Annotated in this window: 89 protein-coding genes, 1 rRNA gene, 1 other RNA gene and 5 pseudogenes (1 of these 96 running past the window's edge); 39 read left to right on the top strand and 57 right to left on the bottom strand. The window is 70.4% G+C overall.

What is annotated here, in order from left to right:
• The 11 genes from ABZ396_RS02910 to ABZ396_RS02860 form a co-directional block, all read right to left on the bottom strand.
• Positions 1–164 carry the 5' end (the start) of an SUKH-4 family immunity protein gene (locus ABZ396_RS02910; RefSeq protein WP_358922312.1) on the bottom strand. 1,015 nt of this gene lie to the left of the window's left edge, so 164 of the gene's 1,179 nt are visible here — the first part of the coding sequence; its start codon is at positions 162–164; the stop codon falls past the left edge of the window.
• Positions 165–334: 170 nt separating this feature from the next.
• Positions 335–865 (bottom strand): AAA family ATPase, encoded by a 531-nt coding sequence (locus tag ABZ396_RS02905; protein WP_358922376.1) that lies wholly within the window; start codon positions 863–865, stop codon positions 335–337.
• 2 nt (positions 866–867) lie between these two features.
• Positions 868–3,180 (bottom strand): molybdopterin cofactor-binding domain-containing protein, encoded by a 2,313-nt coding sequence (locus ABZ396_RS02900; protein WP_358922314.1) that lies wholly within the window; start codon positions 3,178–3,180, stop codon positions 868–870.
• Positions 3,177–5,063, bottom strand: coding sequence for a 2Fe-2S iron-sulfur cluster-binding protein (locus tag ABZ396_RS02895; protein WP_358922316.1), 1,887 nt, complete (start codon positions 5,061–5,063; stop codon positions 3,177–3,179). Before ABZ396_RS02895 ends, ABZ396_RS02900 begins: the two co-directional genes overlap by 4 nt.
• Positions 5,060–5,953 (bottom strand): FAD binding domain-containing protein, encoded by an 894-nt coding sequence (locus tag ABZ396_RS02890; RefSeq protein ID WP_358922318.1) that lies wholly within the window; start codon positions 5,951–5,953, stop codon positions 5,060–5,062. The genes ABZ396_RS02895 and ABZ396_RS02890 overlap by 4 nt, the downstream gene beginning before the upstream one ends.
• A gap of 317 nt (positions 5,954–6,270) precedes the next feature.
• Entirely contained in the window at positions 6,271–7,896 is a 1,626-nt protein-coding gene (locus ABZ396_RS02885) for a beta-N-acetylhexosaminidase (protein WP_358922320.1), read from the bottom strand.
• A 1-nt stretch (position 7,897) separates the two neighbouring features.
• Positions 7,898–8,743 carry a carbohydrate ABC transporter permease gene (locus ABZ396_RS02880; protein ID WP_358922378.1) on the bottom strand — a complete coding sequence of 282 codons (846 nt, stop codon included), beginning with the start codon at positions 8,741–8,743 and terminating at the stop codon, positions 7,898–7,900.
• Positions 8,744–8,748: 5 nt separating this feature from the next.
• A complete protein-coding gene (locus ABZ396_RS02875; RefSeq protein WP_358922379.1) occupies positions 8,749–9,690 on the bottom strand; it encodes a sugar ABC transporter permease in 942 nt (313 codons plus the stop codon).
• Between the two features lie 35 nt (positions 9,691–9,725).
• A complete protein-coding gene (locus ABZ396_RS02870) occupies positions 9,726–11,015 on the bottom strand; it encodes an extracellular solute-binding protein (RefSeq protein ID WP_358922321.1) in 1,290 nt (429 codons plus the stop codon).
• 236 nt (positions 11,016–11,251) lie between these two features.
• Positions 11,252–11,533: a DUF3039 domain-containing protein gene (locus ABZ396_RS02865; protein ID WP_352220883.1), complete on the bottom strand. Its 282-nt coding sequence runs from the start codon at positions 11,531–11,533 to the stop codon at positions 11,252–11,254.
• Between the two features lie 52 nt (positions 11,534–11,585).
• Positions 11,586–12,158, bottom strand: a complete 573-nt coding sequence (locus tag ABZ396_RS02860; protein ID WP_358922323.1) for a YqgE/AlgH family protein — start codon at positions 12,156–12,158, stop codon at positions 11,586–11,588.
• 307 nt (positions 12,159–12,465) lie between these two features.
• Between ABZ396_RS02860 and murA the strand changes: the two genes are divergently transcribed.
• Entirely contained in the window at positions 12,466–13,806 is a 1,341-nt protein-coding gene (murA, locus tag ABZ396_RS02855; protein WP_358922325.1) for a UDP-N-acetylglucosamine 1-carboxyvinyltransferase, read from the top strand.
• 107 nt (positions 13,807–13,913) lie between these two features.
• Here murA and ABZ396_RS02850 read toward each other — a convergent pair whose 3' ends face one another.
• The 9 genes from ABZ396_RS02850 to ABZ396_RS02810 all read right to left on the bottom strand — a co-directional run bounded on the left by ABZ396_RS02850 (position 13,914) and on the right by ABZ396_RS02810 (position 25,073).
• Positions 13,914–14,195, bottom strand: coding sequence for an HU family DNA-binding protein (locus ABZ396_RS02850; RefSeq protein ID WP_189268239.1), 282 nt, complete (start codon positions 14,193–14,195; stop codon positions 13,914–13,916).
• Positions 14,196–14,480: 285 nt separating this feature from the next.
• A complete protein-coding gene (locus ABZ396_RS02845) occupies positions 14,481–15,884 on the bottom strand; it encodes an NAD-dependent malic enzyme (RefSeq protein ID WP_358922327.1) in 1,404 nt (467 codons plus the stop codon).
• A 391-nt stretch (positions 15,885–16,275) separates the two neighbouring features.
• A complete protein-coding gene (locus tag ABZ396_RS02840) occupies positions 16,276–18,624 on the bottom strand; it encodes a UvrD-helicase domain-containing protein (RefSeq protein WP_358922329.1) in 2,349 nt (782 codons plus the stop codon).
• Between the two features lie 60 nt (positions 18,625–18,684).
• The gene (locus ABZ396_RS02835; RefSeq protein WP_358922331.1) at positions 18,685–19,506 is read right to left on the bottom strand and encodes a zf-HC2 domain-containing protein; all 822 of its coding nucleotides are present in this window, start codon (positions 19,504–19,506) and stop codon (positions 18,685–18,687) included.
• Positions 19,506–20,027, bottom strand: a complete 522-nt coding sequence (locus tag ABZ396_RS02830) for a sigma-70 family RNA polymerase sigma factor (protein WP_010039908.1) — start codon at positions 20,025–20,027, stop codon at positions 19,506–19,508. Before ABZ396_RS02830 ends, ABZ396_RS02835 begins: the two co-directional genes overlap by 1 nt.
• A 354-nt stretch (positions 20,028–20,381) precedes the next feature.
• Positions 20,382–20,981, bottom strand: coding sequence for an ABATE domain-containing protein (locus tag ABZ396_RS02825; protein WP_358922333.1), 600 nt, complete (start codon positions 20,979–20,981; stop codon positions 20,382–20,384).
• Positions 20,982–21,345: 364 nt separating this feature from the next.
• Complete coding sequence (locus ABZ396_RS02820) at positions 21,346–22,506, bottom strand: uroporphyrinogen-III synthase (RefSeq protein WP_358922335.1); 1,161 nt, start codon at positions 22,504–22,506, stop codon at positions 21,346–21,348.
• Positions 22,507–22,593: 87 nt separating this feature from the next.
• Complete coding sequence (locus tag ABZ396_RS02815; protein WP_358922336.1) at positions 22,594–23,997, bottom strand: NarK family nitrate/nitrite MFS transporter; 1,404 nt, start codon at positions 23,995–23,997, stop codon at positions 22,594–22,596.
• Between the two features lie 164 nt (positions 23,998–24,161).
• Positions 24,162–25,073 (bottom strand): hypothetical protein, encoded by a 912-nt coding sequence (locus ABZ396_RS02810; protein ID WP_358922337.1) that lies wholly within the window; start codon positions 25,071–25,073, stop codon positions 24,162–24,164.
• 594 nt (positions 25,074–25,667) lie between these two features.
• On the opposite strand from ABZ396_RS02810, the gene ABZ396_RS02805 reads away from it, so the two are divergent.
• A complete protein-coding gene (locus ABZ396_RS02805) occupies positions 25,668–26,081 on the top strand; it encodes a hypothetical protein (RefSeq protein WP_358922338.1) in 414 nt (137 codons plus the stop codon).
• Here ABZ396_RS02805 and ABZ396_RS02800 read toward each other — a convergent pair.
• The 6 genes from ABZ396_RS02800 to ABZ396_RS02775 form a co-directional block, all read right to left on the bottom strand.
• The gene (locus ABZ396_RS02800; RefSeq protein WP_358922339.1) at positions 26,064–26,651 is read right to left on the bottom strand and encodes a hypothetical protein; all 588 of its coding nucleotides are present in this window, start codon (positions 26,649–26,651) and stop codon (positions 26,064–26,066) included. The genes ABZ396_RS02805 and ABZ396_RS02800 overlap by 18 nt on opposite strands.
• Positions 26,652–26,656: 5 nt before the next feature.
• Positions 26,657–28,048 carry a hypothetical protein gene (locus tag ABZ396_RS02795; RefSeq protein WP_359183702.1) on the bottom strand — a complete coding sequence of 464 codons (1,392 nt, stop codon included), beginning with the start codon at positions 28,046–28,048 and terminating at the stop codon, positions 26,657–26,659.
• Positions 28,045–28,347 carry a hypothetical protein gene (locus ABZ396_RS02790; protein ID WP_358922341.1) on the bottom strand — a complete coding sequence of 101 codons (303 nt, stop codon included), beginning with the start codon at positions 28,345–28,347 and terminating at the stop codon, positions 28,045–28,047. Before ABZ396_RS02790 ends, ABZ396_RS02795 begins: the two co-directional genes overlap by 4 nt.
• Positions 28,344–28,985, bottom strand: coding sequence for a hypothetical protein (locus ABZ396_RS02785; RefSeq protein ID WP_358922342.1), 642 nt, complete (start codon positions 28,983–28,985; stop codon positions 28,344–28,346). The genes ABZ396_RS02790 and ABZ396_RS02785 overlap by 4 nt, the downstream gene beginning before the upstream one ends.
• Before the next feature lie 6 nt (positions 28,986–28,991).
• Positions 28,992–29,951 (bottom strand): hypothetical protein, encoded by a 960-nt coding sequence (locus ABZ396_RS02780; protein ID WP_358922343.1) that lies wholly within the window; start codon positions 29,949–29,951, stop codon positions 28,992–28,994.
• A gap of 71 nt (positions 29,952–30,022) precedes the next feature.
• On the bottom strand, positions 30,023–30,685 hold the full coding sequence (locus ABZ396_RS02775; protein ID WP_358922344.1) for a hypothetical protein: 663 nt from the start codon (positions 30,683–30,685) through the stop codon (positions 30,023–30,025).
• Positions 30,686–31,022: 337 nt separating this feature from the next.
• On the opposite strand from ABZ396_RS02775, the pseudogene ABZ396_RS02770 reads away from it, so the two are divergent.
• The 4 genes and pseudogenes from ABZ396_RS02770 to ABZ396_RS02755 all read left to right on the top strand — a co-directional run.
• A pseudogene (locus tag ABZ396_RS02770) lies at positions 31,023–31,649 on the top strand (putative T7SS-secreted protein); the annotation flags it as partial.
• A gap of 325 nt (positions 31,650–31,974) precedes the next feature.
• The gene (locus tag ABZ396_RS02765) at positions 31,975–32,454 is read left to right on the top strand and encodes a hypothetical protein (RefSeq protein ID WP_358922346.1); all 480 of its coding nucleotides are present in this window, start codon (positions 31,975–31,977) and stop codon (positions 32,452–32,454) included.
• 54 nt (positions 32,455–32,508) lie between these two features.
• Positions 32,509–32,877: a hypothetical protein gene (locus ABZ396_RS02760; RefSeq protein ID WP_358922348.1), complete on the top strand. Its 369-nt coding sequence runs from the start codon at positions 32,509–32,511 to the stop codon at positions 32,875–32,877.
• 105 nt (positions 32,878–32,982) lie between these two features.
• Entirely contained in the window at positions 32,983–33,441 is a 459-nt protein-coding gene (locus tag ABZ396_RS02755; RefSeq protein ID WP_358922350.1) for a barstar family protein, read from the top strand.
• A gap of 12 nt (positions 33,442–33,453) precedes the next feature.
• Here the strand turns inward: ABZ396_RS02755 and ABZ396_RS02750 are convergent, their stop codons facing one another.
• From ABZ396_RS02750 to ABZ396_RS02735, 4 genes are all read right to left on the bottom strand, one after another.
• Positions 33,454–34,662 (bottom strand): acyltransferase, encoded by a 1,209-nt coding sequence (locus tag ABZ396_RS02750; protein ID WP_358922352.1) that lies wholly within the window; start codon positions 34,660–34,662, stop codon positions 33,454–33,456.
• Entirely contained in the window at positions 34,659–36,857 is a 2,199-nt protein-coding gene (locus ABZ396_RS02745; protein ID WP_358922354.1) for a glycosyltransferase, read from the bottom strand. Before ABZ396_RS02745 ends, ABZ396_RS02750 begins: the two co-directional genes overlap by 4 nt.
• Entirely contained in the window at positions 36,857–37,885 is a 1,029-nt protein-coding gene (locus ABZ396_RS02740) for a hypothetical protein (RefSeq protein WP_358922356.1), read from the bottom strand. Before ABZ396_RS02740 ends, ABZ396_RS02745 begins: the two co-directional genes overlap by 1 nt.
• A 159-nt stretch (positions 37,886–38,044) precedes the next feature.
• On the bottom strand, positions 38,045–39,016 hold the full coding sequence (locus ABZ396_RS02735) for a LysR family transcriptional regulator (protein ID WP_358922358.1): 972 nt from the start codon (positions 39,014–39,016) through the stop codon (positions 38,045–38,047).
• Between the two features lie 84 nt (positions 39,017–39,100).
• Between ABZ396_RS02735 and ABZ396_RS02730 the strand changes: the two genes are divergently transcribed.
• The 3 genes and pseudogenes from ABZ396_RS02730 to ABZ396_RS02720 all read left to right on the top strand — a co-directional run.
• Positions 39,101–40,399 (top strand): MFS transporter, encoded by a 1,299-nt coding sequence (locus ABZ396_RS02730; RefSeq protein ID WP_358922360.1) that lies wholly within the window; start codon positions 39,101–39,103, stop codon positions 40,397–40,399.
• Between the two features lie 96 nt (positions 40,400–40,495).
• Positions 40,496–42,160, top strand: a pseudogene (gene yicI, locus ABZ396_RS02725) (alpha-xylosidase); the annotation flags it as partial.
• Positions 42,160–42,690 (top strand): annotated as a pseudogene (locus ABZ396_RS02720) (LacI family DNA-binding transcriptional regulator); the annotation flags it as partial. The pseudogenes yicI and ABZ396_RS02720, both read left to right, overlap by 1 nt.
• A 52-nt stretch (positions 42,691–42,742) precedes the next feature.
• On the opposite strand, the gene ssrA reads toward ABZ396_RS02720, so the two are convergent.
• The 5 genes from ssrA to ftsE all read right to left on the bottom strand — a co-directional run bounded on the left by ssrA (position 42,743) and on the right by ftsE (position 47,072).
• Positions 42,743–43,111, bottom strand: a transfer-messenger RNA (tmRNA) gene (ssrA, locus tag ABZ396_RS02715).
• 92 nt (positions 43,112–43,203) lie between these two features.
• Complete coding sequence (gene smpB, locus ABZ396_RS02710) at positions 43,204–43,746, bottom strand: SsrA-binding protein SmpB (RefSeq protein ID WP_358922362.1); 543 nt, start codon at positions 43,744–43,746, stop codon at positions 43,204–43,206.
• A gap of 98 nt (positions 43,747–43,844) precedes the next feature.
• Positions 43,845–45,014 (bottom strand): S41 family peptidase, encoded by a 1,170-nt coding sequence (locus ABZ396_RS02705; RefSeq protein ID WP_358922364.1) that lies wholly within the window; start codon positions 45,012–45,014, stop codon positions 43,845–43,847.
• Positions 45,015–45,402: 388 nt separating this feature from the next.
• Complete coding sequence (ftsX, locus tag ABZ396_RS02700; protein ID WP_358922365.1) at positions 45,403–46,320, bottom strand: permease-like cell division protein FtsX; 918 nt, start codon at positions 46,318–46,320, stop codon at positions 45,403–45,405.
• Between the two features lie 62 nt (positions 46,321–46,382).
• Positions 46,383–47,072 carry a cell division ATP-binding protein FtsE gene (gene ftsE / locus ABZ396_RS02695; protein WP_358922367.1) on the bottom strand — a complete coding sequence of 230 codons (690 nt, stop codon included), beginning with the start codon at positions 47,070–47,072 and terminating at the stop codon, positions 46,383–46,385.
• Positions 47,073–47,297: 225 nt separating this feature from the next.
• Here ftsE and ABZ396_RS02690 point away from each other — a divergent pair, with 225 nt between their 5' ends.
• Positions 47,298–47,489 (top strand): hypothetical protein, encoded by a 192-nt coding sequence (locus tag ABZ396_RS02690; RefSeq protein ID WP_358922369.1) that lies wholly within the window; start codon positions 47,298–47,300, stop codon positions 47,487–47,489.
• A gap of 102 nt (positions 47,490–47,591) precedes the next feature.
• On the opposite strand, the gene ABZ396_RS02685 is transcribed toward ABZ396_RS02690, so the two are convergent.
• The 4 genes from ABZ396_RS02685 to ABZ396_RS02670 form a co-directional block, all read right to left on the bottom strand.
• The gene (locus ABZ396_RS02685; RefSeq protein WP_358922370.1) at positions 47,592–48,221 is read right to left on the bottom strand and encodes a hypothetical protein; all 630 of its coding nucleotides are present in this window, start codon (positions 48,219–48,221) and stop codon (positions 47,592–47,594) included.
• Between the two features lie 308 nt (positions 48,222–48,529).
• On the bottom strand, positions 48,530–49,636 hold the full coding sequence (gene prfB / locus ABZ396_RS02680; protein WP_358922372.1) for a peptide chain release factor 2: 1,107 nt from the start codon (positions 49,634–49,636) through the stop codon (positions 48,530–48,532).
• 120 nt (positions 49,637–49,756) lie between these two features.
• Positions 49,757–50,986, bottom strand: coding sequence for a serine/threonine-protein kinase (locus ABZ396_RS02675; protein ID WP_358922374.1), 1,230 nt, complete (start codon positions 50,984–50,986; stop codon positions 49,757–49,759).
• A gap of 111 nt (positions 50,987–51,097) precedes the next feature.
• Positions 51,098–52,765, bottom strand: coding sequence for a serine/threonine-protein kinase (locus ABZ396_RS02670; protein WP_359183691.1), 1,668 nt, complete (start codon positions 52,763–52,765; stop codon positions 51,098–51,100).
• Between the two features lie 417 nt (positions 52,766–53,182).
• On the opposite strand from ABZ396_RS02670, the gene ABZ396_RS02665 reads away from it, so the two are divergent.
• The 9 genes from ABZ396_RS02665 (at position 53,183) to ABZ396_RS02625 (ending at position 70,911) form a co-directional block, all read left to right on the top strand.
• Positions 53,183–57,268, top strand: coding sequence for an FHA domain-containing protein (locus tag ABZ396_RS02665; protein WP_358923378.1), 4,086 nt, complete (start codon positions 53,183–53,185; stop codon positions 57,266–57,268).
• Between the two features lie 141 nt (positions 57,269–57,409).
• Complete coding sequence (locus ABZ396_RS02660) at positions 57,410–58,795, top strand: ABC transporter substrate-binding protein (protein WP_358923376.1); 1,386 nt, start codon at positions 57,410–57,412, stop codon at positions 58,793–58,795.
• A 7-nt stretch (positions 58,796–58,802) separates the two neighbouring features.
• Positions 58,803–60,134: a sugar ABC transporter permease gene (locus ABZ396_RS02655; protein ID WP_358923374.1), complete on the top strand. Its 1,332-nt coding sequence runs from the start codon at positions 58,803–58,805 to the stop codon at positions 60,132–60,134.
• A complete protein-coding gene (locus ABZ396_RS02650) occupies positions 60,131–60,970 on the top strand; it encodes a carbohydrate ABC transporter permease (protein ID WP_358923373.1) in 840 nt (279 codons plus the stop codon). The genes ABZ396_RS02655 and ABZ396_RS02650 overlap by 4 nt, the downstream gene beginning before the upstream one ends.
• Positions 60,971–61,125: 155 nt before the next feature.
• Positions 61,126–63,423, top strand: coding sequence for a bifunctional glycosyltransferase family 2 protein/CDP-glycerol:glycerophosphate glycerophosphotransferase (locus tag ABZ396_RS02645; protein ID WP_358923371.1), 2,298 nt, complete (start codon positions 61,126–61,128; stop codon positions 63,421–63,423).
• Positions 63,424–63,547: 124 nt separating this feature from the next.
• The gene (locus ABZ396_RS02640) at positions 63,548–65,749 is read left to right on the top strand and encodes a bifunctional glycosyltransferase family 2 protein/CDP-glycerol:glycerophosphate glycerophosphotransferase (RefSeq protein ID WP_358923370.1); all 2,202 of its coding nucleotides are present in this window, start codon (positions 63,548–63,550) and stop codon (positions 65,747–65,749) included.
• A 57-nt stretch (positions 65,750–65,806) separates the two neighbouring features.
• On the top strand, positions 65,807–68,005 hold the full coding sequence (locus ABZ396_RS02635) for a CDP-glycerol glycerophosphotransferase family protein (RefSeq protein WP_358923368.1): 2,199 nt from the start codon (positions 65,807–65,809) through the stop codon (positions 68,003–68,005).
• Positions 68,002–69,297, top strand: coding sequence for a hypothetical protein (locus tag ABZ396_RS02630; RefSeq protein WP_358923366.1), 1,296 nt, complete (start codon positions 68,002–68,004; stop codon positions 69,295–69,297). Before ABZ396_RS02635 ends, ABZ396_RS02630 begins: the two co-directional genes overlap by 4 nt.
• Positions 69,298–69,375: 78 nt before the next feature.
• Positions 69,376–70,911, top strand: coding sequence for a hypothetical protein (locus ABZ396_RS02625; RefSeq protein WP_358923364.1), 1,536 nt, complete (start codon positions 69,376–69,378; stop codon positions 70,909–70,911).
• 36 nt (positions 70,912–70,947) lie between these two features.
• Here ABZ396_RS02625 and ABZ396_RS02620 read toward each other — a convergent pair whose 3' ends face one another.
• Entirely contained in the window at positions 70,948–71,364 is a 417-nt protein-coding gene (locus ABZ396_RS02620; RefSeq protein ID WP_358923362.1) for an organic hydroperoxide resistance protein, read from the bottom strand.
• Positions 71,365–71,489: 125 nt separating this feature from the next.
• Between ABZ396_RS02620 and ABZ396_RS02615 the strand changes: the two genes are divergently transcribed.
• A complete protein-coding gene (locus tag ABZ396_RS02615) occupies positions 71,490–72,002 on the top strand; it encodes a MarR family transcriptional regulator (RefSeq protein ID WP_358923360.1) in 513 nt (170 codons plus the stop codon).
• A 109-nt stretch (positions 72,003–72,111) separates the two neighbouring features.
• On the opposite strand, the gene ABZ396_RS02610 is transcribed toward ABZ396_RS02615, so the two are convergent.
• Complete coding sequence (locus tag ABZ396_RS02610) at positions 72,112–73,641, bottom strand: glycosyltransferase family 39 protein (protein WP_358923359.1); 1,530 nt, start codon at positions 73,639–73,641, stop codon at positions 72,112–72,114.
• Between the two features lie 370 nt (positions 73,642–74,011).
• On the opposite strand from ABZ396_RS02610, the gene ABZ396_RS02605 reads away from it, so the two are divergent.
• The 3 genes and pseudogenes from ABZ396_RS02605 to ABZ396_RS02595 all read left to right on the top strand — a co-directional run.
• Positions 74,012–75,229: a glycosyltransferase family 87 protein gene (locus tag ABZ396_RS02605; RefSeq protein WP_358923384.1), complete on the top strand. Its 1,218-nt coding sequence runs from the start codon at positions 74,012–74,014 to the stop codon at positions 75,227–75,229.
• A gap of 40 nt (positions 75,230–75,269) precedes the next feature.
• Positions 75,270–76,250 carry a UDP-glucose 4-epimerase GalE gene (gene galE, locus ABZ396_RS02600; protein WP_358923357.1) on the top strand — a complete coding sequence of 327 codons (981 nt, stop codon included), beginning with the start codon at positions 75,270–75,272 and terminating at the stop codon, positions 76,248–76,250.
• Between the two features lie 4 nt (positions 76,251–76,254).
• Positions 76,255–76,512: pseudogene (locus tag ABZ396_RS02595) on the top strand (ADP-ribosylglycohydrolase family protein); the annotation flags it as partial.
• Between the two features lie 7 nt (positions 76,513–76,519).
• Here ABZ396_RS02595 and ABZ396_RS02590 read toward each other — a convergent pair.
• From ABZ396_RS02590 to ABZ396_RS02580, 3 genes are all read right to left on the bottom strand, one after another.
• The gene (locus ABZ396_RS02590; protein ID WP_358923355.1) at positions 76,520–77,443 is read right to left on the bottom strand and encodes an RNA polymerase sigma-70 factor; all 924 of its coding nucleotides are present in this window, start codon (positions 77,441–77,443) and stop codon (positions 76,520–76,522) included.
• A 35-nt stretch (positions 77,444–77,478) separates the two neighbouring features.
• On the bottom strand, positions 77,479–77,856 hold the full coding sequence (locus ABZ396_RS02585) for a DoxX family protein (protein ID WP_358923354.1): 378 nt from the start codon (positions 77,854–77,856) through the stop codon (positions 77,479–77,481).
• A gap of 79 nt (positions 77,857–77,935) precedes the next feature.
• Positions 77,936–78,562 carry a TetR/AcrR family transcriptional regulator gene (locus ABZ396_RS02580; protein ID WP_358923352.1) on the bottom strand — a complete coding sequence of 209 codons (627 nt, stop codon included), beginning with the start codon at positions 78,560–78,562 and terminating at the stop codon, positions 77,936–77,938.
• Positions 78,563–78,922: 360 nt separating this feature from the next.
• Here ABZ396_RS02580 and ABZ396_RS02575 point away from each other — a divergent pair, with 360 nt between their 5' ends.
• Positions 78,923–79,840: an ABC transporter permease gene (locus ABZ396_RS02575; protein WP_358923351.1), complete on the top strand. Its 918-nt coding sequence runs from the start codon at positions 78,923–78,925 to the stop codon at positions 79,838–79,840.
• Positions 79,833–80,696, top strand: a complete 864-nt coding sequence (locus tag ABZ396_RS02570) for an ABC transporter ATP-binding protein (RefSeq protein ID WP_358923349.1) — start codon at positions 79,833–79,835, stop codon at positions 80,694–80,696. The genes ABZ396_RS02575 and ABZ396_RS02570 overlap by 8 nt, the downstream gene beginning before the upstream one ends.
• A gap of 127 nt (positions 80,697–80,823) precedes the next feature.
• On the opposite strand, the gene ABZ396_RS02565 is transcribed toward ABZ396_RS02570, so the two are convergent.
• The 4 genes from ABZ396_RS02565 to ABZ396_RS02550 all read right to left on the bottom strand — a co-directional run bounded on the left by ABZ396_RS02565 (position 80,824) and on the right by ABZ396_RS02550 (position 88,251).
• Complete coding sequence (locus ABZ396_RS02565; RefSeq protein WP_358923347.1) at positions 80,824–81,288, bottom strand: GtrA family protein; 465 nt, start codon at positions 81,286–81,288, stop codon at positions 80,824–80,826.
• Between the two features lie 188 nt (positions 81,289–81,476).
• On the bottom strand, positions 81,477–86,405 hold the full coding sequence (locus tag ABZ396_RS02560; protein WP_358923345.1) for an NAD-glutamate dehydrogenase: 4,929 nt from the start codon (positions 86,403–86,405) through the stop codon (positions 81,477–81,479).
• 575 nt (positions 86,406–86,980) lie between these two features.
• The gene (locus tag ABZ396_RS02555; RefSeq protein ID WP_358923343.1) at positions 86,981–87,646 is read right to left on the bottom strand and encodes an HAD family hydrolase; all 666 of its coding nucleotides are present in this window, start codon (positions 87,644–87,646) and stop codon (positions 86,981–86,983) included.
• An 89-nt stretch (positions 87,647–87,735) separates the two neighbouring features.
• Positions 87,736–88,251, bottom strand: a complete 516-nt coding sequence (locus ABZ396_RS02550) for a hypothetical protein (protein ID WP_358923341.1) — start codon at positions 88,249–88,251, stop codon at positions 87,736–87,738.
• Positions 88,252–88,578: 327 nt separating this feature from the next.
• On the opposite strand from ABZ396_RS02550, the gene ABZ396_RS02545 reads away from it, so the two are divergent.
• Positions 88,579–89,040, top strand: coding sequence for an Rv3235 family protein (locus tag ABZ396_RS02545; RefSeq protein WP_358923339.1), 462 nt, complete (start codon positions 88,579–88,581; stop codon positions 89,038–89,040).
• Between the two features lie 198 nt (positions 89,041–89,238).
• Here ABZ396_RS02545 and secA read toward each other — a convergent pair whose 3' ends face one another.
• Entirely contained in the window at positions 89,239–92,076 is a 2,838-nt protein-coding gene (gene secA, locus ABZ396_RS02540; RefSeq protein ID WP_358923337.1) for a preprotein translocase subunit SecA, read from the bottom strand.
• 347 nt (positions 92,077–92,423) lie between these two features.
• On the opposite strand from secA, the gene ABZ396_RS02535 reads away from it, so the two are divergent.
• Together ABZ396_RS02535 and ABZ396_RS02530 are read left to right on the top strand one after the other, a co-directional pair.
• Positions 92,424–92,999: a GNAT family protein gene (locus ABZ396_RS02535; protein ID WP_358923335.1), complete on the top strand. Its 576-nt coding sequence runs from the start codon at positions 92,424–92,426 to the stop codon at positions 92,997–92,999.
• Between the two features lie 49 nt (positions 93,000–93,048).
• Entirely contained in the window at positions 93,049–94,263 is a 1,215-nt protein-coding gene (locus tag ABZ396_RS02530; protein ID WP_358923333.1) for a crosslink repair DNA glycosylase YcaQ family protein, read from the top strand.
• Between the two features lie 15 nt (positions 94,264–94,278).
• Here ABZ396_RS02530 and ABZ396_RS02525 read toward each other — a convergent pair whose 3' ends face one another.
• The 6 genes from ABZ396_RS02525 to mtrA all read right to left on the bottom strand — a co-directional run bounded on the left by ABZ396_RS02525 (position 94,279) and on the right by mtrA (position 101,910).
• A complete protein-coding gene (locus ABZ396_RS02525) occupies positions 94,279–95,028 on the bottom strand; it encodes a response regulator transcription factor (RefSeq protein WP_358923332.1) in 750 nt (249 codons plus the stop codon).
• 206 nt (positions 95,029–95,234) lie between these two features.
• Positions 95,235–95,960 carry a ribosome-associated translation inhibitor RaiA gene (raiA, locus tag ABZ396_RS02520; RefSeq protein ID WP_358923330.1) on the bottom strand — a complete coding sequence of 242 codons (726 nt, stop codon included), beginning with the start codon at positions 95,958–95,960 and terminating at the stop codon, positions 95,235–95,237.
• A 282-nt stretch (positions 95,961–96,242) separates the two neighbouring features.
• Positions 96,243–97,208 carry a ComF family protein gene (locus tag ABZ396_RS02515; RefSeq protein WP_358923328.1) on the bottom strand — a complete coding sequence of 322 codons (966 nt, stop codon included), beginning with the start codon at positions 97,206–97,208 and terminating at the stop codon, positions 96,243–96,245.
• A 122-nt stretch (positions 97,209–97,330) separates the two neighbouring features.
• Positions 97,331–99,169 (bottom strand): LpqB family beta-propeller domain-containing protein, encoded by a 1,839-nt coding sequence (locus ABZ396_RS02510; protein ID WP_358923326.1) that lies wholly within the window; start codon positions 99,167–99,169, stop codon positions 97,331–97,333.
• Positions 99,159–101,219, bottom strand: coding sequence for an MtrAB system histidine kinase MtrB (gene mtrB, locus ABZ396_RS02505; protein ID WP_358923325.1), 2,061 nt, complete (start codon positions 101,217–101,219; stop codon positions 99,159–99,161). The genes ABZ396_RS02510 and mtrB overlap by 11 nt, the downstream gene beginning before the upstream one ends.
• A gap of 1 nt (position 101,220) precedes the next feature.
• On the bottom strand, positions 101,221–101,910 hold the full coding sequence (mtrA, locus tag ABZ396_RS02500; protein ID WP_015659998.1) for a two-component system response regulator MtrA: 690 nt from the start codon (positions 101,908–101,910) through the stop codon (positions 101,221–101,223).
• A gap of 193 nt (positions 101,911–102,103) precedes the next feature.
• On the opposite strand from mtrA, the gene ABZ396_RS02495 reads away from it, so the two are divergent.
• From ABZ396_RS02495 to ABZ396_RS02470, 6 genes and pseudogenes are all read left to right on the top strand, one after another.
• Positions 102,104–102,457, top strand: coding sequence for a hypothetical protein (locus tag ABZ396_RS02495; RefSeq protein ID WP_358923322.1), 354 nt, complete (start codon positions 102,104–102,106; stop codon positions 102,455–102,457).
• 33 nt (positions 102,458–102,490) lie between these two features.
• The gene (locus ABZ396_RS02490; protein ID WP_358923382.1) at positions 102,491–103,012 is read left to right on the top strand and encodes a hypothetical protein; all 522 of its coding nucleotides are present in this window, start codon (positions 102,491–102,493) and stop codon (positions 103,010–103,012) included.
• Between the two features lie 743 nt (positions 103,013–103,755).
• Positions 103,756–104,766 carry a zinc-binding dehydrogenase gene (locus ABZ396_RS02485; protein ID WP_358923321.1) on the top strand — a complete coding sequence of 337 codons (1,011 nt, stop codon included), beginning with the start codon at positions 103,756–103,758 and terminating at the stop codon, positions 104,764–104,766.
• Positions 104,767–105,581: 815 nt separating this feature from the next.
• Complete coding sequence (locus ABZ396_RS02480; protein ID WP_358923319.1) at positions 105,582–106,655, top strand: IS110 family transposase; 1,074 nt, start codon at positions 105,582–105,584, stop codon at positions 106,653–106,655.
• A 424-nt stretch (positions 106,656–107,079) separates the two neighbouring features.
• Positions 107,080–107,466: pseudogene (locus ABZ396_RS02475) on the top strand (nuclease-related domain-containing protein); the annotation flags it as partial.
• Positions 107,467–107,645: 179 nt separating this feature from the next.
• Positions 107,646–108,101: a tyrosine-type recombinase/integrase gene (locus ABZ396_RS02470; RefSeq protein WP_358923317.1), complete on the top strand. Its 456-nt coding sequence runs from the start codon at positions 107,646–107,648 to the stop codon at positions 108,099–108,101.
• 87 nt (positions 108,102–108,188) lie between these two features.
• Here ABZ396_RS02470 and mtnA read toward each other — a convergent pair whose 3' ends face one another.
• Complete coding sequence (mtnA, locus tag ABZ396_RS02465; RefSeq protein WP_358923381.1) at positions 108,189–109,331, bottom strand: S-methyl-5-thioribose-1-phosphate isomerase; 1,143 nt, start codon at positions 109,329–109,331, stop codon at positions 108,189–108,191.
• Between the two features lie 140 nt (positions 109,332–109,471).
• Between mtnA and ABZ396_RS02460 the strand changes: the two genes are divergently transcribed.
• From ABZ396_RS02460 to ABZ396_RS02440, 5 genes are read left to right on the top strand one after another with little or no spacing between them, the layout of a single operon-like run.
• Positions 109,472–110,848 carry a hypothetical protein gene (locus ABZ396_RS02460; RefSeq protein ID WP_358923315.1) on the top strand — a complete coding sequence of 459 codons (1,377 nt, stop codon included), beginning with the start codon at positions 109,472–109,474 and terminating at the stop codon, positions 110,846–110,848.
• Between the two features lie 4 nt (positions 110,849–110,852).
• Entirely contained in the window at positions 110,853–111,638 is a 786-nt protein-coding gene (locus ABZ396_RS02455) for a DUF4129 domain-containing protein (RefSeq protein ID WP_358923313.1), read from the top strand.
• Positions 111,635–112,831 (top strand): DUF4350 domain-containing protein, encoded by a 1,197-nt coding sequence (locus tag ABZ396_RS02450; RefSeq protein WP_358923311.1) that lies wholly within the window; start codon positions 111,635–111,637, stop codon positions 112,829–112,831. Before ABZ396_RS02455 ends, ABZ396_RS02450 begins: the two co-directional genes overlap by 4 nt.
• On the top strand, positions 112,831–113,820 hold the full coding sequence (locus ABZ396_RS02445) for a MoxR family ATPase (RefSeq protein WP_358923309.1): 990 nt from the start codon (positions 112,831–112,833) through the stop codon (positions 113,818–113,820). The genes ABZ396_RS02450 and ABZ396_RS02445 overlap by 1 nt, the downstream gene beginning before the upstream one ends.
• Positions 113,820–115,130, top strand: a complete 1,311-nt coding sequence (locus tag ABZ396_RS02440; protein ID WP_358923307.1) for a DUF58 domain-containing protein — start codon at positions 113,820–113,822, stop codon at positions 115,128–115,130. The genes ABZ396_RS02445 and ABZ396_RS02440 overlap by 1 nt, the downstream gene beginning before the upstream one ends.
• Positions 115,131–115,238: 108 nt before the next feature.
• On the opposite strand, the gene rrf is transcribed toward ABZ396_RS02440, so the two are convergent.
• Positions 115,239–115,343: ribosomal RNA gene (gene rrf / locus ABZ396_RS02435) — 5S ribosomal RNA — on the bottom strand; the annotation flags it as partial.

Here is a 115,343-nt window from a genome sequence, read left to right as displayed (position 1 = left end):
CCGGCCGTGCGCAGCGGTTCGAACGTCAGCAGGGTGCCGGTGTCGGGCAGTCCGGGGCCGGTGAGCCAGCTGCGTGTCGCTTCGTGTGTGATGTACCGGTCCAGTTCGGCCTCGGTCAGCGTGATCGCCGCCGCACCGCTGCCGGTCGTGCTGGTCGTACTCATCGCTGCCCCCGCGATCGAAGAGTTCAAGAAATGCACAGTGGGTCGAATGGTGTGCCGTGGGTCGTCCTGAGCGGGGCATGGTCTGCCGTCCGGGCTTCCCCTCCGAAACGGCCGTCCCCACTGCCCAGAACACTACGCCGCGCCACTGACAACGCCCCGTGTAAAAGACGTCAGGCGACTCTCGCCCGTTGCGTCCCGGTGAGAATCGCCGCCACCGTCTGTTCCACGGTCAGCGCCGAGCTGTCCAGCCACAGACCCAACGGCTGGGTGTGCAGCCGTAGTTCCGCGTCGAGATCGGCGATCGTCCACGCGGGTCCGTACCCGGTCTTCGGCCGCCCCGCCTCCCGCTCCGCCACCGCCTCGGGGCTCGGGGCCAGGACGACGACGTACAGCGGGCGGGTGCGGACGCGTTCGACATACGACGCCAACTCCGGTCCCAGCAGCACGTCCTGCACGATCGCCGTGAAGCCCGCCGCCGCGTACGCGTCCGCCGTCGCCGCCGACAGGCGGTAGCGGAGGTGGAGTTGGGCCGTCGCCTCCGCGGAGGCCCCGGAGGTGTACTCCTCCCGGCCGGAGACGATCATCCGGCGGAAGACGTCCCCGCGGACGTGTGCCGCCCGCGGCAGACGCTCGGCGAGAGCCTGGGCGACCGTCGACTTCCCCGAGGCCATCACCCCGGCGATCACCACGACCCCGGACAGGCTCACTGACTGGTGACCACGGCCGCCTGCGGACGGATCGGGAGGCGGTTGACCGGGCGGCCGGTCGCCGCGCGGACGGCGGAGGCGATGGCCGCCGGGGACGTCACGACCGGGACCGCGCTGACCGACTTGGCGCCGAAGGGGGCGACCACGTCCCGTTCCTCGACGAGCTTGACGATCCGGATGTCCGGCGCGTCAAGGGCGGTCGGCAGGGCGTAGCCGGTGAGGTCGGGGTGGCGGATCAGCCCGCGCGGGGTTCGCAGGTTCTCCGTCAGCGCGACGCCGAGGCCCTGGGTGACACCGGCCTCGATACGCGCGTTGAGCTGCGCCGGGTTGAGGATCCGGCCCACGTCCTGGGCGACGGCCAGCTCCACGACCCGTACCGAGCCCAGTTCGATGTCGACGTCCACCACCGCGCGGATCGCGCAGAAGGCGAGGCCGACGAAGGCGTCGCCCTGGCCTTCCGCGTTCAGCGGCTCGGTCGGGTGCGGGCGGCACTGGGCGGTGGCCCACAGTTCCTTGCCGTCCATCGCCTCGGTGACGGTGGTCGACAGGACACCGTCGTACGACGTGATCTTGCCGTCGGTGATCTGGAGCAGTTCGGTGGACATTCCGAACTTGTGGGCGAGGGGCTGGAGGAGCTGGGTGCGGACCATCTTGGCCGCGCGCTCGACGGCTCCGCCGGAGACCCAGGTGTGGCGGCCGCGGCAGCCGGGGCCGGCCGGGGGCTGGTCGGTGTCGACGGGCGCCACGTGGACCTCGTCGATGCCGAGCGTGTCCTGGACGATCTGGCGGGCCAGCGTGGTGAATCCCTGGCCGGTCTCCACGGCCGCGCACAGCACGGTCGCGATGCCGTCGTGGACCTTGACGGTGGCAGTCGAGACCTCGTCGGCGCCCTCGGCGCCGAGCATGTGGACCATGCCGAGGCCGTAGCCGACGCCCCGGCGCACCGCGCCCGGCTCGCCCGCGCCCTCGGGGCCGCCGGGCAGCAGCCACTCGTCCTCGGGGGCGTCCTTGGGAAGCGAGGGAAGGCGGAAGTCCCGTACGGCCTGGAGGAGTTCGGCGACCGGGGCCGGGCAGGTCACCGTCTGGCCGATGGGCAGGACGTCGCCGGTCGCCAGGGCGTTGCGCAGGCGGATCTCGGCCGGGTCGAGGCCCAGTTTCTTCGCCAGCTTGTCCATCTGCGCCTCGTAGGCGGCGCACACCTGCATGGCGCCCTCGCCGCGGACGTGGCCGGAGGGCGGGTTGTTGGTGCGGACGGCCCAGCCCTCGATGAAGGCGTTGGGGACGACGTACGGGCCGCAGGCGAAGGAGACGGCGGCTGCCAGGGACTCGGCGGAGGTGTCGGCGTAGGCGCCCGCGTCGAGCAGGATCTGCGCCTCGACCTTGACCAGCTTGCCGTCGGCGTCGGCGTGGTGCCGGTAGCGGAGCAGGGTGGGGTGGCGGTGGGCGTGGCCGAGGAAGGACTCCTCGCGCGTGGCGGTGAGTTTGACCGGGCAGCCGGTCTTCAGGGCGAGCAGGCCGAGCGGCAGCTGGAAGCCCTGGTCCTCGCGGTCGGCGGTGGCGCCGGGCACACCGGTGACGACGATCTTCACCTGTTCGAGGGACAGCCCGTAGCAGGCGGCGGCCGTGTTGCGGTCGGTGTGCGGGTCGGTGGAGGCCAGGTACAGCTCGACGCCGCCGTCGGGGCGGGGCACGGCGAGTCCGGCCTCGGCGCCGATGGGGGCCGGGTCGGCGCGGCCGATGCGGTACTGGCCCTCGACGACGACCTCACCGGCCGCGTCCGGGTCGCCGTGGTGCAGCGGGATGTGCCGGATCAGGTTGCCGTCGGGGTGCAGCGGCTCGGCCTCGAAGGCCTGCTCGGGGTCGATGACCGGGTCGAGCACCTCGTACTCGACGATGACGGCGGCGGCGGCCATGCGGGCCGTGTCGGGGTGGTCGGCGGCGACGGCGGCGATGGGTTCGCCGTGGTGCCGTACGACCTCCGAGGCGAACACCGGGCGGTCCGGCGTGCCCCGGCCGTGGCGCGGGGTGCCGGGCACGTCCTCGTGGGTGACGACGGCCCGTACGCCGGGCATGTCGCGCGCGTGGCTGGTGTCGATCGACACGATGCGCGCGTGCGGGTGCGGGGAGCGCAGTACGGCCGCCCACAGCAGGCCCTCGGCCCACAGGTCGGCCGCGTAGGGGAAGGTGCCCTCGGTCTTCGCGTGCGCGTCGGCGGCCGGCAGCGACACACCGAGGCCGTGCGGCAGCGGCTCGGGCACGGGGACGGCGGTCTCCGCGGCCGTGGTCGTGGTGACGGTCTCGTTGGTCACGCCTGGCCTCCGTCCGAGCCGTAGGGCTGGTCGCCGTAACTCTGACTCTGGTCGCCGAACGACTGGTCACCGCCGTACGACTGGTCACCGCCGTACGACTGGTCGTACGACTGCTCGCGCTGGGCGTCGTACGACGACTGCTCGCGCTGGGCGGGGCTCGCGAAGGTGCCCGGGGAGTCGAACGCCGACGCGTTGACGCCGCCGGCGCCCGGTCCCGCCTGATGCGGAATACGGGCCTCGTCGCGGTCCGTCTCAGCGTCGGCGGCGGCGTGCGCCTCGCGTTCGGCGACGACCTCCTGGACGGCGTCCAGGACGCCCCGGTAGCCGGAGCAGCGGCAGAGGTTGCCGCACAGGGCCTGGCGGGTCTCCAGCTCGGTCGGGGCCGGGTTGCCTTCCAGCAGGTCGTGGACGGTCATGGCCATGCCCGGGACGCAGAAGCCGCACTGCACCGCTCCGCGTTGGGCGAGCGCGCGTTGGACGTCGGAGGGCCGGCCGTCCTGGGCGAGGCCCTCGACCGTGCGGACCTCGCTGCCGGCGGCGGTGACCGCGGGGACCAGGCAGGAGGCGACCAGGCGGCCGTCGACCTGGACGTTGCAGGCGCCGCATTCGCCCTGGGAGCAGCCGTCCTTGGCGCCGGCGAGGCCGAGGCGTTCGCGGAGGACGTAGAGGAGGGACTCGCCGATCCAGGCGTCGGTGACGGGGCGGTCCGTGGCGTTGACGCGCAGGACGTAGGAGGCCAGGGGGTGGTCGTCGATCGCCTCGGCTTCGCCTTCGGCGTGTTCTTTCCCGTCCGCACCATCCGTGCGGCCTTCGTCGTCGGGTGCGGGCGGCCCCTGTGGGGGCGCATCGCCGTCGGCGGCTTGCGCGTCGGGGGTGGGGTGAGGGGCGAAGCGCCGGACGGGCGCGCCGTGGGGTTCATCGGCTTCGCCGACTTCAGCCGGATTGCCGGCTGCTGCCGCCGCATTGCCCGCTGCCGGCGCGTTGCCGATTGCGGCCGCGTTTCCGACTGGGGCCGGCTCACCGATGTCGGCCGGACCGCCGCCGACGGCCGGCTGGCCGGTTTCGGGCGAGTGGCCGACCGTGCGCGGCCGGCCCAGTGCTCGCCGTACGCCGGTCTCACGCGTCTTGCCGGCCGCGCGCCATGTGCCGGTGTCGGGCGACTCGCCGACTGCGCGCCGCGCGGCAGCGTCAGGCGACTCGCCGACCCCGTGCAGTTGGCCCGTATCAGCCGGTTCGCCCACTTCGTCCGCCGCGACCACGCCGGCGCCAGATGTCGCGCCAGGGGTCCCGAAGGTGGGGCCGGGTGCCGGAGTGCCACCGTGCCCCGTTGCGGCGCCTGTGGGCGCCCCAGGGGCTCCCACAGGGTGTTCCCAGGCCTGGACCTCGGCCGCCCACGGTGCGGCCGCACCGCCCGGCAGGGTCGCCGGCGGCGTGCCGCCCCACTGCTCCATGAGCGCCGATGTGGTGAACTCGCCCGATTCGTCCGGAACATCACCGCTCGCCACCGGGATGGACCACTGCCCGGTCACATCGTGACCGGGCGCGGGTGGCGGCTCCTCGTAGGTCCACTGCTGGGTCGCGGCGGGGTTGTATGTGAACCGGTCGTCGACGGGCCGCCCCTGGGGGACCGCGTTCGGGTCGGGCCACTGGCTGCCGTCGGCCGGCGTGCCCCACGTCTCGGTGCCGGGGGCGACCGCTATCTGCGGCGGCACGTAGCCGTGCCCGGGCGCGGCCAGGGGGCTGTCACGGGACAGCAGGGCGTCGATGCCGCCCTCGGGGAGTTTCACGAAGGCGGTCGCACCGTCGTCGTAGTCGCCCTGGGGCAGCGGGTCCCAGCGGCTGCCACCCGAGGGGGCGCCCTCTCCGTGCTGTTCGTCGGTCATGACAGCGCCCTCCCCAGTGCTCGTCGGGCCAGCGCGGCGACGGTGCGCCGCAGGTGCAGTACGGCAGGCGGAAGCGGGGGCACCGAGCCGTCCGGCTCGGGTGCCGGGTCGGGGATGCAGGCGGCCGCGACGTACTCGCCGAAGGCGTGCAGCGCCTCCGGGACGAGCGCGCGGTCGTTGTCCCAGTCGATCAGCCGGGCCACCCACTGCTCGGCCTCCAGCGGCCGCAGCGGCATCGGCGCTATGGCTCCGACGGCGCATCTGACTCCGCGTCGCGCGGGGTCGAGGACGAGCGCCACAGAGGCCACCGAGCGGCCGGGTCCGGTGCGGCCCGTGGCCTTCAGGAAGACCTGCGGGGCGTGCAGCAGCGGCACGCGTACAAAGCCGATCAGCTCGCCCCCGCGGAGCATCTCCACGCCGGCCAGCAGGTGCGACACCGGGATCTCCCGGCGGGATCCGCCCGGTCCCGCGATGACCAGCGTGGCCTCCAGGGCGGCGAGCACCGGCAGCGCGTCGCCGGTGGGCGCGGCCGTGGCGATGTTGCCGCCCAGGGTGCCCGCGTTGCGGATGTGCGGCGGACCGGCGGCCCGCGCGGCGGCGGCGAGCGCCGGGATCAGGGCCGCGAAGTCGGGGCGGCCCATGCGCGCGTGCGTGAGTCCGGCGCCGAGCAGCGCGTTGCCGTCCTGGTACTGCCAGCCGCGGATCTCGCTGATCCGGCCGAGGCCGACCAGGGCGGCGGGCCTGAGCTGTCCGGAGTTGACGGCGGCCATCAGGTCGGTGCCACCGGCCACGGGGACCGCGGTGGGCATGGCGGTGAGGGCCGCCACGGCTTCGTTCAGCGTCGTGGGCAGCGTGACGGACTGCGCCGCCTGCGGTGTGTGCGTGGTCAAAACCGGCTGCCCCTTCCCGCTGCCCCACCTGGTCCCACCTGTGTGGCCGTACGGTACGTGCTCACAGGGCGGACGTGGCAACTCTGGCACATCTTCGCAAGCCTCGAACGCACGGGTCCGCTAGGAGGCATTCGCCCACCTCACCGGGGACTTGATCCGTTTTCGTACGCCATCACCAGTGCGCACCGATTGACACTCTTCGGTGACTCTTGGGGTCTTTTTCCATTCTGCGTTCGGAGCGAGGAGCGAGGCCGGGGAGGGTCCGGGGAGCAGCCAGAGAGTGTCCGGAGGGGGTCCGAAGGGGGTCCAGGGAGGGGCTACCGGTTCGGGGGCGGGCCGTCGATCGGGCGGCCCAGCACCCCCGGGCGCCGCTGCCAGGGCAGGGGTCCGGCGGGCGGGCGGTAGGCCACGCCCAGGGCGTCCAGTCGCCGGTAGTGGGCGGCCATACGGCGCTCGAAGCCGGCGAAGTCCCGTTGCTCCGGGGCCGGGAGAGCGCTCCAGGCGACCTCGGCGAAGGCGGCGAGCCGGGGGAAGGTCTGGTAGTCCACGCGCGCGTGGTCCTCCATCACCTCGGTCCAGACGTTGGCCTGCGTGCCGAGGACCCGCCGCGCCTGCGCCTCGTCAAGGCCCGCCGGCACGGGCTCGAACCGGTACACGTCCTCCAGGGTGCGGACGTATCCGATCGGCACGGGCTCGTCGACGCCGGCGGCCTGCCGGTGGTCCAAGTAGACGTGCTGCTCGGGGCACATGACGACGTCGTGACCGGCCCGCGCGGCCGCGACCCCGCCGCCGTAACCGCGCCACGACGACACGGCAGCGCCCTCGGCGATCCCGCCCTCCAGGATCTCGTCCCAGCCGATCAGCCTGCGCCCGCGCGCGGAAAGCCACTTGGCGAAGTGGCCGATGAACCACGACTGCAACTGGTCCTCGTCGGCGAGCCCGAGTTCCTTCATCCGCGCCTGCGCGGCCGGCGAGGCCCGCCACTGGTCCTTGGGGCATTCGTCGCCGCCGACGTGAATGAACTCCGAGGGGAACAGTTCCAGCACTTCCTCGAACACCCCCTCGTAGAAGCGCAGGGTGTTGTCAGTGGGGGCAAGTACGTTCGGACAGATCCCCCAGGTGTCCAGGACGGAGAGGACCGTGGTGTCGATGGCGTCGGTGTTGCCGAGTTCCGGATACGCGGCGATGGCGGCCTGCGAGTGTCCCGGCACGTCGATTTCGGGGACGACCGTGATATGCCGTGCGGCCGCGTAGGCGACGATCTCCCTGATGTCGTCGTGGGTGTAGTAGCCGCCGTGCGGCTTCTCCTCCCACAGCGGTGAGGCCCGGTGGCCGAATTTCGTGCGGGCCCGCCAGGAGCCGACCTCGGTGAGCCGGGGGTGGCGCTCGATCTGGATGCGCCAGCCCTGGTCGTCCGTCAGGTGGAAGTGGAAGATGTTGAGTTTGTGCGCGGCCATGAGATCGAGGTAGCGCAGGACGCCTTCCTTGGGCATGAAGTGCCGGGCGACGTCGAGCATGAGACCGCGCCAGGGGAATCGGGGGGCGTCCTCGATCACGAGGTGCGGCACGGCCCAGGCGCGGTCGCGGTTGAGCGGGGCCCGGCGGAACGCGTCGGGGCCCAGGAGTTGACGCAGCGTCTGGGCGCCCCAGAAGACACCGGCCGCGTCGCCGCCCTCGATGAGGACCCCGGTCCGGTCGCTGACGAGACGGTACTCCTCGGGGGCGAGGCGCGGGTCGAGCCGGAGCCGGATGCCGTCGCCTTCGGTGTCGTCGAGTTCGCGCCCCTCGCGCAGCGGCAGCCCGGTGGCTTGCTGGAGGACGGTGCGCAGCCACTGCCCGACGCCCTCCGTTCCGCTGCCGGAGCAGATCTGGGAATGTGCCGTCAAACGCACCTCACCGGAGCCGGCGACGACACTGCGGGGCGCGGGAATCAGTTCGGTCACGTCAGTCCTTAACCGCTCCGCCCAGTCCGGAGACCAGCCGTCGCTGTACGAGTACGAAGAAGACCAGCACCGGAATCGTCATCGCCGTGGACGCCGCCATGACCCCGCCCCAGTCCGGGGCGTCCGGCTTGAAGAACACCAGCAGCGCCATCGGCAGCGTGGACTGCGAAGTGTCGCTGATGATGAAGGACTTGGCGAACAGGAAGTCGTTCCAGGCGGAGATGAAGGAAAACACGCTCGTGGCCACCAGACCCGGCAGGACGAGCGGGAAAAGGATCTGCCAGAGAAAGCGCGTGCGGCTCGCCCCGTCGATGCAGGCGGCCTCCTCCAGTGCCTCCGGCACCCCTTTCACGAACCCCCGCAGCATCCAGATCGCGAAGGGCAGCGAGAAGGCGATGTGGGGCAGGATCAGCGAGCCCAGCGTGTTCAGCAGACCGAAGTCCCGCATCTGGAAGAACAGGGGGATGGTGAGGGCCTCCACGGGCACCATCTGGGCCACCAGAAACATGATCAGCAGGGTGGTGCGGAAGCGGAACCGGAATCGTGTCACGGCGGTCGCGGCGAGAAAGGCGATGAGCGCCGAGACGACGACGACACTGCCCGCGACGACAAGGCTGTTGACGAAGTAACGGCCGAATTCCTGCTGCCCGAAGACCCGCCGGAAGGAGTCCAGGGAGGGGGAGAGAGTCCACGGCCTGGGCCGGTCGGACGCGATCTCACCGGCCGGTCTGAAGGCGCCCAGCACCATCCAGTACAGCGGAAAGGCGACCACGACGGCGATCGCCAGCGCCGTCACCTCGGCGGCCAGGCGTCCCGGCCGCCGTACGAACCCGCGCACAAGCTTCACGACGGTCACAGCTCCTCCCCCTGCCGGCGCAGCAGCCGCAGGTAGACGAGGGTCACGGCGAGCAGGATCAGCAGCGTGACGACACCGATGGCGGCGCCGAGCCCGTACTGCGAGGAGGCGAAGGCCTGCTGATAGGCGTACACGTTGAGCACCAGGTTCTGCCCGGCGATCCCGCCGCCGCCGGTCATCACGTAGATCTGCGTGAAGATCTTGAAGTCCCAGATCACCGACTGGATGGTGACGACCGTCAGGACCGGCCGGAGCATCGGCGTCAGCACCGACCGCCAGATCCGCCACTGGGAGGCCCCGTCCAGCGCGGCGGCCTCCAGCACCTCGGACGGTACGGAGCGGATCCCGGCGTACACGGTGACCATGACGAACGGGAAGGAGCACCAGACCACTTCGAGCAGGACGAGGAGGAAGGCGCTGTACCGCCCGTACGTCCAGGAGTGGTCACCGAGCCCGAGGACACGGTTGACGGGCCCGAAGTCCGGGTCGAAGAGGAACAGCCAGACGGTGGACCCGGTGACGGCCGGGGTCGCCCAGGCCCCGAGCGCGGCCAGCATCAACGCCAGCCGGGGCACCGCACGCACGCGCGTGAGCAACACGGCGAGCGCACACCCGACGGCGAGGGTCGACACGACACAGGCGGCGGCGAAGACGACGGTGGCGAGCAGGACGGTCCAGAACTGCTCGTCGCGGACGACGTCGGCGTAGTTGCCGAGCCCGACGAAGGAGGTCGGCTCTCCGCCGCTGACCTGGGCCTGGGTGTAGCGGAAGACGGAGATCAGCCCGAGTTGGTACATCGGGTAAAGCAGCAGCCCACCCAGGACGACGAGGGCGGGAGCCAGATAGATCCAGGGCGTCCAGCTCCCCGAGGGGCGCGGGGCCGTGCTGAATGTGCGGCTACCGCCGCGTGGGCGCGACAAGCCACGACGGCCGCGCACCCGCCACCGAACCGCGACCGCCCACCCATTGGGCGTCATCCGGCGGACCCGAACGCCGCGTCCATCTTCTTCGCCGCTTCCCCGGAAGCCGCCCCCACGCTCTTCTTACCGCTGATGACCTCCTGGAACATCGTCGGCAGCACCAGCGACGAGTCGATCTGCGACCACCCCGCCGAGGCAGGCACGAACTTCGTCCCGGCCGCCAGGGTCGCCACGAACGGCTTCACGAACGGCTCCTTCGCGGCCGCCTGGTCGCGGACGTCCGTGAACGTCGGCAGGAACCCCATCGCGTCGAACATCGCGGCCTGCGTCTTCTTGGAGGTCAGCGCCTCCATCAGCGCAACGGCGAGCGTGCGATGGGTGGTACTCCTCAGCACCCCGATGTTGTTGCCGCCCGCGAAGGCCGGCGCGACGGATCCGGCCGTGATCCCCGGCAGCGGCACCACCGCGTACTTGCCCTTGACCGTGCCCGCCTCCACCGCCGCATGGCTGAAGTCACCACCGATGGCCATGCCTGCCTTGCCCGCGGCGAACGCGGTGACCGTGTCGTTGCCGCCGAAGCCCGCGCACTTGGCGGCCGGACAGTTGTCGTCGCCGAAGAGGGACGTGTAATCCTTGATGCCCTTCTGGGCGGCCGCGCTGTTGATCGCCGAGGTGTACGAGCCGCCCCTGGCGGTGGCGAGTTCGCCGCCGTTGGCCCAGATGAACGGCATCGCGCCGTACGTGTACGCGCCGCCGACGACCAGGCCGTACAGGCCGGGCTTCGCCTTGCGGACGGCACGGGCCGTGGACGCCAGCTCGGCCATCGTCGTCGGCGGCTTCAGGCCGAGGTCCCGGAAGACGTCCGTGCGGTAGTAGAGGGCGCGGACGCCGACGTAGAGGGGGGCGCCGTACATCTTGCCGCCGACGGTGACCGACTGGCGGGCGGTCGGGTCGGTGTCCTTCGCCTCGCGCCACGCGCCGAAGTCCTTGGTGACGTCGAGCAGTCCGCCGTCCCGTACGTAACCGGCGGTGTCGGTGTTGCCGTACTCCAGCACGTCCGGAGCCGACTTCGGGTCGTTGAACGCGGCCTTGACCCGCTGCGCGCGGGTGTCGACCGGGATGTACTCCACGTCGACCCGGGTGCCGGTGTGCGCCTTCTCGAAGTCGGCGACGACCGAGTCGACGGCCTTCTGCTTGGGGTCGTTGCCGACCTCCTGGAAGAGCCACACCCGCAGGGTGCCGCTCTTGTCGTCCTTGTCGGAGGCGGAGTTGGAGGAGGTCTGCGGGGCGCAGGCCGCCACGAACAGGGCGGCGACGAGGAGTGCGGGGACGGGGAGCTTCATGGAGTGACCCTCCGGAGCGCGCTGACGCGTAGCGTTTAAGACACTGCATGCGTTGCAACATATGCAACGCCGGTTTCGCTCTGCACAACACCACGGAGGGTAGGGACAACATGAACATGCCGACAAGAGGTCTCAACCACTCTGTGACCGGGGGACGCACCCCGTGCAACGCGCGGGTACGACAAAGGCCCCGGAGCGCGTCAAAGCGCGCCCGGGGCCTCCGGAAACCTGAGGTGTTACTTGTCCTTGCCGCCCTCGCCGTCGCCGCCGCTGCTCATGGACTCGTAGATCTCCTTGCACATGGGGCACACGGGGTACTTCTTGGGGTCGCGGCCCGGCACCCACACCTTGCCGCACAGCGCCACGACGGGGGTGCCGTCGAGGGCGCTCGCCATGATCTTGTCCTTCTGGACGTAGTGGGCGAAGCGCTCGTGGTCGCCGTCGCCGTGGGACACCTGTGGCGTCGGCTCTACGAGGGTCCCCGTACCAGTCCCGCGCTCGGGCTCAAGAGTGCTCATAAGGCCCAAGGGTACTGAAGCGCCCGGGCAACGGTGGGGGGAAGGCCCACCGTCAGTTGAGCGAGGGGTCGTCCGGGTAGGTGGCCACCATCGCCAGCTCGTTGCGCTGGCGGCGGAGCACCTCGCGCCAGAGTCTCTCGGGGGACGGCGAGGAGACGTCGCCGGGCTCGGACTCCACGACGTACCAGGCGCCCTCCACCAGTTCGTCCTCCAGCTGGCCGGGGCCCCAGCCGGCGTAGCCGGCGAAGATCCGCAGGCTGCCGAGTGCCGAGGCGAGCAGCTCCGGCGGTGCCTCCAGGTCGACCAGGCCGATCGCGCCGTGCACCCGGCGCCAGCCGAGCGGGGCCCGGTCGCCGTTCGCACCGCCCGGGATGACCGCGACGCCGAGCGCGGAGTCCAGCGACACCGGGCCGCCCTGGAAGACGACCCCGGGCTCGCCGGCGAGCGAGGCCCAGCCCTCCAGGATGTCCCGGACGTCCACCGGGGTGGGGCGGTTGAGGACGACACCGAGGGAACCCTCCTCGTCGTGGTCGAGAAGGAGCACCACCGCGCGGTCGAAGTTCGGGTCCGCCAGGGCGGGCGTGGCCACGAGCAGCCGCCCTGTGAGCGAGGACACCTCGGTCATGCCTGACATGATCCCGCATCTTCCCGTCGCGTGGGGAGCCAATCCGGGGCAGGGGGTGAATGCAGCCATGATTTGAAGGAGCGGCCTGACAAGGCCTCGTTTGAGGGTGGTGGTGGGAGACGGGAGGGCGGACGGGAGCGTTCCCGGCGCACGGTTACGGGCGGTGACCCCATGTGCCCGATCAGGGACCGTTCGTGTTGTGACACAGCTATGACATAGCTGGGCGGTACTTGGGCTTACGAAGGGGAGCCGATAGGCGATTAGTCTGTCTCTCCGGCCCTGCCCCACCCCACGGAACGCGAGATTCATGACCGTCAACGACGATGTCCTGCTTGTCCACGGCGGCACCCCGCTGGAGGGCGAGATCCGTGTCCGCGGTGCGAAGAACCTCGTACCCAAGGCCATGGTCGCCGCCCTGCTGGGCAGTGCGCCGAGTCGGCTGCGCAACGTTCCGGACATCCGTGATGTGCGGGTCGTACGCGGCCTGCTGCAGTTGCACGGGGTGACCGTACGCCCGGGTGAGGAGCCCGGCGAGCTGGTGCTGGATCCGACGTACGTGGAGAGCGCGAACGTCGCTGACATCGATGCCCACGCGGGTTCCAGCCGTATCCCGATCCTGTTCTGCGGTCCGCTGCTGCACCGGCTCGGGCACGCGTTCATTCCCGGCCTCGGCGGCTGTGACATCGGCGGCCGGCCGATCGACTTCCACTTCGACGTGCTGCGGCAGTTCGGCGCGAGCATCGGGAAGCGCGCGGACGGCCAGTACCTGGAGGCGCCGAAGGGGCTGCGCGGCACCAAGATCCGGCTGCCGTACCCGTCCGTCGGCGCGACCGAGCAGGTGCTGCTGACGGCCGTACTCGCCGAGGGCGTCACCGAGTTGTCCAACGCGGCCGTCGAGCCGGAGATCGAGGACCTCATCTGCGTGCTGCAGAAGATGGGCGCGATCATCGCGATGGACACCGACCGCACCATCCGCATCACCGGCGTGGACAAGCTCGGCGGCTACACCCACGCGGCCCTCCCGGACCGTCTGGAAGCCGCGTCCTGGGCGTCGGCGGCGCTGGCGACCGAGGGCGACATCTACGTCCGGGGCGCCCAGCAGCGCTCCATGATGACGTTCCTGAACACCTACCGGAAGGTGGGCGGTGCCTTCGAGATCGACGACGAGGGCATCCGCTTCTGGCACCCCGGCGGCCAGCTGAAGTCGATCGCGCTGGAGACGGACGTGCACCCCGGCTTCCAGACCGACTGGCAGCAGCCGCTCGTGGTGGCGCTCACCCAGGCCACGGGTCTGTCGATCGTGCACGAGACGGTGTACGAGTCGCGCCTCGGCTTCACCTCCGCGCTGAACCAGATGGGGGCGCACATCCAGCTCTACCGCGAGTGCCTGGGCGGCTCGGCCTGCCGCTTCGGGCAGCGCAACTTCCTGCACTCCGCGGTCGTCTCCGGGCCCACGAAGCTCCAGGGCGCCGACCTGGTCATCCCCGACCTGCGCGGCGGCTTCTCGTACCTGATCGCGGCCCTGGCGGCCCAGGGCACGTCCCGGGTCCACGGCATCGACCTCATCAACCGCGGCTACGAGAACTTCATGGAGAAGCTCGTGGAGCTGGGCGCGAAGGTGGAACTGCCGGGGAAGGCGCTCGGGTAGTCCTCGGAGAGTTTCGCCGTACGACGATGGGGCGGCCCCTGGTGGAGGGGCCGCCCCGTCGTCGTGTCACGAGCCGTGTGCCGTCCCGTGGCCTACGGCCGGCAAGGTCACTTGCCCTTCGCGGATTCCTTCAGCTTCGAGCCCGCGGAGACCTTCACGCTGAAGCCGGCGGGGATGTTGATCGGCTCGCCGGTCTGCGGGTTGCGCGCGGTCCGAGCGGCACGGTGGGTGCGCTCGAAGGTCAGGAAGCCGGGGATGGTGACCTTCTCGTCGCCCTTGGAGACGATGTCGCCGACGACGTCGGCGAACGCGGCCAGCACGGCGTCGGCGTCCTTGCGAGTCACCTCGGCACGGTCGGCCAGCGCGGCCACCAGCTCACTGCGGTTCATGTTGTTACTCCCGTGTTCTTCTTGCCATTGAGGCGTGCCACGCGGCTGAGCCGCATGTTGGGCCGGGACGCATCCTGCCCCCACCTGCGGCGGGAACGCCAATCCGTTGCCGCCCATACCCTACGGGGGGGCCGAAGAGGGTGTTTCACGACGCGCCGATTGTGTGGCGTGGCAAGTTTCACAGCTGTTTGCCCGGGGGCTGCTGCCCCCAGGCCCACGCCTGGTCCGGTGCGTCGCGTTCCGGCTGCGGGCCGGTGGCGGCATGCCGCGCACCTGAAGGGCGCTTCAGGCGCCCTTCGCGGCTTCCCTCACCGCACCCGCCACCGCTCCGGCCACCTTGTCGTTGAAGACGCTCGGAATGATGTAGTTCGGGTTGAGCTCGTCCTCCGTGACCACGTCGGCGAGAGCCTTCGCGGCCGCGAGCATCATGTCCGTGTTCACCGTACGCGACTGCGCGTCCAGGAGGCCACGGAAGACGCCCGGGAAAACCAGCACATTGTTGATCTGGTTGGGGAAGTCGGAGCGGCCGGTGGCCACCACGGCGGCTGTCTGGCGGGCGACCGCCGGGTCCACCTCGGGGTCGGGATTCGCGAGTGCGAACACGATCGCGTCGTCGGCCATGGCGGCCACGTCGTCGCCGTCGAGGACGTTCGGGGCCGACACGCCGATGAAGACGTCCGCGCCGCGCACGGCCTCCTTCAGCGTTCCCCTGAGGCTCTCGGGGTTGGTGTTGTCGGCGATCCAGCGCAGCGGCGAGTCCACCGGGGCCTCGATCAGGTCCTCGCGGGCGGAGTGCACGACACCGCGGATGTCGGCGACGACGGCGTTCTTCACGCCGGCCGCGATCAGCAGCTTGAGGATGGCCGTACCGGCCGCGCCGGCGCCGGACATGACGACCCGGACGTTCTCGATCGCCTTGCCGGTGCAGCGAAGTGCGTTCGTGAGGGCGGCGAGGACGACGATCGCGGTGCCGTGCTGGTCGTCGTGGAAGACGGGGATGTCGAGGGCCTCACGGAGGCGGGCCTCGATCTCGAAGCAGCGGGGGGCGGAGATGTCCTCCAGGTTGATGCCGGCGAACCCGGGGGCGATCGCCTTGACGATCTCGACGATCGCGTCGGTGTCCTGGGTGTCGAGGCACAGGGGCCACGCGTCGATGCCGGCGAACCGCTTGAAGAGGGCCGCCTTGCCCTCCATGACGGGCAGCGCGGCTTTCGGGCCGATGTTGCCGAGGCCCAGGACCGCCGAGCCGTCCGTCACGACCGCAACGGAGTTGCGCTTGATCGTGAGGCGGCGCGCGTCCTCGGGGTTCTCCGCGATCGCCATGCACACGCGGGCCACGCCCGGGGTGTAGATCATGGACAGGTCGTCACGGTTGCGGATGGGGTGCTTGGACTGCATCTCGATCTTGCCGCCGAGGTGCATGAGGAACGTACGGTCGGAGACCTTGCCGAGGGTGACGCCCTCGATGCCGCGCAGCTGCTGGACGATCTCGTCGGCGTGGGCGGTCGAGCTGGCCGCGATGGTGACGTCGATACGCAGCTTCTCGTGACCGGAGGCGGTGACGTCGAGGCCGGTCACCGAGCCTCCGGAGGACTCCACGGCGGTGGTGAGCTGCGAGACGGCGGTTCCGCTCGCGGGCACCTCCAGCCGGATGGTCATCGAGTAGGAGACGCTGGGCGCCGTTGCCATGGCCGACTTCCTTCGTTTCACCGTGTCGCGAGTTGTGCCGTCCGATCGTCGCACCTACCCCTGAGTACGTGGTAGCCGCCCCGGGTTGCGGACGTTTTGTTCATGACCGGCCGACTGATTCGGAAAAAAACTTCCACCATACGATATCCGATCAGCCGGCTGAAGACGCAACGGAAGAGGCCCACATCACACTGGTGATGTGGGCCTCTCCGACGTTCATGACACCGACCCGCCATGCTCGCCTCGCGGCAAGTGGTCGCTCGTAGCGACGAAGGTTGGGCCCGGGGGCTTGGATCGAGCCGGTGTCACGACAAGGCTAACAAACGGATCCCGTAAGACCATTCCCGTCCGGGGACTTCACAGGAAACCTCCAGCCGAACGGACGTCGTTCTCACTCCCTGAGCAGGTCCGGCACCCCGGCCGCGTCCGGCTGGTCCCGCTCCCCGGAGACCACCGTCAGCTGCTGGGTCGCCCGGGTGAGGGCCACGTACAGCACACGCAGCCCCGCCGGAGACTCGTCGGCGATCTCCGCGGGCGACACGACGACCGTCGCGTCGTACTCCAGACCCTTGGCCTCCAGGCTGCCCAGTGCCACCACCCGGTCGCCGAGCCCGGCGAGCCAGCGGGCGGCCTCCGCGCGCCGGTCCATGGCGACGACCACGCCGACCGTGCCGTCGACCAGGTCGAGAAGCCGCTCGGCCTCCGCGCGCACGGTCTTTTCGAGCGAGTCTCGTACGACGGCGCTGTGTCCATTGTTCGTTGTCACGAAACGGGGCTCGACCCCGGTGGAGCGGACCGCCGAGGGGGACTTGGAGCCGGGCATGGCGAGGGCCAGCACCCTGGCCGCGACCTCGGCGATCTCCGACGGGTTGCGGTAGTTCACGGTGAGCTCGAAGCGGCGGCGCGGGCGGCTGCCCAGGGCCTCGTCCCTCGCCTCGGCCGCCTCGTCCGGGTCGGACCAGGAGGACTGGGCGGGGTCGCCGACCACCGTCCAGGTGGCGTGCCGGCCACGGCGGCCGACCATCCGCCACTGCATCGGCGTGAGGTCCTGCGCCTCGTCCACGATGACGTGGGCGTACTCGACGCGCTCCTGGGCGAGCCGTTCGGCGCGCTCGCGCTGGGACTCCTCGCGCACCGGCATCAGCTCCTCCAGGCCGGTGAGGTGGTCCAGCGGGTCCGCCTCGCGCTTCCTCTTCGGGCGGGCCGGGGTGCCGAGGATGGCCTGGAGTTCGTCGAGCATGGCGATGTCGTGCACGGAGTGGCCGTCCCGCCGCAGGGAGCGGGCGACCCTGCGGATCTCGCCGGGGTTGAGGATGCGGCGGGCCCAGCGGCCGAGGCGCCGCTCGTCGGCCATCGCGGCGAGCACGGCCCGCGGGGTGAGCTCGGGCCACCAGGCGTCGAGGAACTCGATGAAGGAGTCCTCCGTGAGGATGTCCTCGTCGAAGGAGGAGCGCAGTTCGGCGGCCAGCTCCGGGTCGGTGTGGCGGCCGGCCGCGCCGGAGCGGCTCCACAGGGCGTCCAGGAGGAGCTTGCGGGCGCGGGGCCGCAGAAGGTTGACCGGGGCCGTGCCGCCGAGCGCGTTGTGTCTGATGCGGTCGAGTTCCCCGGCCTCCAGCTCCAGCCGGCGGCCGAAGGCGACGACTCTCAGCCGGGCCGGTGAACCGTTCGGCTCCAGGGCTCCGCGGGCGGCCTTGCGCAGCACCCGGAGCATCCGGGAGGAGCCCTTGGCGCGGGCGGTGGCCGGCGTGTCGTACAGGGTCGCCTCGGCGCCGACGGCGTCCACGGCGAGTGAGCCGATGGCACGGATGGCGACCTGGCCCTCCTCGCCGAGCGAGGGCAGCACGCCCTCGGTGTAGGCGACGAGCAGCGGGGTCGGGGAGACGATCAGGATGCCGCCCGCGTACCGGCGCCGGTCCTGGTAGAGCAGGTAGGCAGCGCGGTGCAGCGCCACGGCCGTCTTGCCGGTTCCCGGGCCGCCCTCGACGTAGGTGACGGAGGCGGCGGGGGCGCGGATGACCAGGTCCTGCTCGGCCTGGATGGAGGCGACGATGTCCCGCATGGAGTGGGTGCGGGCCTGGCCGAGTGCGGCCATCAGGGCGCCGTCGCCGATGACGGGCAGGGCGGCGCCGTCGCGGAAGGCGGTCAGCTCCGGGCGCATCAGGTCGTCCTCGACCCCGAGGACCCGGCGGCCCTTGGAGCGGATGACCCGGCGCCGTACGACACGCCCGGGATCCACCGGAGTGGACCTGTAGAACGGCGCGGCGGCCGGTGCCCGCCAGTCGATGACCAGTGGGGCGTAGTCCTGGTCGAGGACGCCGATCCGGCCGATGTGCAGGGTTTCGGCGATGTCGGCGGTGTTGTCCGCGCGGACCGCGCCCTCGGCGGGCTCCACGGCGGTGTAGGCGCCGTCCGGCCCCTTCTTCCCGTCCTTGCCGGGCAGGAGGTCGATCCGGCCGAAGAGGAAGTCCTCGAACTCGTTGTTGAGCCGGTTGAGGTGGACACCCGCCTGGAAGACCTGCGCGTCCCGCTCGGCGAGGGCGCCGGGCGTGCCCACCTGGCCGCGCTTGGCCGCGTCGTTCATGAGGAATTCCGCCTCGTGGATCTTCTCCTCAAGGCGCTGGTACACCCGGTCGAGGTGTTCCTGTTCGACACTGATCTCACGGTCCCGGACGGAGTCCTGAGCGGAGTCCTGTTCCGAGCCGTGAGGGCCGACCGCGGATTGTTGAGCCTGAGCGGCCACCGGGCCCCCTTCTGACGTGCTGGGCAGCCGTCAACCGTACGCGAAAGGGGCCCGCCTAAGCTACGCGCTGACCGAGACCAGCTTCTTCCCGTCGAACGTCATGACCTCGAAGTGGTCGATCTGGTTGGGGGCGAAGGCGGCGCCGCCGTGCACGTAGAGGGGCTCCTTGGCCTTGTCCGACTTGGCGTCCGAGATGCCGTATCCCCAGTTCGGGACCGACCAGGAGGTCACCGTCTCGCGCTCGCCGTTCCTGCCGACGGCGATCAGCGAGCACTTCTTCGGGCCGGCGACGTTCTTCAGCTGGAGGACCGCGTGGGTGCCCCAGTCCTTCTTCTCGAGAGCGACGGTCGCGGTCACATGGGTCGTCGGGTCCGTGGCCGTCTTCTTGTCGGACATCGTCTGGAAGGCCGTCTGGGCGGGCCCCATGGCCGTGCCCCCACTGCCGCTGTCCGAGCCGCCGCTCGCCGCCAGGACGGCCAGCGGGCCGCCGACGATCAGCACGGCCGAGGCGGCCAGCGCGAAGAAGTTGCGCCGGCTGCGGACCTTCCGCTTCTCGGAGACCTCTACGACCAGCTTCTCGACCATCCGCGGGCTGGGCTTGGCGGACAGCGACTCGCCGATGGACGGCGTACTTCCGGAACCCGGCAGATCCGCCAGGGCCGCCAGCATGGGCTCCATTCCGGCCAGCTCGTCGAGCTGCTGGGCGCACCATTCGCACCCGGCCAGATGGGCCTCGAAAGCGGTTGCCTCGGCGTCGTCGAGAATCCCGAGCGCATACGCGCCGACAGTCTCGTGCTCATTGGGCACCGGGGACTCCTGCATAGCACCAGACATACCCCAACCACCTGTGCCGAATCCGTCGTGCCCCCCGTACACACTCATCACGCCGTCACCCCCCGCTCCTCCAGTGCCAGCTTCATCGACCGCAGGGCATAGAACACCCGTGAGCGCACAGTGCCGCTGGGTATGCCCAGGGTCTCGGCTGCCTCGTTGACAGTACGTCCCTTGAAATAGGTCTCTACGAGCACCTCCCGGTGGGCCGGGGTCAGGTCGTCGAGCGCGTCAGACAGCGTCATCAGCCACAGCGCCTTGTCGATCTCGTCCTCCGCGGGGATGACCTCCAGCGGCGACGGATCGACCTCCTGCGGCCGGGCCTGCCGGCTGCGGTGGCCGTCGATGACGATGCGCCGAGCGACCGTCACCAGCCAGGGGCGTACCGATCCGGTCGCTCGATTGAGCTGGCCGGCGTTCTTCCAGGCACGGATGAGTGTCTCTTGCACGACGTCCTCGGCGCGTTGCCGATCACCGGCGACCAACCGGAGGACATACGCAAGGAGTGGTCCGGCGTGCTCGCGGTACAGAGCGCGCATCAGCTCCTCATCAGGTTCCGAGGGCTGGGACATGCGATGTCGGGCCCTCGATCCACGTTCATTGGCCACGGCCGCATCCTTGCGCACGCCCACCTCCGGTGTCCGGGGGTTCCCCCAGTCGGTCGCTCCCCCACCGGTACGGAAGTGACGTGCGGTGTGTTCAACAGGACCCCACATTTTTCCGTGAGGCGACATGACGAGCGGGACATGACCGCACATTCCCACCGCTTGATCTTTACATTTCCGACACACCGTCGAAGATCGGAACGTTGCCCGGGGGTTGCGGTCGACAAACGGAATGTTGTCGAAATCACTTTCGGGGAGCTTCGACGAAGGTCCGGCGGATGCCGCGAAAGGGACACGGGCTGAGGCAGGGGTCGAGAGGAGTCAGGCGCGGGCGAGGGCCGCGCGGCGCCGGTGCCGGGCCACTCGCTCGCGGTTGCCGCAGACCTCGCTGGAGCACCAGCGGCGCCTGCGCCCTCGGGAGGTGTCCAGATAGACGATGGGGCAGTTGTCGCCCTCGCACTCCCGGACGGCCGCCCGCGCCACGGGGTCGGTGAGCAACTCCACGGCGTCCCGTGCGACGGCGGCGAGCAGCGCGGCACACCCGGGCGGGCCGGCCAACTCCCGCACCAGGAAACCGTCCTCGCCGGGGACGGCGCGCGGGGCCGGGGGTGCGGCGGCGCGGGCGAGGTCGTTGACCCGGGCGAGCGCGAGATCGTACGGCCGGGTCCTCGCAGGGTTCCGGTCTCCGCGCACCAACTGCCCGACGTGTCCGCGCAGTTCACGGAAGCAGACCAGCCAGCCGGTGTCGGCGTGTGCCAGCGGGGTGCCCGGCGGGACGAGGCCGGAACCGGTGATCCAGGCCCGCAACGGTTCGAGGGCGTCGAGCCGTTCGCCGGGATGCGTGGTCGCCAGCAGATCCAGGCAGATCCGCCCGGCGTCGAAGCGCAGCTCGTACGGGGCCGTCGCCGTACCCAGTGCCATGTGCCTGTCACCGCCTAGGACCGGGAACCGTGGCTTCTCACAGTGCCCGGCCCGGCAGGCGGCCGGAAGCCCTCGTACCCGTCTTCCACGAGGTTCCCGCCCGGCCCACACCCCGCGGGGACACCGGTGCCGTGACCCTCTGTCCTGCGAACGCACCGAGCCGCCCCGGGAGGCGGTACCCACAACGTCGTACGACGGTCAGCCGGACCGCTCGTCCCCCCCGTGGTCGACGCCGCCCAGCAGTTCGCTGTGCATCCGGCGTCCCGCTTCCGCCGCGTAGGAGAGGAAGTTAGCCCGGGCGACGGCGAGGTTGTTCGAGGTGGGCGGGGTGGGTTGGGGGGCGGTGGCGAGGCCTGTCGGCGGTTCACGCGTCCGCGTACTTGGCGTCCGCCGCCGGGTCCAGGGCGAGCCGGTAGCCCCGCTTGACCACCGTCTGGATCAGCTTGGGCGCGCCCAGGGCCGTACGCAGACGGGCCATCGCCGTCTCCACCGCGTGTTCGTCGCGCCCCGCGCCCGGCAGGGCCCGGAGGAGTTCGGCGCGGGCCACCACCCACCCCGGCCGCCGCGACAGCGCCCGCAGCAGGGACATACCGGCCGGCGGCACCGGCTTCAGCGCGCCGTCGACGAGGACGGCATGCCCCCGGATCTCCACCCGGTGGCCGGCGATCGGCAACGCCCGTGCCCGGCCGGGCAGTTCCTGGCAGAGCAGCTGTACGAGGGGGCCGAGGCGGAAGCGTTCCGGCTGGACGGTGTCGACGCCGAGGGCCTGGAGCGGGAGCGCGGTGACCGGGCCGACGCAGGCCGGGACGACGTCGTGGTGAAGGGCGGCCAGCAGATCGGCCTGCAACCCCCGCTTCTCGGCCCGCGAGAGCAGGGAGGCCGCGGCGGGCGCGCTGGTGAAGGTGATCGCGTCGACCGAGCGGGAGACGACGGCGTCCAGGAGCCGGTCCACCGGCCCGATGTCCTCCGGCGGCATCCACCGGTACACCGGCACCGGCAGTACCTCCGCTCCCGCGGCCCGCAGCGACTCCACGAACCCCGGCAGCGGCTCCCCGTGCAGCTGGACGGCGATCCGGCGCCCGTCGACGCCCTCCTCGAGGAGCCGGTCGAGCACCTCGGCCATGGACTCGGAGGACGGCGACCACTCCTCGGTGAGGCCGGCGGCCCGCACCGCCCCCTTGACCTTGGGACCGCGGGCCAGCAGCTCGACGTGGCGCAGCCGGTCCAGCAGCTGCTCGCCGAAGCCCCAGCCGTCCGCGGCCTCTATCCACCCCCGGAACCCGATCGCGGTGGTCGCCACGGCCACGTCCGGCGCCTGGTCGATGATCTCCTTCGTGGCGGCGAGGAGCTCGCCGTCGTCGGCGAGCGGCACGATACGCAGGGCGGGCGCGTGCAGCACGGCGGCACCGCGCCGCTGGAGCAGCGCGCCCAGCTCGTCGGCCCGGCGCGCGGCCGTGACCCCCACGGTGAACCCCGCGAGAGGGCCGGGCTGACCGGGATCCGGTCGCTGCTGTTCCTCGTACATGGCTGCTCTCCTAGCTGACCCGCAACCCGCCGAGCCTGTCAACGGCGCGTGACAGGCTCGGTTCGGCTCCATGTCACCAGTGTTACGTCACACCTCGGCGTAGCTGAGCTGCGCCTTTGCCTCGGTGGCGGCCGTGGAGTGCGCCTCGGCGGCCGGCCGCCGAAGGTATACGGCCCAGGTGACGGCGAAGCAGAGGCCGTAGAAGACCAGGAAGGCGACGAAGGCGCCGGTACCGGAGCCGTAGGAGAGGAAGGACTGCCGGAAGGCGAGGTTGATGCCGACGCCGCCGAGGGCGCCGACCGCGCCGATGAGGCCCATGGAGGCGCCGGACAGCCGACGCCCGTACGCGGCCGCCGCCTCCCCCTCCAGCCCCTTGGCGAGGGCCTTGGTGTGGAAGATGCCGGGGATCATCTTGTACGTCGAGCCGTTGCCGAGGCCGGCGAGCACGAACAGGACGATGAAGGCGGTGACGAACAACGCCAGCGACTTCTGCATGCTGGCCACGACCAGGACGGCGGTGGCGGCGGCCATGGCGACGTAGTTGTAGAGGGTGATCTTCGCGCCGCCGTACCTGTCGGCGAGCCGGCCGCCCACGGGACGGATCAGCGAGCCGAACAGCGGGCCCATGAAGGTGAGGTAGGTCGCCTGCAGCGGCGTGCGGCCGAACTGGTTGGTGAGCACCTGCCCGAAGGCGAAGCTGTAGCCGATGAACGACCCGAACGTCCCGATGTAGAGGAAGGACATGATCCAGGTGTGGGCGTCCTTCGCGGCGTCCTTGGCGGCGCCGGTGTCGTTCCTGACGTTCTCGATGTTGTCCATGAACAGCGCGGCGCAGCCGGCGGCGACGACGATGAGCGGGATGTAGACCCCGAGCAGCACGCGCGGTCCGCCGTTGGCACCGATGACGGCGAGGGCGACGAGCTGGATCGCGGCGACACCGAGATTGCCGCCACCCGCGTTGAGCCCCAGCGCCCACCCCTTCTTCTTCAGCGGGAAGAAGGCGTTGATGTTGGTCATGGAGGAGGCGAAGTTGCCGCCGCCGATACCGGCGAGGAGCCCGATCCACAGGAAGGTGCCGAACGAGGTCCCCGGCTTCATCACCGCGAACGCCGCGATCGTCGGGACGAGGAGGAGGCCGGCCGAGACGATCGTCCAGTTCCGCCCGCCGAAGATCGCGACGGCGAAGGTGTAGGGGACCCGGACGACGGCGCCGACCAGCGTCACCATCGACGTCAGCAGGAACTTGTCGGCCGGGGTGAGCCCGTACTCCGGGCCCATGAAGAGCACCAGCACGGACCACAGGGTCCAGACCGAGAACCCGATGTGCTCGGAGAACACCGAGAAGTACAGATTGCGCCGCGCGACCCTCTGCCCGGTCTCCTTCCAGAAGGTCTCGTCCTCGGGATCCCACTGCCGGATCCAGCGGCTGCGTGAGGCAGAGGTAAGGGCGGGGGTGGGGGAAGGGTCTGGGGCTGGGGCTGGGGCTGTCATGACGCCTCCACGGTGCTCCGTGTGCTCGGTCTTCCGACTCCGGATGAGTGACTGAGCCCGAAGGTAGGGAGGCGGCGTTTCCGCACTGTGGCTGTGGGTGACCGGAAGGGAACGTTGCTCTCACCCTGGCAGGAGGGCGGGTGAGAGGTCGGGGTCGGGCGGTGTCAGCGAGAGGGATGGGGAGGCTGCTGGGGCGGGGTGTAGGGCCCGTAGGGACCGGAGGGCTGCTGCTGGGGCGGGCCGTAGGGGCCAGGAGTGTGGGGTGCGGGCGGCTGCTGACCGTGACCGGCGGGGGCGGGCTGGGTGCCGTACGGGGGCTGGGCAGCGTACGGGCCGTAGGGACCGGCCTGCTGCGGCCACGGCTGCTGGTACTGGGTTTGCTGGGGTTGCTGGTACTGGGGTTGCTGGGGTTGCTGGTACTGGGGTTGCTGGTACTGGGGTTGCTGCCACGGCTGCTGGACCGGGGTCGGCTGCATCGGCGCCGGCGTGCCAGACCGCAGATAGCGCACCCGGCCGCCTTCCTCCGTCACCGGCACGAACCCGGCGGCGTGGAGGCGTTGCGCGAACTTGGCGTTGCGCCCACGGGTGATGAAGAGCCCGAGCCCCATGACGCCCATGAGAATCACCCATACGACCCCGGAGATGACGAATGCTCCGGCGCTCCCACCAGCCCGTGCCGCGGCCAGCACCAGCCCGAGGGTGATGCCACCGGCCCCGAGCAGCATCCGCTTCTCGGCGTTCTTGCCGGTGAGGTCGAACTGGATACGGGCCTTGAGCAGTTCGACGGCGTCGGGCACGAGCGGCGGCAGTGAGACGCCGTCGGCTGCGTTCGGATACTGCGCCCAGTTCTGCGCGGCACGGGCCCGGCCCTGCGGGCTGTGATCTGGCACGATCAGCATCTTGAGAACGTTGTTGCGGGAGCCGGTGTGGCGGGCGTCGGCGTACTCGTACCCGAACTGCTGGGCGATGAAGGCAAGCCGGGCGAGCTTCTTCACGGAGGCCCAGGCGTTGGTGAGCTCCACGGGCTCGCCGCCGGCCATCAACTGGAACATCTTCCGCACTTGCCGCGTACTCATCGGATCCACTCCCCGTATCCCCGTGACCGGCCGCTCACTCTTCGCTTGCGCAACCGGAGCAGTTTTTCACGCGGCCGATCCCCCTACGTCCGAACGTCCCTCACTCATGGGAAACTTGACCGCCCCTTGGCACAGTGACCCGCACGGGAACGGACATCCACGGCTGGCCGGACTACCGCACCCGGGCCTACGAGGCCTTCGCCTGCCTCTTCGGCGTGCGTGACTTCGACACCAGGTGAAGCCCTGGCTGACCTGACCGGAGGCGAACGCCATCGGCAGAACCCACCCCTACGGCCCGCCGCCGGTACGCGGTCCGCGGGGGACGGCCCATGGACCGGTTTGGACGCTGACGGAGACCAGGCGGGGATCACGGCGAGAGAATGTACGGCTGGTGCGTGGTTCGACGAGTGATGCTCGCTATCCTCTACCGCACCCCACTCAGGAATGGGAGAGCTCATGCCCGATGCTTCGAGGACCGAGGGTTCCACGGCACAGCGCCCTCAGCGCTCTCCCCTGGGGAACATCCTGTTCGGGGCAGCAGTGGTTGTGGTCCTCGCTGCCATGGCACTCGGGGCCTTCGCGGGAGTTGCGTTCATGGACGAGTTGGCGGACGTCTCTCCGATTTCGACCATGGTGCCTGACCACGGACGCACCGCTTTGATTGTCGGCGGTATCGGTGCGGGCGGTGTCATCGGCCTGACGCTCCCGATGATCTTGTTCGGCATGGTGCGGGGCAACGAGCAGGAGCCGCCGGTCGGCCTGGGCTCTGCCTTGCTGAAGGTGCTCGCCCTCCTGGTCTTCGGCGTCTATCTCCTGGTCATGTCGATCGTCGTGTCCCAGGTGGGATGGATCCTTCCCCAGGGGGTCACCACCCTTGTGGCTGTCTTCGCCATCGGTTTCGCTTGGATGCCGCTGGCCATGGTCCCGTGGGAAAAGCTGGGCTTGGGAGGGGTCGTAGGAGACCGCTTCGGGTCCCGTCGACCTTCGAACTCACACCAGACGGACTGAGTTCGCCAATTCGTCGGCGATACTTCCCAGTTCCTCACCCAATCCCAGCGTCATCCACAAGAGTCGGCATTCCAGGAGCGTCGGGTAGTCCCGCGGCAGCACGTAATGACTCACGCCTTCCAGGATCGCGCTGGTGTCGGTCTCAGGCGCGGTGGGCTCGAAACGGTGGACTCGGAGTGCCGGTCCCAGAGGGAGTTCGACCTCGGTAAGCGCAGGCCTCCCGAAAAAGGGGCCTTCCGCACAGGCCGCTTCGGCCCTGAGCACGTCCATGTTCAAGGCTTCTGGAGGGGCCTTCAGCTCCCGTGCTGTATAGCTGGCCAGGACCGCGCCGTTCGGCGGGGCCAGTAGCGCCGCGCACACCGCCCGCTGCCGTACGGCGGTGCCCCAGTACCACAGAAGGTCTTCGGCGAAAGCGCGACGCGATTCCGCCGAAGGTTCACCGTCGATGTGCTGTTCCGAGACCTCCTGCGCCCACTCTTCCGGATCTTCGCGTCCCAGATCGAGGACCAACCAGTTCACCGATGGCGTCAATGCGACCCGGCACTCGCGCCAGTTCCCCGCGGTCTCCACGAATCTCACTTTCCGGTCAGCACGGCATCGGGGCCGGTCACATCGATGTCCGGGTCTTCGCCCCACAGCCCGACGAAGCTGTTGGTGTCGGAAGTCGCTCCGATGCCTGTGGCCCCGAGGGCCCAGGCGTTGTAGGACAGAGCCTTCTTGAAGGCGTCGGGGGCGCCGATGAAGTCGAGATCCGCGGAGGACACATTCCTCATGCGACCGAGTTCATCCACCATGCCCGGCCCCACATACATGCTGGCCAGGCCGCGCACTCCCGCCGTGTTGTACGCGTTGCGGGCCGCAGCCAGGTTGTCGCCGACCTTGAACAGATCGCGCCAGTTGCTTCGGACGGCACCCAAGTCGTCCACGAAGGAGCCTTTCAGGCCCTTGAACGCGGCGGCGAACGACACTTCGGGGAGCACGGCGCCGGGTACCGCGCCCGCGCGCTGGCCGACCATCTCGACCACGAGGGCCCGTCTGGCCGCCGTACCGAGCGTCGGATTCCATGCACGGACGTACTGTGTGGCAGCGGTCCACACGCGGCTGCGCCCGACCGTGGCCGCGAGCTTGGATCCCGCAGAGAAGACGCGCCCGAGACCGAAGGTCGCGAGCCCGAGGACGTCCATCGCCACATCGCTCCAGGAGCCGTCCCCGTTGATGGCGAGCAGCAGGTGACAAGCGAGCGAGACCACAGTCATCAACAGTGCGACGGTCCCCAGGACGCCGGCGATCGCCTGCCCGATGATGGGGATCCAACCGACGAGCAGGGACACCACCCCACACACCGCGGCGATGGCACCTGCTGCATTGGCGACCCAGGTCAAGGTGTCCCGTAGGTCGTCCAGCCAAGAGTCGTTGAGTCCGTCGCCCCGTGTTGTGTCGTCAATGCGCTTGGCCGCCTTGTTCCCCGCGTTCTCATGGCGGGTCTTCACCGCTGCCAGCTTGTCCCGGAGGTCGTTGAGCCCGTCCTGGAGGTCGGTCACCTTCTTGTCGAGCTTGCCCTGCCCGTCTTGATCCGTGCCTTTGGGCGGGTTCTCGGCCTTGGACCGGGCCGAGGACAGATCGTCGTGCTGCTGTTCCGCCTGGGTGAGGAGGCGGTCCGCGTCGCCCTGGACGGTCTCCAGATCGGTGTAGTACTCCTTGAGAGCCGCTCCGGCCCCGGCGTAGCGGTCGTGCGCCCTGCTCACCGTCCGGGCGGTGTCGTTCGCCTTGTCGGCGAAGGCCCGTCCCGCATCGGAGTCCCAGCTCTCCTGGTTGCCGAGACGACGCAGCGCCGCGACGGTGCCGGAGATGGCCTTGGCCGTGGCCTCGAACCTGCGTGAGAGTGCTTCCATCTCGTGAACGTCGCCCGGTACGGGATCGCCGCTCTCGCCCAGCACTTCCCACCGGTAGTCCGCCGGGCGGCTCACTTCTTCTGTCCCTTGCCCACCAGCGCGCTGTACAGCGCCGTATCCAACTCCGTGTAGGCCTTGCCTGCTTCGTGGGCCAACTGGCCGAGTCCCTGGATCTGCTCGACCATCTTCTTGCGGTTGTCGTCCCAGCCGTCGGAGAAGTCCTGCAGCCGCTCGTACAGAAGCTTGTGCCCGACTGTGTGACGATCGTAAGAATCCATGAGCTTGTCGAGTCCTTCGAACTCCGTCGCCACCGATCGCAAGCCCGCTCCGGCCGTGTGCAGGTCGTCGGTCGAGACCTTGAGTTTCTTACTCACGCCTGTGCCCCCGTCGTCTCCTCGCCGCGGTGCCGCCAGCGCAAGGTCGCGGCCACCGCGTCGAACAACTCCACCACGGCGTCCGCGATCGGCTCCAGAGGTGTGCTGAAGGTCAGCATCAACACGTCGTCGCGGTCCGGAACCGGGATGAAATACTCCACGATCGTGTCCTGGAACTCGGATCCCAGCCGGCGTGACTCCTTGGTCCGGTCACGACGCAACAACCGGGCCGCTCGCCCTGCGGCGGGCAGGGTCACTGGTTCGACCTCACCGGAGCCGCTCAGGGCCGCCACCGCGTCAAGGCTGTCGAACTTCTCGTGGAGGTGCGACACCAGCAGCGAGGCCGAGAGCGGAATACCGCCCGCTTCCAGGAACGACAGATACAGCACCAGACCGCCTCGCTCGACCCCCGCCTCGGCCGCGCTGCGGAGTTGGTCCTCTGCCTTGCGGCGCAGTACGGGCTGATCGTCAACCCCGGCGAACTGCCGCCGGATCAAGGCACTGATCGAGGCCTCACGACGATCCGGCGGCTGCAGCGGAATGCGGTACCAGTCGTCGGGCGTGATCAGCCCGAAGGCGGGTGCCTGACGAACCGTCTGTTCTCGGCATGCATTCATTCGCTCAGGCACGGCGCCCAATGTCTCTCATCGGTTGACGGACTGGATCTCCTGCACGGTGACATCCTGAGGGTTGCCGAAGGCGCCGTCGGGCAGGTCGTCGCCGCTGCCGTCGCTGCCTGTCCAGCTGATCTTCCAGGTGACCGTGGCCTTGAGCTGGTACGAGCCGTTGCCGGACGAGCGGAGGTACTTCACCCCACAGGGTGGCGTCTTGTCAGCGTTGCCCGCGCTGTACTTCTCCCCGATACTTCCGTTATTGATCTCGCAGACACCCGAGGCTGGATAGGTGACGGCATCGGAAGTTCCCGGGTCGATCTTGAGGGATACCGGTTCGGCGGTGGTTGTCGCCGAGATACCCAGCAGCGGAACGCTGGCGGTGACCGACACCGGCTTGAACTTCGCGCCGTCGAGCCAGGCCCAGGTGGCGAGGTTGACCTTCGTCGTCCCTGCGGGGGCCAGGCTCACCTCCGTGGTCGGGACGCGGATCTCCTTGTACGCGAGTTCGCCGAGAACCTTCGGAGTTACGGCATTCTCGATGTCCGCCGGCGGGGTGGCGCCCTTGTCCACCCAGAAGATGGGCTTGTCGCACTTGTCCCACCCGGGCGGGAAGCTCTTGTCCACGTACGAGTCCCACCAGTAGCCCTTGTCGGCCTTGTCCTGGTTGAAGTCCTTGTACGGCTTCCCGTTGACGTAGCGGTCGCGCTGCTGTGCGTCCCATTCATAGCCCGTCGAGTCGGCCGCCCAGATCGGTTCCACGTAGGCCTTGAGCTGAGCTGGGGTGTATTTCGGGGCGTACCAGCAGGCAGGCGGGGTCCAGGAGGTGGTGGAGGCGACTGCGCCCACGGAAGGACCGGAGCCGTTCTTGGAGGTGTCGTAGACGACACCTGATGCGCTGGCCGAGATCGTCCCGTCCGGACTACTGTCGCCCTTCGGTCCCGGCTCAGAATTCTGCGCTTTGCCATCAAGGACGTCATCGGCGTTGGCCACGCTCGGAACAGTTAGAAGGGACAGACAAGTCCCCAGAGCAACCAGCAGGGGAAAAGCGCACGGCTTACGCATCAAGGCTGGCACTCGGCACTCCCAATCTGAGAAATGATCTTCTCGACCACCCAGACACCCTTGGTGTTCTTCTTCAATGAGGCGTGATAAGCGACGTAGCTCTTCGCGGTGACTTTGGTCTTCCTGATCTCATTGGTCTTGAGATATTTCACGAACGCCTTGCCCTGGTCTTCGCAATAGCTGAAGGAAGCCGTCCCATCCTTGGAAACAGCTACGTCAGGAGAGTAGAAGCGATAGGCGCCGGTGATGCTTGCTTTGTGGTCGACATAGTTCTGGATGAACTTCTGCGTACCTGCGGCCGCTTCACCCTCGTAGTAGTAGAGGTAGGCCTTGTCGAGGGCGTCCTGATGAACGATAGCGAGATCCACTGCCTTGATGGACTGCTCGCTGTCGGCCAGTACTGCATCCTTGTCGGCGTTGCCAGTCTGTGCCCAGTCAAAGCTGTACGACAAGTCGGACGGCATGTCGAGCTTCGGGCGACCATCGGACGCGGTGGAAGCAGACGCGCTCGGCGAAGCCGAAGTCGACGCCCCCGTGTCCGCGCCCGCGATCTTGTCGTTCGACTTGGAGTCACCTCCGTCGCCTCCGCCGCAGCCGGCAAGCAGCAGTGCGGCGGTCACACCGGCGGTGGCTGTCGTGAGCAGGCGGGAACGGCGGGTCACGGTGGGCTCCTGGTGGGGCGGTTGGGGTCTGCGAAGCAGCGAATACGGTATCGGGGTCTATCCGGAACGCACCAGAGCGATTTGCTGGGACCCAGCCGAACGAAACGCGCACGGCAGATCATAGTCGGGCAACTCAACTCCCCCGCCTCAGCTTTGGTGCCGTCCCGTGACATCGTCGCGACCCTCAGTTGGCCCGCGCAAAGGGCTGGTACCCGACGGCAGTGGCGGCTCTCGTCGGCCGATCACGGAACGGCCTTCACTTCAAACCGGCGGGACCTGTAACTTCACGTGTGCACAGGTTTGTTGACGGGGCGTACGCGACGGGGGTTGCGGGGTTATGGCGGGGTATCGGCCGGCGGACTGGCATCCACTCGACCTTGACAAGGACCCGACACCGGGCGACCCGCAACGCGTCCGCTCCCTGGCCAAGCAGCTGCACGACTTCGCCGACGACGTCTCCGACGCCCTGCGCCTGGTCAAAGGCATGGCCGGCGAGGACACGCTGCTGCAGTGGGCGGGCAAGTCCGCGGACATCTTCAAGGAGCAGTTCAAGGACGTTCCGAAGAACCTGAAGAAGCTGAAGAAGTCGTACGAGCTGTGCGGCGACGCGCTCTCGGACTACTGGCCCAAGCTGGAGCGCGCGCAGGCCCTGGCCGACAAGGCCCTCGCCAAGGCGAAGGACGCCCAGTCAGACCTCTCCTCCGCCAAGTCCCGTCTCTCCTCGGCTGATTCGTGGGTCACCCGGGCGGGCAAGGAAGCGGACAAGTACAAGGACGACCCCACCGGCAGCAAATCCAGCGCCGACAAGCCGGACGAGGCGAAGGTCCGCGCCGCCACCCGCGACGTCCAGAGCGCCAAGTCCGCCCATACCACGGCCCAGTCGGACGTCACCACCGCGCAGAACGCCCTCGACGCCGCGAAGAAGATGGCCGAGGACGCCCGGAAGATGCGCGACGACGCGGCCGGTGTGAAGGTGCCGGCGACGACCCAGGGCAGAACCGCGGCCGCGGTGTACGTCACACCGATGAGCCCGGCAGAGGTAGCCAAGAAGCCCGGCGGCTTCAAGTCCTACCTCGGCCTCACGAAGGAGAAGAGCGAATACATGATCGAGTTCGAGGCCGAGAAGAAGCTCTTCTCCGGGCGTCTGAGGGGCGAACGGGATCACATCTGGTTCTCCAACAGTGACGTGACCATCCCCCGTGACGCGATCCGCTATCACGGCCCGACCTCGGGCTGGACGGCCTGAGCGACGCAGGTCGCCCAGAAACGCACCACTGCGAGGAACTCCCGTGGATCTCACTGGCCACTCGACCGACTTCACCGCGGACTCGGCCTTCCCCGACGCCATGCGACGCTTCGTGGCACGCGCGGTGCGCCGGTGGCCGCGGCTCCTGCTGTCCGTGGAGCCGGCTGCCCATGAGGCGGACTGGCGACTGCCCGAACCCGACGACGACTACTCCGGCATCGTCACCTTCTCCTCCGGCCCGGAGATGGAGGACTTCTGGGAGGAGAACGGCTATGCGCTGGACGACTCGGGGCAGGGACCGTTCGCCGTCTTCTACCGGCGCCGTACCGGGCCGCTGCACGCCACCACGATCTCCGGAATCAGGACGGATGACCCTGACATCGGGCAGGCGGTCGAAGGAACGGGCCTTCTGATGGCCGAGTACTACACCGTCAGTCTGCTCACACCAGAGGATCCAGCGGCCGACCCCTTCTCCGCGGTGGTTGTGAAGGACTTCGTGGACTCCTTCAGCGCCGCCGCGTAAGAAGGTCCAGGCCTCTTCGAGCGTCACGATCGTCGACATACAGCAGGGAGCGCGGTGCTCGGCAGGGACAGCGAAGGCCCGGAACCCGACCTCGAGCACATCGAGGAACTGTGCTCCGCGGCCACACCCGGGCCGTGGTTTGTCAGAAACCTCGATGACGGCCATGCCATGAGCCGGGTCGCGGTCGGCACGGTGGAGGACATCGGGCGCGGAGAGAGGTGGCCCAACTTCGACCATGGGGAGTTGGTCGCGGCGACCCTGGTCCAGGAACCGCGTTGTGTGGACTGCGCCGACGAGCGCTGGGACGAGAACGCAGCGTTCATCGCGATGGCCAGAGAGGCTGTGCCCCGACTTGTGGAAGAGGTGAAGCGTCTCCGCCGGCTCCTTGCGGTGAGCGTTTCGGGTCTGTCACCGGACGAGTGAAAGATCTACCTGTCGGCCCAGCCCGCCGAGGTCCCGAACAGCCAGTCGTGGGAAGCAATGCGCGACAGGTGACGTTCGGCCGAGGTCCGGCGGCAGTTGTCGGAGTTGACGGCGAAGGGCGGACGGGTTCACCACTTCGACGCCCGCGAGCTGGTGACCGAACAGGGGGTCTACCGCACCTTCGCGGAAGTCCTGTGCTTCCCCGGATACTTCGGCAGGAACTGGGATGCTGTGGTCGACTGCCTGGACGACCTGTGCGGCGAGGTCACAGGGGAAGTGGGGATCGCGGGCGTCGTCCACGGTGCGGACCTCCTGCTGCAGGCGGAATACTTCCCGCTCTTGGTATCGGTTCTCTGCCAAGGCGCCGACCGCGCGAACTCGGCCGTGGACCTCGACGGCGGCCCCTGGGCCGGGACCGGCCCGCCATCGCCGAACATTTTCGTCTTCGAGTTCCATGATTTCGACCCCGCGAAGATCGCGGTCCGCGTCGGGCAGCATGATCTGACCGTCACCACGGGGGACGGATTCGTGGGAGTCGCGCTGAATCCCGAGGAATGGCACTGAGGCAGCGGCGTCTCATGGCGCCCGCCGGCGAGCCCGCCCTCGCCGTACCCCGTCCGGCCACAACCGTGCCCTGCGCCCCGCCGCCACATCCTCCACCCACCCGAACGTCACCACCGCCACCGCTATCAGGGGCCACACCACCACGGACATCCAGAAGCCGTACGTCGAGTCCAGCAGGGACGCCGCTCGGTCGGAGGCCATGAACGGCAGGTTGTACGCCTGGTCGATGATCGGGACTGTCGCCATGATCAGCATGTTGTGCCAGAGGTAGATCGTCACCGCGCGGTTGTTGGAGAGGGTGATCGGTCTGTCCCAGCGGCGGAGGCGGCCAGGCAACTCACGCCATGACGGGGCGTATTGGAGGAGCAGGACCACCGCACCGAACGACCAGCACGCCTGCGCCAGTGGGATGTCGTTCAGGTCCCAGCCGTCGGGGCCCAGGTGGCCCGACGCCCACCACAGGCCCAGCGCCATCACCAGGCAGGACAGCGAGACCGCCACGTAGCGCGGGACCCGCGCCAGGGCGCCCTCGTGGTGGGCGAAGCCCAGGATCCAGCAGCCGCCGTACACCGCGAAGTCCGTTACCGCGTTGCCCGTTTCGCCGGGGATCCGTACCCATCCCGTGCCCACCACCGCCGTCAGCGCCAGCGGGGCCAGCGTCGTCGGCAGCGGCGCCTTGCGGAACGCCCAGAGCAGCAAGGGGGACAGCAGGACGAACCACACGTACGCGCGCAGGTACCACAGCGGGCCCGCCGCCTGTTCCGCCCAGGTGTCGTCCAGCAGGCCCGATGCCGAGCCCAGGTGTTCGGGGTACGGCGGGGCGCCGATCGGGAGGAAGTAGTCGATCAGCCTTGCCCAGCCGGCCCATCCGCCTCCGACGTCCGGGTCCGTCAGAGGGTTCCAGCCCGCCGTGAGCATCAGCGTCAGCAGTACCGCGCTGAACAGCCACAGCGGCGGGAGGAGACGGCGGAGCCTGCCCCGGATCACGTTCGCCGCCGGGCGGTTCAGGCTGCGTGCCATCAGCGAGCCCGCCAGCGCGAACATCACGCCCATGGAAGGGAAGAGGACCGTCAGCCACGGCCAGCCGAAGAGGTGGTAGGTCACTACTCGGAGCAGGGCCAGCGAGCGGAGGAGGTCCAGGTAGCGGTCCCGGCCGCCGCCCCCGCCCGTCCCCTTCCCCGGCTCCGAGGGCACCCTTGGTTTCGTCTCGGCCTGTGTCATGCCGCCTGCCTCCCCTTGGTCCGGCCGACGCCGCCGCCCGGCGCCTCGACCACACCCGTGCGCCGCAGCTTCTGCCAGCGCAGGCGGCCGCCGGTGAGGGCCGTGATCCAGGACTGGAGCAGTACGACGTACATGAGCTGGCGGTAGAGGATCTGCTGGAGGGGGAGCGAGATGAGATGGGTCATGCGTTCGCGGTCCAGGTGGAAGGCGTAGGCCGCGCAGAGCGCCTGGACGGCCAGCACGCCCAGCCAGGCGCCGATCGTCTTCTGCGTCGGGCCGAAGACGATGCCGTAGAGGAGGAACGCGTCGATCAAGGGAGCGAGGAGAGGGGCTACCACCATGAACAGGGACACCAGAGGCAGGCCTACCCTGCCGAAGCGGCCCGACGGCCCCCGGTCCAGCAGCGCCCCGCGGTGTTTCCAGATCGCCTGCATCGTGCCGTACGACCAGCGGTAGCGCTGGGACCAGAGCTGGGAGACGGACTCCGGGGCCTCGGTCCAGGCCCGTGCCCGTTCCGCGTACACCACCCGCCAGCCGTCCCGGTGGATGGCCATCGTGATGTCCGTGTCCTCGGCGAGGGTGTCGTCGCTCATGCCGCCGACCCGTTCCAGGGCGGTGCGGCGGAAGGCGCCCACCGCGCCGGGGATCGTCGGCATGCAGCGCAGTACGTCGTACATACGGCGGTCCAGGTTGAAGCCCATCACGTACTCGATGTGCTGCCAGGCGCCGATCAGTGAGTCCCGGTTGCCGACCTTCGCGTTGCCGGCGACGGCGCCGACCCGCGGATCGCCGAAGGGCTGGACCAGCTCCCGGACCGTGGCCGGTTCGAACACCGTGTCGCCGTCCATCATCACGACGATGTCGTGACGGGCGTTGGCGAGACCGCGATTGAGAGCCGCCGGCTTGCCCCCGTTCATCTGGCGGATCACCCGGACGTCCGGCAGGTGCAGGTCCTCCACGATCCGTGCCGTGCCGTCCGTCGAACCGTCGTCGATGACGAGGATCTCGATCGGGTGCTCGCTCGCGATCAGTGAACGGACCGTGCTCTCAATGCACTTGGCCTCGTTGTAGGCCGGGACGAGGACGGAGACCGGTTCCGTCACCGGGCGGCCCCAGCAAAAGCCCCTGCGGCGGACCCTGCGGGTGTGCACAAAGGAGAGCCAGAGCATCAGGGCGAAACGGGCCAGCACCGCCGCGCCGATCACCGCAAGGCCGGCCACCAGCGCGTCCGTGACGCCGTCCGCCGCCTGGACCAGGGAGATCCACGCCATGCCCTGCCACAGGTCGGGGCCGGCGACCGGGGTGTGCGCGCTCGGTGCGTTCAGGGCCTCGGTGAGGTTGTCGAAGGTGTAGCCGCGGTGCTGGAGCAGGGGAAGAAAGTGGTCCAGGGCCTGGACCGTCTGGTGGCGGTCGCCGCCCGAGTCGTGCATCAGGACGACCGCGCCCTTGCCGCCGTGCGGAGTCGCGTTGCGGATGATGTCGTCGACGCCGGGCTTACGCCAGTCCTCGCTGTCCGTGTTGTTGACGACGGTGATGTAGCCGCGCGTACCGATGTACTCCGTCACCGGCCAGGAACGGTTGTCCATCGCGTCGGCGAAGGAGGAGTAGGGCGGCCGGAAGAGCGACGTACGGATACCGGCCGCGCCGGTGATCGCCAGCTGGGTCTGGGACAGCTCCCAGTCGATGCGCTTCCTCGACTGGTACGACAGGTCGGGGTGGCTGAAGGTGTGCACGCCGACCTCGTGGCCCTCGGCCGCCATGCGCCGGACCAGCTGCGGATAGCGGGAGGTCATGGTGCCGGTGACGAAGAAGACGGCGTGCGCGTGGTGCTTCTTCAGGACGTCCAGGACCTGCGGGGTCCAGGTCGGGTCGGGGCCGTCGTCGAAGGTGAGGACCAGACGGCGGTCGGGGATGCGCAGCGACGTCGTACGGCCGCCCCGCGTGTCGATGACCGGGCCGCCGTCCAGGATCTTCTCCGGGACCTTGTCGGAGGATGCCTCGGGGCGGACGCGGTGGTCGGCGAGGATCTCGCTGTGGACGTAGCCGCGCAGCATCAGCATCGCCATCACGGCGGCGAGGACCAGCACGGGCAGCGTCAGACGCATGGACAGGCGGCGGCGCCTGGAGCCGTCGGTGGGTGCGGGCGCGGCCCCATGACGACCGGTCCGGGTGCGGGTGCGGGTGCGGGTTGCCATCAGAGGACTGGGGCGGGAGAGGAGGAGGCGGCGCCGGTCCCGTTCCGGGGGGCCGCGCCCTCGGCGACCGGGCCGCCGGTCGGGGCGGGCGAATCGCTGGGCGAGGCCGGGGGCGACGACGCGGCAGGGGTCGGGGCGTCCGACGAGGGCGCCACCGGGGACGGCGAGGCCGCCGCGGACGACGACCCGGGCTTGGGCGGGGAGCCCGTCGCCCCGGCGGGTGATGTCGGGTGCGCGGACGCCGACGCGCTCGGCCGGACAGCACCCTTCTTCCCCGCTCCGCGCATCCGCGAGGAGGCGCGGGCCGACGGGGCCGTACCGCCGCTGACGACCGGTCCAGCCACCGGGGCGCCGTCGCCCGAGGACCGGGCGGACCGCGCGGGCTGCGGCGAGTCGTCGACCTTGCTGGCCGGCCTGTCGTCGTTCTGCCCGGGCACCGGCAGCCAGGGCGCGTCGGAACTGCCCGACAGCAGGGTTACGACGATGACGACCGCGTAGACCGCGCAGGCGAGGCCGACGGCCATCCCGAGCCTGCGGAACCGGCGGCTGCGGCGCCCCGACTCGTCGACGAAGACGGGCGCGTCGGAGGCGTCCGCCGCACCGGGCGGCCGTATCCGCACGGCGCCGACATCGTGCTGGATGGTCACCTCGTCCGGGTCATGAACCGAGACCGAGCCCGCTGCACCGCTGGGGACCAGGCCCGCTGCACTGCTGGAGACGAGGTCTTCCGCACTGCTGAGGCCCAAGCCCTCGGCACTGCTCGAGACCAGGCCCGCTGCACCACCCAGGCCCACGCCCAGGCCCGCTGCACCGCCCAGACCCAGACCCTCGGCACCGCCCAGACCCAGACCCTCCGCGCCGCTCCACGGATCCCGCAGCGCACCGGTCTGCAGCACCTCGGTCAGTTCGGAACCGTCAGCGCCCTGGAGGGCCTCCCTCGGCTCGTCTCGTCCCGCCAGTGGCACATCCCGGGCGTCCAGGGCCACCTGGAGCAATTCCGGCTGGGTTTCTTCTCGCCAACTTTTCACGCGCTTACATCCCCCCACGGGACTGTTCTGGGCGCGCTGACGAACCCGAGCACACGTCGACGGAACCGAGCCCCCACCCGGTTCCGAGCGCCCCCTTTTAGCTCTCCGTGCTCGGGGCCATGAAGCTAGCGCACGAGGGGGTGCCGTGTTCTCGATGTGTCATTTGTGGTCGTCCATCACATCTTGATCACTGGCCGGAATCCATCCATCGGCCGGCCGCTGAAGCCAGCCTTCCGCCCGCCCGATCTCGGCGGCCGCCCGCCGCAGCGCGTCCACTCCCGGATGGACCAGCCCCTTTCGCCACACGAGGGACACGGGCGACAACGGGACCGGATCGACCAGGGGCCGCGAGACCGTCCCAGGTATGGCCGGAAATCCCACTACCCCGAGGATCGAATTCCGGTTCTTGGTCATGATGCGCTCGAATTCCTCCTCCCCGACGGCCAGCGGCAGGGGTGGCGCGACCGCGATACCTCGCCCTTCGAAGAGGCGAAAGGCCAGGTCAGTCCATTCCAGGGTGCGCTCGTTCCCGGCGCCGGCGTACACGGTCTCGCCGGCCAGCGCGGCCAGCGGCACCGCGTCCAGCGCCGCAAGCCGGTGATCGGAGGGGAGAATTACGGCCATGCGTTCGAATCGTACGGGCTGTTGTTCGAGTCCGGATCGCAGCGCCGGATCCAGTCCCGCGAACCGTCCGAAGGACGCGTCGAGCCGCCCGGCGAGGAGTTGGGCCGCCGCTCCGGTGAGCCCGCTCTCATAGCGGGCCATCAGCTCGCAGTCGGGGGCGAGTTCGCGGGCGCGGTGCAGCACCCGGCGGCCGGTCTCCAGGCCCGGGGAGTTGAGGTCCACCAGCAACGGCCGGGCCTGCCCGAACGCGGCGAGCAGCGCGTCCTGGGCGGCCAGCACCCGGCGGGCGTACGGCAGCAGACGGGCGCCGTCGGCGGTCAGGGCGACCTGCCGGGTGGTCCGGAGGAACAGCTCGGCGCCCAACTCCCGCTCCAGTCGCCGTACATCACGGCTCAGGGCCTGCTGGGCGACGTACAGCCGGGCCGCGGCACGGGTGAAGTGCAGTTCCTCGGCGACGGTGACGAAGACACGCAGGAGCCGGGGGTCGATGTGGGCGGGCGCTGACATCACGCGAACTTACAACACGACTGCGTGAATCGGCGCCGAGCAGGTGTTGGACCCCCTGATCGGCTCCGGGCGACTGTGGTGTCCATGCCGCAACCGACTGAGCCGAGCCCCCGGAAGCTCCTTCACACCGTCACCGCCGACGCCCTCGTCACCGTCGACTTCGGCCCCCGCCGCTCCGCCGGCTCCCGCCGCCGGCCCGGCCCCTACCGCCGCCTCTTCGCCCGCCCCGGCACCCGCGCCTTCACCGCCGGGAACCTGCTGGCCCGGTTGCCGATGGGCATGTTCAGCGTCAGCGCGGTCGTGATGATCGCGGGTTCCCGTGGCTCGTACGCCCTCGCCGGCGCCGTCACCGCGACCGGCCTCGCGGCGACGGCGGTGGCCGGGCCGTGGGTGGCGCGGCTCGTCGACCGGTACGGACAGGCGCGGGTCGCCGTACCCACCACGGTCATCGCCGTCCTCGGCAGCCTCGCCCTGCTGCTCTGCGTCCGCTTCGGCACCCCGGACTGGACCCTGTTCGCCGCCTACGCGGCAACCGCCACCACCCCCAACCTCGGCGGCATGTCCCGCGCCCGCTGGGCCCACCTGTTGCGCGACGACCCGGACGCCCTGCACACCGCGAACTCCTTCGAACAGGCCGCCGACGAGCTGTGCTTCATGCTCGGCCCGGTGCTGGCGTCCTTCCTGACCGGCACGTTCTTCCCGGAGGCCGGCACGCTGGTCGGCGCGGTCCTGCTGCTGTCCGGCATGGTGCTGTTCACCGCCCAGCGGGCCACCGAGCCACCGCTCCGGGCCACCCGCGCCGGGAAGGGACCGCTGGGCATCCCTTCCCTCCTGGCCTGCTTCGTCGCGACCGGCGCGGTGTTCGGCTCGATGGAGGTCGTCACGATCGCCTACGCCGACGCCCAGGGCCACCGTTCGGCGGCCGGTGCCGTTCTCGCCCTCCAGGCGGCCGGCTCCTGCGCGGCGGGGCTGGTCTACGGGGCGCTCAGGCCGGCGGGGCCGGCCGAACGGCGGCTGCCGACATGCCTGTTGGCGATGGCGGCCCTGATGTCCCTCCCCCTCCTCGCCGCTCGCACCATCGACAGCCTCTGGGCCCTGGCGCCCGCCCTGCTCGTGGCCGGTATGGCGACCGCCCCGACGATGGTGACCGCGATGACCCTGGTCCAGGACCGCACCCCCGCGGGCCGCCTCAACGAGGGGATGAGCCTGGTCGTGACCGCACTGCTGACCGGTATCGCCGCGGGCTCCGCGGTCGGCGGCTGGGCGGCGGAACACGTCTCGCCGACGGCCGCGTTCACCACCCCGGCCGCGGCGGCCGCGGTAGCTCTTCTGGTCAACACGGCCAGTCGAATCGCTTCCCCCAATTCCCGCCGCACCCATTGACGCCCCCACAGCCCGCACCTACCTTCCCCGTCGAAGCGCTTCGACGCCCCGCATCGAACCGATTCGACGCGGGGCGAGCACCATCCATCCGGCTCCCCCTTCTATCTGACCGACGCGGGCTACGGCGTCTTCGTCGACCATCCGGGAAAGGTGTCCTTCGAGGTCGGTTCGGAGGCGGTGTCCCGGGTCCAGTTCAGCGTGGAATCACAGCAGTTGACGTACTACGTCATCCACGGCCCGGCCCCGAAGGACATCGTGCGCAAGTACACGGCCCTGACCGGCCGTCCGGCGCTCCCGCCCGCCTGGTCCTTCGGCCTCTGGCTCTCGACGTCCTTCACCACGTCGTACGACGAGAAGACGGTCACGTCCTTCATCGACGGCATGCGGGAGCGTGAACTCCCGCTCTCCGTCTTCCACTTCGACTGTTTCTGGATGCGGGAGTTCAACTGGTGCGATTTCCGGTGGGACCCGCGGGTCTTCCCCGACCCGGAGGGGATGCTGGCGCGGCTGCACGAGCGCGGACTGCGGGTGTGCGTCTGGATCAATCCGTACATCGCGCAGCGGTCGCCGCTGTTCGTCGAAGGGAGGGAACTGGGACACCTGCTGCGGCGACCGGACGGGAGCGTGTGGCAGTGGGATCTGTGGCAGCCGGGGATGGCACTGGTGGACTTCACGTCCGCGGCGGCCCGCGACTGGTACGCGGGCAAGCTGGAGGCCCTGCTCGCCCAGGGTGTCGACTGCTTCAAGACCGACTTCGGGGAACGGGTGCCGGTGGACGTGGCCTGGTCCGACGGGTCGGACCCGGAGCGGATGCACAACTACTACACCTATCTGTACAACCGGACCGTCTTCGAGGTGCTGCGCAAGCACCGGGGTGAGGGCGAGGCGGTCCTCTTCGCGCGGTCGGCGACGGCCGGGAGCCAGAAGTTCCCCGTGCACTGGGGCGGCGACTGCGAGGCGACGTACGAGTCGATGGCCGAGTCGCTGCGCGGCGGGCTCTCGCTCGGCCTGTCCGGCTTCGGCTACTGGAGCCATGACATCGGCGGCTTCGAGGGCACGCCCACGCCGGCGCTGTTCAAGCGCTGGCTGGCCTTCGGGCTCCTCTCCTCCCACAGCCGGCTGCACGGCAGCTCGTCGTACCGCGTCCCCTGGCTCTTCGACGACGAATCCGTGGAAGTGCTCCGGCACTTCACCCGGCTGAAGCTGAGCCTGATGCCGTACCTGTACGAGGCCGCGCGCACCGCCTCCGCCGAGGGCCTGCCGATGATGCGGGCGATGGTCCTGGAGTTCCCGGACGATCCCGGGTGCGCGCATCTGGAACGGCAGTACATGCTGGGCCCGGATCTGCTGGTGGCGCCGGTGTTCAGCGACGAGGGGGAGGTCTCGTACTACGTCCCCGAGGGAACCTGGACGTGCTTCGTGACCGGGGCGACCGTGACCGGGCCGCGCTCGGTGCGTGAGCGGCACGGTTTCCTGAGCGTGCCGCTGCTGGTGCGGCCGGGTGCGGTGATCCCGGTCGGCGCGGTGGCGGACCGCCCGGACTACGACCACGCGGACGGGGTGACGCTGCGGGCGTACGGTCTGGAGCGCGGCGCGCAGGTCACGGTGCCGGTCGGGGACGTCACCTTCACCGTCGTACGTGAAGGGGACACGCTGCGGGCCTCATGCGGTGATCCGGCGGCGGCGTGGTGTCTGGCGGCCGGGGAGCGGACGGCGCGGGCGGCGGCCGGCACCGGGTTTCTCTCCCTGGAGCTGGGCTGATGGTGAAGATCACCGACGTGGCGCGGCACGCCGGGGTCTCCCCCAGCACGGTGTCCTACGCGCTCAGCGGCAAGCGCCCGATCTCGGAGGAGACCCGGCGGCGGATCGAGGCGTCCATCCACGAACTGGGCTACCGCCCGCACGCCGGCGCCCGCGCCCTGGCCAGCAGCCGCTCCAACGTCCTCGCCCTGGTGATCCCCCTACGCACCGGCATCCACGTCCCGGTCGTCATGCAGTTCGTGGTGTCGGTGGTGACGACGGCCCGCCGGTACGACCACGACGTACTGCTCCTGACCCAGGAGGAGGGCGAGGAGGGGCTGCACCGGGTCGCCGACACGGCCCTGGTGGACGCGCTGATCGTGATGGACGTCCAGTTGCACGACCCCCGGCTGCCGCTGCTGCGCGCGCTGGAGCGGCCGTCGGTACTGATCGGCTTCCCGGCCTCCTCCGAGGGCCTGACCTGTGTCGACCTGGACTTTCGGGCGGCCGGTGAGCTGTGCGTGGAGCGGCTGGCGGGGTTGGGACACCGGGCACGACGAGGGCCCGGTGGTCTTGACCACCGGGCCCTCGTGAACATGGAGACTGTGGAGATGGCGGGAATCGAACCCGCGTCCAACGGTGCGGAACCAGGGCTTCTCCGTGCGCAGTCCGCTGTGATTTTCTCGGCCCCGGCGATCACGCGAACAAGTCGCCGACGGGCCCAGTCACTGTTAGATTTCCCTCTTCACCCCGTGACCGGGATCAAGGTTTAGTTCCCTAGCTGATGCCAGGATCCGGGTCGGGAACAGCCCCGGGCTGACACTTCGCAAGTCGCTACTTAGGCAGCGAGGGCGAAGGAATCGCGCTTGGTATTGGCGATTATTTTTTTCGGCCTGTGGTTTACGAGATCATGGCCGCTTCCTCGACACGCTTCCCCTGCCTCGACATCCGCTGTCGAAACCGATCATCCCCATGTTGATTTCTCAATGTGCACACCGGGTTCCCCCGGTGTTGACCCCATCGTACGTGACCAACGCACGACGGTGCCAGCCTATTCCCGTCGGCTACGCGTCCCGCTGCCGCCGCTTGGCCGAAGCGATCGCCCGGTCCGACTCCCGGCGGTCCTGCTGCTCCCGCAGGGTCTGCCGCTTGTCGTACTCCTTCTTGCCTCGGGCGAGGGCGATCTCCGCCTTGGCGCGGCCGTCCTTGAAGTACAGGGCGAGGGGCACGATCGTGTGACCCGTCTCCTGGGCCTTGACCTCCAGCTTGTCGATCTCCTCCCGGTGCAGCAGCAGCTTGCGCTTGCGGCGCACCGAGTGGTTGGTCCAGGTGCCCTGGCTGTACTCGGGGATGTGCGCGTTGTGCAGCCACGCCTCGTTGCCGTCGATCTGGACGAAGCCGTCAACCAGCGAGGCCCGGCCCTGCCGCAGCGACTTCACCTCGGTGCCGGACAGGACGATGCCGGCCTCGTAGGTGTCGATGATCGCGTAGTCGTGCCGCGCCTTCTTGTTCTGCGCGACGATCTTGCGCTTGCCGCCCTTCTCGCCGTCCCTGGCTTTGGCGGCCGTCCCCTGCTGCTTCTGCTGGGACTCTTTCGGTACGTACATTCCCTTGGCCATAGTGCCCTCCATTTTCGCACTACGGAGGGGGTGCGAGGGAAGCGGATTAGCAGCGGGTTCCGCGGTTCCGCAAGGCCTGCGACGATCTAGGACGGGTCGCCCAGGCCGCTGAGGACCGTCTCCGCCCGCTCCAGCGCCCCGGAGTCCACCTCCAGGTCGGGGGTGATGCCCCGGCGGTCGACGGTGTGGCCCAAGGGGGTGCGGTAGTGGCCGACGGTGAGCTCGGCGACGGAGCCGTCGGGGAGCCGGGTGGGCATCTGGATGGAGCCCTTGCCGAAGGTGCGGGAGCCGAGGACGACCGCACGGCCGCGGTCCTGGAGGGCGCCGGTGAGCATCTCGGCCGCGCTCATCGTGCCGCCGTCGACGAGCGCGACCAGGGGCCTCGTGGTGTCGCCGCCGGCGTGGGCGTGCAGGGAGCGCTGGGCGCCGTCGACGTCGTAGGTGGCGACCAGGCCGCCGTCGAGGAAGGCGGAGGCGGCGGTGACGGCCTCGCTGACCAGGCCGCCGGAGTTGCCGCGCAGGTCGAGGATGATCCCGGCGTCGGCGGGGGCCTGCCGGACCGCGTCGCGCACAAGATCCCCCGAGCCCTTGGTGAAGGCGGAGATCTTGATGACGGTGATGCCGGTGGGCAGCTTGCGGACGGTCACCGAGTCGGTGGACAGCAGCGCCCGGCGCAGGGTCTCGCTCCACGCGTGCGTGCCGCGTTCGAGCCCGAGGTCGACGGTCGTACCGGCGCGGGCGTCGGTGGCGTCACCGCGCAGCAACGAGACGACGTCGGTGACGGGCCGCCCGTCGACGTTCTCCCCGTCGACGCTGCGCAGCCGGTCGCCTCTCTTGATGCCGGCGGCGGCCGCGGGCGACCCGGGCTGCACCTTGGTCACCTCGATCCGCCCGTCCCGCTCGAGCCGGGCCCACAGCCCGACACCGGTGTACTGGCCGTCGAGCGACTCCTCGAACTCCTGGTACTCGCCCTCGGAGTAGACCGCGGCCCACCGGTCCCCGCTGCGGCTCACGGCCCGTTCGGCGGCCTCCATGGGGGACTTGCCGTCGGCCATCGCGTCGGCGGCGGCCTTGGCGACGTCCTCCTGCCCGTCGGCCGCGAGGGCGGCCCCGGTGGGCGTCTTCCGGTCGGCCTGCCCGGGGTCGGGAAACGCCCCGGTGGCCGCGCCGGTCACCAACAGGCCTGCGAACACCAACGTCAGAGCCGCCACCCGGCGAACCCGGCGGGGGGGACAGAACAGCTCTCGGCCTGACATGCCGGTGAGTCTAGGACAACCCGAAGGACCGCACGGGAGGTTGTTCGTACGCCCCTCGTGGCATCCGTCACGCCTCTCCGCCCCAGGGGGAACACGGCGTCCACGAGACGATCAAGGGTTCACTCGTGAGAGTTGCGGTGACCCAAGTGTGCCCAGATGTTCGGAGATCGCCCTTATTGTCCGATGAAAAGCGCGGTGACCGGGCAGAGGGGCCGACGAAGTGGCCGAAGTGGCCAAGGTACGGCGGAAGGCCAACGAGGCGGCCGGGCACGTCCGGTACACCCATCCCCCCTACGGGTGTCGCCCCACGCCGGCGCGAGACCTCCTGGAGCGGCGCTCCAGGAGGTGGCCCGAGCCAGGAATCCCCTCCCTCCCGGGAGGGGAGCGGTCACACCTTCAGGTACTTGCGCAGCGCGAAGAACGCCGCAAGCGCGGGCATCAGGAGGCTCGTTGCGAGGATGAGCGGGAGCTTGGTCAACACCGCGTCCCAGCCGATGAAGTTGATCAGGTTCAGCTTCTGGGAGAGCGCCAGGCCGTGGTCGATGATGAAGTAGCGGGCGATCACCAGGAATCCGCAGGCGACCGTGCCGCCGATCAGGCCGGCGACGGCGGCCTCCGCGATGAACGGGGCCTGGATGTAGAAGCCGGAGGCACCGACCAGGCGCATGATGCCGGTCTCCCGCCGACGGCTGAACGCCGAGACGCGCACGGTGTTGACGATCAGCATCAGCGCGACGATCAGCATCATCGCCATGACCGCGCGTGCCGCCCAGTTCATGCCGTTCAGCAACCCGAAGAGGTTGTCCAGAATGCCCTTTTGGTCCTGGACGGACTGCACCCCGTCACGACCGTCGAAGGCGGTCGCGACGACCTGGTACTTCTGCGGGTCCTTCAGCTTGATCCGGTACGACTCCTGCATCTGGTCCGGCGTGAGGGAGTCGGCCAGGGGTGAGTCGCCGAACTGCTGCTTGTAGTGCTTGTACGCCTGGTCCTGCGACTCGTAGGTGACCTTCTCGACCACCGACATCTTGCCGAGGTCCGCCTGGATCTGCTTCTTCTGGTCCTCGGTGACCGCGCCCTTGGCACAGTTGGGGTCGGACTCGGCGTCGCTCTTGTTGCAGAGGAAGATCGAGACGTTGACCTTGTCGTACCAGTAGCCCTTCATGGTGGTGACCTGGTCGCTCATCAGGAGCGAGCCACCGAAGAGCGCCAGGGACAGGGCGACCGAGACGACGACCGCGAAGGTCATCGTCAGATTGCGGCGGAGACCGACTCCGATCTCCGACAGTACGAACTGGGCGCGCATGGCGTCGGGTTATGCCTTTCCGTCGTGGAGCGCGTGAAGCGTCGGGAACGTATGGATCGGTGTCAGTGCTGGTAGCCGTAGACGCCGCGGGCCTGGTCGCGGACGAGGCGGCCCTTCTCCAACTCGATGACGCGCTTGCGCATCTGGTCCACGATGTTCTGGTCGTGGGTGGCCATCACCACGGTGGTGCCGGTGCGGTTGATGCGGTCGAGCAGCTTCATGATGCCGACCGAGGTCTGCGGGTCGAGGTTGCCCGTGGGCTCGTCCGCGATCAGCAGCTTGGGCCGGTTCACGAAGGCGCGCGCGATGGCCACGCGCTGCTGCTCACCACCGGAGAGCTCGCCCGGCCTCCGGTCCTCCTTGCCGCCGAGCCCGACGAGGTCGAGCACCTGGGGCACGGACTTGCGGATCTCGCCCTTGGACTTGCCGATGACCTCCTGGGCGAAGGCCACGTTCTCGGCAACCGTCTTGTTGGGCAGCAGGCGGAAGTCCTGGAAGACCGTCCCGAGCTGGCGGCGCATCTGCGGCACCTTCCAGTTGGTGAGACGGGCCAGGTCCTTGCCCAGGACGTGCACCTGGCCATGGCTGCACCGCTCCTCGCGGAGGACCAGCCGCAGGAAGGTGGACTTTCCGGAGCCGGAGGACCCCACGAGGAACACGAACTCACCCTTCTCCACTTCCAGGGACACATCCCTGAGTGCGGGGCGGGTCTGCTTGGGGTAGACCTTGGAGACATTGTCGAATCGGATCACGGATGCACCACGGGTCGCCGGGGGTAGATGAGCGTGACCATACGCGAGTCGGGTGAGGAAGCGCAGGCGCCGGTCACGGTTGGGCGAGGCTTGTGCGGTTTTGTTCGGGGGCGAGGTCTGCGGACGGCCGCGCCCTTTCCGGGGGAACCTGGCACAGTGGGAGGGGAACGTTCTCGCTCCGCGGAGCGTTGTGTGGGTAATGGCCGGTGCGAGGAGGGCGAGCGCATGACGTACGACCGGTTGGTGTGCGCGAACTGCGCGGCGCCCGTGAACGAAGGCCGGTGCCCCGTGTGCCGTGCAAACCGCGAGCGTCTTCAGCAGGAGAACTTCCTGGGCGGTCTGAACCCGATGGCGCTGATCGGGCTGCTGGTGGTGCTGATCGCCGCGGTGGCGCTGCTGGCACATCAGACCGCGTAGCGAAGCTCACAGGCACAGAAAAGCGACCGAAGGGCCCGGAGCCGCCGCTCCGGGCCCTTCGCCGCACCTCACGCATAACGCTGTGTGAGGTGGTGACTACCGTCAGGCGACAGCGCCGCCGCGGCCGCCCATGAGGCGCGGCAGGATGCGGAAGCCGATACCGCCGGCGATCATGGTGGCGGCGCCGACGATCAGGAAGGTCGTCTGCGCTGCACCCGTCTCGGCGAGCTGGCCGCCGCGACCCTGGGCCTGGGTGTTCGCGGTGTTCGAACCGGTGTCGGTGAGGGCGGAGGAGCCCGCCTCCTGCGCGGAGGTGCCCGAGTTGCCATCGGTGCCGGTGTTGTTGTTGCCGCTGCCGTTGTGGCTGCCGCCACCGGTGCCGGCACTGCTGCCGTCGGACGGGGTGTCGCTGGTGGGCGCCTCCGTCGGCTCGGTGGGCTCCTCGGTCGGCTGGGTGGGCTCGTCCGAGGGCGCGGGCGAGGAGGCCGGCGGGCTGCTCGGCGGCTCGCTGGAGGCCGGCGGGCTGGACGGCGGCTCGCTGCTGGCCGGACCGGTCGGGATGACGGTCGGGTCGGCACTGCCGAGGTTGACGTTGGCGTGTACGCCGGTCCCGTCGGCCTCGACGCCGATGGAGAGGGCGGAGGCCGCACCGGCGGCCGTCAGCGAGGCACCGGCGGCGATCACGGCGCCGGCGGCTATCCGCGCGACCCGGATCCGCGTCTTCTTGGTCATCTGGTTGCTACCCCCAGTAGCTGAATGTCAGGTTGGCGGCGCTGGGGCCGTGCTCGACGGAGGCAGCTACGCATGAGGCCCCCGGTTCACATGCGCCCCAGAGATACGCATGCCACGCTTCACCCTTCCCATTTTTCAAAGCAACGTCAAGGCCGTTGCGGGCGCGATGTCCAGTTGCGCGCCGAATGCGAGGAGTTGAAGCCTGTGAGTGTGATGTAAAACCCAGACACAACCCTGACATATGAGAACTGCCGCCACGGGGGCGGCAGTTCCGGGTCGGCCGACTCACCGTGGGCAAGTCGACAAAGTTACTTCTCCTGCTGCTTGCGCCAGCGAATTCCGGCCTCCAGGAAGCCCTCGATCTCGCCATTGAAGACGGCCTCGGGGTTGCCGACCTCGTACTCCGTGCGCAGGTCCTTGACCATCTGGTACGGGTGCAGGACGTACGAACGCATCTGGTTGCCCCAGGAGTTGCCGCCGTCGCCCTTCAGGGCGTCCATCCTGGCCTGCTCCTCCTGCCGGCGCCGCTCAAGGAGCTTGGCCTGGAGGACGTTCATCGCGGTCGCCTTGTTCTGGATCTGCGACCGCTCGTTCTGGCAGGAGACGACGATTCCGGTGGGGAGGTGGGTGAGGCGCACCGCGGAGTCGGTGGTGTTGACGCCCTGACCGCCGGGTCCGGAGGACCGGTAGACGTCCACCCGCAGCTCGGACTCGTCGATCTCGATGTGGTCGGTCGTCTCGACCACAGGGAGGACTTCCACACCCGCGAAGGAGGTCTGGCGCCGCCCCTGGTTGTCGTAGGGCGAGATCCGCACCAGCCGGTGGGTGCCCTGCTCGACCGAGAGCGTCCCGTAGGCGTACGGCACCTGCACGGCGAAGGTGGTCGACTTGATGCCGGCCTCTTCCGCGTACGACGTCTCGTAGACCTCGGTCTTGTAGCCCTTCTGCTCCGCCCAGCGCAGGTACATCCGCTGCAGCTTCTCGGCGAAGTCGGCGGCGTCGACGCCGCCCGCTTCCGCTCGGATGTTCACGAGCGCCTCACGGGAGTCGTACTCCCCGCTGAGCAGCGTCCGCACTTCCATCTCGTCCAGCGCCTTCTTGACGGCGGCAAGCTCGGAGTCGGCCTCGGCGCGGGTGTCCGGGTCGTCCTCCTCCTCGGCCATCTCGAACAGCACGACAAGATCGTCGATCCGCCCGCGCAGCGCCTCCGCCTTCCTGACCTCGGCCTGGAGGTGGGAGAGCTTGCTGGTGATCTTCTGCGCCTCGTCCGGGTTGTCCCACAGGGACGGCGCGGCCGCCTGCTCCTCGAGCACGGCGATGTCTGCCCTCAGCTTGTCGAGGTCCAGAACGGCCTCGATCGACTCCATGGTCGAGGAGAGGGACTTGAGCTCTTCGGATACATCGACGACTGCCACGCCTCCCAGCGTAACGGCTCCGCCAAGCATGGAGTGCCTGCCCACCCGCGCCCGCCCACTCACCCGCCCGGCTCGGCAGGGGGCGGAGCGGGCGGGAAAACAGAGGTGGCGGACCGAAGGTCAGGGCGTCGACGTGCTGTGCGTGTCCTGGGGAGGGGAGCTGTCGCCCGACGTCGCCAGCCACGCGCCGACGCCCACCACCGCCGCCACCACGACCCCGGCCACGCCCAGCGTCACCCTCCGCCGCCGCGCGGCCGCCCGGTGCCGTGCCGAGCCCGGTCGCGGCGCCCCCGCCGCCCTCGGCGCCCTGGCCGTGCCCCTGGCGCCGCCCGCGAGCTCGTCCGGCCCCGGCACCCTCATCGACGTGTGCGTGTCCCGGTTGGAGTCCGGCTTCGCGCCCGGCACCAGGGAGACGGCCCCCCGGCGCCGTACCCGCTGCTCCTCCGCGGGCGGAGCGGCGGCCGTCTCCTCGTCCGTCTCCTCCGGCGCCTCGGTCTCCGGCTCGTCGACGTCCAGCGGCGGCATCCCCACCAGCATCGGCAGCTGCTCGCGCAGCCGCGTGGCCAGCTCGGACGCCCGCAGCCGGGAGGCCGGCGCCTTCGCCAGGCACTGCACGAGCAGCTGCCAGAGTTCCTCGGGGATGCCGGGGAGGGGCACGACCGTCTCCGTGACATGGCGGCGGAGGACCGCTCCCGGGTGGCCGCCGCCGAACGGTGTGAAGCCCGCCAGCAGCTCGTACAGGACCGTCGCCAGGGCGTAGATGTCCACGGACGCGCGGGGCGGCAGGCCCTCCACGATCTCCGGGGCCAAGTAGTCCGGCGTGCCGATGATCTTCGTGGCGCGCGTCCGCTTCGGGGAGTCGATCAGCTTGGCCACGCCGAAATCGGTCAGAAGGGCGGGGTGTGAGCCGCCGGGGCCGAGGGGACCCTGCATGTCGAGCAGGACGTTCTCCGGCTTCACGTCCCGGTGGACCACGCCCGCCGCGTGCGCCGCCGCCAGCCCGTCCGCGACGTCCGCGACGATCGCCACCGCCGCCTCGGGCGCGAGACGCCGCTCCCGTTCCAGGCGGGTGCGCAGGTCGGTGCCGCGGACCAGGTCCATGACGAGGGCGAGGTCGTTGCCGTCGACGACCAGGTCGCGGACGGACACCACGTTGGGGTGCTCAAGGCCCAGCAGTGCCGTGCGCTCCTGTACGAAGCGGCCCACCAGCTCCTCGTCGGACGCGAGATCCTCGCGCAGCAGCTTGACGGCGACGGGCCCCTCCGGCCCCTCGCCCAGCCACACCGTGCCGGCGCTGCCCCGCCCCAGGATCTGGTGGGCGGTGTACCGGCTGCCGATCTTCCGTGCCAAGGCTGCTCCTACAGACGCGTGTTGCCGACAAAAGTACGCGTCCGAAGAGCCAACCTTCACCACGGAGGCGGAATTCACCCGCCAGGTGTCGACAAATCCCCAGAGTCGCGGTCAGTTGCCGTTGCCGGAGGAGGAGGAGGAGCCCAGCTTGTCGAACCAGTTGCCGACCTTTCCAGCCCAGTCGCTCAGCTGGGTCCAGTAGCCCCTGCCCTGCCCGACCCACGTGTGCAACGGGGTCAGGTCCCAGATCAGCCAGCCCGCGACGAACAGGATGACGACCATGAACAGGCAGCCCTTGAGGCAGCCGAGCCCGGGGATCCTCATCGGGTTGGCGCTGCGCCGACGCGGCTCGCGCGGGGCCCGCTGCGGCTCGGCGGGGGCGGCCGGGGGCGCGTAGCGCTGCTGCGGCTGCTGCGGCGGGGCGTACTGCTGCGGCTGGCCGTACCCGCCCTGGCCGCGCGGCTGCGGGCGGCGTACCGGCTGCTGCTGCGGGGCCTGACGCGGCGGCGCCTGCTGCGGCCGGGCCACCTGACGCTGCGGGCGGCGGCGCAGCGGGTCCTCGTTCGGGTCTAGGTACTGGATCTGCGTCTGCTCGTTGCGGTCGCGGGCCGCGCGGAGCTGGGTCTGCCAGGGGTGCGGCTGCTCCGGCTGCTGCTGGCCCGGCTGCCCCTGGGGCATCGGCGGCATGACGGCCGTCGGGTCGGCGGCGCCGGTGTTCGGCAGCACGGCGGTCGGGTCGGCGGCACCCACCGGACCGCCGGTGTGCGGGAGCACGCTGGTCGCCGCGTTCGGGTCGTACGAGCCGGCGGGTGCGCCGGTGTTCGGCAGCACCTGCGTGGGGTCGGCCGCTCCCGGTACGGCCGTGGGCGCCGGGTCGGGGGCCAGCAGCGCGCCCACCCCCTCGGCCGCGGCGATCTGCGCGGAGTTCGCGTGCACACCGACGCCCTCGGCGACGACGCGCAGAGCGCGCGCGAGGTTCTCGGCGCTGGGCCGGTCGTCGGGGTTCTTGCGCAGGCAGCGTTCTATGACCGTCCACAGCGGGTCGGGGACGGTGGACGGGCGGCGCGGCTCGGCGCTGAGGTGCTGGTGGAGGACTTCGAGGGCGCTGCCGCCGGAGAACGGCGGCCGGCCGGTGACCAGCTCGTACAGCAGGATGCCGGCGCCGTAGACGTCGACGGCGGAGGTCTGCGGGCGGCCCTCCGCGGACTCCGGCGCCACGTACGCGGGCGTGCCGACGAACTCGTGGGTGCGGGTCAGGCCCGGGGAGTCGGCGAGGCGGGCGATGCCGAAGTCGGTCAGCAGCGGGTGCATCTGGCCCTGGTACTGCTGGAGCAGCACGTTGGCGGGCTTCAGGTCGCGGTGCACGACGCCGTCGGCGTGGCTGGCGGCGAGCGCGTCGGCGATCTGGGCGGTCAGCAGCGCGGCGGCGACGGGTGTGAAGGGGCCGTTCTCGCGCAGGTAGCGGTGCAGGTCGGGGCCCTCGACGAGGTCCATGACCAGGGCCAGCAGATCGCCCTCGACGACCAGGTCACGGACCCGGACGATGTTCGGGTGGGTCAGCCTGAGCAGGACGGAGCGCTCCCGCAGGAACCGCATCACGACATCGGCGTCGCTGGCGAGCTCCTCCTTGAGGACCTTGATCGCGACGGTCTCCCCGGGCTGGCCGGGCACGGCCGCCTCGGCGCCCGCGGTCTCCCGCTGGCGGGCACGCCAGACGGTACCGGTGGCGCCGCGTCCGAGCGGCTCCTCCAGGAGGTACTTGCTGCCTACCGGCCGCACGTCATCCGCTCCCTGCTGCTTGCTGGTGTGTCCGGGCCTTGTGTCCGACCCACTGTAGTGCCGTGGTCCCTGGCACCGGACTGTCGTCCGGCTGTGCTTTCCCCTGCCCGGTAGGCAGCCGATAAGTGTTCCGGACCTATCCCCATACGTAGGCGTTCCCGCACTTGTTCGATGAGAAGACGCTCGCTTCGATCCGGTGGTTGCCGGGGCCGGACGTGACCGATCTCAACTGATCGCCCGCGCGATATTGGTCAGGCACTTTTGGGGGCAGAGCTGACCAATCAAGATCACTTACCAACGGGCCGGGGGCGCGTTGTCAGTGGCAGGTGCGAGGATGCGTGCGACAGCAGAACTGGCCGATGTGCTCGTGGCGGTGGGGGGAATTCCGCGCCCGCGCAGAAGGGACCGCTGACGGCGATGCAGATCCGGCTGACCGTCGTAGACCCGTTGGGCCCTGCCGCGCAGCGGGGCCGGGCCGTGAGCCGGGACGTGCTGGTGACGGCGCCCGCGGGCACGGATCTGGCCGCGGTGGCCTCCGCGCTGGCCTCGGCGGTCACGGGTGACGGCAGCGTGGGGGGCCGGGAGGCGAGCGGCGCCCCGGTCGTGCTGTACGCCGGGGCGGAGCGGCTGGACGCCCGCCGCCGCGTCCTGGGCGAGCCCCCGCTGGTAGACGGCGCCGTGCTGTCCCTGGGCGCGCCCGCCGCCCCCGAGCCGCATCCCGAGCTGGACGACGCCCCGGCCCAGCTGCATGTGATCGCCGGCCCGGACGCGGGCGGGGTGCACCTGCTGCACGGCGGCCAGATCACCATCGGCCGCTCCGCCGACGCCGACGTCCCGCTCGACGACCCGGACGTCTCCCGGCTGCACTGCGCGGTCACGGTCGCCGACGGCCGCGTCTCGGTCGCCGACCTGCACTCCACGAACGGCACGGCCCTGGACGGCACCCGCGTCACCGACCGCCCGGTCCGCCTCGCCCCGGGAGCGCTCCTGCGCATCGGGGAATCCGCCCTGCGGCTTACGCCGTCCGGGGGGCCTGGGGCCCGGGTGGGCACCGCACCCGACGGCGAGGGGTGCATGCGGGTGCTGCTCGGGGGTGAGGGCGCCGAGGGAGGCGATGCGGCCGACGGGACCGGCGGCCCCGGGGCTGGTGGGACCGACGGACCTGGCGGGGCTGCAGGCGGCGGCGGTTTCGCGAGCCCCGCGCGCGGGGCGACTGCGGCCGACGGTTCGACCACCCCGGCGGGCCGTACCCAACACGCCTACGGCACGGCGGGCTGGGGAGCCTCGGGCGGAGCGGCGGGAGGCCAGGATCACGGGCCGGTGGAGCCACCGGTCGTGCCCGCACAGGGGGACGCGCCGAGGATCGAGAGCCGCAGTGGACTGCCGACGGCCGGTCAGGACGGCGGCTCGCCGCAGGCCGGGCGAGGAAACGAACTCCCGGCCGGGGCGGGCCACGACGGCGGGGACGGAACGCAGACGACCGGCCCCGGGCACGAGCCCTCGTCGGCCGGCCACGGAGACGGACCGCAGACCGCCGACCGCGGGGACGGAACGCGCGCGTCGGGACCCGCGCACAAGCCCTCGTCAGCCGGGCGCGGGACCGGACCGCAGCCTGCCGGCCCCGGGCACGAGCCACCCACGGCCGGCCGCGGGCACGAGCCCTCGTCGGCCCGCAGTCGCGGCGGGCTGCCCGGCCCACGCGACGGTTCCCCCGCCACGCAACGCTCCGGCGACACCCATGCCGGCCGCTCCGGACTTCTCGCCGGCCCCGGCGCCCGAAGCGGCCCCACGGGGCCTGCGTCCGGTCCGAACGCCCACAGCCGCCCTTCCGGCCCTGCGTCCGGCCCGGGCGCCCCCGGCAGCTCTACGTCCGGCCCAGGCGCCCGAAGCGGCTCCGCCGGGCCTGCGTCCGGCCCCAGCGCCCACAGCGGTCCTACCGGTCCTGCGTCCGGCCCGGACGCCCCCGGCAGCTCTACGTCCGACCCAGGCGGCCCTACGTCCGGCCCAGGCGCCCGAAGCGTTCCCGCCGGGTCCGCGACCGCCGATCCGGCGGCAGCGCACCACCGGCCCTCCCCGGACAGCGCCCTGCCGACCGACGGCGCCTCCGACGGTCCCGCCCCCTTCGGCAGGCGCAAGGGCACCCCCCTGCGCGGCACCGACGCCCCCGCCCTCCCTGGCGCCCGCAGGCGTGGCAGCCTCGGTGCCTGGGCGCGGCGGCTGGCCGGCGGGCGTGGTGAGGCCGCGTCGGCCGCCCACGGCGAGCCCGCGGCCGAGGACGGCGGCACGGCGTCGGCCGGTGTCCCCGCCCAGCCCGAGACCTGGCCGGATCCCGCCGCCCTGCTGCTGACCGCGCTCGGCCCCGGCCCCCGCCTCTGGGAGCGCGGCCCCGGCCACCCGGAGACACTCACGGTCCGGCTCGGCACGGCGGACCGCCCGGCACCCGGGGGCCCGGGACTGCTCCCGGCCGTGCCGGTCACCGCGGACCTGCGCGAGGCCGGCGCCCTCGGCCTCGCGGGCCCGCGCACCCGCCTCGCGGGCCTCGCCCGCGCGGTACTGGCCCAGCTCGCCGCGCTGCACTCCCCCGATCTGCTGGAGATCGTCCTTATCAGCGCGGACCGGGCCCGCCCCCTGGAGGAGCGCACGGCCGAGTGGTCCTGGCTCGGCTGGCTCCCGCACGTCCGCCCCGGGCACGGCCAGGACTGCCGCCTCCTGCTGGCCTACGACCGTGAGCAGGCCGCGGCCCGCGTGGAGGAACTGCTCCGCAGGGTGGAGGACCTGTCGGCTCCCCGACGGCCGGCCACCCCCTCCGACCGCCCGCACCTGGCCCGTACGGCAGCGGACGCCCCGCCTGCCGAGGCCGCCCACCGCCCTTCCTGGGCCCGCGACGCCCTCGACGAATTCGGCGCCGACGACGGCGAGGGCGGCAAGGCCGGCTTCCGGGGGCCGTACACCGTGGTCGTCGTGGACGGCGATCCCGGGGGCTCCGCGCTGCGTGACGCCGTGGCGCGCCTGACCGTCGCCGGACCGCGCGCCGGAGTCCATGTGATCTGCCTGGCGGAGACGGCACCCACCTCGCCCGCCTCGCCGGTCCCCCGGACCTACGAGGCGGCGTGCGCGGTGACGCCCACGTTCCGGGAGTGCGGGGCCGTGGCCCTGCTCAGCGGGGACGTGGCGACGGCGCTGCATCTGCTGCGGGTGGCCCGCGCCGACGCGGCGGCTCCCCTCGGTCCCGGCACCCTCGCCGCGGTGGACGCGGTCTCCCCCGCCTGGGCCGAGCGGTTCGCGAGGGCGCTGGCTCCGCTCCGCCCCGACGGCCCGGCCGGCGAACGGCACACGCGCGTGGCCACCCCGCTCCCCCAGTCCGCCCGCCTGCTGGACGAGTTGGGGCTGGCCCGGGCCACCCCGGCGTCGCTGATGGCCCGCTGGGCGGACGCGGCCGACGACACCGAGTCGCTGGGCGGCCGGGCCCGTGCGGTGCTCGGCGCCGGGCCGCGCGGCGCGCTCGGCGCCGACCTGGTGGCCGAGGGACCGCATCTGCTGATCGAGGGCCCGCCCGGCAGCGGCCGTACGGAGCTGCTGCGGGCGATGGTCGCCTCGCTGGCCGCCGCCGAGCGCCCCGACCGGCTCGGGATCGTCCTGATCGACGGCCGCGACGGCGTGGTCACCGGCGCCGGCGCCGGACCCGGCGAGGGCCTGCGGGTCTGCACCGACATACCGCATGTCACCACCCACCTCACCGCCAACGACGCCGTCCGGATGCGGGAGTTGGCGCAGTCGTTGAGCGCCGAGCTGAAGCGGCGGGCGGAACTGCTGGGCCGCTCCGACTTCACCGACTGGCACGCCCAGCGGGAGATCTCGGGCCGTATCGTCGCCCAGCGCACCCGCCCCGCCGCCTCGGGCGCCGCCGACATAGAGGCACCGCCGAGTTCGACGCTCCGGCTGCGCCCGTCGGCCGGCGCCGCCGCCCGCCAACACACCGAGGCATCCCCGCCGTTGCCCCGCCTGGTCGTCGTGGTCGACGACCTGGACGCCCTGGTCTCCCCCGCCCTCGGTTCACCGGGCCGACCGGCCGCCGGTTCCGTGATGCGGGCGCTGGAGGCGGTGGCGAAGGAGGGCGACCGGCTCGGCGTCCACCTGATCGCGGCGGCCGGCACGGGCGGCCGTACGGCGGAGACGGAACCGGCCCGGCGGGCCACCCTGCGCATCACCCTGGACCCACCGGCCGCCGGCCCCGACGAACCGGCCCCGGGCCGCGGCCGCCTGACCACACCGGACGGCCGCACCACGGCGTTCCAGGCGGGCCGCGTCACAGGCCGCATCCCCCGCACGGCAACCCAACGCCCCACGGTCGTCCCCCTCGACTGGCCCCGCATGGGCGACCCCCCGACCCGCCGCCCGGTCCGGGAACTGGGCAACGGCCCGACGGACCTGGCCCTGCTGGCCAGCGCGGTGGAGAGAGCGGCAAGGGAGGTCTCGGCGGCGGAGGTCCCCTCGCTGCTGTGAGCGGGGGTCACTGATCACGAGGTGATCACGATCCCCGGTCCTCACCTGTACGCACCCTTGCCGCGCAAGCGGCCCCCGCGTACACCGGAGCCCACGGGACAGAGTTCTGACGTTCAACGAGGAACGACGAACGGGGAAGTGATGCGCGCCATGAGCAACGCAGTCCGGACACGCAGGGCCCTCACGCCACTGGCCGCACTCCTCGCGGCAGCCCTCGCGCTGACCGCGTGCGGAGGCGGCGACGGCAAGAAGAAGGACGCCAACGGCACGGAGAGCAGCGCCAGTACGTCCGGTTCCACCCTCACCCTCCCGAAGCTGGACGGCACCACGCTCGAGGTCGCCGCCGTCTGGACCGGGCAGGAGCAGAAGAACTTCAAGCAAGTGCTCGCGGAGTTCGAGAAGCGCACCGGTGCGAAGGTCACCTTCGTGCCCGCCCAGGACCCGATCATCAACTTCCTCGGTTCGAAGATCGCGGGCGGTCAGCCGCCGGACATCGCGCTGCTGCCGCAGCCCGGCGCGATCAAGCAGGCCGTGCAGAAGGGCTGGGCGAAGCCGCTGAACGCGGACGCGGTCAAGGAAGTGCAGAAGAACTACTCGCAGGGCTGGCAGGACATCGGCAAGGTGGGCGGCAAGCAGTACGGCGTCTACTACAAGGCCGCCAACAAGTCGCTGATCTGGTACAACGCCACGGTCTTGGAGAACGCGGGCGCCAAGGAGCCAAAGACCTGGCAGGACCTGCAGACGACGGCGCAGGCGGTGTACGACTCGGGCGTCACCCCGTTCTCCGTCGGCGGCGCCGACGGCTGGACGCTGACCGACTGGTTCGAGAACGTCTACCTCTCCCAGGCTGGCCCGGAGAAGTACGACCAGCTCGCCCAGCACAAGATCAAGTGGACCGATCCGTCCGTGAAGCAGGCGTTGACCACGCTCGCCCAGAGCTGGGGCAAGAAGGGGTACATCGCGGGCGACGCGGACGGCGCGCTGCAGACGGAGTTCCCGGCCTCGGTCACCCAGACCTTCACCGGCGGTGCCCAGCCGAAGGCGGCGATGGTCTTCGAGGGCGACTTCGTGCAGGTCAACATCGGTGAGACCAAGGCGAAGGTGGGCACGGACGCCAAGGTGTTCCCGTTCCCGGCGGTCGGCTCCGCCGCGCCCGTGGTCTCCGGCGGTGACGCGGCGGTCATCCTGAAGGACTCCAAGGCGGCGCAGGCGCTGGCGACCTTCCTGGCCTCCCCGGACGCGGCGACGATCCAGGCGAAGCTCGGCGGCTATCTCTCGCCGAACAAGAACGTGCCGAACTCGGCGTATCCGAACGAGGTACAGCGCAAGATCGCCCAGTCCCTGATCGCCTCCGGTGACGACTTCCGCTTCGACATGTCCGACCAGGCCCCGCAGGCGTTCGGCGGTACCCCGGGCAAGGGCGAGTGGAAGGACCTCCAGGACTTCCTGAAGAACCCGAAGGACGTCGCGGGTACCCAGGCGAAGCTGGAGAAGGACGCGGCGGCCGCCTACGGCAGCGGAAGCTGACCCGGCGATGGCCGCACCCGCAACCACGGCCCCCGCTCCTCCCGGCCGCCGCAAGACCGTGACCGGCACCCGCAGGACCGTGGCGTTTCTCTTTCTGCTCCCCGCCCTGGTGCTGCTCGGCGCGCTCGTGGTCTACCCGATCGGGTACTCGCTGATCCGCAGCTTCTACAACGCCTCCGGAGACGGTTTCGCCGGCTTCGACAACTACAAGGCGATCTTCACGGACGACGGCATCCGCACCGCCCTGAAGAACAACATCATCTGGGTGGTGTTCGCGCCGACGGTCTCCACCGCCCTCGGCCTGATCTTCGCGGTGCTGACCGAACGGATCCGCTGGGGAACGGCGTTCAAGCTGGTCGTCTTCATGCCGATGGCGATCTCGATGCTGGCCGCCGGGATCATCTTCCGGCTCGTCTACGACCAGGACCCGGACAAGGGCGTCGCCAACGCGGTCTGGGTCGGTGTCCACGACACGTTCGCCCAGTCCTCCGCGTTCCCGAACGCCCACCCGGGCCGCGAGTCGCCCCTGAAGCCGGACCAGGGCGGCTTCGTCACCACGGCAGCCGTACACATCGGGCAGACCGTCACCCTCCCCCTGGTCGGCGTCGCACCCGACCAGATGCCCGGCGGCGCGAAGAAGGCCGTGGCGGCGAAGCCCGACCCCGGGAAGATCAGCGGCACCGCCTGGCAGGACTTCACCCGCGGCAAGGGCGTCGGCAGGCTCGGCGCTCCCGACCCGTCCGAGCTCGGCTACGACGGGATGCGCATCGAGGCGGTGAAGAACGGCAAGGTGGTGGCATCGGCCAAGGCCGCGGCCGACGGCACCTTCACCCTCCCCGCCGCCGCCGACGGGGCCCTGCTGCGCCTGCCCGCGAGCAACTTCAAACAGCCCTACAACGGCGTGGACTGGCTCGGCCCGTCCCTTGTCACGCCCGCCATCATCGGGTCGTACATCTGGATGTGGGCGGGCTTCGCGATGGTGCTGATCGCGGCCGGGCTCGCGGGCGTGCCCCGGGAGCTCCTTGAGGCGGCGCGGGTGGACGGGGCGACCGAGTGGCAGGTGTTCCGCAAGGTCACCGTGCCGCTGCTTGCGCCGGTGCTCGCGGTCGTCACCGTCACTCTGATGATCAACGTGCTGAAGGTCTTCGACCTCGTGTACATCATCGCGCCGGGCTCCTCGCAGGACGACGCGAACGTGCTCGCCCTGGAGCTTTACCGCAAGGGCTTCTCGGAGGGCCAGCCGGGCATCGCGAGCGCGATCGCGGTGTTCCTGCTGCTTCTCGTGATCCCGGTGATGTGGTTCAACGTCCGCAGGCTGCGACGGGAGGAACGGCGATGAGCTGGCTGCTGGAGAAGATCAACGGCGGTCTGGTCCGTGTCTTCCTGATCGTCGTCGGCCTGTTCTGGCTGGTGCCCACGATCGGACTGCTCGTCTCCTCCCTCCGCTCCCCGGAGGACATGAGCGCGAGCGGCTGGTGGAACGTGTTCACCAAGCCGTCCCAACTCACCTTCGACAGCTACCAGAAGCTTCTTGAGAACGGCGACATCACCAACTCCCTCTGGAACACGGTCCTGATCACCGTCCCGGCGACGGTCCTGGTCGTGATCATCGGGGCGCTGGCCGGTTACGCGTTCGCGTGGATGGAGTTCCCGGGCCGGGACTGGTGGTTCCTGATCGTGGTCAGCCTGCTGGTCGTCCCCGTCCAGGTGGCGCTGATCCCGATCGCCGAACTCTTCGGCAAGATAGGCCTGTTCGGGACGATCTTCGGGGTGGTCCTCTTCCATGTCGGCTTTGGTCTGCCGTTCGCGGTGTTCCTGCTGCGGAACTTTTTCGCGGAGATCCCGCGCGAGCTGCTGGAGGCGGCCCGCCTCGACGGCGCCGGTGAACTGCGGCTCTTCACCCGCGTGGTGATGCCGCTCGGCGGGCCGGCGATCGCGAGTCTGGGCATCTTCCAGTTCCTGTGGGTGTGGAACGACATGCTGGTCGCGCTGGTGTTCACCAAGTCCGGCACCCAGCCGATCACGGTGGCGCTCCAGACCCAGGTACGCCAGTTCGGCAACAACATCGACGTCCTCGCGCCCGGCGCCTTCATCTCGATGGTGATCCCGCTGGCCGTGTTCTTCGCGTTCCAGCGGCAGTTCGTGACCGGAGTGATGGCCGGCGCGGTCAAATAATCGCACAGGACATACCAAAGAAGGGCGAGCCGGCCATCGGCTCGCCCTTTGCCGTTCACGGAACTTCCCCCGCATGACGTAGGGAACCGTAACCAAATCACTCCATTGGCCGTTCCCGGGCAGAACGCCCGCGCCGACCGACCCATGGATGCCCCTTGCCCAGGTTCAGTGTCATTGTCCCCGCGTACAAGGTCCGGGCGTATCTGCCCGAGTGCCTGGACTCGGTGCTCTCGCAGTCGTATCCCGATCTCGAACTGATCGCCGTCGACGACTGCTCACCGGACGCCTGCGGCACGATCATCGACGAGTACGCAGCCCGCGACGCGCGCGTACAGCCCGTGCATCTGCCGGAGAACCAGGGCCTGGGCGGCGCCCGCAACGCCGGGATGGAGCATGCGCGCGGCGACTACCTGATCTTCCTGGACAGTGACGACACCCTCACCCCGGACGCCTTGCGGGCGATCGCCGACCGGATCAAGGAGACCGGCGAACCGGACGTGCTCGTGTACGACTACGCGCGGACCTTCTGGACGGGCCGGGCGGAGCGCAACAAGGCCGCGGCACAGCTGACCGAGCAGGGACCGGCGCCCTTCCGGCTCGAAGACCGGCCCGGCCTGCTGCGGGTGCTCATGGTGGCCTGGAACAAGGCGTACCGGCGGGAGTTCGTGGAGGAGAACGAATTCGCGTTCCCGCCCGGGTACTACGAGGACACCCCCTGGACCTACCCGGTCCTGATGACCGCCGAGTCCCTGGCGACCCTGGACCGGATCTGTGTGCACTACCGGCAGCGACGGCAGGGCAGCATCCTCGGCACCACCAGCCGCAGCCACTTCGACATCTTCCAACAGTACGACCGTGTCTTCGCGTTCCTCGAGGAGCGGCCCCAACTGGCCCACTGGCGGCCGGTGCTGTTCCGGCGGATGATCGACCACTTCTCGACGGTGTTCACCAGGCGGGAGCGGCTGCCCCGCGGCACCCGCGCCGAGTTCCTGCGCAGGGCCCGCGCCCACTACCGCCGTCACCAGGCCAAGGGCACCCCGGTCCCTCCCCCGCTCTCGGCTCCGCTCGAGCGGGGGCACTCCCACCGCACCCGGCTCCGCCACGGCCTCGTCCACTACGGTCTGCACCGCACCTACCGCGCCCTCCAGCTGGCGCAGTCGGCCGGCCGCCGCTCGGTCAAGGCCGGCGTCAAGTTCGCCCGGGGCCTGCGCTCGGCCCTCCACCAGCTGCACTACCGAGTCCAGCTGCGCCTCCCGCTGCGCGCCGACCGCGCGGTCTTCGCCGCCTACTGGAACCGCGGCCACAGCTGCAATCCGGGCGCGCTGGAAGCGGCGTTCCGAAGCCACGCCCCGCACATCCGCACCGCCTGGATCGCCCACCCCGAGCACCAGCACACCATCCCGCCGGGTCCGCGCCGGGTGCGCCCGGGTACCTTCGGCTACTGGACCGCGCTGGCCCGCTCCAAGTACCTGGTGAACAACGTCAACTTCGACCGGCGGCTGCGCAAGCGTCCCGGCCAGGTGTTCGTGCAGACCCAGCACGGCACCCCGCTCAAGCACATGGGCCTGGACCTCCAAGAGCACCCGGCGGCCGCCGCCGACACTGACTTCGAGGAGCTCCTGCGGGGCGTCGACAAGTGGGACTACGTCCTGTCCGCCAACCGCCACACCACCCTGACCTGGGAGCGCGTCTACCCGGGCGGCTACACCACCCTCGAATACGGCTATCCGCGCAACGACGTCTTCCAGCAGGCCACCTCGGCCGACGTGACCCGGATCCGCGAGTCGCTCGGCGTCCCCGAGGGCACGGTCGCGCTGCTGTACGCGCCCACCCACCGCGACTACCGGCGCACCCAGCGCGCCGCCCTCGACCTGGACCGGATCGTGCGCCGGCTCGGCCCGCGCTTCGTGATCCTGGCCCGCGCCCACTACTGGCACGGCGGCCCGCTCGCGGCAGGGGGGCGGGTGATCGACGTCAGCGACCACCCGAGCGTGGAGTCCCTCTGTCTCGCCTCGGACGCGCTGATCACCGACTACTCGTCGATCATGTTCGACTACGCCAACCTGGACCGCCCGATCGTCGTGCACACCGAGGACTGGGACGCCTACCACGCGGCCCGCGGCACCTATTTCGACCTGCGCTCCACCCCGCCCGGCGCGGTCGCCCGCACCCAGGACGAGCTGATCGACATCTTCGCCACCGGCCACTGGCGCGGCTCCCGCTCGGCGCAGCTGCGCGCCGCGTTCCGGGAGCGGTTCTGCCGGTACGACGACGGACGCGCCGCCGAGCGGGTCGTACGGCATGTGGTGCTCGGCGAGACGGCCGGGCTGCCGGAGTTCATCCCGCTGGACGAGCGGCACCCCGTGCCCTCGGCGGCCTCGGGGCTCACCCACTCCCCGCTCGCCACCGTTCCGCAACCTTCTGGTCATCTGCCCGTCACCGAGGGCCACTGAACGCCGTTTGCCTTTCAGGGAGTTTCCTCATGCCCCCGAACACCTCGCGGCCCACTCCGTCGCGGCCGTCCACCTGGCGACCCACGGGGAGGCCGGGCCGCATGGACACCTGAGAAAGAGCAGCATGCCCCGCTTCAGCATCATCGTCCCGTCCCACGAGGTCGCCGGCCGGCTGTCCCAGGCGCTGGACTCGGTCCTCGCCCAGTCCTTCGGCGACCTGGAGCTGATCCCGGTCTGCGACGCGCCCGACACCCCGGCCGCCGCGGTCGCCGCCGGATACGCCGAGCGGGACTCCCGGGTGGCCCCGGTGCACTCACCGCCGTCCGCCGGGCTGAGCGGGGCACGCAACACCGGGATGCGAGCGGCGAACGGCGCGTATCTGCTGTTCCTCGACGGCGACGACGTACTGGTCCCGGGCGCGCTGGCGCTGCTCGACGCACGCCTGGCCGAGACCGGTGACGTGGACGTGCTGTACTTCGAGCACGAGCGGGCGCCCTGGTGGGAGGGCGAGCCGGCCAACCCGGCGGCGCCGCTGCTGGCAGGCACCCCGCAGGGCGCCTTCGCCCCGGACGAGGTCCCCGCGCTGACCGGCGTGACACTGCCGGCGTGGAGCGCGGTCTATCGCCATACCTTTCTTACGGACAGTCGGCTGCTGTTCCCCGACGGGCACTTCACGGACCTCGGCTGGGGCGGCCTGACCTGCCTCGCCGCCGGCCGCGTCGCGGTACTGCGTTCGGTGGTCGTACGGCACCGGCTGCGCCGGCAGGGCAGCCGGCTGAACCTGCCGGGCCCGCACCAGCGGGAACTCCTCGACCAGGTGGAGCTGGTGCTGGCGCGGGCGTTCGCGGCGGGCCTCCCGGGCGAGCGGGCGCGGCCACTGTTCGAGCAGGTCTTCGAGGTCGTGCTGAGGACGGCCGCCCGCCCGGAACGGCTGCCGTCCGGACACCGGGCCTTCTTCCGGCGGGCGGGATGGCTGCACCGTACCTACCGCCCGGCCGGGTTCCGGATGCCGGGCGGAAGTCCGGGGATCCAGCACCGGCTCCTCGCGGCGGGCGCGTACACCGCGTTCCGGGCGCTGCGCGTGGCCAACCGGGCGGTGTCCGGGGCGGCCGAGCGGCTGCCCCGCCCGCACCTGCCGCTCACCCGGCTGCGCTACGCCCTCGACCTGCGCCGCCCGCTCGACCAGAATCTCGCCGTCTACTGCGCCTACTGGGGCCGCGGCTACGCCTGCAACCCGGCCGCGATCCACGCCACGGCCCGCCAACTCGCCCCGCGGCTGCGCTCGGTGTTCCTGGTCGAGGCCGGCCAGGAACACACCGTGCCGAAGGACGTCGAGTACGCGGTGATCGGCAGCCGCCAATACTGGCAGGTGCTGGCCCGCGCCAAGTACCTCGTCAACAACGCCAACTTCGCCGAGGGAGTCGTCAAGCGGCCCGGCAGCGTGCATCTCCAGACGCAGCACGGCACCCCGCTGAAGAAGATGGGCGTCGACCAGTCGACGTACCCGGTGGTCGCCGCGCGGACCGGCAGCTTCACCAAACTGCTCGGCCGCGTCGACCGCTGGGACTTCAACCTCTCCTCCAACCGCCACTCCACCCAGACCTGGGAGCGCGCCTTCCCGGGGTCGTACGAGGCGCTGGAGTACGGCTATCCGCGCAACGACGTCTACTACACGGCGTCCGCCCACGACGTGATCCGCGTCCGCCGCAGCCTGGGCGTCCCGGACGGCAGGACGGCCGTGCTGTACGCCCCCACCCACCGTGACCACCACACCGGTTTCGAGCCCGGCCTCGACCTGGAGGCGTTCTGCGAGGCGGCCGGCGAGGACGTCGTCGTCCTGCTGCGCGCGCACTACTTCTACGACAGGGGAGCCCTCGCAGGCACCGGCCGGATCATCGACGTGACCTCGCACCGCTCCGCCGAGGACGTGTGTCTCGCGGCGGACGCGCTGATCACCGACTACTCCTCCATCATGTTCGACTACGCCAACCTGGACCGGCCGATCGTCGTGTACGCCGACGACTGGGAGGTCTACCGGCAGACCCGGGGCGTCTACTTCGACCTGATGGCCGAGCCGCCGGGCCCGGTCGCCCGCACCCCGGAGGAACTGGCCCGGATCTTCCGCGAGGGTTCCTACCGAAGTCAGGAGTCCAAACGGCTGCGAGCCGAGTTCCGGGCCCGTTTCTGCCAGTTCGACGACGGTCTGGCCGCCGAACGTGTCGTACGACGGGTGTTCCTCGGTCAGCCGGAGGAGGCGCTTCCGCCGCTGATCCCCCTCGCGGAACGCCTGCCCGCCCCGGCCGCCGCGTCCGTGATGACTCCCTGAAACCGCGACCTCGTGACACGCGACTTCGTGACTCCGTGACTTCGTGAGGAGCTGACCGTGCCCCGATTCAGTCTGATCGTGCCCTGTTTCAAGGTGCAGGGCTTTCTGCGCGAGTGCCTCGACTCGGTCCTGGAGCAGTCCTTCCACGACATCGAGGTGATCGCCCTCGACGACCGCTCCCCGGACGGCTCCGGCGCGATCCTCGACGAGTACGCGGCCCGCGACCCACGCGTGCGGGTCCTGCACCTGCCCGAGAACGTCGGCCTCGGCCGCGCCCGCAACGCCGGACTCCCCCACGCCACCGGCGACTTCCTCTTCTTCCTCGACAGCGACGACACCCTCACCCCGGGCGCGCTGCACGCGATCGCCGACCGGCTGGCCGAGACCGGCGACCCGGATGTGCTGGTCTTCGACTACGCCCGCACCTACTGGTGGGGCGGGACCCGGCGCAACGCCCTCTCGGAAGTCCTCGGTGCGAGGTCAGATGTGTTCACGGCGGCCGAACACCCCGAGATCCTCGAGCTGTTGATGGTGGTGTGGAACAAGGTCTACCGGCGAGACTTCATCGCGGAGAACGGCTTCCGGTTCCCGCCGGGCTACTACGAGGACACCCCATGGACCTTCCCGGTCCTGCTCGGCGCCGGCCGGATCGCCACCCTCGACCGGATCTGCCTGAGCTACCGCCAGCGCCGTCAGGGCAACATCCTCTCCACCACCAGCCGCAAGCACTTCGACATCCACGACCAGTACAGGAGGGTGTTCGAGTACGTCGACTCACACCCGGAGCTGGCGAGCTGGCGGCCGTATCTGCACCGGAAGATGGGCGAGCACTGCCTGGACATCCTCGCCAAGCCGGACCGGCTGCCGCCCGCCGCCAAGGGCGAGTTCTTCCGGCGTACGGCGGAGCTGTACCGGGCGTACCGGCCCGAGGGTGCCGACCTCGGTGTGCTGGGCGGCTCGTACATGTCGTACCGGCTGAGGCAGCAGGCCGGGCGGATCGGCCGGGAGGGCGGGCGGCGGGCGCTGCGGGTGCGGCGGGTGCGGCGGGCGGCGTGGGCACGCGCCCGGCGCACGCTGACGGGACTGGGCGGCCACCGCCCGCTGGACGAGCAGCTGGTCCTGTACTCGGCGTCCTCGCACCGGGGCCTGCTGGGCGACCCGGCGGCCGTCTACCGCAAGGCCCGGGAGATCGCGCCGCGGCTGCGTGGCGTCTGGGTGGTGAGGGACGAGGAGGTGGCGGCGGCCCTGCCCGCCGGGGTGGAGCACGTGCTGCTGGACTCTCCGGAGTACCTGCGGCTCACCGCCCGCGCGAAGTTCTTCGTGAACGACGTGAACTGGCCCGGCACGCTGGTGAAGCGGCCCGGCAGCGTGCACATCCACACCCACCAGGGCACCCCGCTCAAGTACATGGGCGCCGACCTGCTGGGCAAGCCCGGCGCCCGGCTCGGTCTCGACGTGCCGCAGATGCTGCGCCGGGCCGACCGCTGGGACTACAGCCTGGTCGCCAACCGTCACTCCGAACTGGTGTGGGAGCGGGCCTACCCCTGCCACTTCACGTCGGCCCGCACGGGCAGCCCACGCAACGACGTGCTGGTCAGGGGCGGTCCCACGGACTTCCGGGCCCGGTACGGCATCCCGGCCGGCCACACGGTCGTGCTCTACGCCCCGACCCGCCGCGACTACGTACGGAGCGGTCATGTAGACCGGATCGATCTGGCCCGGTTCGCCGCCGACCTCGGCGAGGGCCACACCCTGGTGGTCCGACTGCATCCGACCCTGGCGACCGGTCCGGCGCGCGGGATGGGCCTGGCCGAGCTGCACCGACGCGGGATCGTGGTCGACGCGACAGGCGAACCGCACGCCGAGGAGGTCATGCTGGCCTCGGACGCCCTGGTCACGGACTACTCGTCCGTCATGTTCGACTACGCCAACCTGGACCGGCCGATCGTCGTGCACGCCGACGACTGGGCCGCGTACACCGCGAGCCGGGGCGCCTACCTCGACGTCACCGCCGAGGCACCTGGCCATGTGTCGTACTCCTACCAGGAGTTGGCGGGGCTGTTCACCTCGGGCGGCTGGCGGGACGAGGAGTCGGCGCGGCTGCGGGCCGACTTCCGGTCCCGTTTCTGCGAGTTCGACGACGGACGGGCCGCCGAACGGGTCGTACGGACGCTGCTGCTCGGCGAGTCGATGCCGGCTGCCGGTGCGCGGGTACCGGAACCGGCCCCGGGTCACGATCTGCTGGCCTCGACATGAGACCGCGCACCTGGGTGCTGGTCCTGGCCGCCGTGTTCGCGGTGCTGCAACTCGCCAACGTCACCGGCCGGGACACGCCCGACTCCAAGAACTACGTGTCCTACGCGCTGAGCCTGGGCGGTGCGGACCGCCGGGAGGCGGCGGCCGGGACGGTCGACTGGGCGTGCGCCGGCAAGGCGTCGGCGGCGGAGCGCGCGCAGAGCGTGAACGTGGTGCGCTTTCATGCGCCAAGCCCGGCGGGGAGGGTCTTCGCGGAGTGCAGGCAGGACGAACTTCGGCGCGTGGAGCGCCGGTGGGCGGCCGGGCAGACGGACGGGCACATCGTGCCCTTCGTGGGCCCCCGGCTGCGGGCGATCTTCGAGGTGCGCCCCGGCTATCCGGTGTTCCTGCTGCCGTTCGTCACCGTGTTCGGGGTGACCTGGGGAGTGTGGCTGGCGAGTGTGCTGGTCACGGTCGTGGGCGGGGTGCTGGCCTTCCTGGTCCTGCGGACGGTGTCGGTAACGGTGCCGCTCGCGCTGACCGGCCAGGCGCTGTACTACGTCCTGCCGGTGGGCACGACCGCGATGCGGCCGATGACCGAGGGCCTGATGCTGGCGCTGACCCTGACGGCGGTGTGGGGCTGTGCACTGGCCCTCACCCGTCGGGCGCGGGCGGGAACGGCACTGGTGGCCGGCGCTCTGCTCGCGCTGTTCGCCGTGAAGCACGCACAGGCGCTGTTCCTCGGGGTGTGCCTGGCCGGGGCGGGAGCGGTGGTCGCCGTGTCGCGGCGACGGCACGGCCGGGCGGCCGGGCGCGGGGTGGTGGCGATCGCGGCGGCGGGCTGCGCGGCGGCCGTCGGCACGCTGGTACTGGCACGGATGCTGCGCTATCCCTCCGAGTCGGAGAGCCTGCAGGACCTGCTGACCAACCACTACACCCACCCCGACCGGGTCCGCCCCTGGCCGGAGTTCCTCCAGCTGGAGTGGGAGTTCTGGGCGGAGTGGCTGCGCCGGCAACTGCTGGCGCCGCTGTTCCCTGCGGCACTGGCGGCCGGGGTATGGGGAGCGCTGCGGCGGCCGGCCCTCGGAGTCTTCCTGACGGCGGCCGCGGGCACCGGGTTCCTGACCCAGGCCGGGCATCCGGACATCAACATCTGGGGCGACCGGCTGATCGTGCTGGCATGGCTGCTGCCGGTGGTGGGGGTGCCGTTGCTCCTTGAGCCGCTGGTGCACCGGATGGTTCCCGTTCCCGTGCAGGGCTCACTCGATGAGGTGAGCGACGGGGGTCTGTCGGAGGCTCACTCGATGAGGTGACGGGCGGCAAAGCCGCCGGGACGCCACCGGGGCGGGCGGGAACACTCGGCAAATGGTCCGCCCTGTCCGTTCTCTCCGGTGAGCACCGGCGCCCTGGTCCGGCGCGCCGCGCGCGGCTCCACCGCCCTGCGCGGCGGCCGCGCCCGCAGACTCACCCCGCACCAGCTCTTCGGCCTGCTGTTCTGGCTGCTGATGACCCTGGCGTACTGGCGGGTGCCACCGTGCTGCGAGGCCGCGCAGCACGCTGCGGTGGTGGAACGACTGCGGGCGGGCCTGGCGGACGCCACCGCGTCTCCGTACGTGCTCGCCCAGGACGCGCTGGCACGGCTGACCGGGCTCAACGGGTGGCAGCTGCTGCGGGTGTGCGGCCCGCTGAACCTGCTGGTGCTGGTGACGGGCCTCGGCCGGCTGGTCCGCGTCCTGACCCTGCGCCCTTGGGCGCCGGTGCTGGCGCTGACCTTCGTGTCGGTGCTGTGGGGCACTCGGCCGGCGTGGGGCGGGGGCTCGCTGGCCCTGTTGCCGTTGACCGGCAGCCTCGGCCATCCGTCCGCGTTCGCCCTCGGCCTGACTCTCTGGGCCTGGGCCCTGACCGGCGCCCGGGCCCGTGATCTGCGTCCGGTGCGCTATGTCGGCCCGAGCGGCCTGCGCAGCCTCTCCGGCTACATGGCGCTCGGGGTGGTGTACGGGGTGGTGGCGCTGATCGACCCGGCGCTCGGCGTGGGGGCGACGGCCGGAGCGGTGGCGTTCGTGGCGGGATGGCAGCGGGGGTGGCGGGACGCGGTGTGGGGGCGCTGGGGGCTGATGTGCGCGGCGGCGGCCGGGGTGATCGCCTTCGGGACGCACGCGCGGGTGCTGCCACATCCGTACGGGATGTATGAGGCGTACGAGGCACACGGGCCGTACGACGGGGTGGCCGGGCAGTGCTGGCTGGCGCTGCTCGGGGTGCCGGCGCTGTGGCTGCGGGCACGGCGCGCGTCAGCGCAGGCGAGTGGGCAGACGTCTCGGCAGGCGAATTGGCGGGGGGATCAGCGCGGAGCTCGGCGGGGGGATCGGGTCGCGGGTTCGGCCACGGGATGGGCTGCGGCTTGGCGTGATCCGCTCGTACTGCTGTTCGCTGTGGAGTCCCTGCTGGCCTGGTACGGCGGCGGCCGTCACGGCTTCGGTGAGCTGCTCGGGCCGGCCCTTCTGGCGCCGCAGTGCGCCCTCGCGGTGGAGCTGGCGGCGGAGCGGCCCTGGCCGGGCTGGCGGCAGGTGCTCGGCTGCGCCACGGCCGGCGGGGCCTGCCTGGGCTTTCTGGCCGCGCAGGCCGGAGCGGTCGTACCGCGCTCGATGGACCCGGTCGGCTTCGTCCAACCGCCGCGCTGGCCCTCGTACGACTGGGCGGCCCAGCACATCGGCCCCGGGGAACCGGTGGCCACGGACGCCTACTACGCCGTCCGCCTGCTCCCCGGGTACGGCATCGAACTGGCCGACGCCCACGACCAGCGCCCCCGGGTGCGCTGGCTGCTGCTGACGCGGCGGGAGCGGCTGCCCGGGGATGCGGTGGTCGTGGCCTGGAGCCCGCGGACCGGGGAGGTGCTCGCGCGGCTCACCCGGACGAGGACGTACCGGTGAGTGCTCGACCGACTACTCGGCTGACTACGCGGTTACCTACTCGACGATGAGCTCGACCGGGATGTTGCCGCGGGTGGCCTTGGAGTAGGGGCAGTATTCGTGGGCCTGGTGGACCAGCTTCTCGCCGGTCTCGTTGGCGAGCGCCTCGGGAAGCTCGACACGCAGGGTGACCTTGAGCGCGAAGCCGCCGTCGGACTCGTCCTTGCCGATACCGACCTCGGCGGTGACGGAGATCTCGCCGGTGTCGACCTTGGTCTGGCGGCCGATGGCGCCCAGGGCGCTGGCGAAACAGGCGGCGTAACCGGCGGCGAAGAGCTGCTCGGGGTTGGTGCCCTGGCCATTGCCGCCGAGCGCGGGCGGGAACGCGAGCGCGAGGTCCAGCTGTCCGTCCGAGCTGACCGCCCGTCCCTCCCGGCCGGTGGCGGTGGCGGCTGCGGTGTAGAGCGCGTCCATGGAAGACCATCCCTCTCGAAGTTCGATGATCCGGCGGCTCCGTTCCGGCCACCGTCACGATTACAAGTAGAGCACACAATTCAATTGTGCACAACTAAATGACTCGCAAGAGCTAGGCTTGAGTCATGACCGCGACGACCCCGACCCCCGCCCCCGAGGCAGACTGGCTCCGTCTGGACCGCCAGATCTGCTTCTCCCTGCACGCCGCGTCCCGTGCCTTCAACAGCGTCTACCGCGTGATCCTCAAGGACCTCGGGCTCACCTACCCGCAGTACCTGGTGATGCTGGTGCTGTGGGAGCAGGGCGACCTGCCGGTCAAGAAGCTCGGGGAACATCTGCGCCTGGACTCCGGCACCCTGTCACCGCTGCTCAAGCGCCTGGAGGCGGCGGGCCTCGTGCACCGGGAGCGCAGCGCGCGCGACGAACGCTCGGTGGAGGTGCGGCTGACGGAGCAGGGGGCTGCGCTGCGGGAGCGGGCGTTCGAGGTGCCGCGGCGGATCATGACCGCGACCGGCTTCGACGTGGACGAGATACGGAACCTGAAGACGCGGCTGGACCAGCTGACGGGGGCGCTGGACACGGCGGCTGTGGACACGGCGGCTATGGATTCGGCCGTTTCGGAGGAGGGGGCGCGCTGAACGCGGCCCCCTGGTGGTGAGGGGCGGTGGCGATACGCGGCTACCGCCGCGTGGCTGCGGCCAGCCCTCACCCGCCTGCCGCCCGCAGCCCGCAGCCCGCAGCCCACGCTCAGCCGAACCCGCCCCGGATCGGCCGCACATACAACCTCAACGCCACCCGATCAATCACCATCTCCTCCCGCAGCACGAACTGCTGGTTCAGCACGGCGAGTTTGGCGCGCTCCGTGGAGAGCCGCGGCCGGTAACCGCTCACCAGCGCGTACTTCTCCACCACCGCCCACACCTCGTCCACCCCTGCCAGCCGCCGCCGCAGCGTCCCCGGCCCGACCTCGCGCCCGTACAACGTCCCGGACGCCGGCGCCGGTTCGGCCAGTGCGATGTCCCGCGTGCCCTTGAAATCCGCGGGATAGGCGAGCTCCGTCCCCCGCGCGTGGGCCGGCAGGTACAGCACGGGGTCACCGGGCCGCAACGCGCGCGCCGCCGCTTCCGCCACCGCGCCGAGGTCATCGGGCCGGGTGCCCGGCACGCGGTCATGCCGCAACAGCGGAACCTGGTGGGTGAAGGCAAGGACGAGCGCCAGGACCCCGGCCAGGGTGACCGCGGTCGACCTGGGCGGTGCCGCCGTGCCGTGGGACCAGAGCCGGCCGAGCAGCCCGGCCACCCGGTCCGCGCCGAGCGCCACCAGCAGGGGCGCCCCGGTGAGCGCGTAGAGCACATACCGGTCGACGTACAGCGGTGTGAGCTGCGACGCCAGCATCAACGCCACCGGTGGCAGCACCGCGAGCGGCAGCGCGACCGCGGCGAGCGTCACCTCACCGCGCCGGCCCACCAGCCGGGCCAGCCCCAGCAGACCGAGCGCGAGGCAGGTCCAGTACGCCCCGTCGGTCGGTCCGAGGTACTGGCGCAGCAGCTCCTGCGCGGTCTCCAGGTCCGGCTCCCGCAGCCACGCCACCTGGGCCGACTGTGCGTGCGAGACGACGACCATCGGTGCCAGGGACAGCGCCACGCCCCCGGCCGCGCAGCCCCACCCCCGCCACACCTTTCCCGACGACCGGGCCAGCGCCAGAGTTCCCGCGTGCGCGATCAGCAGCAGGACCGCGAACTCGTGCAGCCAACAGGTGACGCCGAGGACGGCGCCGTACCACCACCAGGCCCGCCACCCCCCTCGGGCCTCTCCTCGGGCCTCTCCTTCGCTCGCCGCCCGTACGAACTGCAGGGTCGCGCCGGCCGCGCCCGCGGCGACCATGGCGTAGGAGCGGCCCTCCTGCGCGTAGTGGCCGACCAGCGGGGTGACCGCGTACATCAGTCCGGCCCACAGTCCGACGCGCGGCCGGGCCAGGCGGGTGCCGAGGGCGCCCACCAGGCCGGCGGTGACGGCCGCCGCGCACACCGAGGGCAGCCGGAGGTCGACCTCGCCCGGGTGACCGGGGGCGGCGGCGAGGACGACGTGCATCAGCAGGTAGTACAGGCCGTGCACCGCGTCCACGCCGTGCAGCAGCCGCCAGATCTCCGGCACCGTGCGCCGGGCGACCTGATGGGTGACGGCCTCGTCGCGCCACATCCCGCCGCGGTGCAGCCCCCAGAGCCCGACCCCGAGCATCACCGCGGCCGGGACGGCCACGGCGACGGCACGGCGCACGCGGCCCGGCGGCCCGCCGGGCGGTCCCCCCAACGGGCTCGGCCGACGCGACGGAGTCGGCCGACCGGATTCTGTCGTTCGCGATGTCCGCGGATGTGCTTTTACGAGAGGCCCGATACTCACCACGGCCCGATCTTTTGCGATTAGCCAACCTTTGCCGGGTATTGACGGCGTATCGGCATGGATACACCATCCGGGCGGCTTACGCTCGCGGTTGATGAATCGCCGCCCGTACTTCCCGCTCCCGCGCGCCTCGTTCGCCTCGTCCGTTCGACTCCCGCACCTCCCGCGCCTCCCGCGCCCCGCACGCCCGCCGGGCCTCGTGCGTCTCCTCTGCCTCGCCGGCGTCTGGCTCGCCACGCGCGCCCTGATGCTGTGGCTCCTTGCCCACAACAACGAGCGACACCTGGGACACGGAGCGGTCGCGCGCGAAGTGTGGCGGCTTTACTTCCATTGGTACGGCGTCCTGTCGCACGGCGCCTTCCCGGCGCACGACACGTTGTGGCAGTACCCGCCGGGCGCCGGCGCGGTGCTGCTCGCGCCGGGGCTGGTGCCCGGGCTGAGCTACTTCCAGGCGTTCGTGGCGCTCACCCTGGCGACCGACGCGCTGATCGTGGCGGCGCTCGCCCGCGCGGGCGCGCGCCCGGGCCGCACGCTGCTGGGCGCGGCCCTGTGGACGGGCGCCCTCCCTCTCCTGCTGCACCTCCCGCTCGCCCGCTACGACGTGGAGGTCACCGCCTTCGCCGTGCTCTCCCTGCTGGCGCTGCCGCGCTCCACGCGCGCGTCCGGGGCGCTCGCGGCGCTGGGCGCACTGGTGAAGGTGTGGCCGGCGCTGGTGCTGCTGGGCGTCGAGCGCGGGCGTACGACGCGCACGGCGTGGACCTGGGCGGCCATGACCGGAGCCGCGACCCTCGCCGCCTTCCTGTTCACCTTCCGCAACCCGCTCGCATTTCTCCGGCAGCAGGGCGGCCGGGGTGTGCAGGTCGAGTCCCTCGGCGGCACCGCGCTCAGCATCGCCCGGCACGCCGGCTGGCGGGGCACGGTCCGCTACCAGTACGGCGCGATGGAGCTGGTCGGCCCGCATGTGCACGCGGTCGCGACCGCCTCCCTCGCACTGACCGCCGTCTCCTTCGCGCTCCTGCTGCTGTGGCGGGTACGGGCCCGGCACTGGACCGAGGCAACCCCGTACGACGCGGCGCTGAGCGCGGTGCTCCTCTTCACCGTCACCAGCCGGGTGATCAGCCCCCAGTACATGATCTGGCTGCTCGGCCTGGCCGCCGTCTGCCTGACCTCACGGCACACCACCCAGCGCCCGGTCGCCGCGCTCATCGTGACGGCGACCGCGCTCAGTGCCGTCGCCTACCCCACGTTCTACGCCGAGGTCGTCCACGGCACCTGGACCGGCTGTCTGCTGATGCTCGCCCGCAACGGCCTGCTGGCCACCGCCGCCGTCCTCTCCCTCACCCGCCTGTGGCGCGCCACACGCCGCCCGGAGGACGCCGTCGGCACCTCCTCGAGCGCGGGAAGTCCCCTCAGCCGTCCGCTGATGTCGGCGGCACCTGCTTCACTGAAGGGTGACCGCGGCTGACGAACACCACGGGCCAACTGACGGAGGGGACGGCCAATACATGACCTGGCTCATCACCGGCGGCGCCGGCTACATCGGGGCGCATGTCGTACGCGCGATGACCGAGGCGGGCGAGCGGACGGTCGTGTACGACGACCTGTCCACCGGCGTCGCCGAGCGCGTGCCGGAGGAGGTCCCGCTGGTGCTGGGCTCCACGCTGGACGGTGAGAAGGTCGCGCGCGCCCTGGCCGAGCACGAGGTGACCGGGGTCGTCCACCTGGCGGCGAAGAAGCAGGTGGGCGAGTCCGTGGAGCGTCCCCTGCACTACTACCGGGAGAACGTCGAAGGCCTGCGTGTCCTGCTGCAGGCGGTCACGGAGGCAGGGGTCCCGTCCTTCGTGTTCTCCTCCTCCGCGGCGGTCTACGGCATGCCGGACGTGGAGCTGGTGACGGAGGACACGCCGTGCGTGCCGATGTCGCCGTACGGCGAGACGAAGCTGGCGGGTGAGTGGCTGGTCCGCGCGACGGGCAGGGCGACCGGCCTCTCGACGGCGTCCCTCCGTTACTTCAACGTGGCCGGCGCGGGCCGCCCCGAACTCGCCGACGTGGGCGTCTTCAACCTCATCCCCATGGTCTTCGAGAAGCTCACGGCGGACGCGCCACCCCGTGTCTTCGGCGCCGACTACCCGACGCCGGACGGCACGTGTGTCCGCGACTACATCCATGTGGTGGACCTGGCAGAGGCCCATGTTGCCGCGGCCGGCGCCCTCCAGGCCGCCCCGGGCCGCGAACTGACCCTCAACATCGGGCGCGGGGAGGGCGTCTCGGTCCGCGAGATGATCGACCGCATCAACGCGGTCACCGGCTACGACCGCCCCCCGGCCGTCACTCCCCGCCGCCCCGGCGACCCGGCCCGCGTGGTCGCCTCCGCCGACCGCATCGCCATGGAACTGGGCTGGAAGGCCAAACACGACGTCCAGGACATGATCACCTCAGCCTGGGAGGGTTGGCTACGCCTGCACCCGGAGGCGGCCCGGGCCTGAGCCGTGGCCCTGCCTCGGCTCCGCGGTCTGGGCGGTGCGGACCACCTCCTCGTGCGAGGACGCCGTCCGCGTGGCCGTCGACCTGGGCGGCGACACGGACACCGTCGCGGCGGTCACCGGCGCGCTGGCCTGTGCCGTCCACGGCATCGGGGCCGTACCGGAGCGGTGGACGGACGTGCTGCACGTGCCGTTGCCGGGATACGGCGACCGGGTGCTGCGGGCGGCGGACCTGGCGGCGCTGGCGCGGCGGCTGGATACGTGAGGTGTGGTCAGTCCACGGGCCGCCGGGCCCGTTTGAGCTCCTCCGAGATCGCCCAGGCGTCCGCCACCGGGCCCATGTGGGCAAGCTTGTCGGGGTTGAGGACCAGGCGGATCGCCTGGATCCGGCCGTCGAGGATGTCGAGGGAGAAGGTCTGGAGGACCTTGCCGTCGCGGTCGCGGAAGATCCCGCCCGGCTGGCCGTTGACCTGGCGCTGTTCGCAGGTCACCTGCACGCGGGCCAGCACCGGGAAGACCGCGGCGAGGAGGCGGGCCACGTTCTGGGCGCCGGCGACCGTCCGGGCCAGCTGCGGGGCCTTGCCGCCGCCGTCGCCGACCAGTGACACGTCGGCGGCGAGCAGGCCCTGCAGGCCGGCCAGGTCGCCTTGGTGGAGGGCCTCGAAGAAGCGTGACGCCAGTTCGTCACGTTCCCTCCGGTCCGCCTCGAAGCGGGGGCGGCCCTCGGCCATGTGACGCCGTGCCCGTACGGCGAGCTGGCGGCAGGCGGCCTCGGAGCGGCCCACCGCCGACGCGACCTCGGGGAAGCCGAAGTCGAACACCTCGCGCAGCACGAAGACGGCTCGCTCCAGCGGGCTGAGCCGCTCCAGGAGCAGCAGGGCGGCCATCGACACCGAGTCGGCCAGCTCCGCCGACCGCGCCGGGTCCTCGTAGGGGTCGGCGAGCAGCGGCTCGGGGAACCACGGACCGACGTACTCCTCGCGCCGGACGCGGGCCGAGCGCAGCACGTCGATCGAGATCCGGGTGACCGCGGCCGACAGGAACGCCTTCGGCGACCTGACCTCCGTCGGCGAGCCCTCGAACCGCAGCCAGCTCTCCTGGACCGCGTCCTCCGCCTCGCTGACGCTGCCCAGGATCCGGTACGCGATCGAGAACAGCAGCGGCCGCAGCTCCTGGAACTCCTCGGTCCTGCTCATGCCCACTCCCCCTTCGGCATCCATGAACCGGCCGGTCAGAACGGTGCGGGGCCGAACCGGCCCACCACGATGACCAGCGCGAGCACAAGGTAGACCAGGTTCAGCGCCACGAACGCGCTCTCGCCGCGCCGGCCGTGGGTGACCATCGCTCCGACCATCAGCAGGACCCAGGCGGCGGCCGTCACGGGCACCAGTACCGGTGCGACGCCGACGACCGCGGGCAGGATCAGGCCCGCCGCGGCCAGGACTTCCAGAATGCCGAGCGTCTTGACGAAGCCGGCGCCCGCGTCTCCGGTCCAGCCTCCGCCGTGGGCCGCGGCCAGCTTCTCCCGGGGCACGAACGTCTTGCTGATCCCACCGGTCAGGGCCACCGCGGCGAGCAGTCCGGCGGCGATCCACAGCGCGAGGTTCATCGTCCACTCCTTGGTCGAGGATGCCTGCGTCCCTACGACGAGACCGCGGCCCCGCCTGTGACATCCCCGGCCGAGTGGTTCAAAGCGCCTTGAGCGCCTCCGTGGTGCCACGGGCCAGCGCGGCCAGATACCCCTTGGGCAGCTTCGGGGTGCGGATCACCACCGAACGCCAGTACAGCGGGCCGGAGATCAGGTCCATGGCCAGGTCGTCGTCGAGGTTCGCGGCGAGTTCCCCGCGCCGCTGGGCCGCCTCGATGATCTTGCTGGCGACGCCCTCCTGGCCCTCGCGCAGTGTCTTCTGCATGGCCTCGGCGATCTCCGGGTTGCGGGCCGCCTCGGCCTGGAGGTCCGGGATGATCTGCGAGGCGACCGGGTGACGCAGCGCGCGGGACGTGACCTCGTACAGGAGCCGCAGGTCACCCTCCAGGGAGCCGGTGTCGGGCACCGGCAGGCCCATCACGGCGAGGGCCGAGACGACGTCGAGGACCAGGTGCAGCTTGGAGCGCCAGCGGCGGTAGACGGCGGTCTTGCCGACGCCCGCGCGGCGCGCGATGCCCTCGATGGACATACGGGCGTACCCGACCGCCGCGAGTTCCTCGAAGACGGCGGCGCGGATGGCCTCGGTCACGTCCTCGCGGAGGACGGCCGCCCCGGCGGGGGCTCGTCGGCGCGGACGCGTCTGGGACTCCTCGGCGTTCGTCGTCATGTCTCCCAGCATAGGGGCGTAACGACGAAACGGTTGCGTCCCGACGAGGCCCACCACTCGATCGCCGCAACAGGGCCACACTGAACGACTTCCAGTTCACCGCCGTACCGAACACGAGCCCGACGCATCCCCCCACAACGAATCGGTCGCGCCCTGACCTCGAAAGTGTCACGCCGCACATCGGTTCGTGACGACGAAACGGTTGCGTTCCGACGCCAACTCCGCCTACGCTCCCGTTGCGACGATACGGTCCCGTCCCGACGCAAGTAAACGTGAAGAGAAGCGTAAGGAAACGCCGGATGGCGGGCCCGGCTCCCAGCCGGACGCCGCACCCCCACCCCCCGAGTGAAAGCAGCGGATGTGACCCAGGTTCTCCACACACCGCCCCCGACCCCGGTCACGGCCGAGGACGACCTCGCGGCGCTCGCCGCCCGGCACGGACTCTCGGTCAGCGGCGCTCGCCCCTCCCTGCCGGAGTACGTCCGCCAGTTGTGGGCGCGGCGGCACTTCATCACCGCGTTCGCCACCGCCAAGCTCACCGCCCAGTATGCCCAGGCGAAGCTCGGCCAGGTCTGGCAGATCATGACCCCGTTGCTGAACGCCGCGGTGTACTACTTCATCTTCGGTGTGCTGCTCGGTACCAAGCGTGATGTGCCGGACTACATCCCGTTCCTGGTCACGGGCGTGTTCATCTGGACGTTCACGTCCAGTTCGATCATGACCGGCACCCGTGCGATCGCCGGCAACCTCGGTCTCGTCCGCGCCCTGCACTTCCCGCGAGCCGCGCTGCCCATCTCCTTCTGCCTCCAGCAGCTTCAGCAGCTGCTGTTCTCCATGTGCGCCCTGATCGTCATCCTGCTCTGCTTCGGCGTGCCGGTCGCCGCCTCCTGGGTGCTGGCCATCCCGGTGCTGCTCCTGCAGTTCACCTTCAACACGGGCATGGCTCTGATCATGGCCCGATGGGGTGCCAAGACTCCGGACATCTCCCAGCTGATGCCGTTCGTGCTGCGCACCTGGATGTACATCTCCGGTGTCATGTGGAGCATCGACAAGCTGACCGGCAAGCACGCCGGTCTGCCCAGCTGGGTGGCTCCGGTACTCAAGGCCAACCCGGCCGCCGTCTACATCGACCTGATGCGCTTCGCCCTGATCGACAGCTTCCACGGCAGCCAGCTGCCGCCCCATGTGTGGGCGATCGCGACCGGCTGGGCCCTGGTCGTCGGCGTCGGCGGCTTCATCTACTTCTGGAAGGCTGAGGAGACGTACGGCCGTGGCTGAGAACGTGAGCGACACCCGCATCCCCACCGTCATCGCCGACCGCGTCGACATCGTCTACCGGGTCAACGGCACCGGCGGCGGCCGCGGCTCCGCGGCCGCCGCCCTCAACCGCATGATGCGCCGCAAGCAGACCGAGAAGGCGGCGGGCGTCCGAAAGGTGCACGCGGTCAAGAGCGTCTCCTTCGTCGCCTACAAGGGCGAGGCGATCGGCCTCATCGGCACCAACGGCTCCGGCAAGTCCACCCTCCTCAAGGCCGTCGCCGGCCTGCTCCCGGTGGAGAACGGCGCCATCTACACCGACGGCCAGCCCTCCCTCCTCGGCGTCAACGCGGCCCTCATGGGTGACCTCACCGGCGAGCGCAACGTCTACCTCGGCGGCCTCGCCATGGGCATGTCCCGGGAGGAGATCAAGGAGCGCTACCAGGAGATCGTCGACTTCTCCGGCATCAACGAGAAGGGCGACTTCATCACCCTCCCCATGCGGACCTACTCCTCCGGCATGGGTGCCCGGCTGCGCTTCTCCATCGCCGCCGCCAAGGACCACGACGTCCTGCTCATCGACGAGGCGCTGGCCACCGGCGACGCGGCCTTCCGCAAGCGTTCCGAGGAACGCATCCGCGCACTGCGCCAGCACGCGGGCACGGTGTTCCTGGTCAGCCACAACAACAAGTCCATCCGCGACACCTGCGAGCGGGTGCTGTGGCTGGAGCGCGGTGTGCTGCGCATGGACGGGCCGACCGAGGAGGTCCTCGCGGAGTACGAGGCCTTCACCGGCGACAAGGCCAAGCCGAAGCCCAAGCCGAAGGCCGCGCCGCCGAAGGAGACCGAGGCTTCGAAGGTCGCTCAGCCTTCCTGAAGCCCAGCCTTCCTGAAGCCCAGCCTTCCTGAAGCCCAGCCTTCCTGAGGCTCAGCCTTCCTGAAGCCCAGCCTTCCTGAGGCTCAGCCTTCCTGAAGCGGACTTACGATCGCGAGCCGCGCCGTCGCTACACGGCGCGGCTCGTGTCCGTCTGGAACACCCACGTCCGGTAGACGAGGAAGCGGAAGGCGGAGGCAAGCACGATCGACAGCGCCTTCACCACGTTGGATTCCAGCGGCCCATTGAGACCGAGGCCGTGATAACCGGCGTAGAAAAGACCGCTTTCCATCACGACACCGAGACCACTGAAAACGAAGAACAGTGCTATCTGCCGTCGTGTGCGCGAGGCCCGGTCGCGATAGGCGAAATAGCGGAAGCCCGCGTAATTGGTCGCCATCGCGATACAGCTGGCCAGCACCGTGGCGGTCATGGCCGGCCAACGCGGGCCGTGCAGCAGCAGGTTGAAGACCAGGAAATTGACGAGGACGCCGCTGCCGCCGACGACCCCGAATTTCACGACCTCGAACAGGACCTGCGCCGCCGGCCGCCGCCGGGGCGGCGCGGGATTGCTCACCGTGAGTTGCACTGTCACACGGCAGACCATATCCGACACGTCTCGATTAGCAGGAAACGGTAAATTTGCCACCCGTTTTTCCCTAAGCATCGGCAAGAACAATCATCGCCAGGAAAGAAAAGCGCCCCGAGCCGTCACCGGCCCGGGGCGCCTTGCATGTCGTACGACTTACAACTTACGACTACGACTTACGACACGGCTCACGACTACGAGTGCGTGCGCAGCAGCGTCCGCATCGTCCGCATGGCCACCGACAGGTTGGCCAGGTCGAAGGAGTCCGAGTTGCGGATCTCCTCCAGCGTGGCCCGGGCCCGGCCCAGGATGGCGGCGTTCTTCTGCTCCCAGGCCTGGTAGCGCTGCTCGGGGGTCGAGGCGCCGTTGCCCGCGGCAAGCACGTCGGCGGTGAGCAGCGCGTGGGCCGCGTACAGGTCCTCGCGGATGGAGGCGCGGGCCATCGACTGCCAGCGGTCGGCGCGCGGGAGCTCGATGATGCGGTCCATCAGCTGGCTCACGCCGAGACGGTCGGCGAGGTCGTAGTAGACCTCGGCGACGTCCAGCGGCTCCTTGGCCGTGCGGTCGGCCACCGAGACGATGTCCAGCGCCGGGAAGGCCGAGGAGAAGCCGGACACACGGGTCGCCAGCTCGTCGGGGACACCGCCCGCGGTCAGCTCGTCGTACACGTGCTGGTACCACTCCAGGTCCGCGCCGCGCAGCAGCTTGGGCAGCTGCTGCCAGACGTGCTCGACCCGCTCGGAGAAGAACTCGACGGTCTCGGCGAGCTCCAGCGGCTGCGGCCGGTTGTTGAGCAGCCAGCGGGTGCCGCGCTCCACCAGACGGCGGGAGTGCAGCCGGATCCGGGTCTGGACGGCCGCGTCGACCTTGTTGTCCAGCTCCTCGACCGCGTCCCACACTGGGGCGGAGCGGAAGATCGCACGCGCCGCGGTCTGCGCCCGGACGATCTCCTCCAGGGAGGCGCCGGTCTCCTCGCGCAGCCGGTGCAGGTAGGTCGTACCACCGGTGTTGACCGTGTCGTTGACCAGGACCGTGGTCGTGATGTCCCGGCGCAGCGGGTGGCCGACGAGCGCGTCGGCGAACCGCTCGCGCAGGGCCGTCGGGAAGTACGCGTGCAGCAGGCTGCTCAGATACGGATCGTCCGGCAGCGAGGTGTGCAGCAGTTCGTCGGCGACCGTGATCTTCGTGTACGCCAGCAGGACGGCCGTCTCCGGGCTGGTCAGGCCCTGGCCGGAGCCGAGACGCTCGCGGATCTGGCGGTCGGTGGGCAGGAACTCCAGCGCCCGGTCGAGGTGGCCCTCCCTGGCCAGGTGGCGGATGAACCGCTGCTGGGCGTGGAGCATGTCCTTGGACTGGGCCAGCGCGTTGGCGATCGCCACGTTCTGCGCGTAGTTGTTGCGCAGCACCAGGGCGCCGACCTCGTCGGTCATCTCGGCGAGCAGCTTGTTGCGCTGCTTGACCGTCATGTCGCCGTCCGCGACCACGCCGTTGAGCAGGATCTTGATGTTCACCTCGTGGTCGGAGGTGTCCACGCCGGCGCTGTTGTCGATGGCGTCGGTGTTGATCTTTCCGCCGCGGCGGGCGAACTCGATCCGGCCGAGCTGGGTCAGGCCCAGGTTGCCGCCCTCGCCGACGACCTTGACACGCAGGTCGGCGCCGTCGACGCGGATGGCGTCGTTGGCCTTGTCGCCGACGTCCGCGTTGGACTCGGTCGACGCCTTGACGTAGGTGCCGATGCCGCCGTTCCACAGCAGGTCGACCGGCGCCTCCAGGATCGCCTTCATCAGCTCGGCCGGGGTCAGCTTGGTGACCTTCCCCTCGATGCCGAGGGCCTCGCGGATATGGCTGTTGACCTGGATGGCCTTGGCGCTGCGCGGGAAGATACCGCCACCCGCCGAGACCAGGTCGGTGTTGTAGTCGCCCCAGCTGGAGCGGGGCAGTTCGAACAGGCGGCGGCGCTCGGCGTAGGAGGTGGCCGCGTCCGGGGTGGGGTCGATGAAGATGTGCCGGTGGTCGAAGGCGGCGACCAGGCGGATGTGCTCGCTGAGCAGCATGCCGTTGCCGAACACGTCACCGGACATGTCGCCGATGCCGACGACGGTGAAGTCCTCGGCCTGCGTGTTGACGCCCAGCTCCCGGAAGTGCCGCTTCACGGACTCCCAGGCGCCGCGCGCGGTGATGCCCATGCCCTTGTGGTCGTAGCCCGCGGAGCCGCCGGAGGCGAAGGCGTCGCCGAGCCAGAAGTTGTAGCTGCCGGCGACCTCGTTGGCGATGTCGGAGAACGTCGCCGTGCCCTTGTCGGCCGCGACCACCAGATAGGTGTCGTCCTCGTCGTGCCGGACCACGTCCTGCGGGGGCACGACCTCGCCGGCCACCATGTTGTCGGTGATGTCGAGCAGCGCAGAGATGAACGTCCTGTAGCTGGCGATGCCCTCGGCCAGCCACGCGTCCCGGTCCTTCGCCGGGTCCGGCAGCTGCTTGGCGACGAAGCCGCCCTTGGCGCCGACCGGCACGATGACGGTGTTCTTCACCATCTGCGCCTTGACCAGGCCGAGGATCTCGGTACGGAAGTCCTCACGCCGGTCGGACCAGCGCAGACCGCCGCGCGCGACCTTACCGAAGCGCAGGTGCACACCCTCGACACGCGGCGAGTACACCCAGATCTCGTACGCCGGGCGCGGCGCCGGCAGGTCCGGGATGGCCTGCGGGTCGAACTTCATGGAGACGTACGAGTGCGGGGTGCCCTCCACCGTCTCCTGGAAGAAGTTGGTGCGCAGCGTCGCCTTGATGACGGTCAGGAAGGAACGCAGGATGCGGTCCTCGTCGAGCGAGGCGACCTGGTCGAGCGCCGCGTCCAGCTCCTCGTGGAGGGCGTCGGTGATCTCCAGGCCGGCCTTCTGTCGGTCCGGCGACATCCGCGCCTCGAAGAGGGAGACGAGCAGCCGGGTGGTGTGGACGTTGTTACGGAGGGTGGTCTCCATGTAGTCCTGGCTGAACGTGGAACCGGCCTGCCGCAGGTACTTGGCGTACGCCCGCAGCACCATCGCCTGCCGCCAGCTCAGCCCGGCGCTCAGCACCAGCGCGTTGAAGCCGTCGTTCTCCGCCAGGCCGGTCCACGTCGCCGCGAAGGCGTCCTGGAACCGCTCACGGCCGTCGTCGCCCAGGTAGTCGCCGTTGCCGCCGCCTGCCGTCTTGGGCATGCGCAGGCCGAAGTCGTAGATCCACGCGGTCGTCCGGTCCGAGCAGCGCAGTTCGTACGGCCGCTCGTCGATCACCTCGACGCCCAGCCGGTTGAGGACCGGCAGCACGGCCGACAGGGAGATCGCCGCGCCCTTGCGGTAGATCTTGAAGCGGCGCTCCGCGGGGGCGGCGCCCACCGGCTCGTAGAGGCTGAGCGCGAAGTCGTTACCCTCCTCTTCGGTGAGCCGCTCCAGATGGACCAGGTCGGCGACCGCCGCGCGCGGGGTGTGGTCGGCCTTGTAGCCCTCGGGAAAGGAGTTGATGAAGCGGCGTTGCAGCTCGGCCGCGCGCTCCTCGCCGCACTCGGCGTTGAGGGCCTCGGCGAAGCTGTCCGCCCAGGATCGGGCCGCCTCGACCAGGCGGGCTTCGATGCGGTCCTTGTCGGCGTCGGACAGCTCGGGCAGCTCGGTGCCCTGCGGGACCCGGACGACGAAGTGCAGCCGGGAGAGGATCGACTCGGTGTTCCAGGCCGTGAAGTCGACGCTGGTGCCGCCGAGTTCCTCCTTCAGGATGTCGATGATCCGCAGCCGGACACCGGTGGTGTAGCGGTCGCGGGGGAGATAGACGAGGGCCGAGTAGTAGCGGCCGTACTCGTCCTGGCGCAGGTAGAGGCGGAGCCGCCGGCGTTCCTGGAGGTACAGGACGCTCGTGACGATCGACTCCAGTTCGGGGACCGGCGTCTGGAACAGCTCGTCGCGCGGGTAGGTCTCCATGATCTGGAGCAGGTCGCGGCCGTCGTGGCTGTTGGGCGAGAAGCCCGCCCGGTCCAGCACCGCGTCGACCTTGCGGCGGATGACGGGCACCCGGCGCACCGACTCGGTGTACGCGGCGGACGAGAACAGCCCCAGGAAGCGACGCTCACCGACGACATTGCCGTCCGTGTCGAACTTCTTGACGCCGATGTAGTCCAGGTACGACGGTCGGTGCACGGTCGACCGGCTGTTCGCCTTGGTCAGGATCAGCAGCTTGTGCTCGCGGGCCTTGGCGCGGGCGTCTGCGGGGAGCCGCTCGAAGGAGGGGCTCACCGGGTGGCTCTCCTCACCGGCGTGCTTCGGGTCGGAGCGAAGGATGCCGAGGCCGGTGCCGGGTACGGCGGCCAGGGAGTCGTCCTCGCGCAGCTGGTACTCGCGGAAGCCGAGGAAGGTGAAGTGGTCGGCGGCCAGCCAGCGCAGCAGCTCGCGGGCCTCCTCGGTCTCGTGCGCGGGCAGGTCGGTCGGCAGCGCCTCGGCCTCGATACCGTCGGCGATCCGGATGGCCGCCTCCCGCATCTTCTCCCAGTCTTCGACGGCCTCGCGGGCGTCGGACAGCACGCGCAGCAGATCGGCGGTGATCTGCTTGAGGTCGGAGCGGTCGGTCTCGCGGTCGATCTCGACGTGGATCCAGGACTCGATGTGTGCGTCGTGCGGCAGTTCCTCACCCAGGGCCGGGGTCGGCAGCATCTCGATGAGCTTGCCGGTGAGGTCGCGGCGGACGACGAACTGGGGGTGGATGACGACGTGGATGCCGCGCCCCTGCCGGGTCAGCTCATTGGTGACCGAGTCGACGAGGAAGGGCATGTCGTCGGTGACGACCTCGACCACGGTGTGGCTGCAGGTCCACCCGTTCTCCTCGACGGTCGGGGTGTGGACCCGGACGTTCGCGGTGCCCTGCGGGCGGGTCTCGGCGAGACGGAAGTGCGAGACGGCGGCGCCGAAGGCGTCGACCGGGTCACGGTCGGCGAGGTCCTCCGGCGCGGTGTGCAGGTAGTAGCGCTGAAGGAACGCGAACACGGACTCCTGGTCCGCCGTCCCCGTCGGTAGGTGCCCCCCTGCCGGGCTGTTCTCAGCTACCCGGGCGGCCCGTTCGAGCAGCTCGGCCTTGGCTTCGTCCAGCTTGGTCTGCATTGTCCTCTGGCTCCTGTCGCGCGCCATTGCGTGACGTAGAAGGAAGTACGGGCTCTTCCCCCTGCGGCTCGACGCCACGGCCGGGGTCTCCGGTCTGCTCCGACGCTATGCCGCAAGGTGAGACGAGCGGTGGGTATTCGGCCATTCTCGACATGCCCCGAGGGTGTGACGTCTCTCTCGGCGACGCCACTACCAGGGCCGTCTTGGGTGCCCTCCGCCCGCGAAGATCAGCGACCGCCGCCCGGTCACGGAGGTGTTCCGTGCTCACCGGGCGCAGGGCGGAGGCGCCGACGCCCCCGCGAACTATCGCGCTGATCACGCCACCAAGGCTATCGCTCCCCACCCGGGACCCGTCATGAGCCGTATGTGTACAAAACAGGGGGTGGAACTTTGACGTTCTGCACAGCGACGCGACGCCGGTTTGGCCGACGGCGGGGTGGGCGGGGCGGGTGTTGCGGATTCAGGGTGTTGCGGGTGGGTGGGGGCTGGTCGCGCAGTTCCCCGCGCCCCTGAAGGGGCGCTGCACCCTGCCGGCGCCGGGAAGCGGGCCCCCTTCCCCCCACTCACCCCGCCGCTCACGCGGCCAGCCGCTCCGCCTCCTCGACCGCCTCCGCCAGTGAGTCCACGACCGGCACGCCGACCTGCTCCAGGCTCGTCCTGCCGTGCGACCCCCCGGTGTACAGCACCGCCTTCGCCCCCACGGCCTGCGCGGCCACCGCGTCGTCCGCCGCGTCCCCGATCACCACGGTCCGCCCGGGCCGCACGTCCACCAGCGACCGCAGATGCCGCACCATGTGCTCGGCCTTGCTGCCCCCTGACGGCCCGACCCGCCCCTCGACCCGTACGAAGTGCGACTCGATCCCGAATCCCCGTACCAAGGGGACGAGTTCGTCATGCACGTACATGCTCAGCAGCGACTGGCTGCGCCCCGCCGAACGCCACCCGGCCAGCAGCTCGACCACCCCGTCGGTCAGCCCGCACAGGCCGCGGTGCTCGGCGTAGTACCGGTGGAAGATCTCGTCCATGACCTCCCACTCGGCGTCGGTCGGCAGCCGCCCCATCAGCCGCTCGTAGAACTTCGGCACCGGCACGCAGTACAGCGCCCGGTACTGCTCCAGTGTGATCGGCGCCAGGCCCAGCTCGGCCGATGCCGCGTTCGTCGCCCCGATGATCGCGTCGTTGTCGTGGAACAGCGTCCCGTTCCAGTCCCAGACGATGTGCGCGTTTCCGTGCTTCCCCATGCCAAAAACGCTACCCGCCACCACTGACAATCAAGACCGACGGCACGTCACCGCAGGTCACAGGGGCCCGGCCGACCCGTCGGCCCCGCTCAGCCGCTGAGCCCCACCAGGTTCGGGATCTCCTGTGTGGCGTACCAGAGCAGCTCGTGGTCCTCGGCACCGTCCACGACGAACTGCGCGTCGTCGTCCCCAACGTCCGCCGCCTGAAGCGCCCCGGCCGCCGCCGCCACGTCCTGCTCCGCGTCGTCGGAGTCGACATGCACGGAGGCCGCCTTGGCCAGCGCCACCGTCCCGGTCACGCGCACCTCGCCCAGTGCCGCCGGGTCGAGCCCGCGGTCCGGGTCGGCCGCCGCCGCGCCGTCGGGGACGTCCACGGCGACCACGACCCGGCGACGCACCGCTCCCGGGTCCGCGGCCAGCAGCCGCAGGGAGGCGAGCGCGGCCCGGTTGAGCGCGGCGTACTCCAGTTCCTCTATGTCGTCGGAGAGATACCACTCGCGCAGCGCGGGCGTGACGGCGTAGGCGACGAACGGACCGGTCCCCAGCTCGCCCGTCTTGTGCGCCTCGGCGAGCCCGGAGAGGGTCAGGGGGACGTAGACGCGCATGGCTGGCCGCTCTCTTCTGGACTCTTCGACTCTGCGTCTCCCGAAGGTCCTGGCGCCTCCCGGAGGGCCTTCAGGATACGTGCGAGCGTCCCCTTTCGGGTCCCGGGCGGTGACGTCGACGGCGTCCACCCGGCGCCCCACGATTCACCCGGTGCCGCCGCCTGCCCAGCGGGTTTCCCGCACCCCCGGTCACTCAGATAAGTGAACACTTCGAGGCCCTCGACACGGGCCCTCACCGCCTTGCTGCCGCCGCCCCGCCCCCCGTACAAGATCCCCAACCGAAAGTTACCGCCCGGTACCCGCCGGGCCCGCCGAACGGGGATCCCCATGAACAAGGTCATGACCAGGACCGCCCAGCTCCGTCCGGGCACCCGCCCGCCCGGCCGCCGCGACTCCCGCCGCCCCGGCGCGCCCTCCTCCCGCAGGCCGCTGACGCCGCCGGCGGCCCCGCCGAGCCCGCGCCCCACCGACCTCTTCGCGGAGCGTCTGCTGGCCGTCCTCAGCGGCCGCCGTCCCGCCCACTGGATGCTCCGGCACACGGCGGGACCCGCCTACGACGACCTGGCCCGTCTCGCCGAACGCGGCCCCCTGCGCACCCGCGGCACCGATGCCGTCGTCCGCGACATCGGTTACTACGTCCCCCGCATCGGCGCCCTGGAGGTCTTCGCCCGCATCGCCGCGGGCGAGCAACTGCGCGCCATGGCCTTCCGCCTGGAACAGGGCGCCGACCTGCGCTGGCGCTGTACGGCCGTGGAACTGGGCGGCCCGCGCACGCCTCGCGGCGACTGACGGACGGACCGAAGCGGCCGGAGCCCGTTGGGGCCGGGTGACGAGAGCCGGCCTGCCGAAGAGCCGGCTCCCCCAGCCCCAGCCCCAGCCGCAGGCAGTCGTACCTCCCCGAGGCCACCGCGCCCCCGGGCCACAAACCGAAGGGCCGGCCCCCCCTTGCGGGGTGGCCGGCCCTGGTGGGGCGCGCTGTGGGTGCCGCTACTTCCTGCGGCGGCGGCTGCCCTTCGCCTGCTTGCGGCGCTCGGCGCGGGTGAGTCCGTCCGCCTCCGAGCGGGCCGGCTCCTCGTCGTCGTAGGCGAAGTCGCCCTCGAGGAGGCCGCCCTCGCCGTCCACGGTGGCCGCGGAGAAGTGCATGCCCCGCCGCTGCGGCGCCTCCAGGCCCTTCGCGCGGATCTCGGGACGGGAGCCCGCCTGCGCCGGCACCGCGTCCTGGACGCCCTCCGCGGCCGCCTCGACCGGGACCTCCTCGACCTGCTGCTCGACCTGGACCTCCAGGTTGAACAGGTAGCCGACGGACTCCTCCTTGATGCCGTCCATCATCGCGGTGAACATGTCGAAGCCCTCGCGCTGGTACTCGACCAGCGGGTCCTTCTGGGCCATCGCCCGCAGGCCGATGCCCTCCTGGAGGTAGTCCATCTCGTAGAGGTGCTCACGCCACTTGCGGTCGAGAACCGACAGCACGACCCGGCGCTCCAGCTCACGCATGATCTCGGAGCCGAGCTGCGCCTCGCGTGACCCGTACTGCTCGTGGATGTCGTCCTTGATGGAGTCGGCGATGTACTCGGCGGTCAGACCGGCCCGGTCGCCGGCCGCCTCCTCCAGCTCCTCGATGGTCACCTTGACCGGGTAGAGCTGCTTGAAGGCGCCCCACAGGCGGTCGAGGTCCCAGTCCTCAGGGAAACCCTCGGCGGTCTCCGCGCCGACGTACGCGTCGATCGTGTCATCCATGAAGTGCTGGATCTGCTCCTGCAGGTCCTCGCCCTCCAGGACGCGGCGGCGCTCGCCGTAGATGACCTCGCGCTGACGGTTGAGCACCTCGTCGTACTTCAGAACGTTCTTACGCGTTTCGAAGTTCTGCTGCTCGACCTGCGACTGCGCGGACGCGATCGCGCGGGTGACCATCTTGTTCTCGATCGGCACGTCGTCCGGCACGTTGGCCATGGACATCACGCGCTCGACCATCTGGGCCTTGAACAGGCGCATCAGGTCGTCGCCGAGGGAGAGGTAGAAGCGGGACTCGCCGGGGTCACCCTGACGGCCGGAACGACCGCGCAGCTGGTTGTCGATCCGGCGCGACTCGTGCCGCTCGGTGCCAAGGACGTAGAGGCCGCCGAGTTCCTTGACCTCTTCGAACTCGGCCTTCACCGCGCGCTCGGCCTTCTCCAGGGCGGCGGGCAGGGCCTGCGCCCACTCCTCGATGTGCTCCTCGGGGTCCAGGCCGCGCTGGCGCAGCTCCGCCTCGGCGAGGTCGTCCGGGTTGCCGCCGAGCTTGATGTCCGTACCACGGCCGGCCATGTTGGTGGCCACCGTCACGGCACCCTTGCGGCCGGCCTGCGCGACGATCGACGCCTCGCGCTCGTGGTGCTTGGCGTTGAGCACCTCGTGCTGGATGCCGCGCTTGGAGAGCTGCTGCGAGAGGTACTCCGACTTCTCGACGGAGGTCGTGCCGACGAGGATCGGCTGGCCCTTCTCGTGCTTCTCCGCGATGTCGTCGACGACCGCCTCGAACTTGGCGACCTCGGTGCGGTAGATCAGGTCCGACTGGTCATTGCGGACCATCGGCCTGTTCGTCGGGATCGGGACCACGCCGAGCTTGTAGATCTGGTGGAACTCGGCGGCCTCGGTCATGGCCGTACCGGTCATGCCGGACAGGCCGGGCAGTTCCTTGCCGTTGTGGTCGTGGCGCTTGTAGAGGCGGAAGAAGTTCTGCAGGGTGATCGTGGCGAGGGTCTGGTTCTCGTCCTTGATGTCCACCCCTTCCTTCGCCTCGATCGCCTGGTGCATGCCCTCGTTGTAGCGGCGGCCGGCGAGGATACGGCCGGTGTGCTCGTCGACGATCATGACCTCGCCGTCGAGGACGACGTAGTCCTTGTCCTTCTTGAAGAGCTCCTTGGCCTTGATGGCGTTGTTCAGGTAGCCCACCAGAGGCGTGTTCACCGACTCGTAGAGGTTGTCGATGCCCAGCCAGTCCTCGACCTTGGAGACGCCGGACTCGTGGATCGCGACCGTGCGCTTCTTCTCGTCGACGTCGTAGTCGCCGGTCTCCTCGACGCCCTTGAGCGGGTTGCCGGCCTCGCCCCTCTTCAGGCGCAGGACCAGCTTGGCGAAGTCGCCGTACCACTTGGTGGCCTGGTCGGCCGGACCGGAGATGATCAGCGGCGTACGGGCCTCGTCGACCAGGATGGAGTCGACCTCGTCGACGATGGCGTAGTTGTGGCCGCGCTGGACGAGCTCGTCCTGGGACCACGCCATGTTGTCGCGCAGATAGTCGAAGCCGAACTCGTTGTTCGTGCCGTACGTGATGTCCGCCGCGTACTGCTCGCGGCGCTGCGCCGGCGACATGTTGGAGAGGATGCAGCCGACGTTCAGGCCCAGGAGCTTGTGGACGCGGCCCATCATCTCGGAGTCGCGCTCGGCCAGGTAGTCGTTCACCGTGATGAGGTGAACGCCCTTGTCCGCCAGCGCGTTGAGGTACGCGGGCAGGGTGCCGACGAGGGTCTTGCCCTCACCGGTCTTCATCTCGGCCACGTAGCCGAGGTGGAGGGCCGCGCCGCCCATGATCTGCACGTCGTAGTGGCGCTGTCCGAGGACGCGCTTGGCGGCCTCGCGGACCGTGGCGAACGCCTCGGGGAGCAGGTCGTCGAGGCTCTCTCCGTCGGCGTAGCGCTGCTTGTACTCATCGGTGAGGGCCCGCAGCTCGGCGTCGGAGAGGTCGACGAAGTCCTCTTCGATGGAGTTGACCTGGTCCGCGATGCGGTGCAGCTTGCGCAGGATCTTGCCTTCGCCTGCACGCATGATCTTCGAGAGGACGGACACGGGGGTTTGTCTCCTTGCCGGTCGGGCCTGGGACGGTCGGTTTCCATTGGACGTACTGAGCAACGGCCATCGTATGCGAGGACCCGGCCGCGCCGGGAGGCCTGGCGGCCCGACGGCCGTCCGCCGCTTTCCCGAGGGCTCTGCGAGCCCCCTTCGTGTGACTCTTCCAGGTGGGCTTTCGGTTGTACTGGGTGGTGTCGCCAGGTGTTCGCCGCTTCATACGGGACAACGGCCGGGGCATGCGGATGGTGCCGCATCCCGGCGAGGAATTGCGCGAACCGTGATCAAACGGTCACGGAACGCGAAATGGATGGCGTCCCAGGCGCCGGGCCGAGCAGAATCGGCCGATGGAACCCGTCACGCTCTCCACCCCCCGTCTGCTCCTGCGCGCGGTCGGCCCGCAGGACACCGAAGCGGTGTACGCGGCCGTCCAGGACCCCGGCATCCAGCGCTGGACGACGATTCCCTCGCCCTACCTCCCGGAGCACGCCCGGAGCTTCACGGAGCAGATGGTCCCCGACGGCTGGTCCGACGGCTCGATGTTCACCTTCGGCGTCTTCCTGCCGACGGGGGAGCTGGCCGGGATGCTCGGCCTGACCATGCTTTCCCTGGGTGCGGCCGAAGTGGGTTTCTGGACCGTCAAGGAGCACCGCGGCCGTGGCTACACCACCGAGGCCACCCTCGCGGGAGCCCGCTGGGCGTTCACGCAACTGGCGGTCGACCGGGTCGAGTGGCGTGCCGAGGTCGGCAACCAGGGCTCCCGCGCGGTCGCGGAACGCGCCGGTTTCACCATCGAGGGCACCCTCCGCTCCGCCCTCAACAACAAGGGCGTACGACGCGACTGCTGGGTGGGCTCCCTGCTCCCGTCGGACCTGGGCCTGCCCTCGGCCGCGCCCTATCTGCCGGCCCCTTCGCAGGGATGAAACCCCAGGTCGTACCGCACTGTCAGTGCCACGTCCTATCGTCCGAGCCATGACGACCCTCCCGCGCCCCACCGCCGCCCTCTCGGCGGACGAAGCCCGCCGTGTCGCCCTGAGGGCACAGGGCTTCCTCGGCGCCCCCGACCGCCGCTCGGGCGTCCGGGGCGTGCTCCGCCACCTCGGCGCGGTCCAGCTCGACACCATCTCCGTCCTCGCCCGCTCCCACGAGCTCATCCCGTACGCCCGCCTCGGCGCCGTCGGCCGCAAGACGGTCGAGGCCGCCTACTGGCACGGATCCGTCGGCGCGCCTCCGGCACAACCGCACGCCTTCGAGTACTGGTCGCACGCGGCCTGCATCCTCCCCATCGAGGAGTGGCCGCACTTCGCCTTCCGCCGCCGCGCCTACCGCGACCGCCCGCACTGGAGCCACGAACTCCCCGACGGCACCTACGACCAGGTCATCAAGCAGTTGCGTACCGAAGGCCCGCTGACGGCCACGGAGTTGGGCGGCGCGAAGAAGACCAGCGAGTGGTGGGACTGGTCCGGCACCAAGGTCGCCGTGGAGCGCGCGCTGATGTACGGCGAGGTGGTCTGCGTCCAGCGGCGCGGCTGGAAGCGGGTGTACGACCTCGCCGAGCGCGCCGTCCCGGCCACGCTGCTGCACGACGAACTGGACGACACCGAGTGCCTGCGCCGCCTGGTCCGGCTGGCCGGGCAGTCGCTGGGCGTCGGCACGCGCGCGGACATCGCCGACTACCACCGGCTCAAGGGCGAGCAGGTCGACGCGGTGATCGCCGACTCGGGCCTGGTCCCGGTGGAGGTGGAGGGCTGGTCCAAGCCCGCCTGGGCGGACCCGGCGGCCCTGGCAACACCTCCGCGGGGCCGGCACCGCACGACCCTGCTCTCCCCGTTCGACTCCCTCATCTGGGACCGGGCGCGCACCGAGCGGATCTTCGGCTTCACCCACCGCCTGGAGGCGTACGTGCCGAAGCCGAAGCGGGTGTACGGCTACTACGCGATGCCGGTGCTGGCCGGCGGCCGTCTGGTGGGCCGGGTGGACCCGGCGCGTGAGGGCGGCGGCGTCCTGGTGGCACGCCAGGTCACGCTGGACGGCCCCAAGGCGGTTCCGGCGGTGGCGGAGGCACTCGTCGAGGCGGCGAGCTGGGTCGGCTGCACCACGGTACGTGTGGAGCGGGTGGACGCCCCGGAGCTGCGCGAGCCACTCGTCCGGGAAGTGACCCGCGCGCTGATGACCGCGCTGCGCTGACCGGCGCCGGCGGCCTCAGCGGATCTCGAGGATCTTCTCCCGCATCGCGTAGACCACCGCCTCCATCCTGGAGTGCAGCTGCAGCTTCTCCAGGATGTTGCGCACATGGTTCTTCACGGTGTTCTCCGAGATGAACAACTCCTTCGCGATATCGCGGTTGTTCATGCCCGTGGCGACGAGTTTGAGCACTTCGAGTTCACGGTCGGTGAGCCGTGGCGCGGGCACCAGCCGGCGCTCGTCGGTGCGCTGGATCATCGACTTGAACTCGGTGAGGAGTTTTGACGCCATGGACGGGCTGATCTGCGACTGCCCGTCGGCCACCGCGCGAATGGCGGTGGCCACCTCGTCGGTCGAGATCTCCTTCAGGAGATATCCGGTCGCGCCCGCCTTGATCGCGTCGTACAGATCGGCCTCTTCGTCGCTGATCGTCAGCATGATGATCTTCGCGCTGGGGGCGACCTCCTTGATGGAGGTGCAGGCCTCGATACCGCCGCGTTTGGGCATCCGGACATCCATCAGCACGATGTCCGGCAGGAGGTCGGCGGCCTTGTCGACGGCCTCGGCGCCGTCGCCCGCCTCCCCGACGACCTGGATGTCCTCCTCGGCGGCGAGCACGATCTCCAGACCGCGGCGGAAGAGGGCGTGGTCGTCCACGACAAGGACTCTGATCGGTTCCTTGCGTGAAGTGCCGCCCGCGTCCGGGCCCATGCCGACCACGCCGTCCTCGGCGTCCCCGTCCTGCATCGGACCGAAGCTGTCCGCCATCGTTCCTCCCCCTGAAGGCTGTGGCCTGTGGTGCTGTGCCATCGCCAACCCAAGGCAGCGGCCCACCGGTTGGGCCGTTGCGGTCATGATTCCATGCCCGGGCGACAACGCGGTGACAGAGCGGGGCGCGAAGTGGTCGCACACCGGTGCCCCCGGGGGCGCACACACGCTTCCAGGGGCACAGGCCCAGCTGCCGGGCGGGCGGGTCAGCCGCCCAGTGTGCCTCCCGCCGCCGGGGGTTGCACCTCGGCGACCATCGGGTCCGTGCTCAGGTGGATGACACCGTAGTCGTACGCGTGCCGCCGGTAGACGACGCTCGGCTCCTTGGTCTCGGAGTCGACGAACAGGTAGAAGTCGTGTCCGACCAGTTCCATCTCGTAGAGGGCCTGGTTGAGGCTCATCGGAGAGGCGACGTGGGTCTTCTCACGGACGACGAGGGGACCTTCGCCCTTCACCTCCAGGGAACCCATTTTCGTGGTGGGCACACCGTCGGGCTCTTCCTCGTGGACGGGGCTGCCGTTCCCGTTGAGCGTCGCCGCGCCCGGGACATGGTCAGGGACCTCGGCGGCCGAGATCCGCCGTGCACCGCGGCGCGAGAACCGCTTGTCGTGCTGCTTGCGCAGCCGCGCGTCCAGCTTCTCCGCCGCCAGGTCGAGTGCCGCATACGGGTCACTGGCCGCTGCCTCCGCCCGGATCACCGGACCGCGGGAGCGGAGCGTGATCTCCACTCGGTCGCAACGGTCGGCCTGTCGGGGGTTGGGCTCCTTGGACACCTCGACGTCGAGGCTGATCACCTTGCCGTCGAGCTTCTGGATCTTCTCCAGCTTCAGCTTCTCGGCCACGTGCTTGCGGAACCGCTCGGGCACCTCGGTCTTGCGGCCCTTGACGACGATGTCCACGCAGAACTCCGTTCCCGGAGCGCTCCGCTCCACTGGCGGAGCATCTCCCTTTTTGCACCCGACTCCGGTGAACCCGGAGCCTCGGACTCGGCGACTTCCACCTCCTCCTCCCCCATGGGCAAGATCTGCACCCCAGCGCCGCGATGATTACGGAAAACCCGTGGCACGGCATTCGGATATGGGAGGCATGGCCTGCGGCTTTCTCCCACACACCGAACATATCTCGCCCGGACGGATGTCGTCACCCTCTACTGATGCGTACCTCCATTCAGGTGAATTGGCCCAGTCACTACCTGCAACGATGTACGTTCGCAGTCAGTTCCGGTTCATTTCGAAAGAATCCGGTGCGGCCGCGACCACAGCCGCACGGATCGGCCAGGCGGGGGCGTTCCCCTCGGCTATTTCCGGTGCGTCCCGTGTCCACGGCGCTCGCTCTTCCCTCGTTCCGGTCATCCGTTCCTCCCTTCCTTCCCAAGCCGCGCGCCGATACACGGGCGTTTTCTCCTCTCCTGCCCCTCCAAACCCCATCGCCTCCCGTACCGCACGCGCCGCCTCCGCGAGCGTGGCGCCGGTCGTGACCAGGTCGTCGACGAGGACGACGCGGCCGCCCGTGAGCAGCCGGGCACCGGCCGCCGTCACCTCCAGCGCGCCGTCGAGATTCGCCAGCCGCTGCCGCGAGTTGAGCCCCGACTGGTCGGCCACGGCCCGCCGCTGCCGCAGCACCGGGGCCACCCGGGCCGAGGACCCGGTGCGCCGCAGTTCCGTGGCCGCCGCGAGGGCGATCCGCCGCACCGGATCGTGTCCGCGCGCCCGCACGGCCCACGCCGCGGAGGGCACGGGCACGAGAAGCAGGGGCCCGCCGGCCCGGGCACCGCCGCTCCCTTCACCTGTCAACAGGCCACCGGTCTCGCCACCGGCCCCGCCCGTCGCGTCGCCGGCCCAGGACGCCACGATCCTGACGGTCCGAGCAGGCCCGGCCGTCCGGCCCTCCCGGAGCCCGGCCCGCACCGCTCCCGCCAGAGCCGCGCCCAGGGCCCCGGCGAGCGCCAGCGCGCCCCGTTCCTTGTGGGCGAGGAGAGCCGCCCGTACCTCGTCCGCGTAAAGCGCCGCCGCGTACACCGCCGGCAGCCCGTCCGGCTCCGGCACCGGTCGCACCCGGCGCGGTACGGCCCCGCTCAGGGCGGCACGGCACTCGGCACAGAGCACCGTGCGAGGTGTCCCACAGCCTCCGCACTCGGCCGGTAGCACCAGGTCGGTGAGGTCCTGCCACCACCCCCGCATGTGCCCACTGTGCCAACCCCCGACCGCTCCGGCCACCCCTGTGGACAACGGCCTGTGGACAACGCCGAACGGTCGCCCTAGGCACACAAAACCGGGACAGCCGCGAACGCGCTTCTCTACGCTCAGCCCGGATAGACCGGCGCCGAACCGTCCTTGATCACCTTCTGCCACTGCGCGCCGGACGGCAGCCGGACGATCCCGTCGTCGTGCGAGTCGGCCACCAACGGCACCCGGTCGTCCTCGGACGCGGCGATCGCCAGGACACCGGTGAGGGCCGCGGGCGCCGGACCGTCCGGCGTCGAGCCGTCGACCTGGACGTACCGCGTCTGCTGCACTCCGCCCTGCTCGCGCCCGACCACCACGAGCCGGCTGTCCCCGGCCCAGGACATGGCGGTGACCTCCTCGGAACCGGGGGTGGCGGAACGCAGTTCGAGGACCGAAACCTCCTGCTGGTCATCGGACTTGGTGCGCTCGACCCGCCCCACGAGCAGCGACTGCTTGCCGCCCTTCTCCACGACGAGCGCGATCCGCACCCCGTCGGCGGCGACCCGCACGTCCTCGATACGGCCGTCCAGCTCAGGGATCTGCACGGCCAGCGGCTGGCCGACGCCCTGCGCCAGCATGTACAGCTGCGGCTTGCCGGGGTCCCGGTCGGCCACCCACAGGTCGCCCCGGGCGTCCCAACTCGGTGCCGTCAGCCGGTCCGCCTCGGTCGCTCCGTGGCTGGTCAGCACGGCGTCGCCCAGTGAACCGTCCGACGCGAGCGAGGTGACGTACAGCGTCCCGTCGTCACTGGTGACCCCGGCCGCGGTCCGCTCGTCGCGGGCGACCGCCACCGACCGCAGCGGCTTGGTGCCCGCGCCGAACGGACCCGGTACTGCGACCGCGCTGGTGCCGGTACCGCCGGTCGTCATCCGCACCAGCCGGTGCTTGCTGTCGAGGAAATAGAGGTAGTCGGGCCGCTTTGCGGAGGGGCGCCAGGCGGTGGCATCGGCCTGGTCTCCGGTGACGTCGCACATCCGGCCGCCGTTGACGGTCTGCAGCGCGACCGAGTCCACGGCGGGCGTCAGGTTCCGCAGCGTGAACAGCAACTGGGTGGCCATCTCGGTGCACTTGGCCGAACCGATCCGGGACGCCTTGACGTTCAGAGGCACGGTGAGCTGGTTCTGGTCGTCCGGTGTCAGCCCGGACACACCCTTCTTCAGTGCCGTACCGGTCGGGAAGCTCGACCGGACCACCGGGCCGAGCCAGCTGGTCGGGCCGTTGAGCAGCGAACGCACCAGCTGGGTCGTCGGATCCACCCGGCTGCGGACGAACACGGGGTCGGCGACCGCCACCGGCTGCCCCGTCTCCCCGGCCGAGGTGTCCGAGGCGAAGTAGTACTTGTTGACGGACGTGTAGTTGCGCTGGAAGTCGGACTTGCCCATCACGACGCCCTGGGGCAGCGAGTCGATCCGCCACTGCCCGCTCTTGGCGTCCTTCGTCAGATGCACCGTCCTGTGATAGCTGCCGCCGGCGGGCGTGTACGCCTGCTGCGCGTCGACGGTGGCCACCCGGCTGCCCTGGAGCGAGTAGGTGATGCTGTCCGTTTCCTCACGGCCGATCGGGCGTTGGTCGGTCTGGATACTCGGCCCGTTCGCCAGCACCGTGGCCTGCGACTCCGGCTGCCAGGTCTTCGCGGCGGCCGTGGTCAGATACTTGCGCGCCGTGTCATAGCGCGGATCGTCGCTGGTCAGAGCCTCCAGGAAGCCCTGGACGATCTCGGTGGACGAGGCGTCCTGCTGCGGGGGCATGGCGAACACCCGCACCTGCGTGTCCTGCCGTGGCGTCGACTCGACATCCCGCAGGTCGCCGCTGTCCGGCATGGAGGCACAGCCCGCCAGCAGTACGGCCCCGCAGACGGCGTACGCCATCGCGCGCGCCGGTCTGCACCGGGCGCTCCCCTCGCGGTCAGCGACCACGAAATGCCTCCCCTGGCTTGTTCGACTCGTCCGGCCCGGCGACGCTCCCGTCGTCCGCCGGGCCGGTCCCGGGCGTGCCCTCCTGGCGCCGTGCGCCCCCGCTGGGCCTTGGCACCACGCGCGCGCCGTTGCCGGGCAGCGCGGTCGGGTCGGCGCTGGGGGCCACGGCGGCCATCCGCTGCGCCATCGGAGCGAGGGGCGAGGTCTGCCCGCCGCCGGACTGCACCGGCACGGTGGCCCGCTTGGCCTCGCCGCCGCTCGGAAGACCGGCGTCATTGAGCCCCCGGTTACGCCGGGAGTCCTTGGGCTCCAGGGGTATCGGCGAGCCTCGCAGCGGCTCGTCAGCGGTTCTCGGCAGCGTCAGCCGGAACTGCGAACCGCCGCCGGGCTCGCCCCAGGCCTGCAGCCAGCCGCCGTGCAGCCGCGCGTCCTCCAGGGCGATCGACAGCCCCAGGCCCGTACCACCGGTGGTACGCGCGCGTGCCGGGTCCGCCCGCCAGAAGCGGCTGAAGACCCGGGTCGCCTCACCGGGCTTGAGCCCGACACCGTAGTCGCGCACCGCGATCGCGACCGCCCCGCCGGCCGAGGCCAGCTTGACGACGACATCCTTGCCCTCGCCGTGCTCCACCGCGTTGACGACGAGGTTGCGCAGCACCCGCTCCACGCGTCGGGCGTCCGCCTCGGCCACCACGGGCTGCAGGTCACCGAGCACGCGTATGTGCGTGCCCTTGCGCTCCGCGAGCGGTGCGGCCCCGCTGACGACCCGCCGTACGACCTCCCTGAGGTCTATCGGCTCAGCCTCCAGCGCCGCCGCGCCCGCGTCGAAGCGGCTGATCTCCAGCAGGTCGGCGAGCAGTGACTCGAACCGGTCCAGCTGGTCGGCGAGGAGTTCCGCGGATCGGGCGGTCACCGGGTCGAAGTCCTCGCGCGCCTCGTGGATGACATCGGCCGCCATCCGTACGGTCGTCAACGGCGTCCGCAACTCGTGCGACACGTCCGACACGAACCGGCGCTGCATCCGCGACAGGTCCTCCAACTGCTGGATCTTCAACTGGAGGTTCTGCGCCATCTTGTTGAAGGCCTCACCGAGCCGCGCGATGTCGTCCTCGCCGGTGACTTTCATCCGCTCCTGGAGCCGCCCGGCGGACAGCCGCTCGGCGATCCCGGCCGCCATCCGCACGGGTGTGACGACCTGCCGCACCACCAGCCAGGCGATCGCCCCGAGCAGTACGACCACGAAGAGCCCGGCGGTCGCGAGCGTGCCCTTGACCAGGCTGAGGGACTTCTCCTCCTGGGTGAGCGGGAAAAGGTAGTACAGCTCGTACGGGTCGCCGTTCGGGTCGTTGACCTGCTTGCCGATGACCAGGGCGGGCTGCGACGCCTTGTCGCTGTCCTTGTAGACGATGCGGGTGTAGCTCTGCGCGGTCGTCGTACCCCCGTTGACCCGCGAGCGCAGGTCGTCGGGCACGCTGGACGTCGGGTCGACCTGGCCGGAGGCTCGCGGCCCGCGCCCGCCACCGCTGTTGTCGCCCGCGGGCAGCGTCACCACGTCGAAGGCACCCTGGCCGCCGCTGGAGAGAGACTCCACGAGGTCGCTCATCCACTGGATGACGTTCTGCGACTGCCGTCCGTCCGCCGACGCGGAGGTGTCACCGGTGCCGGTCGCGGCCTCGTCGGCCTTCTGCTTGGCCACCGCGAAACCGCCGGTGGCCTGGCTCTGCGAGGCCTTCACCTTCGCATCCAGCAGGCCGTTGCGCACCTGACCGATGACGACGAATCCGAGCAGCAGAACGACGCCCAGCGACATCAGCAGGGTCGTGACGACGACCTTGAGCTGGATGTTGCGCCGCCACAGCCGCATGACCGGCAGCAGCGGCCGCCGCACCCAGCGCATGAACAGCCGCAGGACCGGGCTGCCCTGGACCCCGCCCTGGAGCAGCCCGCCCTCGAAGAGCAGCGCCCAGCGCGAACCGGGCCTCTTTCCGCCGACAGGCCGCCCCGGACGGTCCCCGGACCGGCCGGGGGCCGAAGCGGCACTGTCCCCCGACATGTCAGCTCGGTCCGGCCTTGTATCCGACGCCACGGACGGTCACCACGATCTCCGGCCGCTCCGGGTCCTTCTCGACCTTGGAGCGCAACCGCTGGACGTGAACGTTGACGAGACGGGTGTCCGCCGCGTGCCGGTAGCCCCAGACCTGCTCCAGGAGCACCTCACGCGTGAACACCTGCCACGGCTTGCGGGCGAGCGCGACCAGCAGGTCGAACTCCAGCGGGGTCAGCGCGATCGACTGCCCGTCCCGCTTCACCGAGTGCCCGGCCACGTCGATGACCAGGTCACCTATGGCGAGCTGCTCCGGCGCCGGCTCCTCCGACCTGCGCAGCCGGGCCCGGATCCGGGCGACCAGCTCCTTCGGCTTGAACGGCTTCACGATGTAGTCGTCCGCGCCCGACTCCAGGCCCACGACCACGTCGACGGTGTCGCTCTTCGCCGTGAGCATCACGATCGGCACCCCGGACTCCGCCCTGATCAGACGGCACACCTCGATACCGTCCCGACCGGGCAGCATCAGGTCCAGCAGCACCAGATCGGGCTTGGTCTCACGGAAAGCGGCCAGCGCCTTGTCGCCGTCGGCTACGAAAGACGGCTCAAAACCTTCACCACGCAGCACAATGCCGAGCATCTCGGCCAGTGCCGTGTCGTCGTCGACGACAAGGACTCGTCCCTTCATAAACGACATCATCCCATTCTCATAACGGTGAAGGTTACGCAGGTGACCAGGGTCACCGGCCAGTGACGATAGCTGCCGGGGGCGGTCACTGTCTGCCCCCGTCTGTCGACGTTGATGTCAGTGATGGATGTCAGCAGCTTCACAGGCCGCGAGTGTCGCGCCGTGCTGTCCTGGCCAGCCGCGTTATCAAGCAGAGGAGCCGGGCTTGGCCATGAAACTGACCTTGACCTTGATCACCATCTGTGGCGGTCTTCTGCCACTGGCGGCCGTCATCTGGGGCGGTGTATCCCTGCGCCGAGACTGCCGACGCCTCGTAGCCGACCTCACAGCCATCGATCAGATCATCCAAGCGCCCGACGGGACCTACTCCGACCCTTCGGCAGCCATGACGGCCGTCCGCCAGCCTGCCTTCAACATGGGCCGCCTCGCGTACAGCTACGAATGGGCGCAGCGCCTCGTCTGGGAACAGGCGATGGAAGATCTCCGTGGTCCGGCCTGGCTCGCCGGCGCGGGTGTCGTCATCGCAACAGTGGCAGGCGCCTGGTCGATTTGGATCTAGGGCGTGTGTCGGAAGTGCTCTAGGTTGGCCAACGTGAGTGGGCGGGGGCGGAGTTATCGATATGTCGGACCGGTCGAACTGAAAGCTGCGGTCCGGCCTGGTGACGGCGGGCGTCGGATCGGTTCGGCGGATGACTTCGGTGGCTGGATCGAGGAGCAATCGGCGGCAGAACTGGCCGAACCGTTCACCTTCGTGGTTGGTATGGACGGTGTGCTCCGGCTGGCGCCGCGGCGAAGCGAGCACGTGGCCTGTGCCGGCGGAGACATGGTTCTGAGTGCCGGTGAGATCAGCTTCATGCGCGAGGCAGACCGGTGGACCGTGAGCGAAGTCAGCAACCAGTCCACCGGGTACTGCCCGGACGTCACCTCCTGGGCGGAGGTCGCCTGCGCCTTGGACGCGGTAGAACTCCGACGGCCTTGCGGCTTCACCCACGAGGTGGTGTTCCGGCGGTGCCCCGACTGCCAGGAGCACAACATCGTGCGCGAGGACGACTTCGTCTGCGTCTTCTGCGGTAGCGATCTGCCCGCAGCGTGGAACGTGGATCCCACCGCGTGAAGGCCGAGGGTCACAGCCACTCGTTGATGGCAGCGACGAGGACGGTTGCCTCGTAGCGGACGGCTTGCTTGTCGTAGCGCGTCGCGACAGCGCGGTGTCTCTCCACAAGTGGATCACCTCACCTTGGAGTGTTTTGCCTGTAGTACGTAAGTCAGGCGAGCCGGCCATGCCGTCGAAGGAAGCGCTCTGACCTGGTGGGTCCCCGGGTATCACCGCTTTAGGAGCGAGGTTGGGCGACCCTGGGGCTGGCCGCGAAAGGAACACCCGAGCGGAGGTGGGGCACGCGGCCCGCTGGCGCCTGCTGTTCCCCGTGAGTCCCCGCTCGTTCTGGCACGGTTGTGGCACGGGGAACATCTGATCCGTAGCTCTGGAGAGATCGGTTGAGGAGGGTCATACAGGTCGCGTATCGGCCCCAGGGGGACGCTACGGGGTGGGGCCGGTTGCTGTGGTTGCTGTACTTCGCTGCTGTACCGCAGCCTGCCAAGGCCTCGAGGGCCTGCGTCGGGTCACCGGTCGCTTCCGATGAGAGTGCGGCGATGGGGACGCCTCAAATGGCCCAGAACCCGATCAGCCTATTCGGCGGTGCTGCTGGTTGCCCACTGTGCGAGCGTGAACGGGGGCCTGCGTGAAGGCGGGCGGCTGATGCGCCTCGACGGTGAACTAGGCGGGTAGCACCTGCTGCTGCGTACGTTGGCTGAGCTCCCCTCCGAGCCCCGTACCCACCAGCGCGCAGGAGGAGAGCCATGAACCGACGTGTCGTCTACACCCGTGGCGGGTCGCCCGCCGACGTCCTGACCGTCATCGAAGAGCCGGAGCCGGGGGCGCCCGAGCGTGGCCAGGTCCTCATCCGCACCACAGCCTTCCCCGTACACCCCGGTGATCTCCTCTCCATTGAGGCCTATCCGGGGGAGGCTGTGGATCCGGTGACGCCGGGCATCGAGGCCACCGGCGTGGTGGAGGCGATCGGCCCGGGCACGCGCGTGGCGCCGGGTGTCGAGGTCGGCGGCCGCGTGTCGGTCTTCCCCCAGATGGGGTCGTGGTCCCAGTGGCTCCTGGCGGATGCCGAGGCGGTCGTCGCCGTACCGGACGAGGTGCCGGACGAGGTGGCCGCACAGATGCTGGCGAACCCGCTCACCGCGGTGATGCTGCGCCGCGAGGCACAGGAGCACCTCGCCTTCGGCTACGACGGCTTCCTGGTGCAGACCGCGGCGGGTTCGTCGGTCGGGCGGCTGGTGACAGGTGTGTGCCAGTTCCACAATTTCGCGCTCATCAACGTCGTCCGCAGCGAACGCGGTGCCGCCGAGCTGCGCAAGCGGTTCCCGGATGTGCCGGTCGTGGCGACGGAACATCCGGGCTGGGCCGACGAGGTCCGCAAGACAGCCGGCGGTCGTCCGGTGAGTGTGGCCCTCGACCCGATCGGCGGCGAGATGGCGGGGACTCTTCTGGAGCTCCTGGCGCCGGGCGGGAAGCTGGTCAGTTACGGGATGATCGCCAAGGAACCTGTCTCGGTGCATGCATCGACGCTGGTGAGCAAGTCCCTGACGCTGCGGGGCAAGAACATCATCACCGGGTGGCCCTCCGAAGCCTCCCCCGAGACGCGAGCATCCGACATCGCCACCGCGAAGCAGATCGCGCTGGCGCTCGCGGACCAGTTCGACGTGGCCGCCACATACGGCCTCGGTGAGCTGGCCAACGCCGTGGAACACGCGGTGCGGCCCGGCAAGGTCGGGACCGTCCTCATCCGCCCCTGGTAGCGGCAGCGGAGGTCGGTGGAGTCTTGACTACTGAGTCAAGGTGACGGGCGCCGGCCAACAGTGAGGACGGCGCCCGCGTGAGATAAAGGCTTTGACGTCTGGCCTCATCCTTATCAGGTCGATCATGGCGGTTCGGAGTGCTGGACCGATCGGCCTTCTAGCCGGACTAGTGGTCCGCCGAGGTTCGGCCTTAGCTGCTCGTGTTCGCGCCTGTTGGTGTCAGCTGCTGATGTCAGACGTCAGCAGCCGCCTTGACAGTGCGGGTGGCCGTTCGACTGACACCGGAACCGTCCACCACCACGCCCGCGTCACCAGGACTCGGCCTGCAGGAAGAGTGTGATCACCTTCGCGAAGAACCAGACGGAGAACACCAGACACGCAAGCCACAGCCCCCACAAGGCCCAGCGGACCTCTCGTCGTATGCGCATGAGCGGATCATGCCCCTTCTCGGTCGGCCCTGTCACCGGCCCGGTTCTCCCACCACTCACCCCAGCTCCCATCCCGTCTGCCGTCGGCCCACACGCATGTGGAGCGGGCGTGGTTCATGGCGTCCAGGTGGAGCGCGCCACTGTACGAACGACTGTGAGGATTGATCACGGCACCGCTCGGCGGCCTGACCCACCGAACGATTGACGCCTCGGGCTGTCCTTTCCAGGAATCGTCGGCCGACTGGGCGGTGCCGCTATGCACGCGGCCGGTCGAGCGCCTGTGACCTCATAGGAGCCCGGCCAAAGGTCCCATCACAGTCTTGTCCTGACGCTCGACCGGCCCGTGCGATCCCTCGCGTATCGCACGGAAGGACAGCAATACCCGGCATGGCAGATCAGATCGCGGTGGTCGGCGGCGTGGACACCCACACCGACTTCCACCAGGCAGCGGTGATTGACACCATTGGCCGGCACCTGGCCACCGCCCCATTCCCCACCACCCCCGACGGCTACCGCCGCCTGCTGGAGTGGATGCGCTTGCACGGTGACGTGCTCGCCGTCGGGGTCGAGGGGACCGGCGCCTACGGTTCCGAACTTGCCCGGTTCCTCCGGGCGAACGAGGTGCGCGTGGTCGACGTCGACCGCCCTGACCGCAAGGCCCGGCGGGCTAACGGCAAGTCGGACCCCGTCGATGCCTACGCCGCCGCGACCGCCGTCCTGTCCGGCCGCGCAGACGGCCGGCCGAAGACTCGCGACGGCATCGTGGAGGCCATCCGTTCCCTGCGGGTGGTCCGCCGCTCGGCCATCAAATCCCGCACCCAGACGATCAACCAGATCCGCACGCTCATCGTCTCCGCCCCCGCCGAGGTCCGGGAACGCCTGCGCTGCCTGCCCACCTACCAGTTGATCGCGCAGCTTGCCCGCTCTCGCCCCGGCGCGGACCTCGCCGACCCGACCTGTGCAGTGCGAACCGCACTACGGCGTCTGGCCCGCCGCTACCAGCACCTCACCGAGGAGATAGCCGAGGCCGACGCCGAACTCGCCCCCCTGGTCGCGCAAGCGGCTCCCGGGCTGGTGGATTTGATCGGTGTGGGCACCGAGACGGCCGCCCAACTCCTGATCACCGCAGGCGACAATCCCGACCGGCTGAAGTCCGAAGCTTCCTTCGCCCACCTTTGTGGGGCAGCCCCCATCTCCGCCAGTTCCGGCCGGACCAACCGCCATCGCCTCAACCGTGGCGGCGACCGCCAGGCAAACCATGCTCTCCACACGATCGCCCTCGTGCGGATGCGCTACGACCCCCGCACCCGGCTCTACGTCGCGCGACGCACTGCCGAAGGCATGTCCAAGAAGGACATCTTCCGCTGCCTCAAACGCTTCATCGCACGAGAGGTCTACAAGCATCTGACCAGCGTGAATATCCCACAGCGACACCTCCTACAGGCCTACAAGGCCGCTTGACGATCTATAGGAGCTTCCTGGACGCCATGGGCCGCGTCTGCTCGGCTCTGCCTGGGTCGACGGTGTGCGGGATGGGAGCACCCCGCGCACGCCACTGTCCGCCGGCACCCGCGAACGGCGCCCCCGCCATCTCGGAGCCTGAGCGCCCCCGCCGGAGGCTCGTTCTGAGCGTGGCAGCCTCTCTACGGTGATCGACTCATAACCCGGCTCTCGTCACGTGGGCGCGCGTCGGCGCAGCGCGGGCGGAGCGGGCCGAAGGCAGGAGCGGCGCCCGCAGCGGAGCCGGGAGCGCGCCCGGCGGAGCGGAGCGCAGCCGGCTTGATGAGGTAGAGAAACCTGTAACAACGCATGGCCGGTACCGGTCTTGGTGCTGGTCAAGCCTCCGTGGTGATCTGGCAGCGAAGGCAGACATGAGGGGGCCAGGGTGCAGCAGCTGTCGGATGGCTTAGCACAGAACCGGCCAGGCGACGCGGTGCGGAAGAAGATCCAAGAGCTACAGCCGAACCCAGTGCTGAGACTGATCAACCGTTGGGTACCTGGCTCGAAAATCCGTAGCTGGTCTGATGGACTCACCGGGGAACTCGTCACTGCCAGGAAGCTGGACAAGCTCAAGCGTCGCGGTTGGTTCACCCTCCATGCAATCCAGTGGCCAAGTGACGCAGACATCGACCACCTTGTCATCGGCCCCGCTGGCGTTTTCGCCATCAACTCGAAGCGACACCGAGGCAAAGCCGTCTGGTACGGCGACACCGCCACCACAGTCAACGGAACGGCCACACGTCACATTGCGATCAGCCAGTCCGAAGCCGGCCGTGTGTCTCGGGTCCTATCTCGCTGCTGCGGCGTTGATGTCCCCGTACGTCCGGTGATCTCCGTCGTGCACGCGGCGAAGCTGACGGTCAAGAACGCGAACCCCCAGTACTCGTTCTCGACGTCGAACACCTCGGTCGTACCCTCTCAGGTCTCTCGCCGAGGCTCCTGCCAGACCAGGTGGCCCGCATCTATGAGGTGGCACGGGACACGCTCGCGCCCTTGCGCTGGACCCGGATGCGTACGGCAATGCTGCGGGAGCGCGCGCATGCCGTGGGACGCCCGTGGTTCGAAGATCCCGACGGGCACGTGTTCATCTCACGGACGGGGCATCCGCTGTTGGCCTCGAACCTGTACCTGACCATGCAGCGGCTGATCAAAGATGAGGGGCTCGGCAAGATGAACCCCAAGGGGCTGCGGAAGTCCTGCGGAACCCTCCTGGTGCATCTCAAGGTCCACCCCAGGGTGGTGAAGGCGATTCTGCGGCACAGCCGGATCGCGACCACGATGGACATCTACGCTGAGGCACTGGACCCGGACGTCATCGCGGCCGTGGGCCAACTCGACCACCTGCTTCGGCAGCCAGCTCGGATCCGCGAACTCGGGGCCACCCAACCGGACTCCGTCACCCGTTGATGTAGCCGTTAGATGTCACGGCCCCTCGGCCTGCGAATCACCGCAGGTGGAGGGGCCGTTTTCGTCGGTCGATGCGCCATCATCCCATTAGCTAATCGTTACCTGGCGTGACCTGGCACACAGCTCGGCAAGAGCCTCTGCCGTCACGGGCGAAACGGCGCCTTCCTCGGTGACGATCGCCGTCACCAGCTCGGGCGGCGTCACGTCGAACGCCGGGTTGTACGCCTGGGTCCCCAGGGGTGCCACCGGAATACCGCCTCCCGCTCCCGTCACCGGCACCTGCGGTGCTGTGATCTCGGTCACCTCAAAGCCGGGGCGCTGTTCGATCTCGATGGACGCCCCGTCCGGCGTCTCCGGATCCACTGTTGTCACCGGCGCCACCACGATGAACGGCACATGGTGGTACCGCGCGAGCACCGCGAGCGGATAGCTCCCCACCTTGTTCGCCACCGATCCGTCGGCCGCGATCCGGTCCGCCCCGACCAGCACCGCGTCCACCTCCCCCGCCGCGAACAGCGAACCGGCCGCGTTGTCGGTGAGCAAGGTGTACGCCATACCGCTGCGAGCCGCCTCGTATGCCGTCAGGCGAGCACCTTGCAGCAACGGACGCGTTTCGTCCACCCAGAGCCGCCTGAGCCGCCCTGTCCGGTGCGCCTGGAGGGCCACTGCGAACGCCGTTCCCTCCCCTCCCGACACCAGTGATCCGGTGTTGCAGTGGGTGAGGATCCGGTGCCCTCCGCCCGGCAGCAACTCGTCGAGCAGCGCGAGCCCGTGCCCGGCCATCCGGGCGCTGGCCTCGGCATCCTCCCGGTGCAGCGCCCGCGCCGCACTCAGCGCCGCCGCGGCCGCCGCCTCGGCGTCACCGCCCTGGGCCAGAGCGGACCGGTACGCCGACGCGGCCCTGCGCACGCCGACGGAAAGATTCACGGCCGTGGGCCGGGCGCCCGTCAGCGTCACCGCGGCGTCGTCCACGTCGAAGCCCCGCGCGGCGGCGAGCGCGACGCCGTACGCCCCCGCTATGCCCAGCAGCGGCGCTCCGCGCACCGCGAGCGTCCGGATCGCCTCCACCAGGGCCGACGCATCCGTGCACACCAGCTCGACTTCCTCGGCGGGCAGTCTGGTCTGGTCGAGAAGGACCACGACGGGACCTTCGGGGGGCTCCTCCCACTGGATCACGGGCATTCCTGTCGGCCGTTTGTTCTCGCCGGTTTGCGCGTACTGATCAGCCATGCGGTCAGTCTGCCCCGTATCCGGCGGACAATTGAAGGTGCGCAGCCTGTACCGCGGCAGGTCACTGGGCGACCACCCCATGGCACGATGGCAGCCAACCTGCCACCGCGACCGCGGACGGGCACCGTGAAGGAGCTTGGATGAACGACACTCCGGGCTGGGCCTCGCCCGGATCCGCCCCGTCCGACGGGCGGGAACCCGGCGCGTCCGCCCCTGCCGACCGCCCCGTCCCCGCAGGGCCTGCCGATCAGCCCGCCGGTCAGCCGGGTACGGACCCACAGGGCTCCGGCCCGAAGTGGTCCAAGGAGCAGCCACCGCCCGGCCAGTGGTCCGCGCCCACGGGCGCCCCGGCACCAGGCCAGGCACCGCCGCCCCCACCCCCTGGCCCGGGCTGGGGCGGCCAGCCCCCCGGCGGCGGTTACGGAGGTTACGGCGGCCCCGGTGGGCCCGGTGGGCCCGGCGGCTACGGCCCGCCGGGCGGATACGGAGCCTGGGGCGGCGGCTGGGGCGGCCCCCCACCCGCCGCCAAGCCCGGCGTGATCCCGCTCCGCCCGCTCGGCGTCGGCGAGATCCTCGACGGCGCCGTCTCCACCATGCGCACTTACTGGCGCACGGTCCTCGGCATCTCGCTGACGGTCGCCGTCGTCACCCAGGTCGCGGTGATCCTCCTCCAGGGCCTCGTCCTGAACGACACCCGCACCACCGACGCCCTCAACGACCCGAGCGCCTCCCTCAGCGAGGTGTCCCGCGCCGCGGGCGAGGTCGCGGTCAGCTCGGGCGCCGTCCTGCTGATCTCGCTGGTCGGCACCATCATCGCGACGGCCCTGCTGACCACCGTCACCAGCCGCGCCGTGCTCGGCAAGTCCGTGACCACGGGCGAGGCCTGGCGCGACGCCCGCCCGCAGGTCATCAAACTGTTCGGTCTCATCGTCCTGATGGGACTCATCGCGGTCGGAGTCCTGCTCGCCGGCGCGCTGCCCGGCATCATCGTCGCGATCGCCGGCGGCCCGGGCGGCGCCATCGCCGCACTGCTCATCCTGGGCATCCTCGCCGGCGCCGTCGTCACCCTGTGGCTGATGATCCGTCTCTCCCTGGCCTCCCCCGCCCTCATGCTGGAGAAGCAGGGCATCACGAAGTCGCTGGCCCGCTCCGCGAAGCTTGTCCGCGGCTCCTGGTGGCGGGTCTTCGGCATCCAGATCCTGGCGACGATCATCGCCAACATCGTCTCCTCGCTCGCCGTGATCCCCTTCGCCGTAATCGCCGCCTTCCTCAGCGGTGACGGCTTCTCCGGCTTCCTCCAGAGCACGAACGCCAACGTCGGCTGGACGTTCCTCATCGTCAGCGGCATCGGCTCGGTGATCGGCTCCATGCTCACCTTCCCGATCAATGCGGGCGTCACCGTGCTCCTCTACATCGACCAGCGCATCCGCCGCGAGGCCCTCGACCTCGAACTGGCTCGCGCCGCCGGTGTCGAGAACTACGGCACCAGCACCCCCGGCACCGTCCCGGGGAGCTGATGCGGTGAGTCCGACGGGGGGAGTCCTCACAGCAGTGCCCGCGGCCCTGCCGCGCGCCGCCGACGAGGCCGTACGCGGCCTGCTGCGGGCCCGGGAGACGGCCTTGCTGTCACTGGCCGGCTCGGGCGACGAACCGCCCGTGACACTCCCGCGCGACCCCGCGCGGGAGGCGGCACGGCGTGAGCTGTCCAAGCGGATATACCACCAGAACGACCCTGGGCTGTTCCAGCGCGCCCTCAACGCGGTCCTGGACTGGGTCGACCGCCTGCTCTCCGCCGCCGCGTCCGCGACACCCGGAGGCGCGCTGGGCCTCGTCGTCGTGGTTATGGCCGTCATCGCCGTCCTGGGCGCCCTGTGGTGGCGCCTGGGCTCCCCGCGCGGCCAAACTGCCTCCGCCGCCGCCCTGTTCGACGACCGCCCCCGCAGCGCAGCCGAACACCGCGCGGCCGCCGAGGCACACGCCGCCCAGGGCCACTGGAACCAGGCCCTGCAGGAACGCATGCGCGCCGTCGTCCGCGCCCTGGAGGAACGCGCCCTGCTCGACGTCCGCCCAGGCCGCACCGCCGACGAGGCCGCGGCCGATGCGGGCCGCGTCCTGCCCGCCCACACGGACCGGCTGCGCGCCGCCGCCCGGGAGTTCGACGACGTGACGTACGGCGGCCGCAGGGCGACCCAGGCGTCGTACGAGCGCATCGCCGAACTCGACCGCGACCTGGAACGTGCCAAACCGGTCCTCGCCAGCAGCACCCGGAGCACGGCCCACAACACCCGCCAGGGAGCCGCCGAATGACCACCGGCGTAGCCCTTCCGCCCACCTCCACCGCACCCACCACCCGCCAGGTGTGGACCCGGACCCGTGGCATCGTCCTCGCCGTGGTGCTCCTCCTGGCCGGCGCCGTCGCCATCGCCGTCGTCCGCTCCGACAGCAGACACGGCGACCTCGACCCACGCTCCGCCGACCCCTACGGCAGCCGCGCCGTCGCCGAACTCCTCGCCGACCGGGGCGTGTCCACCCGCGTGGTCACCACCCTGGCCGAGGCCCGCGCCGTGGCCGGCCGCGACACCACCCTGCTCGTCGCCGTCCCCGACCTGCTCACCCCGCGTCAGCAGTCCCAGCTGCGGGCGTCGACCGCCGGATCGGGCGGCCGCACGATCCTGGTCGCCGCCGGCAGCTCGTCCGTCGAACGACTCGCCCCGGGCGTCACCGCGGATCCCGCCACCAGCCTGAAGTCCACGCTCGAACCCCTCTGCGGCCTGGCCGAGGCCCGTCGCGCGGGCAGCGCCGACACCGGTGGCATCCGCTACACCACCACCCACCTCGACGCCGACTCCTGCTACCCCAGCCAGCGCCTGGCCACGCTGATCCGCGTCCCCGCGGCCTCCGGAGGCGGCGACACCGTTGTCCTCGGCGCGCCCGACATCCTGCTCAACGACCGTCTCGACGAGCAAGGAAACGCCTCGCTCGCCCTCCAACTCCTCGGCTCCCGCCACCATCTCGTCTGGTACCTCCCCTCGCTCAACGACTCCTCGGCCGCCGGCACGGGCGAGCAGAAATCCTTGTTCGACCTGCTCCCCTCCGGCTGGCTCTGGGGCACGCTCCAGCTCTTCGTCGCCGCAGCCCTCGCCGCCTTCTGGCGGGCACGTCGACTCGGCCCCCTGGTGCCCGAGAAACTCCCCGTGGCGATCCGCGCCTCCGAGACCGTCGAAGGCCGCGCCCGCCTCTACCGCAAAGCCAACGCCCGCGACCGCGCGGCCGCCGCTCTTCGCTCCACCGCTCGCACCCGCCTCGCCCCCCTCGTCGGCGTCCCCGTCACCCAGGCGCACGCGCCCGAGGCCCTGCTCCCCGCCCTGTCCGCCCACCTCCACGGCGACGGCCAGGCCCTGCACTCCCTCCTCTTCGGACCGCCGCCCGGCGACGACGCGGCCCTCATCGCCCTCACCGACCAACTCGACGCCCTCGAAAGAGAGGTACGCCGTCCATGATGGACCCGACCACTGACAACGCCGGGAACACCGGGAACCCGGCCGACGCCCGGGCCTCCCTGGAGGCCCTGCGCGCCGAGATCGCCAAAGCCGTGGTCGGCCAGGACCCCGCCGTGACCGGCCTCGTCGTCGCTCTCCTCTGCCGCGGACACGTTCTGCTTGAAGGAGTCCCCGGAGTCGCCAAAACGTTGCTCGTCCGCGCCCTCGCCTCCGCGCTCGAACTGGACACCAAGCGCGTCCAGTTCACGCCCGACCTCATGCCGAGCGATGTCACGGGCTCCCTCGTCTACGACACCCGCACCGCAGAGTTCTCCTTCCAGCCCGGCCCGGTCTTCACCAACCTCCTCCTCGCGGACGAGATCAACCGCACCCCGCCGAAGACCCAGTCGTCCCTCCTCGAAGCCATGGAGGAACGCCAGGTCACCGTCGACGGCACACCGCGCCCACTGCCCGACCCGTTCCTGGTCGCCGCCACCCAGAACCCTGTCGAGTACGAGGGCACCTACCCCCTCCCCGAAGCCCAGCTCGACCGCTTCCTCCTCAAGCTGACGATCCCACTCCCGTCCCGCGAGGACGAGATCGACGTCCTCACCCGCCACGCCGAGGGCTTCAACCCGCGTGACCTGCGTGCCGCCGGCCTGCGCCCCGTGGCCGGCCCCGCCGACCTCGAAGCCGCCCGCGCGGCGGTCGCCAAGACGACCGTCTCTCCCGAGATCACCGCCTATGTGGTGGACATCTGCCGCGCCACCCGCGAGTCGCCGTCCCTCACCCTCGGCGTCTCCCCGCGGGGCGCCACCGCCCTCCTGGCCACCTCGCGCGCGTGGGCCTGGCTGACCGGCCGCGACTACGTCATCCCCGACGACGTAAAGGCCCTCGCCCTGCCCACCCTCCGCCACCGCGTCCAACTCCGCCCCGAGGCCGAGATGGAAGGCGTGACGGCCGACTCCGTCATCAACGCGATCCTCGCCCACGTCCCGGTCCCCCGCTGATGCCCCTCACCGGACGCGCCGCCCTTCTTGCGGCAATCGGATCGATCCCCATCGGCATCTGGGAACCGAGCTGGACGGGCTTCCTAGCCGTCGACGGTCCGCTCGCCCTGGCCTGCGCCTGCGACTTCGCCCTGGCGGCCCCGGTACGACGCCTCGTGCTGACCCGCTCCGGCGACACGTCCGCGCGCCTCGGCGAGACCGCCGACGTCACTCTCACCGTGACCAACCCGTCCGGCCGCACTCTCCGGGCCCGGCTCAGGGACGGCTGGCCGCCCAGCAGCTGGCAACCCGGCACGGAGATCGAGGCTTCGCGCCACCGTCTCACCGTCCCACCGGGCGAACGCCGACGCGTGACGACCCGCCTGCGCCCCACTCGCCGCGGCGACCGCCAGGCCGACCGCGTCACGATCCGCTCCTACGGCCCTCTCGGCCTGTTCTCCCGCCAGGGCGGCCACAAAGTGCCCTGGACTGTACGCGTCCTGCCCCCCTTCACCAGCCGCAAGCACCTGCCGTCGAAACTCGCCCGATTGCGTGAACTCGATGGCCGCACCAGCGTCCTGACCCGCGGCGAAGGCACCGAATTCGACAGCCTGCGCGAGTACGTCCCCGGAGACGACACCCGCTCCATCGACTGGCGCGCCACGGCACGGCAGTCGGCGGTCGCCGTCCGCACCTGGCGTCCCGAACGCGACCGGCACATCCTCCTGGTCCTCGACACCGGCCGCACCTCCGCCGGCCGCGTCGGCGACGCCCCACGCCTGGACGCCTCGATGGACGCGGCCCTCCTCCTCGCCGCCCTGGCCTCACGCGCTGGCGATCGCGTGGATCTACTCGCCTACGACCGCCGAGTCCGCGCCCTCGTCCAGGGTCGCGCCGCAGGCGATGTCCTGCCGTCACTGGTCAACGCGATGGCCGTGCTGGAGCCGGAGCTTGTCGAAACGGACGCGCGCGGGCTGACGGCCATGGCGCTCCGTACGGCTCCACGCCGTTCTCTGATCGTCCTTCTGACGACGCTCGACGCAGCACCGGTCGAACAGGGCCTGCTTCCTGTGCTCTCAAAGCTGACCCAACGCCACACGGTCCTGCTCGCGTCAGTGGCCGACCCGCATGTCGCCGGCATGGCGATGGCACGGGGAAACACCGACGCGGTGTACGAGGCGGCGGCAGCAGCACAGGCGCAGAGCGAACGGCACCGCACAGCAGAGCAACTGCGTCGGCACGGTGTGACGGTTGTGGACGCGACGCCTGAAGACCTGGCTCCCGCATTGGCCGACGCATACCTGGCCTTGAAAGCGGCGGGCCGACTGTAAACTCCGGGCAGCCCCGCTCTTGGGGCCGCCCATTCCTCAGCGAATCCAAAAACACCCTGAAACGCAGAAAGGCCCACGCCGTCATGGCGTGGGCCTTTCCCAATGTTTGTTCGGCGGTGTCCTACTCTCCCACAGGGTCCCCCCTGCAGTACCATCGGCGCTGTAAGGCTTAGCTTCCGGGTTCGGAATGTAACCGGGCGTTTCCCTCACGCT

Source organism: Streptomyces sp. NPDC005866, from assembly GCF_040629895.1.
GTDB lineage: Bacteria > Actinomycetota > Actinomycetes > Streptomycetales > Streptomycetaceae > Streptomyces.
Note: the sequence above shows the minus strand (reverse complement) of the source record. Positions and strands in the feature narration are given on the sequence as shown.

Excerpts from the sequence above, each read along its gene's own strand:
- ABZ396_RS02535 (WP_358923335.1), top strand. The coding sequence starts at position 92,424 with ATGGAACCCGTCACGCTCTCCACCCCCCGTCTGCTCCTGCGCGCGGTC.
- galE (WP_358923357.1), top strand. The coding sequence starts at position 75,270 with ATGACCTGGCTCATCACCGGCGGCGCCGGCTACATCGGGGCGCATGTC.
- ABZ396_RS02655 (WP_358923374.1), top strand. The coding sequence starts at position 58,803 with ATGGCCGCACCCGCAACCACGGCCCCCGCTCCTCCCGGCCGCCGCAAG.
- ABZ396_RS02640 (WP_358923370.1), top strand. The coding sequence starts at position 63,548 with ATGCCCCGCTTCAGCATCATCGTCCCGTCCCACGAGGTCGCCGGCCGG.
- ABZ396_RS02845 (WP_358922327.1), bottom strand. The coding sequence starts at position 15,884 with ATGGCAACGGCGCCCAGCGTCTCCTACTCGATGACCATCCGGCTGGAG.
- ABZ396_RS02560 (WP_358923345.1), bottom strand. The coding sequence starts at position 86,405 with ATGCAGACCAAGCTGGACGAAGCCAAGGCCGAGCTGCTCGAACGGGCC.
- ABZ396_RS02860 (WP_358922323.1), bottom strand. The coding sequence starts at position 12,158 with ATGACCGAGGTGTCCTCGCTCACAGGGCGGCTGCTCGTGGCCACGCCC.
- ABZ396_RS02835 (WP_358922331.1), bottom strand. The coding sequence starts at position 19,506 with ATGAGTGTGTACGGGGGGCACGACGGATTCGGCACAGGTGGTTGGGGT.
- ftsX (WP_358922365.1), bottom strand. The coding sequence starts at position 46,320 with ATGCGCGCCCAGTTCGTACTGTCGGAGATCGGAGTCGGTCTCCGCCGC.
- ABZ396_RS02545 (WP_358923339.1), top strand. The coding sequence starts at position 88,579 with ATGAACAAGGTCATGACCAGGACCGCCCAGCTCCGTCCGGGCACCCGC.
- ABZ396_RS02815 (WP_358922336.1), bottom strand. The coding sequence starts at position 23,997 with ATGACAGCCCCAGCCCCAGCCCCAGACCCTTCCCCCACCCCCGCCCTT.
- ABZ396_RS02825 (WP_358922333.1), bottom strand. The coding sequence starts at position 20,981 with ATGGCACTGGGTACGGCGACGGCCCCGTACGAGCTGCGCTTCGACGCC.
- ABZ396_RS02630 (WP_358923366.1), top strand. The coding sequence starts at position 68,002 with ATGAGACCGCGCACCTGGGTGCTGGTCCTGGCCGCCGTGTTCGCGGTG.
- ABZ396_RS02735 (WP_358922358.1), bottom strand. The coding sequence starts at position 39,016 with ATGTCAGCGCCCGCCCACATCGACCCCCGGCTCCTGCGTGTCTTCGTC.
- ABZ396_RS02870 (WP_358922321.1), bottom strand. The coding sequence starts at position 11,015 with ATGAAGCTCCCCGTCCCCGCACTCCTCGTCGCCGCCCTGTTCGTGGCG.
- ABZ396_RS02745 (WP_358922354.1), bottom strand. The coding sequence starts at position 36,857 with ATGGCAACCCGCACCCGCACCCGCACCCGGACCGGTCGTCATGGGGCC.
- smpB (WP_358922362.1), bottom strand. The coding sequence starts at position 43,746 with ATGTACGTACCGAAAGAGTCCCAGCAGAAGCAGCAGGGGACGGCCGCC.
- murA (WP_358922325.1), top strand. The coding sequence starts at position 12,466 with ATGACCGTCAACGACGATGTCCTGCTTGTCCACGGCGGCACCCCGCTG.
- ABZ396_RS02525 (WP_358923332.1), bottom strand. The coding sequence starts at position 95,028 with ATGGCGGACAGCTTCGGTCCGATGCAGGACGGGGACGCCGAGGACGGC.
- ABZ396_RS02850 (WP_189268239.1), bottom strand. The coding sequence starts at position 14,195 with ATGAACCGCAGTGAGCTGGTGGCCGCGCTGGCCGACCGTGCCGAGGTG.
- ABZ396_RS02750 (WP_358922352.1), bottom strand. The coding sequence starts at position 34,662 with ATGACACAGGCCGAGACGAAACCAAGGGTGCCCTCGGAGCCGGGGAAG.
- ABZ396_RS02810 (WP_358922337.1), bottom strand. The coding sequence starts at position 25,073 with ATGAGTACGCGGCAAGTGCGGAAGATGTTCCAGTTGATGGCCGGCGGC.
- ABZ396_RS02550 (WP_358923341.1), bottom strand. The coding sequence starts at position 88,251 with ATGCGCGTCTACGTCCCCCTGACCCTCTCCGGGCTCGCCGAGGCGCAC.
- ABZ396_RS02460 (WP_358923315.1), top strand. The coding sequence starts at position 109,472 with ATGAACGACACTCCGGGCTGGGCCTCGCCCGGATCCGCCCCGTCCGAC.
- ABZ396_RS02615 (WP_358923360.1), top strand. The coding sequence starts at position 71,490 with ATGACCGCGACGACCCCGACCCCCGCCCCCGAGGCAGACTGGCTCCGT.
- ABZ396_RS02440 (WP_358923307.1), top strand. The coding sequence starts at position 113,820 with ATGCCCCTCACCGGACGCGCCGCCCTTCTTGCGGCAATCGGATCGATC.
- ABZ396_RS02820 (WP_358922335.1), bottom strand. The coding sequence starts at position 22,506 with ATGTACGAGGAACAGCAGCGACCGGATCCCGGTCAGCCCGGCCCTCTC.
- ABZ396_RS02590 (WP_358923355.1), bottom strand. The coding sequence starts at position 77,443 with ATGAGCAGGACCGAGGAGTTCCAGGAGCTGCGGCCGCTGCTGTTCTCG.
- ABZ396_RS02555 (WP_358923343.1), bottom strand. The coding sequence starts at position 87,646 with ATGGGGAAGCACGGAAACGCGCACATCGTCTGGGACTGGAACGGGACG.
- ABZ396_RS02730 (WP_358922360.1), top strand. The coding sequence starts at position 39,101 with ATGCCGCAACCGACTGAGCCGAGCCCCCGGAAGCTCCTTCACACCGTC.
- ABZ396_RS02450 (WP_358923311.1), top strand. The coding sequence starts at position 111,635 with ATGACCACCGGCGTAGCCCTTCCGCCCACCTCCACCGCACCCACCACC.
- ABZ396_RS02585 (WP_358923354.1), bottom strand. The coding sequence starts at position 77,856 with ATGAACCTCGCGCTGTGGATCGCCGCCGGACTGCTCGCCGCGGTGGCC.
- ABZ396_RS02515 (WP_358923328.1), bottom strand. The coding sequence starts at position 97,208 with ATGCGGGGGTGGTGGCAGGACCTCACCGACCTGGTGCTACCGGCCGAG.
- ABZ396_RS02480 (WP_358923319.1), top strand. The coding sequence starts at position 105,582 with ATGGCAGATCAGATCGCGGTGGTCGGCGGCGTGGACACCCACACCGAC.
- ABZ396_RS02620 (WP_358923362.1), bottom strand. The coding sequence starts at position 71,364 with ATGGACGCGCTCTACACCGCAGCCGCCACCGCCACCGGCCGGGAGGGA.
- mtnA (WP_358923381.1), bottom strand. The coding sequence starts at position 109,331 with ATGGCTGATCAGTACGCGCAAACCGGCGAGAACAAACGGCCGACAGGA.
- ABZ396_RS02660 (WP_358923376.1), top strand. The coding sequence starts at position 57,410 with ATGCGCGCCATGAGCAACGCAGTCCGGACACGCAGGGCCCTCACGCCA.
- ABZ396_RS02865 (WP_352220883.1), bottom strand. The coding sequence starts at position 11,533 with ATGAGCACTCTTGAGCCCGAGCGCGGGACTGGTACGGGGACCCTCGTA.
- ABZ396_RS02485 (WP_358923321.1), top strand. The coding sequence starts at position 103,756 with ATGAACCGACGTGTCGTCTACACCCGTGGCGGGTCGCCCGCCGACGTC.
- ABZ396_RS02705 (WP_358922364.1), bottom strand. The coding sequence starts at position 45,014 with ATGTCAGGCCGAGAGCTGTTCTGTCCCCCCCGCCGGGTTCGCCGGGTG.
- ABZ396_RS02895 (WP_358922316.1), bottom strand. The coding sequence starts at position 5,063 with ATGACCGACGAACAGCACGGAGAGGGCGCCCCCTCGGGTGGCAGCCGC.
- ABZ396_RS02650 (WP_358923373.1), top strand. The coding sequence starts at position 60,131 with ATGAGCTGGCTGCTGGAGAAGATCAACGGCGGTCTGGTCCGTGTCTTC.
- mtrA (WP_015659998.1), bottom strand. The coding sequence starts at position 101,910 with ATGATGTCGTTTATGAAGGGACGAGTCCTTGTCGTCGACGACGACACG.
- ABZ396_RS02665 (WP_358923378.1), top strand. The coding sequence starts at position 53,183 with ATGCAGATCCGGCTGACCGTCGTAGACCCGTTGGGCCCTGCCGCGCAG.
- mtrB (WP_358923325.1), bottom strand. The coding sequence starts at position 101,219 with ATGTCGGGGGACAGTGCCGCTTCGGCCCCCGGCCGGTCCGGGGACCGT.
- ABZ396_RS02530 (WP_358923333.1), top strand. The coding sequence starts at position 93,049 with ATGACGACCCTCCCGCGCCCCACCGCCGCCCTCTCGGCGGACGAAGCC.
- ABZ396_RS02685 (WP_358922370.1), bottom strand. The coding sequence starts at position 48,221 with ATGACCAAGAAGACGCGGATCCGGGTCGCGCGGATAGCCGCCGGCGCC.
- ABZ396_RS02690 (WP_358922369.1), top strand. The coding sequence starts at position 47,298 with ATGACGTACGACCGGTTGGTGTGCGCGAACTGCGCGGCGCCCGTGAAC.
- ABZ396_RS02605 (WP_358923384.1), top strand. The coding sequence starts at position 74,012 with ATGCTGTGGCTCCTTGCCCACAACAACGAGCGACACCTGGGACACGGA.
- ABZ396_RS02805 (WP_358922338.1), top strand. The coding sequence starts at position 25,668 with ATGGACGAGTTGGCGGACGTCTCTCCGATTTCGACCATGGTGCCTGAC.
- ABZ396_RS02580 (WP_358923352.1), bottom strand. The coding sequence starts at position 78,562 with ATGACGACGAACGCCGAGGAGTCCCAGACGCGTCCGCGCCGACGAGCC.
- ABZ396_RS02445 (WP_358923309.1), top strand. The coding sequence starts at position 112,831 with ATGGACCCGACCACTGACAACGCCGGGAACACCGGGAACCCGGCCGAC.
- ABZ396_RS02830 (WP_010039908.1), bottom strand. The coding sequence starts at position 20,027 with ATGTCCCAGCCCTCGGAACCTGATGAGGAGCTGATGCGCGCTCTGTAC.